The organism is Aeromicrobium changchenzhani, from assembly GCF_057586615.1.
On record NZ_CM172480.1, the window covers coordinates 2,510,954 to 2,626,296 of the forward strand.

Consider the following 115,343-nt stretch of genomic DNA (forward strand, 5'->3'; position numbering starts at 1 on the left):
GAACCAACCAAAACGAACTTGGTATGCAGCGGTGTAGCCGAGCACCGCACCGGGACATGAGCCTTGGTGAGGAATGCGAGTGTCGACTTGGTGATTGTTGCCATGCCGCCCTTGGGCGACAGCATAATCTTGACATCACAGCCACGCTTGGCCAACCGCTCGGCTGCTCTGGCGAACTGCTCCGAACGTGAATCGCTCAACCGGAACATGCCGACGCGTACCGTCGTGTCGACCTTGCAGTCGACATCGTCGAACTGCTTGGTGAAGTAATCCCGCGCAGTCTGCGGTTGCGGACTAAACGAGACCGTGGTGCCGCGCCCGGCGTCCGTCCCGTGACGATAGACCGGGTCGACCCAGACCTTGGGGTAATAGCCGCCCATTTTCTTGCCGTCCACGAGCTTCTGTCCCGAATATCTGTTTACACCGCTGAGGCTGCAATATTTGTTGTCAGCGCAGTACTGCATGCCCTTGAAGCGTTTGGTGAACAGGTTGTACATCGCCAGGTCGTTATAGATGAGCGAGCCGTCGGCCATGTAGTTACGGGTCTGGCCGCGGGAAATATTAGCCGAGCTGGAATAGATCGCCGGGTGCTGTCCACCCGTCTTGTCCCAGGTCGTGTCGCTGACCGTGATGAACTTCTCATGGTTAATCGAGTTGGGCAGCACACTGGATTTGTTGGTTTCATAGCAACCGTTGGTGCACCATTTGATCTTGGCCTTGACCTTCGAGCTGGGACCAAGCCGCGCGATAATCTGCTTGCGTCCGAGCGAGGAGGTGATGCTGCCGTTGTCGCTCACGAGATTGACTTTGACTTTGCGTTTCGAAACGACGTAGTCAAGTGCCAACCAAATCTGCTCCGGATCGCCCTCAAAACGGGTGACCGGGCCGAGCGCCCGCAGGAAGAACATGCCGATGTTGATCGTCGACCCTTGTTCGGCTCCGCACACGATCTGCGCAATGCGCTTGGAAAAATTCCATGGTGTTTCGTTGCCCGCATCGCCGAAACCTCGGGTGTCCATGTCAGACATGTTGAAAAACACGTCGTAAGGTGGCGGCGTGCTCGTGAATGTGGGACATGAGGTCGCGGTTGGCCCCGCGATACCGGTGTCGTCGGTAGCCCAATCGAGCGCAAGCGCCGGACTCAAGACTAGGCCGGAGAGCGTCAGCAACGCGACCACCATGATCAGCGTCCCTCGGCGTCGACGAGGTGTGACTCGTCGCCAGTTCAGACCTAACATGCATCCCTCCGCTCGCGTTGCTGCGTTTGCCCGAGCAACGCAACCTAGACGTCCAGATAACATGCGTCCCCGAACGGCGGCATGCGTCGCAACCGGCATGATGTTATCAGTTGAGTTGACAATGACGTAAACTCCACGTCGAGCCCGCGTCCGACTAATTTCATGTCGTTGGGAAGTTCGACTCATCCATCGGGAGGAACCGAATGTCGCGTCGTATCGGCGTCTTGGCCGTATTCGTGATGGCATTGCTGTTACCAGTTCCCGCGTTCGCGGCCAACGATGCACCCCTAGCTCAAGAGCCGGGAGTCCACGAAGTGCTCGCTCGGGCGCCATCCGCGGTTGTTCTTGCATTCGCCTGGGACCTCGACTCTGAGTCGACCCGCATCTACGTGATCGATTCGAAGGGCAAGAACGTCACCAGTAGCGCTCCCGATATCAGCGGATCGAATGCAATGGTGCAATTGGATTTCGGTCTCGACCGCGGAACTTACTCCGTCTACTACCGGACCACCGATCGCGATGGTGGGCTGATCGGCGGCGCCTACCAGTTCGCGATCGAACAGGGCAACTGGACGAAACTCAAAACACCCAATGCCTGGGTGGGGTCGGCAGAACAACCGACCATCTTCAAAGGCGAAGACCCCAATCAACCGGCGACCAAGAAAGACCTGAAGCCGAAGACCACTCAGTCTCCTGGGCTCGAGATCGTTAAGAAGGATGGAACCGTCGAACATCCAGCCGACATCAAAAAGACGAAAGACACGGCCGCGTCATCGAACGGCTCGAATCTCCCGTGGTTCATCGGCGGAGGCGGCGCACTGGTGGCAGTTGTGCTCGCGACGATGGCAGTCGTCAAACGTCGCAGGGTGTCCCCCGTTTACGCCGGCAAGCAGATCACCGACACACCTTCCGACGACTGAACTTCGAGTCACTACGGTCTCACCCGTCACACTAGAGTAACTTCAGTGCTGCCTTGTCACATGAGTCACATTGTCGGTAGGCTCCCGCTACCATGCCAAAGTGACTTTCCTAGGGACCGACATGCCGCGATTTGTTCGAGTATTTGTGCCGATGCTGGGCGCCATAGTCCTCACAGCCGGTTTGACCGTCGCGCCCGCTCAGGCCGCGAGCAAGCCGGTGTTCACCTCGATGTCGGCGACAGCTGGGCCGATCGCGGGCGGTCGAACGATCACGATCAGCGGCAAGCACTTCACCAAATCGTCCAAGGTGAGGTTCGGGTCGGCATACGCCGGCAAAGTGACCAAGAATTCGAGCAAAAAGCTCATGGTCGTCACCCCTAAGCACTCTGCCGGACCGGTCCATGTGCACATCAAGACTTCAGGCGGCACCTCCAAGTCAACCGCGAAGAATGTCTTCACCTACCGCAAACCGCCGGTGATCTCCAAGATCTCGCCGGCGACCGGCCCCGGTAGCGGTGGTACCAAGGTCACGATCGACGGCAGCTATTACACCAGCACGACCAAAGTGCGGTTTGGCTCGGTCTATGCCACCAAGGTCAAGAAAGTGTCGAGCAAACGACTCACCGCCGTTGCACCGGCTGGCACCTCCGGGGCCGTCGATGTCAGAGCAAAATCTTCCGGTGGCTGGTCGGCGACACGGTCGGCGTCGTTCACCTATCAAACTCCCCCTCGTCTCTCATCGTTGTCCACCACGGCTGGGCCGCTCACGGGTGGTAAATCTGTCACGATCACTGGCGCCGACTTCACCAAAACGTCCAAGGTGAGGTTCGGAACGGTTTATGCCAGCCACGTGACCTACTCATCGGCCAAGAAGCTCATTGCCGTAAGTCCCCTGCACTCCGACGGTCCGGTCGATGTGCGGGTCGAGACCTCGGCAGGCACCTCCGCAATGTCTAGCAACGACGTCTTCACCTACCGCAAAGTTCCGACGGTAAGCGCGGTGTCGGCCTCGAACGGTCCAACTGTTGGCGGCAACACGGTCACGATCGACGGCCAGTACTACACCCGCACCACCAAAGTGCGCTTCGGTTCGACCTACTCAACGAACGTCAAGAAAGTGTCGAGTAAGCGGCTCACGGCCGTCGTGCCCGCCGGCTCCGCTGGGATCGTAGATCTCACTGTGACGTCCTCGGGTGGCACATCAGTCCCATCGTCGGCCGCGACCTACACCTACATCGCGCCGCCGACCATCCAATCGCTCTCCACTACACAGGGCAGCGCAAACGGCGGCACAAAGGTCACGATCCGTGGCTCGGCATTCACTCCCGATTCCGTCGTCTTGTTCGACGACACCAAGGCGACCGCGGTAACCGTTTCGTCGCCAACTCAGTTGACCGCAGTGTCGCCGAAACACGCGATCAAGCGCGTCCAAGTCAAGGTCGCGACACCGACCGGCACCTCCAAGACCAACAGCGCCACGGTTTATCAGTACGGCACGGATGCACAACTCCAACTGAACATCGGCAGTTTCAACGTACGCGTTGGCAGCGGCTATGACTCGTCGCGCGGTCCCTATGAAAAACCGTGGACCACCCGAGTGCCAGTCGTCGTCAACCAGATCCAGCGTGAAGGTCTGGACGTCGTCGGCGTGCAGGAAGCTTCGGCCAGCAAGAAGCACACCGCAACCGGCGTTGCACAGTTCCAAGATTTGGCCAACCGGTTGGGTTCGCCGTACAAGCTCACCAACTCCGACCGTTATTGCTATGACTCCGACAAATCCGGCAACTGTGTGACCGGCGCCAGCTCATCGGATCGCATCATCTATAACTCGGACCGCCTAACAATGCTCAATGAGGGTGCCCGCAAACTCGACACCCGCAAGCCCACGGACGGTTCGGGGCGTTACGTCGTATGGGCGATCTTCCAGGACAAGCGCACCGACAAGAAATTCTTCTTCGTCAACACGCATCTTGAGCCCAACAAGGACGGCAAACTGAACGGCCTGATGCGCGAATCACAGACTAGGATCATCCTCACTGAGATCGCCGAGGAAAACCCCGCGGACCTGCCAATCATCTTCAGCGGCGATCTCGCGACGAGCAAATTCGACAAAGGCGTGCCCGCCAACGTCGCACACGACATGCTGACAGGTGCTGGTTTCGTCGACCCGCTCATCAACACCTATAAGTACAAAGGCGCCGAGACGCTGGTGTCCAACCTGGTCAATACCCGCTACAACAGCCTCAACTATTTCGAGAAGGCCCCCGCAACTGTGGCCGCCAGTTATGCCATCGGATCGTACGTTGACTACATCATGGTCGGAGGCGGCAATTTTACGATGACCGACTGGCATACGGTGATGGACTTGGACGCGAACGGAAATTTTAAGGGCGTCATCCCCTCGGACCATAATCTGATCACTCTGTCCGTCGGGCTACCCTGATTCTTGTACTGAGCGCATGCCAGCACGGCAAACGTTCGGGCACGGTTGTTGAACCAACTCAGGAGTTCCGAAAATGGCGCGGTTATTACGGCCCTCCTCGCCAGGGAGCAGGCGGGCGCGTCGCACATCGTCCCATCGCGATCTGCGTCGGCGGAGATCCCGACGAGTCTGGATTGCAGCCCTCGCCGGAATCCCGGTGTTCGTGATTTGGGCCCTGATCACGATCCGGCCGGGCTCAGCACCGTCGCCGTCCGATCCCGGGCCGACTATCACTCGACTTTCTTCGCTTACCGGACCGATTGAGGGTGGAATTCAGCTTGTCATCACCGGGTCTGGTTTCACCGAGCGCCCAACTGTGACCTTCGGTGGTATTCGAGCCAAAATTGAATCAGGTTCAGACCGCAGAATCGTGGTTGGTGTGCCGGCCAGCGACGCTGGCAGTACGTCAGTTCGTGTCCTAACACCTGACGGCTCCTCGCATTTGGGACGCTCATCACAATTCACCTACGTCGCCCCACCGACCATCGCCAAACTTTCCCCCGATGAGGGCAAGGCACGGGGTGGCCACGAAGTGACGATCACCGGCACAGATTTCGTCACTGGAACGACCGTGCGTTTCGGCAAGACTCCGGCCACGAATGTCACCGTAACCTCCCCCACAGTTTTAACTGCGACGGTGCCTGAGCGCGACTTCGGCCCGGTCAACGTGCACGTCACGACGCCCTACGGGTCATCGGAGACATCCGATAAATCCACCTATCGGGCTGGCAGCGATGCCGAACTACAGCTGCGAGTCGGCAGCTTCAACGTCCGCGTCGCCAGCGGTTACCGGAAATTCCGCACGTCACGGCTCGAACAGCCCTGGATCAAACGTCTGCCGGCTGTGGCCGATCAGATCAAGCGCGAGGATCTGGATGTCGTCGGTATCCAGGAGGCTTCGGCCAGCGGCAAATACACCGCGACCGGTCGCTCGCAATATGAGGACATCGTCGCCAGGCTCGGATCGCCATACAAGCTGACCAATTCGTTGCGGTACTGCATGGGCTCTGGCGCCGGAGCCGCTTGCCGTGGCGGCGGAAGTTCATCAGACCGCATTATCTACAACAGCGACCGACTGAAACTCATCGCGCAGGGCGCCCGGAAACTGGATAGTCGTGGGGGCCGCGCTGGCTCAACTCGTAACGTTGCGTGGGCGAAGTTCAAGGACCGCCGCTCGAACAAGAAGTTCATGCTCGTGAACACCCATCTTGAGCCCGGCAAGGTCAATGCGCTCCGGGTACGTCAGGCACGCATCATCCTCAACACAATCGCCCAGGAGAACCCCCAGAACATTTCGACCGTTCTCGTCGGCGATCTCGGCGCAAGTAAATTTGATCCGCAAGGCAACGGGGCACACGCCGCGCTCACGGGTGCTGGATTCGTCGATCCACTGATCAATACTCGCCGCTACCGAGGCGCCGAGACGCGCGTCAAAAAACTGATCAATATACGAAACGGCAGCCTCAATGACTTCCGGAGCGCACCGCAAGGCGTCGGCGGCTTCCCGATCGGCTCCTACCTCGATTATATTCTGGTGCGGGGCGGAGACTTCGATCTCGTCGAATGGAAAACCGTCGTCGATACCGGATCCAACGGTCGCTTCGCGGGTGTCATACCCTCCGATCACAATCTCGTCACGCTGCGGCTCGGTTTACCCTGATCGGTCTTTCGTTTGCTCGTTCTTGAGACTCAGATCTTGAATTGAGATACGGTCTCAGGACTGTCAACCATCAACGAAAGACAGCACGCATGCCCACTCGAGTCCTGTTCAGACTCGCAGCGCTCGGCGCTACGGCCGCACTCGGACTGGCCGTAATGTCCGCGCCCGCCGAGGCTGCGAGCAAAAAACCATCAATCAGTAAGGTCTCGCCGGCAACGGGGCAGCTCAGCGGCAAAACGAAGATCACGATCACCGGCAAACGCTTCACCAAGAGCGCCAAGGTCTACTTCGGCTCCACGAAAGCCAAGATCAATTATTCGTCGACCAAAAAGCTGTACGCCTACGCTCCCGCGAAGAAGTCGGCTGGCTCGGTCAAAATCAAAGTCAAGACGTCCAAAGGCACCTCAAAGACCAAGACCTTCTCCTACAAGGCCCCGCCAAAGCCCACCAGCGGCCTCAAAGTCGGCAGCTTCAATGTGCGCGTGGCAAGTGCATACTACGACCCCATGAAGAAGGAAAAGAACGAAAAGCCTTGGACTACACGCGTTCCGGTCGTTGCCGACCAGCTGCGTCGTTCAAACCTTGACGTCGTCGGCATCCAGGAAGCGTCTGCGGGCAGCGGCTACACGCAAGGCGGAGTCGCACAGTTCCAGGACATCGCCGACGCTCTCGGCACGCCATATGCCCTGACCAGCGTCGAGCGTTACTGTTACGAGCCCGACGCGAGCAGCCGCTGTCCGGATGCGGCCAGCTCCTCGGACCGCATCATTTACAACAGCGGCCGGCTTGACCTGCTCCGCACCGGCGCACGCAAACTCGACAATAGAGGCTGGAGCAATGGTTCGGGACGATACGTCGCCTGGGCAACCTTTAAGACCAAGAAGACCGGTAAACAGTTCTTTTTCGTCAGCACACACCTTGAGCCTGGTTCGACCAAGGATAAGTTGCGCGGTCAGCAGGCAGGCATCATCCTCGATGAGATCAACACACAGAACACCAGTAACCTGCCTGTCATCGCCGTCGGCGACCTGAGTGCTACCAAGTTCGCCGCTAACAGCGCCGCACACACGAAATTCACTGGAGCCGGCTTCACCGATCCGTTACTCAACACCTACAGATACAAAGGCACGTCGAAAGTGCGCACCGCAGTCAACCTGAAGTATTCCGGCAACAACTACTTCGGCAACCCACAGAACGCGGATAAGCCCACACCGAACGAAATCAAGGGTCACTTCCGTCCACAAATCGTGAACGGCAACTATCCCATCGGGGCCTATCTGGACTACATCATGACGCGCGGCGGCAAGTTCACCTACGACCGGTGGGAAACCGTGCTCGACTTGAAGTCAGATGGCAAGTCAAAAGGCGATTTCAACGGGGTCATCCCGTCGGACCATAATCTGATCACGCTGAGCATGACGTTCTCCTGACTCAGGATTAGCCTACGCCAGGATCAGTTGATGATGTCCGCGTCAGCGCGGGCGGTCTCGATGACACGAGCCATCCACTGAGACTCCGAGCGACGCAGCTTGAAGTTCGATGACTTGCCCTGCCGGATCATCGAGCTGAACTCGGCGATCTCATAGCGCAGACCGTCGCCGTCGAACTTGTAGTAGAACTTCTTGTTGTCGTTAGGATTCTCGAACCGGCACTCGAAATACTCGGTCTTCCACCAGGGTGCAGGGACATAGAGATAACCTTGGGTGCCGCCAATTACGAGATCGCCCTCGGCTTTGACGCCGAGACCGACTCGCGCCGACGCCACGGCGTGCGGATAGCGCAAATCGATACGCGAGAATGTATCGACACCGCCTTGGGCTGACTTCAATGACACGGTGCGCTGCTCGACGTGATCTTCACCGAGTAGCTTGACGATCGCAACGAGCGGATAACTAGCCAACTCCGACAGGCTGCCGCCGCCCTGTTCGGGATCCAACTCGCGCACGTCACCGGACGTCAGTTTGGTGAACGTCGCGTCAACCGAACAGATCTCACCGATCGAACCGCTTCGCGCCACCGCCACCATACGAGCGAACCCTGGCGCGAAGGCTGTCTTGACGGCCTCGAGGAGCACCAGATTGCGTTCCTCGGCCAGTTCGAACAGCTCGGCGGTCTCTGCCGCGGTGAGCGTCAGTGGCTTTTCGCACAGGACGTGTTTGCCCTGCTCGAGCGCGTGACGCACCTGTTCGGCATGCGACAGATGTGGCGAAGCGATGTAAACGGCATCAACGTTAGCGAGTAACTCGTCGAAATCCTTGGCGCCGAGGTCGAGTTCGTGTCGCTCGACGAAAGCGGAAACATTGTCGTGATTGCGTGACCAGACTCCGTGGATGTCGACACCGCTGACGTAGTGCGCCTCGTCGACGAAACGGTGCGCGATTCTGCCGGTGCCCACGACGCCGACCCGCAAAATTCCGGCCGCCTCATTGCGCAGCATCGTGCTTGACACGCCCTTGGTGCGCTCAAGGTAGACAACTTTGCAATAGTCATTGAGATAGTCGAACTTGCCGAGCCAATCCGAGCCGATCGCAAAGATGTCGACACCGTGCTTTTGGATGTCGTTGATCTTCTGGCCCTCATACTCCTCAATGATGACCTCATCGGCCAGGCCACTCGCCTGCACATTGTGTACGCGCTCCATGAGGCTCTGCTGCACGTTGAGCTTGCCACGTGCGTCATCGAAGTTTTCGGTCGTCACGGCAACGATGAGATGATCGCCGAGCTCTTTGGCTCGTTCCAACAATCGGCGGTGACCGTCGTGGAAGAGGTCATAGGTGCCGTAGGTGATGACGCGCATCGGACTCCTTCAGTGCTGCTAGGTATTCGGCTACTTTAGCGTTCCATCGTCCAGTCGTTGCTTCGCCCTCGCGAAGTCGGCAGCGGTCGTGAGCTTGAAATTGTCCTCATCGCCAGCGACCAGAGCGATTTGCACGTCCGGGCGGTGAAGCAGCACCACCGAGCAGTCATCGGTAGAATCGCTGCCGGCCTCGACCGCTCGGCGGTGCGCATCACGGATTACGCCGCAACGAAAGCCTTGCGGCGTTTGGGCGCGACGCATCGTCGTCCGTTCGGGAACCTCAACCAACTCATTGACTGCGCCGTCCTGCTTGATCTGGTAGACCGTGTCAACGGAGTCAATAACGGTGCCGACTGCGTCGTAGGTACGCAAAGCGTCGAGGCAACGGTCAATGACTTCGGCTGGCAGGAACGGTCGCGCCACATCGTGGATCAGGACGAACGCGTTGTCATCGTCGATCAGCGCGAGTCCTCGCGCAGCGCTCGATTGGCGGCTGCTGCCGCCGGCAACCACTGTCGCTCCCGGGACCAGAAACGCCGCGCGTTCGACGAGATCGGCGGGCATGACGACCACGACGCGGCCGATCCGAGGGTGTCGTTCAAAGACGGCTACGGCACGTTCGAGGACTGTCACCCCGCCTAGGTCGGCAAGTTGTTTGGGGACGCTTTGTCCGGCCCGTTCCCCAACACCGCCGGCGAGCAGAAGCGCGGCCACGACCGGTGCGTTCACGAGATTCTCCACGAACCGATCACCCGCCTGATTTCAGGATCGCATCGCGCTGCTGGGACTTCCAGGCCCGGAATCCTTCCTCAGTAGTCCCCCGGCGCCAATAACCAGAGACCGAAACGTCAGATCGTGGGACACCCCGATCGCTGAGGACAAAAGGACGAACTGACTTCAGCAGCGCGGACTCGCCGTGCACAAAAACCTGTGCCCGGCCGGGCAGCCAGTCGAAGGTCCGTACGGCCTGATCGAGCAGTTCGGTCGAACCCGCTTCAGCATCGCCACGATGGAGCCAGTGCAGGTCGACGCCAGCCTCAGTTTGAAACTGGTGCTCGGCTTCTGGACCGTCAACCTCGATGAAGGCAACCGCCTTCGCGCCCACATCGAGCCGCTCCAGCCCGGCACCAATCGCCGGAATCGCAGCCTCATCACCTACGAACAGGTGCCAGTCGGCGGCCGGATCCGGAGCATAAGCGCCGCTCGGGCCACGCAGGTGCATCACGTCGCCGGGCCTCGCATCGCGCGCCCATGGGCCCGCAAAGCCAGTGTCACCATGGACCACGAAGTCGATCGCGAGTTCCTCAGCTGATCGATCGATCCAGCGAATCGTGTAGGTGCGTAGGACCGGCCACGATTCCGGTGGCACAACATCGCGCACCGCCAGCAGATCAAGTGGCTCGGGATAGTCGACCGAAGGGTCGAGGAACACGAGTTTGACATAACAATCGGTCGGCATTCCACCGGGAAGCTCCGGCAATGCCGCATACCGTTGGAGGAACAGTTCGAACCCGTCGCCACCGAGAACGACCCGCTGCATATCTGGCGTCAGTCGTTCGGTTCGCACGACGACGAGTTTGACTGGCTGATGCTTGCTCACGCTGTGTAGCCTATCGGCGTGAGCCAAGGCATCGATATTCAGCAATTTGACCCCAGTATTCGCCCCGCGGACGACCTGTTTCGCCACGTCAACGGCCCATGGCTGAAGACCGCCAAGATCAATGCGGATCGAGCAACCGCGGGCGCCTTCGTGGTCCTCGTCGACGAGGCCGAGGCCAAAATTCGGGCAATCGTCGAGCGTTCGGGAACCGAGGCGCAGGACGATGAGCAGCGCAAGATCGGTGACCTCTATGCGAGTTTCATGGATGCCAACCGGGCCGAAGAGCTCGGCGCGACCCCACTCGAACCCGAACTGGCCAAGGTCGATGCGATCGGCTCGATCGCCGACTTCGTGGCAACCCTGGGTGAACTCGAACGCTCCGGAGTCAGCGGTCTGCTGGGCATGTACATCGCCCCAGACGAGGGCAATCCGGACCGCTACATCACCTACTTGAATCAGAGCGGCATCGGGCTGCCCGATGAGTCCTACTACCGCAACGATGATTTTGCGCCGATCCGTACCGCGTATGTCGATCACATCACAACCGTGCTCGATCTTGCCGGCCTCGACGAGCCCGCTGCGCGTGCTGGCCGGGTGCTCGACGTCGAGACGCGCCTCGCCGCCCATCACTGGGATCGGGTCGCCTGCCGTGATGCGCAGAAGACCTACAACCCTAAGTCGAACGCCGAGTTGCGCACGCTCATGCCGTCGTTCGACTGGTCCGACTGGTCGGACAAAGCCGGAGTCGCCGACAACGTTCTCGCCGAGGTCATCGTCGGCCAACCCTCTTACTTTGAAGGTCTCGACAATCTGCTCGTCGAGGCTGAGCTCGATAATTGGAAGGACTGGCTGCGCTGGAATGTCGTACACAGCGGTGCTGCCTATCTGTCCAGCGCTTTCGTCGACGCCAACTTCGCGTTCTACGGCAAGACACTGAGCGGCACCGATGAACTCCGCCCGCGCTGGAAACGTGGCGTCGGCTTCGTCGAGGGCAATATGGGCGAAGCGCTCGGCAAGATCTATGTACGCACCGAGTTCCCGGCCGCTTCCAAGGAACGGATGCAGGGGCTGATTGCGAACCTGATCGAGGCCTATCGCCAGTCAATCAAGACGATCGCGTGGATGAGCGACGAAACCAAAGAGCGCGCCTTAGAGAAGTTGGACTCGTTCACTCCCAAGATCGGGCATCCCGACACCTGGCGCGACTACTCACAGCTCGTCACCGCGCCTGATGACCTACTTGGCAATGCCCGGCGTTCCTTGGCGGTCGCGATGGATCGCGAGTTGGCCAAGATCGGCAGCCCGATCGACCGCGACGAGTGGTACATGACACCGCAGACCGTTAACGCCTACTACAACCCGACCATGAACGAGATCGTCTTCCCGGCCGCGATCCTGCAGCCACCATTCTTCCACGCCGATGCTGACGATGCGGTCAACTACGGCGCGATCGGCGCGGTCATCGGCCACGAGATCGGCCACGGCTTCGACGATCAGGGCTCGCACTACGACGGCACGGGCGCACTGCGCAATTGGTGGACCGATGCTGACCGCCAATCGTTCGAAAAGCTCACCGGCGCGCTGATCGAGCAGTATGCAGCGCTGTCTCCCGCCGGCGCTGACGGCGCCACGGTCAACGGCGAACTTACGATCGGGGAAAACATCGGTGACCTCGGTGGCCTCGGCATTGCCTACAAGGCATACCGGCTCGCTCAAGGCGATCAACCGGGCGCCGACATCGACGGTCTCACCGCCGACCAGCGTTTCTTCATCTCGTGGGCGCAGGCTTGGCAGGGCAAGGTCCGCGAACAGGAAGTCGTACGCCGGCTTACCATCGATCCGCACTCGCCGCCCGAATTTCGCTGCAATCAGGTCGTCCGCAACATCGACGCGTTCTATGCTGCGTTCGATGTGCGCGCGGAAGACGAATTGTGGCTGGACCCGGCCGACCGCGTCACGATCTGGTAATCACACGCCGTGCGACGCAAGTAGAGTAGCCAGGTGGCAATGTGCTCACGTATTTTCCGACGACAGTGAGCACCGATGATTGAGCACGACGGTAGCGACGAACGGGTTGCGATCCAGCGACGGACAGTTCAGATTCTGTCGGCGTCCCAGGTCATCGGTGGGATCGGCAACGGTGCCGGTTTTGCCGTCGGCGCGCTGATCATCAAGGACGTGAGTGGTTCCTCCGCGTGGGCCGGTATGGCCACCGTGATGCTCACGCTCGGCGCCGCTCTCTTCACCCTTCCACTTGCCTCGCTCGCCAATCGCGCCGGTCGCCGTCCGCCGTTGACGCTCGGCTGGCTGATCGGGGCGAGTGGCGCCGTAGTCACGATCGTCGGAGCGAATTTCAACTCGTTGACCGTATCGCTATTTGGCCTCATCCTGTTTGGCGCAAGCACTGCAGCCAATCTTCAATCCCGCTTTGCCGCCGTCGACCTCGCCAAACCACGCCAGATCGGTCAGGCGCTGTCGCTGGTGATCTGGTCGACCACGATCGGCGCAGTAATCGGTCCCAATCTGATCGGCCCGGGCGCCTCGCTCGCGCGAGTACTGGGCATACCGGCTCTCGCCGGACCGTTGGTGTTCTCCGGCACTGGCTTCCTGCTCGCTGGCATCCTGATCTTCACGACACTGCGACCCGATCCCTTGATCGAAGCCGGCGGAGGGGACGGATCGTCACGCTCAGGCCTCGCACATGCACTCCCCTACGTTCACGGAAGCACCCTCGCCGGCATTCTCACTGTCGCGTCTGCACATGCCGTCATGGTGTCGGTCATGGCGATGACACCGGTGCACATGCAGGATCACGGCTCAAGTCTGGACATCATCGGGCTCACCATCAGCCTGCACATTGCCGGAATGTATTCCCTGTCCCCCGTCATGGGCTGGCTCAGCGACCATTGGGGCGCTCGACCCACAATCCTGATGGGTCAGTCACTGCTGATCGCAGCGGTCGGGGTAGCTGGCACTGCGGGACCCTCCGACTTCCAAATCACCGTCGGCCTCGTGCTGCTGGGGCTCGGCTGGTCGGCTTCAGTGATCGCCGGATCAACCCTGCTGACCCAAGACCTCGATCCGGCGGTCCGGCCGTCCGTGCAGGGCCTGAGCGACCTAACCATGAACCTTGCAGGCGCCACAGGCGGGCTGATTGCCGGCCTCATCATGGCCGGCTGGAACTTCGGCACCCTCAACGCTTCTGCGGCCGTCCTGACACTGCCTGTCATCTTCGTCGTGTTCGCTGGCCGGCGAACGATTAAGACTGCCTGAACGCAACGCCTAGAACGCGCGGCGTTTGCCCGGACTCAACCATTGCCGAACGTCGTCACGACGATCCCGTATGTCGTCGAAGCGATCTTCAAACCAATACCGCGCGGGTGTCGTGACGTCGCCCAGCCACCCCGCCATGCCTTCAAAGGTCGATGTCGACACGAAGATCGCCGTTGGCGCGAGAATCGCCAGCGATGCCACCGGAAGCGACATGATCAGCGCAAAGAAAACGTTGACAACTATCGCCAGCGCGATCACGATCCATCGGGTGATCCGGTTGATCAGGAAAACGCCAAAGAAGAGTTGCGTGAACAACACCGCATACGTGATGAGTGCGAGCAGGATCGCGCTATGGCTAAATAGGTCCGACAGCCACGGGAAGGGCCGGTAGTCCGGCAGTTGCATCGTCGAATACAAGGCGGTGCCATTCCGCCATGCCACCGAAGTGATCTTGGTCAGGCCACCATTCATATAGATCAGGACGGTTTGCGCGGCTAGACCCGCGATGCCAATATTGTGCACGCTGGTCGAAAGCCACGCCGGGACCGTCTCATGGCTGTTCCAGGCATTCTTGAGCGCGGTGACGCCGCCCGCGTCCATAAGCGGTTTAGATTGCCGCCGACGATCGTCCAATGACCAATGTGATGAGGAGTCGATCAGCAGCATCCACAGCAGGGCGAGCCGAATCAGGTTGTCCGTCGATGTACCAACCACCGGGTTTTGGCCGACAATTGCGATAAAGCCGAATGTGGTGAGAATCGTCGCAATCCGTGTGTGCCAACCGAGCAGGAACGCCAGCGCACTCACCAGCACAAGGCTGTAGACGACCGTGACAATAAAACCACTCGCGCCAGCCAGAATCGTCAGTTCAGGGAAGCTGCTGGCCGAGCGGGATGGGTCCGCCCACACTGAGGCCGGACCGATCCACAGTTGACGGGTCGAGAAGTTGCCAACCAGTAGTAGGAGCACTGCGGCGCCCAGCAAGATGCGACAGGCCGCCGCGCCGTACGCGGCCTTCTTATCATCGAGCAGCCACCCCTCGAGTCCGTCCCGAGCGTCATAGAACCTATCGGAAACGGCCCACATCAATTCACGCAACGGTGATCACTTCTTCACGTAGGAGTCGAATTCGGACTGGGCATCTTCTTGGGCCGGAAGTGCTTTGCGCCAGCCGAAGGAAAAGTAGGTGTACGTTGCCGCCGCGGCTTTGTCACGGTCCTTGAAGCGTGGCATGGTCTTGCGGCCGACCTTGTATTGAATCTTCGTTATCTCAGCACCCGATGCGGCCGTCGCATACAGAGACGTGGCGTACATCGTGGCGAACTGCGTCGTCATCGTGTCGTACGCCAAATAGTTCGAGACGACGACTGGGACGCCGCCCGCGCCATAGAGCGATTCCGTCAGCTTGCCGCGCGAGTCCTTCACGTAACTCTTCTGCACCAATAGCTTCTGGTCGAAGTTGAGCCCGAATGTCGCGGCATTCAGGTTGGTGGCGAGCCGCCGATTGATGAGGTGGACCCGCGCCGGCTGAAGGCTGTGCCGCAGGGCCGGACGCTCGATCTTCGTGACATCGACCCAGCCAGTCGTGCGCTTCTTGCCAGCGGCGACATCGAGGACCTCGGCCCGAATTAGCAGCCGTTCGTCGACGAACTGCGCACTCGGATCGGCATTGCCCCACGATTGCTGAAAATAGGGATCCACGTAGCTGGCAAGTCGGGTCGAACCGACCGCGTCGCGGATGGGGCTAGATGGCGCTAGCCAGATGGCAATCAGGATCGTATGGACGACCGCTAGCAGGGCGACCGTCAGGATCGCTGTGCGCTGCCAACCGTGAGGTGAGTCGCCGCTGGGGGCGGTTTGCTCATTGGCGGGCATGTCGTTCATCCTACGGGTCGGCCAGCACATGAAGGTGACGCGGGAAGGGCCGGCGACCATCTCTTTCGAGGTAGTCGCCGGCCCTTCACCGGTTCAGCGGTTAGACCTTACTGCTTGGCCAAACGGCGCTTCTCATTTGCTAGGACTGCTGAGCCGAAGCCAACCAATCCGAGCGCGAGGAGCAGCAGCGGCAGCACATTCGGTGCACCCGTGTTCGGCAGCGCCGAGGTCACGCCTGCATCGGCGTTGGCGTCCGCATTGGCGTCAGCCACCGCGTCAGCGTTAGCGTCAGCATCGGCGTCCGCAATCGTGTCCTGATCCGCCGGAGCATCGGCATCGGCGTTGGTGTCCTGATCCGCCGGAGCGTCAGCATCAGCGTCCGTTGCGCCCGCGGCACGGTTCGGACCGCAGGTGACCTTGGCCAACTTGAGGTCATTCGCACCGTCGAGCAGGTTCAAGTGCAGGGCGGTCACGCTGATCGCGCCCGCAGTCTTCGTCTGCTCGTTGACCGTGCCCGAGACAAGTTTCTCGATCGCATTCCCGAGCGGTGTCAACACTGGATCTTCCAATGCATCGAACAACGTGTTGAGGACCTGGTCCTTGAGACCGGCCAACACCAGGTTGAGCGGATCAAGTGCACCGCCGAGGCTGCTGCTCAAGGAGTCTTGAATGCCGGTGATGACGTCGTCCACAATCTGCTGTGCCGCTTCGTCCGAGCCGACGACCAGGTTGGAGTTGGGTGTAGTCGCGATAGTGATCGGCACGTTAATGACCTGGTCACCAAGCTTGATGGTCAACTTGATGGATGCAACCGTCGCGGTGCCACTGGCCGATTTCGGCTTGGCCTCGCACGTTGCCTCAACCGCACCAATTTGCAGTGAGACGGGCAGCGCCTTGTCAACCGCGCCCAGCGCGGTCTGCAACGCGTCGTCGATCGGCGTAACGAGTGGGTCCAGCGCGCCACGAACCAAGGCCTTAAGAACTGGGTCATCGATTGCATCAACGATCGGATCGAGGATGGTACCGGTATCGATGTTGCCGATATCGTCGACCAGATCGGTGATGTCGAGCGATGGGCCCAACGGAACGATGTTGATCGGGGCGACGCTCGCGTCAGCCTTCGATTTTCCGTTCTCGGACGCAGTCGCATGCTGCGAATATGCGTCAACGCCGGTCGTATCGAGTCCTTCGCCACACTGCCCAGTGGCAGTGCCGTCAGGAAAAGCGACCTTGCAAGGCGTTCCGCTGATGATCTGAGTCAGACCATTGCTCGTAACTGCCGCGGACGTAGCCTGCGCAACTGGATCTGGTGCACCACTCGCTGAGAAGGACAGTGCCAGCGAAACAAGCGCCATCACCAGTCCAAGCGCGATGGAATTCTTTCCAACCCTTTTCATCCGGGTGTTCTCCTCTAAATCAAACGCCATGTCATTGGGTCCCCGAGCACGCCAAGGTCCACACGCAAAGCAGCACAGGGGCCACCAGCGGGATTAGTCTAGCCATAATTGCGACAACTCGCATACCACCCCCGGAAAAATTCCACCAAATACACTAATTAGCGGCGTCTGGCTCCGAATCGGCCAATTTTCGATCGCGCCGCTCCCTGAACATCCGACGACGGAGCACCGACTCCAATCGGAACCAGGATCGATCGCTGATCAGCAGCACGTCAACGGCGATCATGACGAGCGAAAAGTACAGAATCCCCATGAAAATCCCGATGCCCAAATGCATACCGGTCAACGTGATCAGCGCAAGAAAGCGTGTCGGTCGATACATCAGCAATACCGGCACGAGCAGCTGCACCCCGATGGCGGTGTACGAAGCAACAGCAACGATCCAGCCATGATCGGTCAACAGATGGATGTGGTCGTTCCACGGCGAATATGTCTTCACCTGAAGCGGGTAGTAGACCGCGGTGCCACCCATCCACTTATCGCTCTGCACCTTCCACAACGCCGAGGCGACATAGACCATGACGATCTGGTGAATGATCAGGATGATCGCAATATTGTGAAGCGTCGTCGTGAACCAGTCGGGCAATATCGCTGGTATTCGGCCGCGACGCTCCCGCAACCAACTGTCGACCGACCAGTGCCGTCCCGAATCGACAAAGCACATATAGAGCAGGACCATGCGCAGCACCGCATCGCCGCCCGAACCGACCAGCGGATTGGCGACATAGAGCGACATCCAGAACAGCAACGCAAGAATCGTCGAAGCGCGAGTCGCAAATCCCAGCATCATGGCGATGCCGACAAGAATCGTCACAATGTATGCGAGGTTGAAAATCCAGCCTTGTGAGTCGACGAAGAGATAGTTCAGAAAGTCTGGCCATCCGCGCCCGCCTTGGATCGGATCGGTCCAGGCCGCCCCGTCGCCCCACGTGTATTGGCGATCAGGCCAGTTGGCGAGCAGCTGGCTCCAGATGATGAAGCCCAACAACATCCGCGTGACCGCGAGTCCGTACGTCGAATGTTTCTCTCCGATGAGCCATTCCCACGAGCGCGCAATCATCGATGCCGCCGATAGAACGAGGTAATAGTGTCTTGCTCAGCTTTGCTGGCCTGAATCGGCGCACGCCATCCGCTACGTCGGACCGTTGGCGCCGGCCGAACGTAGTCCTTTTTGCTGCGTTCAGAGTATGGGGCGACACTTCGATCGACTATCCGATATCGAACTGCCGTGAAGTCGACACCCGGGTGCGCGGCCTTGAGCGCCGAGGTTGCCAGCCCAATGATCGTGGTTTCGTAGCGCAAATAAAGATTGACGGTACCGGCATTGTCCGACTCTTCAGTCAGTTTTTTACGCAGTGCTGCATAGCCGTCAAGCGCCGTCTTCTTGTCGTTGAGTGCTGTTTCGCGCTGTTGCTGAGTCATCGCGAGGAAGCGACTGTTGAGCGGGCCAACCATCTTGTTGGTGATGTAGCCGGCCCGACCGCCAACAAGTTTGTGATGTACGAGGTCCAGTTCGACGTCGGTCCAATTGAGCCACTTCGTCGTCCTGCTGGAGCCGTCCGCCAACGAGTACTGTCCACGGAACTCGATTGAACGGTCCGATGAGATCGGATTGGGTGCGAACAGTCGCCAATTCTGCGTGAAGAACGGATTCAGATAGGCGGTCACCGGTTTGAGGCTTGTCGAGGTCTTATTGGTAGGTATTGCCGCGGTTGTGACCGAGAGGAGATGGAAGCCGGCGATCGCCACAATGAGGCCGACCACCACCATCTGCATTCGACCGGGCTTCTGCACGGGGACAAACCTAGCAACCACAATTCGCCCCCACTTCGTTGCGGCTGAGAACGCAAAAATATGTCTCCTTATTTGGTGAAAATCTCTTGTATTCATGGGTTTTTATGACTATACTCGAACATGTGTTCGATAGAATGTTTTAGTGGCGGATTCGGGGTGAATCAGTGATGGCGGATGCAGTGTTGATCGACCGGTTGGTCGCGCGCCAGAGCACAGCGTTCGTCGCTGAGTGTGCCCAGGTTATGGACATGCTGGTCTTCGTTGCTGACGCCCGCAGCCACGGCGAGGCGATCGGTGGCCATGGCCGCACGGTTGGCCAGAAAGTTGGCCAGTTGGAGGCCGAGGCCGCGGTGCACGAGTTGTCGCTCGCGCTACTGATCCCGGTCGGCGTCCTGCAGCGGCTGCTCGCGGCCGCCCGCTACGCCCGCGCCCGGCTGCCGCACGTCTGGGACGGGTGGGCCCGTGGCCATCTTGGTGCCGGCCATGTCGGGCTGATCGTGGCCACCGCTGGCCGGCTCGAACGCCCCGACTCAATCACTCGTTTGGACGTCATGGTTGTGGACATCGCCAGCAGCCGGACGTTGGAGCAGTTACGTCGCTGGCTGGCCCGCTTCGTCGACCGGATCGAACCCGATCTCGCCGAACAACGACACCGCCAAGCCCGCCGCGAACGCCGTGTCCACCTGGAAGTCGGCGACGACGGCATGAGCTGGCTAATGGCCCTGCTGCCCTCAACCGAAGCCGCAGCGATCGACCACCGCATCGAACAAACCGCCCGCACACAACCAACTACCGGACGGACACACTCCCAACAGCGCGCGGACGCGCTCAGCAGCCTGCTCCTCGGCGACACAACCGCCACGGGCACCACCAGCCCAACCAATCGGGCACGAATCGATATCGGTGTCGTTGTCCCGATCCAATCAGTCATGGGCTTATCCGATGCGCCCGGTGAACTGATCGACCGGTCCGCATCCGTCCCCGCCAGCTACATCCGCGATCTTGCCATCCAGCCCGGCACCCTGTTCTGGCGACTCCTCACCGACAAGACCGGCAAACTACTCGACGTAACCCGTGTTGGCAGGTTCGCCACCGGCGACCTGGGCATGGCGATCCGGTTCCGCGACGGCACCAGCGTCTTCCCCACCTCAACCGTTCCGGCCAGCGACTGCGACACCGACCACACCACCGCATATCCCGCCCCGACCACCGCTGCGAACCTCGGTGCCCTACATCGACGAGCCCACCGCCTCAAAACCGCCGGAACATTATCGGTCACCCAAACCGAACCCGGCACCTTCGACTGGACCACCAGCACCGGCCACCACTACCAACAATCCCCCGACCCACTCCCCGTCCAACCCTGGCACCCCGACCCCTGGTTCACCCCAGAATTCATCACCCACACCGAACACGACATCACCCACGGCATCACCGCCTAAACCCGTCGAGCTTGGGCGGAGTGGCGCCCGTGTGGGAAAGAAAAAAGCCCCACACAATGTGTGGGACCTTCTTTGAATCGTGTGGAGCATAGGAGATTCGAACTCCTGACCTCTTCCATGCCATGGAAGCGCGCTACCAACTGCGCCAATGCCCCGAACACTCAACATATTCGAGCAGGTCAATCCTAACGGTATCCGCAGCCCGACCCAAATCCGGGTCAGTCGTCGTCGGAGAGGGTCGGCTCTGGCAGCGTTCCAGCATTCCATTCGGTGATCCGCCACATGTTCTCCGCGCCGAAACGCGACTCCTGCAACACCGACCAGGCACAGTTGCTGAAACCGCCGAGTGAACGCCAATGCGCTTGCCCGATCCCCACGAAGGTGCAGGCTCCCACGCGCAGCACTGCGCCATGCGCGACCACAACTAGCGGCCGATCATCGCCGAGGTCTTCGCACGCTTCCTCAAGCACATCGGCGAAGCGGCGGCCCGCTTCCCGATAGGTTTCACCGCCGGGCATTCGGTAGTCATCGCCGGTGATCCAAGCACGCATTTCATCGGGATAGGACTCCCAGGCTTCCTTCGAGGTAAGTCCCTCCCGGACGCCAAAGTGCAGTTCACGGAGCCGTTCATCGACTTCGACCGGGACCCCGCAGAGTTCACCGAGAACGCCGGCCGTTGCGGCCGCACGCGAAAGGTCCGAGCTGAGGATTCGTGCCGGGTTGAGTGTGGCCAAGCGCGCGGCCGCGGCCTCGGCCTGCGCATAGCCGGTGTCGTCAAGTGGCACATCGCTTTGGCCCTGAACCCGCCCGGCCGCGTTCCATGCCGTACGCCCATGCCGCCAAAGAATAATCTGCCGACTCAATGCAACCCGACCACCGGACAGTCGTTCCACAGCCGTTCAAGCGCATAGAACTCACGTTCTTCGTGATGCTGGATGTGGACAACAATCTCGAAGTAGTCGAGCAGAACCCAGCGGGCTTCGCGGGCACCTTCACGGCGTACGGGCTTGGCGCCCAATTCATGGAGTTTGTCCTCAACCGCGTCTTGGATCGCACGCACTTGTGGCTCATTATCGGCCGAGCAAAGCAGAAAGATGTCAGTGATATAAAGCTGTTCAGAAACGTCGAAGGCAATGATCTTCTTGGCGAGTTTGTCGCTGGCCGCGGCCGCAGCCGCCCGGGCGAGCTCGATCGCGTGTTCGCTGGCGCTCATGTGGTCGTCTCATAAAGACGATGTTTGCCGATATATTGGACGACTCCGTCGGGCACGAGGTACCAGACCGGCTCGCCCCGAGCCACGCGCAAGCGGCAATCGGTTGACGAGATCGCCAAGGCCGGAATCTCGACGATCGTGATTCGATCGGTCGGCAGGCCTTTGATCGTTTCCTCAGTCATTTCGTGACCTGGCCGCGTACAGCCAACGAACTCGGCAAAGTCAAAAATTTCGTCATGCTCGCGCCACGTCAACAATTGGGCGAGCGCATCGGCGCCGGTGATGAAGTAGAGGTCGGCATCGGGCATCGAAGCTTTAAGATCGCGGAGCGTATCGATCGTGTAGGTCGGACCGTCCCGATCGATATCGACGCGGCTGACCTCAAAGCGCGGATTTGCAGCGGTCGCAATGACCGTCATCAGATAACGATCCTCGGCCGTGGAGACGACGCGATCGGCCTTCTGCCACGGCTCGCCGGTCGGCACAAACACCACCTGGTCCAAATCGAACCAAGACTGGACTTCACTCGCAGCGACAAGGTGTCCGTGGTGGATCGGATCAAAGGTGCCACCCATGACACCGACCCGCCGGCGGGCATTGCCGGACATCAGGAGTGTTCGCGTCCCTTGCCGAACGCCAGCAGGGCGAGCATGAGAACAGTGAGGGCCGCCAAAGCAATGGCGCCGATCACGTACGGGTTGATACCGCTGGCGCTCAGCTGTTCAGCGTTTTCTGCGGCTACAAGAGTCATCGACATACCGACAATCTACCGTGTGCCCTGCCGGTAGGCGGCTGGGACCGGCAGGAACAGTTCAGCGGGTCTGACCCGACCCGGTCACGATGTAGGTCGTCGTGGTCATCTCGGTCAGTCCCATGGGTCCGCGAGCATGCAATTTTTGCGTCGAGATGCCGATCTCAGCACCGAAACCGAACTCACCGCCGTCGGTGAATCGAGTCGAAGCATTGACCATAACCGCCGCCGCATCCACGCCCATTGAGAAGCGTTGGGAGGCCGCCAACGAGCCGGTCACGATTGCCTCAGTGTGACCCGAGGAGTGCGTACGAATGTGCTCGATCGCTGCGTCCAGCGAATCGACGACACGTGCCGACAGATCGAGATCGAGATACTCCAGATCATCGTCTTCGGCGACCACCGGTACGACCGCTGAGTTGATTGCCTGGAACGCCGCGTCGCCGTGGATCGTGACGCCCGCCGCGGTGAGCGCTGCGACGACCCGCGGCAAAAATTCGTCCGCGACGGCTTTGTGCACAAGCAGCGATTCGGCAGCATTGCATACGCTGGGTCGATGGGTTTTGGAGTTGAGCGTGATGGCAAGAGCCATGTCGAGATCGGCGTCAGCGTCGACGTACACGTGACAGTTGCCGGTGCCGGTCTCAATGACGGGAACTGTCGACTGTTCGACGACCGCGCGGATGAGGCCCGCTCCCCCACGTGGAATGACGAGATCGACCAGCCCGCGTGCCTGCATCAACTCGGTCGCAGACGTACGGTCATCGGCGGGCAGGCCCTGAATCAGATCGATGGGAAGACCCACCTGCTCCAGCGCTCCGCGCAGCGCCTCGACAATCGCCGCATTGGATCGGGCCGCCGAGGACGACCCGCGCAACAGCACAGCGCTGCCCGCTTTGAGGCAAATCGCAGCCGCATCAGCGGTGACATTGGGACGAGCCTCATAGATCATGCCGATGACGCCCATCGGAACACGGATCTGTCGCAGCTGAAGACCATTGGGCAGAGTCGAACCGCGTACGACCTCGCCGACCGGATCGGGCAGCCCGGCGACGTCACGGGTTCCCTCAGCAATGCCAACGATGCGCGCGGCATCGAGGCTAAGCCGGTCAATGATGCCCTCGTCAATCCCGGCCGCACGGGCGGTCGCAACATCGACAGCATTGGCTTCAAGGATCTGGTCGGTGTGCGCGATGAGCGCATCGGCCATCGCTTCCAGCGCAGCGTCCTTGCCGGCACGAGGGGTCAGCGCCAGCGTCGCGGCGGCGGTACGAGCGCGGCGCGCAGCAGCATGGACGAGTTGTTTCATGTGTCGATTCTACCGACCGTGAATCAGATCAACATCAGGTCGTCGCGGTGGACGAGCTCACGCTCATACGCGGCGCCGTACTCGGCGGCCAACTCGTGCGTGTTGTGACCGATCAGCTTGGGGATCTCAACACTGTCGTAGTTGACGATCCCACGTGCGACTACGGCGCCGCCCTGATCGATCAATTCGATCGGATCGCCAGCGGAGAACGGCCCGCTGACACCCGTGACACCAGCGGGCAGCAGCGATGCGTGCTTGTTCGTGATCGCGCGGACGGCGCCGGCATCGAGGGTGACCGAGCCTTTCGTATCGCTCGCATGTGCCAGCCACAGCAGCCGCGACGAACGCCGCTTGCCGGTCGCCAAGAATCTGGTACCGACGGGCTCGCCACCGATCGCCTCAGCGGCGTATTTAGCATCGGTGAGCACAACTGGTATTCCCGCGCACGTTGCGATCCTGGCTGCGTCGACCTTGGTGATCATGCCGCCGGTGCCGACCTTGGACGCGCTCGGGCTGCCCAAGTCGATCGATGCGAGATCAGCTTCACCCGATATCACCGGAATAATTTTCGAGCCGGGGCGATTCGGATTATCGGTATACAGGCCATCGACGTCGGTAAGCATCACCAAAAGATCTGCTTTGACCAGATGTGCAACGAGTGCCGCGAGCCGGTCGTTGTCGCCAAAGCGGATCTCGCTGGTCGCGACGGTGTCGTTTTCGTTGACGATCGGGATAACACCGAATTCGCTCAGCTTGGCGAAGGTTTGGTAGGCGTTGCGATAGTGCCCACGGCGTGTGACGTCATCGACGGTCAGCAACACCTGACCCACCTGCAGTCCGTGTTTGGCGAACCGTTCGGAATAGTGCGCAACGAGCGCGCCCTGCCCAACGCTTGCTGCCGCCTGCTGCGTCGCGAGATCGCTAGGCCGTGAACGAAGCCCCAGCGGGCCGAGCCCGGCCGCAATCGCACCGGAACTAACCAGAACGACTTCATCGTGACGTTGGTACGCGCCAGCGATCGCATCGACGATCAGGTCGACCCGCTCGGGATCAAGATGTCCGCTGAGCGACGTCAGCGACGAGGAACCGACCTTGACGACGATGTGCGCCATGCGTCAGTCCTCGTCCGTGTTCTGGCGTTCGTCGTCCCCCGCCACTGTCTCCTCATTGTTAACTGTCTCCTCGCCCACAGTGAAGTCGGGATTGACCCAGTCCGGGTCTTTCTCCCGCTCGGCGCGCGCCGCAGCCTCGTAGGCGCGGCTCTCAGCAAGCTCTTCACGCCGCTCCTTCGAAGTCCGTCGCTCGTTGTCGTCGAAACGTGCATCTTCGCCACGCCGACCCAACATCTCGGCCCCGGCCGTATTCTGCGGATCGAAATCGAACATCACAGCATTCGCGTCGTCGCCAATGACGATGTCGTCACCGGCACGGGCACCGAGTTCGACGAGTCTGTCCTCGACCCCCAGCCGGTTGAGTCGGTCGGCCAGGAAACCGGTTGCTTCATCATTGCTGAAGTCGGTTTGGCGAACCCAACGGATCGGCTTGTCGCCGGTGACAATCCACTGATCATCCCGATTTTCAATCATGAACTCGTCACCGACACCGGCTTCGGCCTTGGGCCGAAGCACGATCTTGGTGATCTCTGCCTGCGGCGTGGCAGCGCGCTTGGAGCGCACGACTTCAGCCATCGCGAAGGAGAGCTCGCGAAGCCCTGCGTGGCTTGCTGCCGAGACATCGAATACGTCCAGTCCACGGCCTTCAAGATCAGCGCGAACGAAGCTGGCAATTTCTTTGGCGTCGGGGACATCGGTCTTGTTGAGCGCGATGAGCCGCGGCCGATCCTCGAGCCCGCCATAGGTGGCCAACTCGTTCTCGATGACGTCCAGATCGCTGAGCGGATCACGGCCCGGCTCGACGGTCGCACAGTCGATCACATGCACGAGGGCTGCGCAGCGTTCGATGTGGCGCAGGAAGTCATGGCCGAGGCCCTTGCCTTCGCTTGCACCCTCGATCAGACCGGGAACATCGGCGACAGTGAACGTCAGCTCGCCTGCCTTGACCACGCCAAGGTTGGGGATGAGTGTGGTGAACGGATAGTCGGCAATCTTGGGCCGAGCCCGCGACAGCGCCGCAATCAGGCTCGACTTGCCCGCGCTAGGAAATCCCACAAGTCCGATGTCGGCGACAACCTTGAGTTCGAGCGTGATCGTGAGCGCTTCGCCCGGCTCACCCTTGAGCGCAAAACCAGGCGCCTTACGTTTGCTGGAAGCGAGTGCGGCATTGCCGAGGCCACCACGACCGCCGGCCGCGATGACAAGTTCAGTGCCGGGACCGACCAGATCGGCAAGTACCTCGCCACCCTCATCGCGGATGACCGTGCCGTCGGGAACGCGGAGCGTGATCGACTCGCCATTGGAACCACTGCGGTTGTTGCCCGCGCCATGGCCACCGTTGCCGCCCGTCCGATGCGGCTCATGGTGGAAGTCGATCAGGGTTGTGACATCGGCACCAACGTGAAGAATCACATCGCCGCCATGACCACCGTTGCCACCATCGGGTCCGCCGAGTGGCTTGAACTTCTCGCGGTGAACCGAGGCGATTCCGTTGCCTCCGGAGCCGCCCGTCACATGCAGCGTCACTTTGTCGACGAAGCTAGGAATTGCCACGGCGCGCTCCTTTCGGTTGGGTCAAGCTGGGTGGTTCAAATAGACACTCGGTCTAATCAAATAGACACTGGGTCTAATCAAATAGACACTGGGTCTAAATAGACAAGGGGCAGCCCGCTACTGCGGACTACCCCTTGTCGGAATGTCTGCTGTGTCAGTCGACCGGAGCCGGAAGAATGTTGACGACCTTGCGGCCACGACGACGACCGAACTCCACCGCGCCCGCAGCAAGTGCGAACAGGGTGTCGTCACCGCCACGACCGACGTTGACGCCGGGGTGGAAGTGTGTGCCACGCTGGCGAACGATGATCTCGCCGGCATTGACCTGCTGGCCACCGAAACGCTTCACACCGAGTCGCTGTGAATTAGAATCGCGGCCGTTCCTGGTAGAGGCTGCGCCCTTTTTATGTGCCATTTGTCAGTCCCCTACTTGTCGATGCCGGTGATCTTCACCTGGGTGTACTTCTGACGGTGCCCCTGGCGCTTCTTGTAGCCGGTCTTGTTCTTGTATTTCTGAATGACGATCTTGGGGCCCTTGATCTCACCGAGAACCTCGGCACTGACCTTGACCTTGGCGAGCGAGTCGGCGTCGGCCGTCACGGTGTCGCCGTCCACAAACAACACGGCCGGAAGGGAAAAGGTCTCACCTTCGACAGTCGAAACACGGTCGATCTCAATGACATCGCCGACTGCAACCTTCTGCTGCTGGCCGCCACTGCGCACGATTGCGTACACCACGGACTTACTTCCTCACTTGATGAAAAAAACTCTTGGGGCGCCACTGGCGCACAAAAACCGGCACATGAAACGCACCGAGGGACTAGTTTACGGAGCCAAACCCTCGCTGGTCAAAACGGGTCCCGTTTTGGGTGGAATTTCGGTCTGTTCGGGACCCGCGGATGGGACCTTTTCGGTCGTCACGGCTTCGGTTCGCGGCGCAGCAGGCGCCGCCACCGTGACTCCTTCGGGCGCTTCGGCTCCGCCTGCCGTGTCGTTGCCTGCGGTGTCGTTGCCTGCGGTGGTGACGTCACTTTTGGACGCATCGATCGCCGCAGGCGCCTCCTGCCGTACTGGCTCAGCGCCGTCGGCAGGCTTGTCGGCGGACTTCTCCACGGGCTTAGCCACCGGCCGTTTCTCGGCACGTGCGCGACCCGTCGATCCGGCTGGCTTCTTGGGTGCGGCCTGCTCCTTGGTGGCACTGTCCTTATCGGCACTGTCCTTATCGGCACTGTCCTTGGCAGGGCTGTCCGCTTCGGACTTGCCCTGATTCTTGGCGGCCTGGTCCTTGTTCTTGTTGCCAGAACTGTTGCCCGCGCTGTTGTTCCCGGCGTTGTTATTGCCGTGACTATCGGAATTGCCGTTGTTGCGCCCACCGCGACGATTACGGCGGTGGCTGTCGTCGTGCGCCTTAGGTTCGATCGGCTCAGCTTCGACCACGACGCCACGACCATGACAATGGTCACAGTCGACGCCGAAGGTCTCGAGCAGTCCGGTGCCGATTCGCTTACGGGTCATTTGGATCAGGCCCAATGAGGTGACCTCGGCGACTTGGTGACGCGTACGGTCGCGGCCCAAGCACTCGACTAGACGACGCAGCACGAGGTCCCGGTTGTTCTCGAGCACCATGTCGATGAAGTCGATGACGATGATGCCGCCGATGTCACGCAGCCGCAGTTGGCGCACGACTTCCTCGGCTGCTTCAAGATTATTCTTGGTAACCGTTTCCTCGAGGTTGCCGCCAGAGCCGGTGAACTTACCGGTGTTGACGTCGACGACGGTCATGGCTTCGGTGCGGTCAATCACGAGCGAACCACCCGAGGGCAGGAACACCTTGCGATCAAGCGCCTTGGCGATCTGCTCGTCGACACGCAACGAGGCGAACACATCCTTGTCGGTGTTGTCCCACCGCTCCAGCCGATCGATCAGATCCGGCGCGACGTGGTTGATGTAGCCCGAAACCATGTCCCACGCGTCGGCACCCTCGATAACAAGGCGGTTGAAGTCTTCGTTGAACAGATCGCGGACGACCTTGATCATGAGGTCCGGCTCGGAGTACAACAGCTCGGGTGAATTGCCGGCCTCAACCTTGCGCTGGATGTCTTCCCAGCGGGCGGTCAAAGCACTCACATCGCGCGTCAACTGGTCTTCGGTGGCACCCTCGGCAGCGGTACGAACGATGACGCCAGCATCCTCTGGGAGGACTTCCTTCAGCAGCGCCTTGAGCCGGGTGCGCTCGGTGTCGGGCAACTTGCGCGAGATACCGCTGGTCTGCCCGCCCGGCACATAGACGAGGAAACGTCCGGCGAGGCTGATCTGGCTCGTAAGCCGGGCGCCCTTCTGGCCGATCGGATCCTTGGTGACCTGCACGAGGACGGTCTGGCCCGAGGACAGCACCTCTTCAATCTTGCGTTGTTTGCCATTGCCGAGCGTCGACCAGTCAACCTCGCCGGCATACAGGACCGCGTTGCGGCCCTTGCCGATATCGACGAAGGCGGCTTCCATACTCGGCAGGACGTTCTGGACGCGGCCGAGATAGACATTTCCGATCAATGAAATCTGTGATTCGCGAGCCACATAATGCTCGACAAGGACGTTGTCCTCAAGCACGGCGATCTGGCTGTAGTCGGCGTGCTGGCGAATCGCCATTTCACGCTTTACCGATTCACGTCGGGCCAGGAACTCTGCCTCGGAAACAATTGGTGCGCGACGACGTCCGGCCTCGCGGCCTTCGCGACGACGCTGCTTCTTGGCCTCGAGACGGGTCGAGCCGCTGACTCCGGTGATCTCGTCCTCAGCCGAACGCGGTTCGCGTACGCGCACAGTCGTGTTCTGCGGATCATCGGGCGAGCTACCCGAGTCCTCACCGGCACGGCGCCGACGGCGCCGACGGAGGCTCTGGTTGCTGCCGTCTTCGTCCTGGTCATGATCATCGGATTCGCTGGCATCAGAATCCTGGTTCGAATCCTGGCTGTCGTCGCCCTCATCAGACCTGCGACGGCGGCGGCCGCCACGGCTACGGCGGCGGCGGCGCGGCGCATCATCGTCATCTAAGTCATCGTCATGGTCGCGGTTGCCGTTGCCGTTGGCGGATTTATTGGCGTCCGACTTGTTCGTCTCGGAATTATTCGACTTGGCAGTGCCCTGATCATCGCCTGCGGTCGGTTTCGGCGCACGTTTGCGGGGCGGTGCAGCACTCAGATCGGGCGCGGCGAAGATGTCGACCAACGCGGCCTTTGGCGCCGACTTACGAGCCGGTGCCTTCTTGGCCGCTGGCTTGGTCTCGGCGACCTCGACGTCGGGAGTGTCGGCGACTGGTTTCTCGGCGACTGGCTTCTGCTTGGGTGCGGCCTTGGCGGGTTTGTCAGCCTTTGGTGCGGCCTCAACTTTGGCCTTTGGTGCGGCCTCAACTTTGGCCTTTGGCGCGGACTCAGCTTGGTCAGCCTTGGTTTGGTCAGCCTTGGCCTTTGGCGCCGCCTTCTTCTTGGCTGGCGGGGACGCAGCTGGCGCCGAGAAGATGTCGTTCGACAACGCGGCGGGTGGCCCGGCAGGACGGCCGGCGGCGCGTCGGCGAGTTGACGAGGTCGTTGTCGTAGTCGTAGTGGTTTTTTCGGGAGTTTTGGCGGTGCTGTTTTCGTTTTCTTCGAGCATTTGCTCTCCTTCGCCCCGGGCGCTGGCGAAGCAACGCCGCGCGGGACTGTGTCATGTTGCGACTCGCGCGGAGCGAATCCAAAGCCTGCGGTGGGTGCCCACAAGTGAGCATCGGCAACGCTCTCCATTGCTGTCGGCCTGTCACTGAATTCCCACACGTCGCCGCGGTCGTCTCCGGATTACTCCGAAGTGTCGCGGTCGAGGGCGAATGGGTCTCCGACCGTGCCGGTCCCTGAGTCGAGTGGACCTTGTGCCAAGCGGTTCACCAAAGGTGCTTCACTGAGTACGAGGCCACCGCTTACACGGAGCCCGGCGAGAACATCGTCGGGTCGCACGGACGGGGTTCCGTGTCGCACGACCATTGCCAGTATCGCACAGTTGTTCTGAGCCGGCCCGCCGAAGCGAGAACTCAGGGCTAATACTGCAGCCCGGCAGTCAAACGCCCGCACCCCTTTCTTGGTCATTCGTTCGACTTCAACCGCTTCGGCAGCCAAGAACGTCTCGACTGCGCGAGCGACCTCTTCGGGATTCACGCCGCTCAGCATGACCTCCCATTCGCTGGCCTCCAGTCGATCGGCAAGCGAGCCCTGACCTGCGACGACGACGTCAACAATGTCGATACCCGGTGGCAGCGATGTATCCAAAGCAGCGCGGACCTCGAGCGGATCACACACTCTGGTCAGACCGATCTCAAGGTATTCAGCTTCCGTGGCCGCGCCGGTTGGCGAGGCATTCGCATACGAAATTTTGGGGTGTGGCGAGAAGCCCGAGGAGAAGCCGATCGGTGTTCCGGCGCGTCGCACCGCGCGTTCGAAAGCCCGGCTGAAATCTCGGTGACTGGTGAAACGAAGTCGACCACGCTTGGCGTACCTGATCCGCAGTTTCTGCACAACGGGCAATTGCGGATTCGGTGCTTCCGGATTGGGAGTACCGGGCAATGTCGTCACGCCTTGAGGTTACCGGGTGCCGCAGCGCAGACCGGCATGAACGAGGATGGTGGGTGTGAATTTTGCCGACGCCGATAGGCCATCCCGGCGCGGTCGAATGCTGATCTTTGCGTGCATCGTCCTGCTCGCGCTCAATCTGCGGATTGCCGTCGGCAGTCTCGGCGTGTTGGTTCCCGATGTGCGCGAACATTTCGGTTTGTCCGTCACCGTTGTCGGGCTGCTGACCACCCTCCCGGTTTTGTGTTTCAGCCTGTTCGGCTCGATCACGAACAGCGTCGTGCGCTCAATCGGAATCCACCGAACCGCACTTTTGTCGCTGGCAGTCATCACCACCGGACTGATCATTCGTGCGACCGCCACAACCGAACTTGTGCTGGTCACTTTCACCGCAGTTGCCCTCGCGGGCGCTGCGATCGGCAATGTCATTTTGCCCCCGCTCACGAAGCTGCATTTCCCCGATCATGTCGCGGCCGTAAGTGCCGCGTACGGCGCTGCTCTGATGGCTGGCGCGACACTTGGCTCCGGCCTCACCGTGCCGTTCGCCAACCTTCTCAACGGCTGGCGCGGCGGTCTTGGCATCTGGGCGGTGGTCTCGATCGTCGCGCTGATGTTGTGGCTGAACTTCGCTCGCCACGATGTCAAAATCGACACGGCAGTCAAGTCCTACGGCCACACCACAACCGCACGATCACCCCTCGCGTGGGTCATGGCCGGGTTCTTCGGACTTCAATCGGCTCAGGCCTATGTGCAGTTCGGCTGGCTGCCGGCGATTCTGACTGATTCGGGTATGAGCGCCGCCCGCGCAGGACTGATGCTGGCGGTCCTCAGCAGTATCGGCATTCCGATGACACTGCTCCTGCCACGCATGATCGCTTTAGCTGGCAATCGGCCAATTCTTCCAATCTGTTTCGGCGCCGTATCATTTGTCGGCTGGCTCGGGATCCTCCTGTGGCCAACGTCATTCACGCTGGCTTGGGTCGTGCTACTCGGCTTCGGCGGCACGGCTTTCACCTGGGTGCTGACAATGATGGGCCGGAAGACTCGCACGCATGACGGCACCGGCGCACTCTCTGGATTCGTTCAGAGCACCGGCTACCTGATCGCGGCAGCCGGACCATTCGGGATCGGGCTGCTGCATGACGCGAGCGGCTCCTGGCATGCCGGGCTGATCACGATGGCAGCGCTTGCGGTCATCATGACCGTGCTCGGGGTACTGATGTGGCGCTGGGACTCATTCGAGGAAACGATCGGCCGCTGAAACCCAACTAGACGACGGTGAGCGGCAGCAGCGTCTTGCCGGTCGGCCCGATTTGGATCTCCAAGTCCATCTGGGGACAGACACCACAATCGAAGCACGGCGTCCACCGGCAGTCTTCGACCTCGAGCGCACCATCGGGGTTGAGTGCGTCCTGCCAGTCCTCCCACAGCCAGTCACGGTCGAGCCCCGAGTCGAGATGGTCCCACGGGAGCACTTCGGCATAACCGCGTTCACGCGTCGTGTACCAGTCAAGATCGACCGGGGTGTCGGCCAGAATTTCAGCGGTCTTGGCAGCCCAACGCTCATACGAGAAGTGCTCACTCCAGCCGTCGAAGCGCCCACCATCGCGCCACACAGCCTCAATAATCGCGCCGACCCGTCGGTCGCCGCGTGAGAGCAATCCTTCGATTATGCCCGGCTTGCCGTCGTGATAGCGGAAGCCGATCGCACGGCCGAATTTCTTGTCCGACTGCACCGAAGCGCGGAGTTTGCGCAGCCGCTCGTCGGTAGTGACGTCATCGAGCTGTGCGGCCCACTGGAACGGCGTATGCGGCTTGGGGATGAACCCGCCGATCGACACGGTGCAACGGATGTCTTTGCGGCCGGAGACTTCACGACCGGTCTCAATGACCCGACGTGCGAGTTCGCCGATCTGCATGACGTCGTCGTCGGTCTCGGTCGGCAACCCGCACATGAAATACAACTTGACCTGACGCCAGCCGTGCGAATAGGCCGCCGCGACCGTACGGATCAGATCTTCCTCGGTGACCATCTTGTTGATGACCTTGCGAAGCCGCTCACTGCCGCCTTCGGGCGCAAACGTCAGACCCGAGCGGCGTCCATTGCGGCTGAACTCATTGGCGAGGGTGATGTTGAAAGCATCGACGCGCGTCGAGGGCAATGACAGCGACGTGTTGGATCCTTCATAGCGATCGCCGAGCTGCTTGGCGATCTCGCCGATCTCAGTGTGATCGGCGCTGGACAGGCTGAGCAATCCGACCTCATCAAGGCCGGTCTTCGCCAGGCCGTTGTCGACCATCGAACCGATCGTCTCCAGAGAACGCTCACGAACTGGTCGGGTAATCATGCCCGCCTGACAGAAACGGCAGCCGCGTGTGCAACCGCGGAAGATCTCGACCGAAAACCGTTCATGCACCGTCTCGGCGAGTGGCACGAGCGGATTGCGCGGGTACGGCCAAGCGTCCAAATCCATCAGCGTGTGCTTCGCAATGCGCCAAGGGACGCCTGCACGGTTGGGGACGATGCGCTGGATACGACCGTCGTCGAGATAGGTGACGGAATAGAACTTGGGGACGTAGACCCCACCGGACGAGGCGAGTCGGAACAACAATTCGTCCCGCCCGCCGGGGCGTCCCTCGGACTTCCACTCGCGGATGACTTCGCTGATCTTGACGACAACTTCTTCACCGTCGCCGAGCACAGCAGCATCGATGAAATCGGCGATGGGTTCTGGGTTGAACGCCGAGTGGCCGCCAGCGATCACAATCGGATCGGCCTCGGTCCGGTCGACCGCATGCAGCGGCATTCCAGCAAGGTCAATCGCGGTCAGCAGATTCGTATAGCCAAGCTCAGTCGAGAACGACAGGCCAAGCACGTCGAATGCCCCGACCGGACGGTGCCCATCAACGGTGAACTGTGGGATTTCGTGATCGCGCATGACCTGTTCCATGTCGGCAAACACCGAATAGGTTCGCTCGGCGAGGATCCAGTCACGCTCGTTGAGGATCTCGTACAAGATCAGCGAACCCTGGTTGGTGAAGCCGACCTCATATGCGTCCGGATACATGAGCGCCCACCGCACCTCGACCGAGTCCCAGTCCTTGACCGTCGAGTTGAGTTCACCGCCGACATACTGGATCGGCTTGGCAACAGATGGCAGCAGCGGTTCCAAGCGAGGGAAAAGCGACTCAACAGACATGGGTCAAGGATAGGCGCCCGCCGAGGCACAAAAGATACATCGAAAGCGGGCCCTAGGCTGGTCCCGTGAAACGTCGTTCGAAGCCCAACCAGCCATTCACGGTTACGTATGTCGCGCGCTCAACCGACCACTCCCCCGACCAACTGTTGACGCTGCAGAACAACACCGAGGTGTCGGTCCAGCCAACCCTCAGCATCACCGCCCGGGATTTCTGGGGGCGCGAGTTGCCGCATGTCGTGACGCAAACTGTCAACGGCTCCAATCGCGGCGGCCCGCTGCTGCCAGCTGGCGGAACGCTCATCGACATTCTGCGTTTCGATGGACCCGGCAGCCGCGACGTGGCGACCGTCAACCTCGAACTCGTCGCGGTCGAAGAGGTCAGTCATCCAGCGTTGGAAGGGGATGTCACCTCAGTCATGATCGACCTTGATCAGAAGGCCACCGCGGATCCGGACGAATTCTGGGGCATCGGACTGGTCAATCCCAATCCATTCGGCGTAACCGTGCGCGTGTCATTGATTGAGTTCGAGGACCGTGATCACGACCGCCCGCGCCAAGCCGTCGACGTCGTGACGCTGCAGGATGACGTCGACATGGCATCGATGTCCAATCACGTCATCTGGCTCCCCGAAGACGTCCGCGGACAATTCCACGCCGTAGTCCACCACCTACGGCCGACGATCCTGAGCTAGCTCAAACCGCTACGTTTGACCGGGCGGTGCCTAGGCAACCTATCGCGATCGGCAGCGGTGTCTGAGCAACCTCACACCCGAGGTTGCTCAACCACCGCCCACACCTCAGAGGGCGGGGAACCAGAGCGCGATCTCGCGCGCCGCAGATTCCTCCGAGTCAGAAGCGTGAACCAAATTTTCCCGATTGGACAGTGCGAGGTCACCACGGATCGTGCCCGGTGCTGCCGCGCGTCCATCGGTTGCGCCGTTGAGGCCGCGGACGACCGCAATTGCTTCATCACCAGCAAGCACGAGCGCAACCAGCGGGCCAGAGATTGCGAACGCACGTAGCGGCGGATACCACGGCTGGTCGACGTGCTCGGCATAATGCGCATCGGCCTGAGCGGCATCGATCGTGCGCTGTTCCATGGCCACGATGGCCAGTCCTTTGGCCTCGAACCGGCTCAGGATCGGGCCGACGAGACCACGCTTGACGGCATCGGGTTTGAGCAGGACGAGAGTTCGTTGCGACATGCGGACGAGCCTATCGGAGGTGAGCGAGCCTTGTGCGTTCACTCGGCGTTCGTATGATCGCCCGTACGACCGCAGACCCTTCGTCAAGTACCTTTCCGAAAGCTCTCATATGCCGATTGATTCCGCCACGACTCAAGCCTCCGACCGGTGGTGGCACGATGCCGTGATCTATCAGATCTACCCACGTTCTTGGGCCGACGGCGACGGCGACGGTATCGGCGACCTGCCCGGAATTACCGACCGGCTGGAGCACCTGTCCGAGCTCGGCGTCGACGCTGTCTGGATCTCGCCGTTCTATGTGTCGCCGCAGCACGATGCCGGCTACGACATTGCCGATCACCGCGATGTGGATCCTGTCTTCGGCACCCTCGCCGACGCGGACGCCCTCATCAAACGAGCGCATGCCCTAGATCTGCGGATTATTGTTGATCTCGTACCGAATCATTCGTCAAGCGATCATCCTTGGTTCCGTGCCGCACTGGCGGCGATGCCAGGAAGCCCTGAACGCTGGCGCTACCTGTTCCGTGACGGCACGGGTATAGCCGGTGAGTTGCCGCCGAACAATTGGCAGAGCAATTTCGGCGGGCCGGCCTGGACCCGCATCACTGAATCGGACGGCCTCCCTGGCCAGTGGTACCTCCACCTCTTCGATGCGTCCCAACCCGACTTCGACTGGACTAATCCCGACGTGCATTCACATCTGGAGTCGGTCATTCGTTTCTGGCTTGATCGGGGCGTCGATGGCTTTCGTATCGACGTCGCGCATGGCCTGGTCAAGGCCGATGGGCTGCCCGACGCTCCGAACGGGGTCAACTCAGCCACCGACCGAACGCGCGATCAACCGATGTGGGACCAGCCGGGCGTCCATGACATTTACCGGCACTGGCGCACGATCGTTGACGAATACGCCACCGAGCCCGATGGCGACCGCATTTTGTGCGCCGAGGCGTGGGTACAGCCGGCGACTGCCCTCGCCGAGTATGTGCGACCCGACGAGTTACACCAGTCCTTCAATTTCCCGTTCCTGATGACGCCGTGGCTCGCGGCTGATCTGCGTGCGTCGATCAGATCCTCACTCGCCGCAGTTGAGCCATACGGCGCGCCACAGACCTGGGTTCTGTCCAATCACGACGTCGTACGTCACGCAACCCGGCTCGGCTATCTGCAGGCCGCTGGCCAGCCGCAGGGTCACGGGATCGGCGCCGACGACCCTCAGCCCGACGCCGAGCTGGGACTGCGCCGCGCCCGTGCGGCGAGCACCCTGATGCTGGCGCTGCCCGGTTCGGCCTATCTATTTCAGGGCGAGGAGCTCGGGCTCCCCGAGGCGACCCGATTGCCCGATAATTCGCGCCAGGATCCCACGTGGGCGCGCTCTGGTCACACGATCAGTGGTCGTGACGGCTGCCGAGTTCCGATCCCGTGGTCGGGCGATCAAGCGTCGTACGGATTCGGCCCACGGGAACGGTCATGGCTGCCGCAACCAGATGAGTGGTCACGGTTTTCGGTGCAGCGACAACGAGGTGTCACCGGTTCAACGCTCGAGCTCTACCGGCAGTTGCTTAGGATCCGGCGCGAACATCGCTTGGGCCGTGGCACGCTTGCCTGGCTCGACGGGTATGCCGATGAGGTGATCGCATTCTCATCAACTGCTGCAGGCGACACCGTGATTGTTCTAGCAAATCTGGGCGACAAATCGCTGCCGCTCCCGCGCGGCGCCACCGTCCTTGCATCGAGCCAGCCGCGAGAATCGGCGGCATCCTTAGGGACGGATGAGGCAGTCTGGTTGCTCCTCTGAGCGGCAGGTTCTTGCATTTCTTCTGCCGAACACGTTAGGTTCGATTCGTTCCTGTGACCCGCATCACTTTCGCGGGGCCGCTCCGAGGGACACGGTTGGGGGAGCAATGACGGTACGCCCGATTCGACGGCTCGCCACTGGCATATTTGCCGCGGCGCTGTCCATGAGCATGCTCGCCGCGTGCGGTTCGGACAACGGCAAGGCGACGCTCAATTGGTACATCAATCCGGACGGCCAAGCCACTCTCACTGAACTGGCGAAAACCTGCAGCACCGACAAGTACGAAATCAAGATCCAACTTCTTCCGTCCAGCGCAACCGACCAGCGCACGCAACTCGCCCGCCGGTTGGCCGCAGGCGACAGCTCAACTGACTTGATGAGCCTCGACCCGGTCTTCGTGCCCGAGTTCGCCAACGCTAAATGGCTCGCACCATTCACTGGTGACCTGGCCGGCAAAGTTGTTGACGGCGATGTCCTCAAGGGTGCCGCCGACACGGTGAAATGGGACGACAAGATCGTCGCTGCACCGCAGTGGGCCAACACCCAGGTGGTCTGGTATCGCAAGTCACTAGCCAAGGCCGCCGGTCTTGACATGGCCAAGCCGGTCACGTGGGACCAGATCATCGATGCAGCTGCCAAGAACAACGGAACCGTCGGCGTACAGGCCAACAAATACGAGGCCTACGTTGTCTGGATCAACGCACTGATTCAGGGTGCGGGTGGCAACATTCTCGACCCGTCGACGGTCGAAAAGGGCCTGGACGCGAAGGTGACGATCAATTCGGCTGCTGGCAAGGATGCCGCGGCCGTCATCAAGAAACTCGCGGACTCGAAAGCCACCCAGCCCGACTTCTCCACCTCGAATGAGGGCACCAGCCTCGGCGCAATGTTCCCCAAGAGTGGCGCGGGCGAATTCATGACCAACTGGACGTTTGTCTACAAGAACTACGAGGGATTGATCGGCAAGCCGGGCGGGCCAAAAGACAAAGCTGGGTTCGGCGACCTCGGCTGGGCACGTTATCCCCAAACGGTTGAAGGTGAGGTGTCCAAGCCCCCGATCGGCGGCATCGATATCGGCGTTGGCGCATTCTCCAAGCATCCCGAATATGCCCAAGCCGCGGCCATCTGCGTGACCAACAAAAAGGCACAGACCGCCCTCGCAGTCAACGACGGCCTCATGCCATCGCGGCAATCGGTCTACGACTCCGCCGAACTCAAGAAGGCGTACCCGGCCGACCTGTTGACGCTCTTCAGCGAAAGCGTGGACACCGGCGGGCCGCGACCCAAGAGCGCGTTCTACAGCCAGATCTCAAGTGCGATCCAGTCGATCTGGCACTCGCCCACCTCGGTCGGTCCGAGCACTCCCCGTAAGTCGGCTGACTTCCTTAAAGCCATCCTGAGCGGAAAGGCGTTGCTGTGAACGAGCGTCAGCGAGCGAACCATCGAGGCATCACCGCGACGCCTCCGTATCCTTTTGTCTCCTCGACGGAGGCGTTGCTGTGAGCTCGACTGCTACTAGATCCAGGAAGGCACCGAAGCCGGTCGAGTCGGACCGGTCGAAGGCCGAAAATTCACTGGCCCGAAAGCTGGTGGCACCGGCCATCGTGATGATGCTGCTCGTGACCGCGTTCCCGATGCTGCGCGCGCTTTATCTGTCACTGTTCAGTTACACCCTCACTGCGCCCGATGACCGCAAATTCGTCGGGCTGTCCAATTACGCCACGGCCCTAACCGATTCGTTGTTCTGGCGTGACACCGGCAACACCGTCATGATCATGATCGTCACGGTCGCGGTCGAGTTGGTGATCGGCTTTGGCTTCGCGATGGTCATGCACAAGGTGATCTTTGCGCGCGGAACGATCCGCACATCGATCCTGATCCCGTATGGCGTCATCACCGTTGTCTCGGGCTTCGCGTGGCAGTTCGCGTTCTCCAACACCAATGGTTTCGTCAACAGTTGGTTGCCATTTGTCGGTGACGACTTCAACTGGTTCGCGCAGTACCCCTCATCGATGATGGCAATCATGGCGTCGGAGATCTGGAAAACAACGCCGTTCATGTCATTGCTGCTATTGGCCGGGCTCGCCCAGGTTTCTGAGGACATGCTTGAAGCCGCGAAGGTCGACGGTGCTTCGTGGTGGCAGCGTCTCTACAAGGTGATTCTCCCCAATATGCGGGCGGCCATCATGGTGGCGGTGCTGTTCCGGGCCCTTGATGCATACCGAATCTTCGACAATATCTTCGTCATGACCGCTGGTGCCAACGGTACGGAGTCGATCTCGTTCCTGACCTACCGACAAGTCATCGAGCAATTCCAACTCGGCATCGGCTCAGCACTCTCGGTGTTGCTGTTCATTTCGGTCCTGGTTGTGGCGTTCGTGATTGTCAAGGTGTTCAGGGTCAACCTCGCCGACGCACGGCAGGAGGTGTGAGATGACCAAAAATCACATGAGCCGGATCGGGATCGCGATCGGCTGTGCGCTGATTCTCATCTGGTGTCTGTTGCCGGTGGCGTGGATTATCTCGCTGTCGTTCAAGTCCCAGGCCGCGGTCACCAACGGCAGTCCCGGTTTCTTCCCGTCGAAGGGCGGCGGCGCCGGGTGGCAGAACTACAGCGATGTGTTGGCCGATGAGCAGTTTCGCCGGTCGATCTTCAACTCGATTGGCATCTCACTGATCGCGACAATTTTGTCGGTCATCTTCGCGACGCTCGCGGCATATGCGATCGCCCGACTTGAGTTCAGGGGCAAGAAGTTCGTCCTCACGACTGCCCTCGTGATCGCCATGTTCCCCGTCGTCTCGCTCGTGGGTCCGCTTTTCGACATGTGGCGCACGTTCGGCATCTACGACACCTGGCCAGGACTCATCATCCCGTATATGTCTTTCACCCTGCCGCTGGCGATCTGGGTACTGTCAGCTTTCTTCCGCGAGATCCCTTGGGAGATGGAACAGGCCGCGCAGGTCGACGGCGCCACCTCGTGGCAGGCGTTCCGGAAGGTCATCGTCCCGTTGGCGGCCCCCGGTGTGTTTACCGCCGCAATCTTGACATTCTTCTTTGCGTGGAACGATTTCGTCTTCGGCATCTCCTTGACGTCGACCGAGAATGCCCGGCCCATTCCGGCCGCCCTGTCATTCTTCGTCGGTGCCGATCCGTTCAACCGGCCAGCATCGCTGCTGGCCGCGGGTGCCGTGGTCGCCACAGTCCCGATCGTCGTCCTAGTCCTCTTTTTCCAGCGCAAGATCGTTGCCGGCCTAACTGCCGGCGCAGTGAAGGGTTGATCCGATGGCAGCCATCGAAATGAAGAACATCGTCAAAAAATATGGCGACGGTTTCCTAGCGGTCAACGACGTCAGCATTGATGTTGCCGACGGCGAGTTCATTATTCTTGTCGGACCCTCAGGCTGCGGCAAATCAACCTTGTTGCGGATGATCGTAGGGTTGGAAGACATCACCTCCGGCGACATGATCATCGGCGGCGATCGGGTCAACGACTTGGCACCTCGCGATCGTCACCTCGCGATGGTGTTCCAGAACTATGCGTTGTATCCCCACCTGACGGTCTACGAGAACATCGCCTTCCCACTCCGACTCGCCAAATGGAACGAGAAGGACATTGATGAGAAGGTCCGTGAGGCCAGCAAGACTCTCGACCTCGACGAGCATCTCCAACGAAAGCCGGCCAACCTGTCCGGTGGGCAACGCCAGCGCGTGGCCATGGGCCGAGCAATTGTGCGTGACGCCAGAGCCTTCCTGTTCGATGAGCCGCTGTCCAACCTCGATGCCAAGCTCCGCGGCCAAATGCGTACCGAGATCGCGCGCCTCCAGAAACGCCTTGGCATCACCACCGTGTATGTGACGCACGACCAAACCGAAGCGATGACTCTTGGCGACCGCGTTGCAGTGCTCAAACGTGGCGTCTTACAACAGCTCGCCACTCCGCGTGAGCTCTACGAACAGCCGGTCAACCTCTTCGTTGCAGGGTTCATCGGCTCGCCGCCGATGAACTTCCTACCGGCCACGGTCGAAGATGGTCAGGTCACGCTGCCATTCGGCACTTTCCCGCTCCCCGCCGACAAAGCCGAAAGGGCCGCTGGCAAGGGACTACTCATGGCTGGCATCCGGCCCGAACACTTCGAGGACGTTTCGGTTCTCGAGGCCGACAAGGTCGACAGTTCGCGGACCTTCCAGGCCCATATCGACGTGCGCGAATGGCTCGGCGATCAGCAGTATGCCTACGTCCCCTATGAGGCTGAGGCAACGGTCCAAGATCAGCTGAAGGAGCTCGCCCGCGAGTCTGACAGCGACTCGTTACGCACCCAACTCGTGGTGTCGCTCGACGCGGCCAGTACGGTCGAAGAAGATGATGACGCCACGTTGTTCATCGACACCGACAAGATGCACCTGTTTGATCCATCGACCGGCGAAAATCTCACCGTCGGGCTCTGATCTCGCTGTTGAACTCTAGTCTTACTGTTGAACTCTGGATGCTTTACCGCTTCTTCTTACCCTTGCGTTTGACCGCGTCCATGATCTCGGCGTTCCATTCGTGCTCGCGAATCAGCCGGTAGCGTTCACCTGCCACGCGTAGGTATGCCGCTGCTGGTCGCTCATCCTTGCCACGTACGCCAGCGTCCTCGATCATCGTGACGACCGGAGCGAACTCCTCGGAATACCAGCGTGCCGCCATCGTCGCTTTGTCCAGGTAGACGCCTTCGGCGTGCATCGTCCGCGCGGCCCAAGCCTCGACGGTCTCGGCGATGACGCCGTAGTCGAACGGATCATCGACGGCCACCGCGGCGCGTGCCGCCCCGGTGAAGGGGACGCGTTGGAGCATGAGCCGGCGCCAGTGCTTAAGTTCCAGATCGGCTCGTGCGCCGATACCGACCGGCGCAAGAAATGTGTCGATCGCCGTGACGCGGGCCTCGATGAGGTCGACGCGCAGGCTCCTCGCAACCGAAACCCGGTGGTGGCCGTCGCGGACAAAGTAATAGTCGCCAACCTGATAGACATCGATCGGTGGGATCTCCTCGCCGGTTCGGCTGGCACGCGCAAGTCGCTCCCAGCGTTGCCGGCTGCGCGTGGAAGTTGGCCGGAAACGGCGATCAAAGTCGCGCATTTTGTCGACCGATCCGACAATCGCATCGAGCGGGATGACCTTGGTGCCGAGATAGTTCTCAGCACGCCGTCCCAATGCATCGACCACTTCGTCGAACGACATCGACTGCACGACATCATCGGTGGCGCCCTGCAGGCGAGCGGCAAGGCCGGAGAGCACCTGATGCCTTCGCGCGCGCAGGAAGTCGCTCTCAGCATCAACCCGTGGTGAGCCCGAAGCACTAACCATGCGCAGACCTCCGTGTATTGCCAGCGGTTGCAGGGACACCCGATCGTGGCTCGATGTCGATCACGTTCCATGGGATGACATTGCGGATTGTCGTCGGGCCGAGTTGCCGGTCCGGCTTGTGCATGCCGTACGGGTGGATGTGACCGTGCAAGTGCCACGTCGGCCGCAGCCCCTCAATGACTCGGTGTAGCGCCGAGATTCCGACGTGGGCAGGATCGGGCTCATCGCCGAGTTCGAACGGCGGCGCGTGGGTCAGCAACACATCAACGGGAGCATTCGTGCCGACGGTTTTGAGGAGCCGACCGGCACGGCGGCCATATTCCTTCTGCGTGTATTGATGGGCACCGTCGTTGTAGCGCACGCAGCCACCGAGCCCGGCGATGCGCACGCCACCGAGCACGAGCGTCTGCCCGTCAAGGTTGAGCACACCGGGTGGGCCGGTGACGGTACCTCGCTCGATCCGTGGGTCATGGTTGCCCGGCACGAATACAGCTGGCACATCAAGCAGCGACACAAGCGATTCGAGATAATCCCACGGTAGATCACCGGCGGCGAGCACAAGGTCAACGCGCAGGTCGCGGAGCCGCGACGGCATCGCGGGGATCTCCTCATCGGCAACGGCCAATACCCTGACCATGATCAAGACCCTACCGCCGTGCGCGATAACCGTCACGTCACATTGCGAACACAACGCGAGCCGCTGCGGCTACGCCCCGGTGACTTCGAGCCCTAGATAGGCCAGCGCCATTGTGGAGAGTTCGTCGACAAACTGCTCGCGGCTGATCGGCGGGGCCTCCAGGACGTACTGGATCGACAGGTGCTCCACCATCCGCACCAGCAACCAGGCTGCCGTCGCCGGCTCCTTCACCCGTGTTGCCGGCTTGCGGATCAAGAGATAGGCGCCGACTAGATCAGCGAGCCGACGCTCCAGTGCGGCCGTCTTCGCCATGGTCTGTGAACGGGGCAATTGCTCGACCAAGAGCCGCAAGTATTCAGCGTTCTCCGTCAGCACATCGACCAGATCCCCCAAGGATGCGCGCACGAGCTCGGGGCCCGGCTCGTCAAGACGATCGACAAGCACCGCGGTCAAACGGAGTGACAATTCATCGGAATAGCGGTCTATGACCGCGGCGAGAATCGCTTCCTTGTCGGCGAAGTATTGGTACAGCGATCCCGGGCTGATACCGGCCATCTGAGCGACGCGATTGGTCGAACACTTCTCATAACCTTCACTGAGCAACACTTTCCGCCCGGCCTCGATGATGCGCGCAACCATCGCCCGGGAGCGCTCCTGTCTTGGCATCTTGCGCAGCTCGGCAGCGCCTGCACCCACATCCGCACTCGTACCCATACGCGAATTGTATGCGAGTAATTGCTCGTGTCATGCTCAGGGCATGACGAGCACAAAGGCCATGACGGACACAGCGGTCCCGCCAAGTCGCTTCCGGTCGGGCGAGGAGCGCGGGGCGCGGATCGGTCGGCCACTGAAATTGTTCGGCCGCGTCCGCATGGTCGACGAAGACCTGATGGCACTGATTGGGCAGCGCTTCACCGAGCGCGACGAACTCGGCGCTGACCTTGCGAAGGCATTTCGCGCGAGCGGATCCGAGCGCGTGACGATGCCACAGTTCGCTCAGGCATTGGCCTCGGGCATCGCCTCGGTCAAGGACGCTCCCCCGGCCCTACGCACGTTCTTCGACGCCGTTGAGTCCGTGCCCGACTGGGTCGATTTCGACCTCGTGAATAAGGGCGCCCGTGTCTATCGTCGTTTCGGTCGCAATGCCGCCGACGTCTTGACCCAACTGTCCTTGATCGGCGGCTACCGCTTTGGCGGCCCGACCGATCTACTCGTCGCCACTGGCGGGCTGACCGGTCCCTCAGCAAAACGGCGACTCGGCGAAACTCAGAAATGGGGCATTGCGGTCTCCGAGCACAATGCCATGCGTCGCGACGGCGAAGGCTTCCAGCTGACCGTGCACGTACGACTGATGCACGCTTTGGTGAATCAACGCTTTGAAGCCAGTGGCGAGTGGGACACCGCCACGTGGGGTCTCCCGATCAACCAGAGCGACCAAGCCGCAACCCTTGGTTTGTTCAACGGCGCCCTATTACTGGGCGTTCGCGCGCTCGGCGTACGTGTCACCGCTGCCGATTCGCGCGCAGTCATGCATTTGTGGAAGTACATCGGCTGGCTGATTGGCGTCAATCCCGACTGGTTGTTCGACACCGAACGCGAACAGCACGCTTTGAACTATCACATTCTGCTGGCGCAGGCCGATGTCTCGCCGGCCGGGCCAAAACTGGCCAACGGCATCGTCATGGCGCAATCTCATTTGCACATCGAACAGTTACCCACACTGCGACGGCGGTATGCCCGCGCGCGCATGTTGAGCATGCTGCGCCCGTTCATTGGCGCGCAGGGACTGCGTGACCTGGGGCTACCGGTTCATCTCCCTTGGGCCACCGCAGGCCTGCTCCCGCTCAATGTGGTCCGCTATCACCTGCTCGGACGCACCGGGTGGGGCGAGGACCGGCTCCAAGCGAGGGCACAGCGGGAGCGGGATAAACTGATGGATCGCTATTTCGGCAAGGACACCCCCGAAGTGGCGCCACTGCACGCCTGACCGGATGCTCATCGAGACGCGTCCTGATGAGCATCCGGCGGCTACTCTTTTGCCATGCTGCGCATTCTGTTGGTCGAGGACGATGACGATATCCGTATTGCGCTTGCCCGTGCCCTAACTCAGCACGACTACCATGTCGCGGCAGTTGCGGGCGGAGCCGAAGCAGTCGCCAGGCTCGTCACGTTCGTTCCCGATGTTGTGATCCTCGATCTCGGGTTGCCCGATCTCGATGGTGCCGATGTCCTCGCGATGATTCGGTCGATAAGCTCCGTACCGGTCCTGGTCGCTACCGCGCGCGACGAGGAACGTGAAATCATTCGCCTGCTCGACGCTGGCGCCGACGATTACATCATCAAGCCCTATTCCGCAGCTCAGATCCAAGCCCGCATACGCGCTGTCCTACGCCGCAGCAGCACCCCCGATGCTTCTGCCGACGGCGACCTTGAGATTGGCGCACTGCGGATCGACCCGCGCGGCCGCGAAGTACGCATTGATGGGCGTCTCCTGACCCTGACCCGCAAGGAGTTCGACTTGCTGTTCTATCTGGCTCAACGGCAGGGTGAAGTCGTCTCAAAGAAAGATCTATTGGCTGATGTCTGGCAATTGCCGTGGGGTGGCGGCGATCGTACCGTCGACGTGCATCTCTCCTGGCTGCGCCGCAAGCTCGGCGAAACCGCCGCCGAGCCGGTCTATCTGCACAGCGTTCGCGGGGTCGGTGTCAAACTCGTGAACCCGGCATGACGCTCCGCCTACGCATCCTGCTGCTGACCACCGGACTAACCGTCATGGTGCTGGTGCTGTTCGCCGTACCGTTGGCGATCTCGGTCAAGCAATCGGCCACTGATCGCGCCGTGCGCGAAAGCGAGTATGTCGCACAAGGCGTCGCCGACTACCTCAGCACGAGCCGCTTCACCGAGATCCAATCCGCGAACTACGTCAAGCGCGTAAACGCACGAAGCGATACGCAAATCAGGGTGCTCTTGCCCGATGGAATTGCCGTCGGAGCCAAACTCCCGGCCGGAGTGCCGCCCGTACGATCACCTGGCAATGATGATCGTCGAGGCGATGGCGACCGCGAGCGTGACCGTGACGATCTCGGCAGTGTTTCTGCGCCGCGGTCGTCGAGCGTGGCGGGCGGCCACTTGATCGAAATCCAGGCTATGAGTACGAGCGGACAGGCAATCGTACGAGGCTTCATCAGCGATACAGCGATCAATCGCGAGATTCACGGCCGCTGGGCCTGGATTGCCGGCGGCGGGTTGGCCCTCATCATCTTGTCCGCGTTCTGTTCCGAGCTCGTCACCAAACGGCTCACCCGTCCACTCGTCACGACTGCCGACACCGCCGAGCGACTCAGCGCTGGTGATCTGGATGCGAGAGCGCCGGTTCATGGCGCGCAGGAGATTTCTTCGGTGGCATCGGCGCTCAATGGCCTGGCGGACCAGATCGATGGCCTGCTCGCATCGGAGCGAGAGACAATCGCCGACCTTTCGCATCGGCTGCGCACGCCGATGACGGCAATTCGTCTCGATGCCGAAGCGCTCCCTGACTCCGAGCGTGCCCACGATCTGTCCCGCCACATCGCCCAGCTCGAGCGCACTCTGACTGCGGTCATCCGCAATGCCCGGCTTCCCCACACTGATCTCGACGCCCCCCAGTGCGATGCGGCCATGGTGGTCCGGGCCCGCGTCGAGTTCTGGACGCCGCTGGCCGAGGATCAAGGCCGCCAGGTTGACCTTTCGATTCCCGAGCAGACATGCGAAGTCGCCTGCACCGATGACGATCTAGCCGCCGCCGTTGATGCTCTGCTCGAAAACGTCATCGCTCACACCCCGGAAGGCACTCCCTTGGCGGTCACTCTGGCCGCGCACGAATCCGGTTTTCAACTCGATGTGATCGATCATGGTCCCGGGATACCCGCTGGCTCACGCCTACGCGGCCGCAGCGACCGCGGCTCCACCGGGCTGGGGCTCGACATCGCGCGCAGTTGCGCTGAATCCACCGGCGGCTCGCTGCAACTGGAGACCGCTGCCAGCGGCAGCAATATCGTACGACTCAATCTTCAGGCTCCTCACAGGAGAATTTAACCTACATTTGAGGTCACGATGAGGTGCTGCTGAGCGCCTCGGCAACACGCTTGAGTCATGACCAATTCAGCATTTACCTCACGCGCAGCACTTCTGGCCAAGTCGAAGAAGAACCTCGCCATCATCACCGCATCCGGACTTGCGCTCACCGGCGCTCTCACGGTCGGGCTGACGGCGGGTAGTACCCAAGCGGCCACGCCCGTGCAATCGCAGACCACATCAACCAGCTCGAATCAGCACTCCGCAACGAGCAGCAATCAGCCTGGCACGACAAACAAGCCTTCCCCTGCCGCGCACAAGCAGTCCGGTGTCACTGCGCCCTCCAAGAAGCACCACTCGTCCCACGGCTCGAGCAATGCATCATGACCGCAACCGCTATCTGGAGCGACTGGTCCTGCCGTGTGCGGATCACGGTCACCGAACCAACGACGCTCACGCGCGCCAAGAGCATGCTCATGGCTCTCATGGCTGATGTGTCACGTGCGGGAAACCGTTTCGATCCCACGTCAGACCTCTCGAAGATCAACGTCGGTGCCGGCCGCATGGTCGCTGTGTCCGGCCGGACCATCGCGCTCGTCGACGCGGCCCTCGATGCCGCCGCTGAAACCGATGGTCTGGTCGATCCGACGATCGGCCACCACCTCACCCGCTACGGGTATGCGAGCGATATCGACCAGATCCGCGGCCGATTGCTGGCACTCGGGCCGGCCCAGCCTGCACCGGCCGACTGGCGTCAGGTTCGACTCAATCACGATCTCGGACTCGTCGGGGTGCCCGCTGGCATGAGTTTGGATCTGGGTGCCACGGCCAAGTCCTGGACTGCCGACCTCGCGGCGCATTCGATCGCGAATCGTTTCGACATCGGTGTGCTCGTCGAGCTCGGTGGTGATGTCGCGGTGGCAGGGATCAAACGCGAGCCGTGGCAGGTCACGGTGAGCGAGTTGGCCGGTGAGCCGAGTCAGCGAGTCGGACTCAACCACGGCGGTCTGGCCACCTCGTCGACGCTGGCGCGCAGCTGGCGTACGACCGACGAGCCCGCCCATCACATTATCGACCCGCGCACCGGAAAGCCGGCAGCCAGCAGCCTGCGCACCGCCACGGTCTGGGGACCGAGCGCGATCAAGGCCAATACGGCCAGCACTGCGGCCATTATTCTCGGCGAACAAGCGGTCGACTTCCTCGTCGGACTTGGCCTCGCTGCACGATTGGTCCGCTCAGACGGAACGATCCTCTCAGTCGGCGACTGGCCTGCGGAGCAGGTGGCGGCGTAATGACGCTTTGGTTCCTGTCCCGCGCCGCCGGCATGGTGGCCCTGCTGGCGTTCACTGTCTCGACGGCTCTCGGCGTCCTCGCGGCCCGACCTCGGATGCACAGCAGCGTACGTCAACTCGACCGACGATTCCTGACCCAGATGGCTCATCGCTCAGCGGCAATCATCGGGCTGGTGTTGCTCGCAACCCATGCGACCCTCATGGTGCTCGACTCATTCGTCCCGGTCTCAGTTAGTGGTGCGCTGGTCCCGTTCATTGCCGGCTACCGCCCACTCGCGCTGGGCCTCGGGACACTCGCGGTGTATGCATTCGTCGCGGCGGCGATCTCGGGCGCGCTGCGTGGTCGGGTGGCCGGATCGGACGCCGTCGCTCGGCGCTGGCGTTACGTCCATCTCAGCGCGTATGCAGGTTGGGCGCTCGCAATGGGACATGGCCTACTCGCTGGGACCGACACCCACAACTGGTGGGCGATCTCGATCTATGTCACCTGCGCAATTGCCGTCGTCGCTGCGACAGTCGTGCGAATTGGGGCCGAAACCCGACATCGCAACAACCCAATCGTGGCTGCGCGAACGCTAACCCCTAGGCGCTTGCTATGACCCCCCAACTCGATGCCACAACGACAAACGTCCGCGCTTTGGGCGCACCCCGTCTACTGGCCGGAGCCATCACCGGAGGCCGCGTCGATTTCAGCACCCACGTGTCCCACCATGGCTCGCTCCGGCGTCGGAGCCGTGATTGGCTCACCAACGCGTGCGCTGACGTCAATCTGCTGGGGCGAGGCGGCGCTGCCTTCCCGGTTGCGACGAAGCTCGCGGCGCTGCCACATCGCCGTCGTGTACGAGTATTGGTGAACGGCAGCGAGGGTGAGCCAGCCAGCCAGAAGGATCGCGTCCTGATGCAGTTGGTGCCTCACCTGGTGCTTGACGGCGCTCTGATTGTCGCCCACGCACTTGCCACCGCGCGCATCGACATCGCCGTCCATGATCGATCCGCGTTCGAGTCGCTTCAGCGAGCTTGCCAGGAGCGGGGCGATGCGGCCAACATAATCATCAAACGGACCAACACCGGTTTCGTCGGCGGGGAGATCCGCGCGGCGATCAACGGACTTAATGGCGGGCCGGCAGTGCCGAGCGGCCGCCGAATCCTTCCCGTCGACCGTGGGATCGATGGGCGTCCAACATTTGCGTCGAATGTCGAGACATTCGCCCACATCGCGCTGCTCGCCGGACTCGGCGTCGCTGATTTTTCCCGCACCGGATCGACCGATGAACCGGGAACAACGTTGCTCACTCTCGTCGGCAGCGTGCCGTATGCCGGTGTGATCGAGGTGCCTACCGGCGTCCGCATCAGCACACTCGTGGGATCGACCGATCCGGGGCCGACACTGATCGGCGGCTATCACGGAACGTGGACAAATGACCTCGGCAATCTCACTGTCGATCGGGCCCGCCTCAAAGGTGCGGGACTCCCGCTCAACGCGGGTGTCATCGCGTGCATACCGCCGGCGACGTGCGTTCTCGACGAAATCGTCGGCGTCAGCGCTTGGCTGGCCGGCGAATCCACCGGTCAGTGCGGACCCTGCTTCTTCGGTCTCCCAACAATCGCAGGAAACCTAGCCGCCATCGCAGCCGGCGGCGGTACCGGACAACTCGAATCGCTGCGCCGACATCTGGATGTCGTGGCCGGGCGCGGCGCGTGCGCGCATCCCGATGGCTCGGTCCAATTCATACGGTCAGCACTAGGGGCATTCGGCGCGGAGTTTCAGCGGCATGCTGAAACCGGCGGCTGTGGTCGCCCGGCAGGCCGCATCCTTCCACTCAACAACAGGAGCGACTGACCATGACTCGGCTCGACATCGATTGGACCCGCTGCGACGGGCACGGACTGTGCGCGCGGCTGCTGCCGGAGAACATCACCCTCGACGAATGGGGATTCCCCATCATCGACCCCACGCTCGAGGACAGCACCGTCACAGCCGCCCGCCGGGCAGCGCTGGTCTGTCCAGCGCTGGCGTTGCGGGTGACGCGAGCCTAATGCTCAGCGGCCCAGGCCGCCTTGTCCGATTCGATCTTGCGCCCCAAGAAGTAGGCACCAAGCCAGAGCACGGCGAACATGACGCCAATGAAGAACATGGCCGAGACGAGAAATCCCATCGCGATCGAGGCGACCTGGATGAGATGGCCAAGGACGTACGCACCGGGGTGACGCAACATTCCGGCGGTGAGAATGCAGAGCACTGCCAGCCCGCCGCCAACCGCAACCGCCTTGGTCGTGCCGACATTCTCGACCGTGATCATGACCGGAATCGCGAGCGCGAGAATGATCGCCTGCAACGTCAGCATCGCCGAGCACATTGCCCGCATCAGCGACCAGCACCCAACAGAACCCGAGCCTCACCGGCTGTGACGACCGAACCGATGACGAGGACTCCCCCGCTGCCAAGTGCTTCTTCATAGCCTTCGGCGGACTCCGCCATACCGATCGCCCGCTCGAGCGCGTCATCGAGCCGGCTGGTGACATGCACCCGATCCTCGCCGAAAATATCGGCGGCAAGTTCGCCCAGTTCGGCCGCTGGCATCGCGCGCGATGAACTGTTCTGCGTGCATACGATCTGCGCCAGAACTGGTTCAAGGAGCCGCAACATTCCCTCGACGTCCTTATCGTCCATGGCACCGACGACACCGATCAATGGACTGAAATCGAAGGCTTCCTGAACGGCGTCGATAGAGGCAGCCACGCCATGTGGATTGTGCCCAGCGTCGACCAGAACCGTTGGGCTGGTTCGGACGATTTCAAGCCGCCCCGGCGAGGTGACATTCGCGAACGCTTCGCGCACGACTTCAACATCGAGCTCGACGCCGCCAATAAAGGACTCGACCGCTGCCAATGCGTAGGCCGCATTGTGGGCCTGGTGCGCGCCGAACAGCGGAAGGAAGATCTCGTCATAGCGGCCGGAGAGCCCTTGCAACTCAATCATCTGGCCGCCAAGCGCCTCAACTCTCGACAGCACCTGGAAGTCACGGCCTTCGTACGACATGACGGCACCGACCTCATGGGCCCGCTGCTCGATCACATCGAGCACACCCTGGCTCTGCGCGGCAACAATCGCTCGAGCGCCGGGCTTGATGATGCCGGACTTTTCAACCGCGATCGCCTCAGGGGTGTTGCCCAGATAACGCTCATGATCAATCGCGATCGGGGTAATGACCGCGACTTGACCATCGGCAACGTTCGTCGCGTCCCAAGAGCCACCCATACCAACCTCGACGACGGCGACATCGATCGGCGCATCGGCAAACGCCGCATACGCCATCGTGACAATCAGCTCGAAGAACGACAGCGGATGCTCAGAACTGTCATCGACGATCTGCGCGAATGCCGCAACATCGGCAAAAGCGTCGACGAAGAGGTCCTCAGTCAGCGCCGCACCGTCGAGGCAGATGCGCTCGGTCATCGACTGTAGGTGCGGGCTGGTGAACCGCCCGGTACGCAATCCGAGGGCGCGCAGCAATTCATCGATCATGCGGCTCGTCGAAGTCTTGCCGTTGGTGCCGGTCAGGTGGATAACCGGATAGGCCTGCTCAGGATCGCCCAGCAGACGCAGGATTGCCCGTATACGGTCCAAGGACGGCTCGAGTTTAGTTTCGGGCCAACGACCGAGCAGAGCAAGCTCGACGTCGCGGTAGGTAGGTCTCATCGCGTCTATTATCGCAGGGCGTCAACCAGGCAGTGTCAACCAGGCAGTGTCAACCAAAACCTGGGGCAAACACCGGAGTGGCGGGTCAACCCTTGCTGCGCAAGAATATTCTTTGTCCGTTGCACATTTGGCGACGCTCGACGCAGGAGAACCTATGACACGGTCCGTTGCCGGCTGGATCACTCATCGCAAAACCAAATATGTCGTGATTCTGCTGTGGATCGCGGCGCTTGTCCTGCTCGGGCCGCTCTCCGCCAAACTCGGCAGTGTTCAGAAAAACGATCAAAAATCTTTCTTGCCAAGCACGGCCGAATCGACCAAAGTGCTCGACATTCAGGCCAAGTTCGGCTCTGCCAACACGATTCCTGCAATCGTTCTATACGAGAGTGACACGAAGCTCACCAAAACCCAGCTGACAAAGATCCAATCCGATGCTGAGGCCTTCTCCCAGCGCAAAGACCTAGATTCGAGTCAACTCAAGGCGTCCGACGGCCAGATTCCGGTCATCCCCTCGAAGGACGGCAAGGCCGCCCAGTTGTATGTTCCGCTCGACCTAGGTGCCAGCGGCTTCGACAAGGTGGGGCCCGCGGTCAAAAGTCTGACGAATACCGCCAGCAAGGATGCCGCCAGCATGCAGGTGTATGTCACAGGCCCTGCCGGTCAGGCTGATGACTTTTCCAAGGCCTTCGAGGGTATCGACACGACCTTGCTGTTCGCTGCCGGCGGCGTCGTGATCTTCATTCTTCTGCTGACCTATCGCAGCCCGATATTGTGGCTGCTGCCAGTCATCTCGGCGGGAGTGGCGCTTGGATTGGCACAAGGCGCCATCTACCTATTGGCCAAATATGCAGACCTCACGGTGAATGGACAAAGCGCCGGCATCTTGACCGTCCTGGTGTTCGGCGCAGGCACCGATTATGCGCTACTCATCGTGGCTCGCTATCGAGAAGAGCTGCACCGACACGAGGACCGCCACGAGGCCATGGCCAAGGCACTTCATCGCGCCGGCCCCGCAGTGCTCGCCAGTGGGGCGACCGTCGTCGTCGGGCTTCTCTGTCTTCTGTTGGCGCAGATCAACTCGACCCGCGGCCTCGGACCGGTCGCCGCCGTCGGCATCCTGGTCGGAGTGGGAGTCATGCTGACGTTGCTACCCGCACTTTTGGTTCTCGTCGGCCGTTGGATCTTCTGGCCCCGCATCCCCCGATTCGACCAGACCGAGCCCAACGACAACGGAATTTGGTCTCGAGTCGGCAAAGCGATCGCCAAGGGGCCTCGCGTCACGTGGATCGTCACGACACTGATCCTGGTCGCGCTTTCCTTTGGCGTCGTGTCCCTTAACGCCACTGGCTTGAGCAACAAAGAACAATTTACGACGGCACAACCGTCGGTCAAAGGCGAGGAAGCACTTGCCCGCCATTTCTCCGCCGATGAAAGCACCCCGCTGGTCGTCGTGGCCAAATCGGCCAAAGCCGACGAAGTGTTGCGCGCAGTCACGGCGGTCAAGGGCATCGATGCATCGGCCGTTGCGCAGGCTCCGCAAACTCGCGACGGCTTCGCCCTCATCAACGCTCCGCTGACCAGCGCGGCGGACTCAGCTGAGGCGACCAAGACGGTCGAACGGACCCGCGCTGCGGTTGCCAACATCACCGGCGCCGATGCACTCGTCGGCGGTACGACGGCAATCAATTACGACGTCCAGAAACTCTCTGGTGATGACAACCGGTTGATCATCCCGGTCATCCTGCTCGCCGTGTTCTTAATCCTGGCCATCCTGCTGCGAGCGCTCGTCGCACCAATCATCCTCATCGTGACCGTCGTGTTGTCATTCGGTGCGGCATTAGGCGTAAGTGGGCTGGTGTTCGAGCACATTTTGGGCTTCGGGGGCGCCGACACCTCGTTCCCGCTCTTCGCCTTCGTCTTCCTCGTCGCACTCGGGATCGATTACAACATTTTCCTAATGACTCGCGTGCGGGAAGAAGCGCTGCACTCAGGCACGCACAAGGGCGCCCTGATCGGGCTGTCCGCGACCGGCGGCGTCATCACGTCGGCCGGACTGGTCCTTGCAGGGACCTTCGCCGTGTTGGCGACACTCCCGCTCGTGTTCCTGGCCGAACTTGGATTTGCGGTCGCTTTCGGGGTACTGCTCGATACGATCATCGTCCGTTCGGTGCTCGTGACCGCGTTGAATCTGGACGTTGGCCGATGGATGTGGTGGCCGAGCAAGCTGTCGCACGAACACAAGCCCTAGGCCTCGGCGGGCGTCGACAGGAGGCGCCTCTAGACTTTGGTTCCATGAACACCGTCCCCGAAAAGCCTGTCCTCGAAGGACTCGAAGCCATTTGGTCCGCCCGCTGGGAAGAGCAGGGCACCTATCGCTTTGATCGCACCAAGACGCGCGCGGAGATTTTCTCGATCGACACGCCCCCGCCGACCGTCTCGGGCAGTCTTCACGTAGGACATGTGTTCTCCTATACGCATACCGACCTGATCGCCCGCTATCAACGCATGCACGGCAAGGAAGTCTTCTACCCGATGGGTTGGGACGACAACGGTCTGCCGACCGAACGTCGCGTCCAGAATTATTTCGGCGTCCGCTGCGATCCGTCATTACCATATGACGGCACGTTCACCCCGCCGGAAAAGGTCGACCCCAGGGCCCGGCAAATTCCGGTGAGCCGGCGTAATTTCATCGAGTTGTGCGAGCAACTCGTCGCCGAGGATGAAAAAGTCTTTGAAGCACTGTGGCGGACGCTCGGCCTTTCGGTCGATTGGAGCCAGACCTATACAACGATCGGTGAATCTTCGCGCGCCACATCACAGCGCGCTTTCCTGCGCAATCTCGCGCGCGGCGAGGCATACCAACAGGACGCCCCGACGCTGTGGGACGTGACCTTCCAGACCGCGGTCGCACAGGCCGAACTGGAGGCGCGCGACTACCCCGGCGCCTACCACCGCGTGGCGTTCCATAGCGTCAACGGACCCATCTTTGTCGAGACGACACGCCCCGAACTCATCGGCGCCTGCGTCGCGCTGATCGCCCATCCCGACGACGAGCGTTACAACTCGCTGTTCGGCAGCACCGTCACGTCCCCGCTGTTCGGGGTTGAAGTGCCCGTCATTGCGCATGGCGCCGCCGAGATGGAGAAAGGTTCGGGACTCGTCATGTGTTGTACGTTCGGTGACCTCACCGACGTCATCTGGTGGCGCGAACTGCAACTGCCCAACCGGACCATCATTGGCCGCGATGGCCGCATTCTGAGCGATCTGCCCGACTGGATCCCGGCCGGCAGCGGCCAATCGCTGTATGCAGAACTGGCCGGCAAGACGACATTCACCGCGCGTGAATTGGTCGTGGCCGCATTGCGTGCGGCTGGCGATCTTGATGGCGAGCCAAAACCCACCCAACGTATGGCGAACTTCTTTGAGAAGGGCGACAAACCGCTTGAGATCGTCTCGACTCGGCAGTGGTACCTCACCAACGGCGGCCGCAATGCCGAACTCGGCAAGGCACTGATCGCGCGCGGCGATGAGATCAACTGGCATCCCGAATACATGCAGCACCGTTTAACCAATTGGATCACCGGCCTGAACGGTGACTGGCTCGTCTCACGCCAACGTTTCTTCGGCGTAGCGTTCCCGATCTGGTACCGGCTCGACGATCAGGGCGAGCCGGTCTATGACACTCCGTTGGTCCCCGACGAGGCCGATCTGCCAATCGATCCGGCTTCGCAAGCACCGGCTGGCTTCGACGAATCGCAGCGCGGTGCGCCCGGCGGTTTCATGGCCGATCCCGACGTTCTCGACACCTGGGCCACCTCATCTCTGACCCCGCAGATCGTTACCGGTTGGGAGCGCGATCCCGATTTGTTCGCGCGGACGTTCCCGATGGATCTTCGCCCGCAGGGTCACGACATCATCCGTACCTGGTTGTTCTCGACCGTTGTTCGGGCCCATCTTGAGCACGGCGTCGCGCCATGGCGCCATGTATCGTTGTCAGGTTTCGTCGTCGACCCCGACCGTAAGAAGATGAGCAAGTCAAAGGGTAATGTCGTCGTGCCGGACGAAATCATTACCAAGTACGGCGCGGACGCCGTGCGTTGGCGGGCCGCTGGCGCCCGACCCGGAGCTGACTCGCCATTTGATGAGCAGCAGATGAAGGTGGGCCGGCGGCTCGCGATGAAGGTGCTCAACGCCTCTAAGTTCGTGCTCGCAGCCCCCGAGGCCTACGGCATTGGCGCCGACGCGTCCTTCCTCGACGCCGACCTAGTGACCGAGCCAATTGACCGTGCGCTGCTGACCAGACTCCGCGGCGTTGTTGACACGGCCACCGCCGCCTTCGAAGCTTACGATTACTCCAGCGCACTTGAGGCCGCCGAGAAGTTCTTCTGGGACTTCTGCGACGACTACCTCGAACTCGTCAAGGAACGTGCGCACCGTGATGATGCAACTGGGCAGTCGGCGCGTGCCGCCTTTGCGCTCGCGTTGTCGGTCCAACTCCGGCTACTCGCGCCGTTCCTGCCCTACGTGACCGAGGAAGTCTGGTCCTGGTGGCAGGAGGGTTCGATTCATCGTTCGGCATGGCCAAGCAATGCAGCCGATCTGACCAGCGTCGACGCCGATCCCGACGTCTTGTCGAGTGCCGCCGATGCATTGGCCGGCATCCGCGGCGCAAAGTCGGTGGCCAAGGTCGGGATGAAGACCGAGGTGTCGGCGGTCGTCGTACGCGGGCCACAGGCACAGCTCGACCAGCTGTCGGCTGCGATGGACGATGTCAAGGCCGCCGGAAAAGTGACCGGAACAGTCGATCTGACCGCGGACGAGTCACTCGACACGATCGCCACCGAAGCAACGCTGGCGATGTGAAGCCTTCTCACCACAATTCGAAGCCTTAGTCGGCCATAGCCGGCGGGGAAGCCACGCAAGGCTTCGAATCGCGGGGCAGAGCCGGCGGGGCAGGGCCGCCGAGGCGGCTGCTCTAGTCGACGACCTCGAAGGTGATGCCGGCGGCTTGGAGTCGCTTAATCAATGCATCGCCCATCGCGACGGCAGTCGTCGTCTGGCCCGAAACGTCGGGCAGTTCGTCGAAGGCGAGGCACATCGCGGACTCGCTGAGCATCTTTGAGGTTTCGGTATAGCCGGGATCGCCGCCGCTAACCTGGGTCGTCACGTGTTGGTCCCCGCCGGTGCCGATCAGCAGCAACTTGAACCACGACTTCGCGCGCTGTTCTTCGCTCGGCCCATCGCCCTGCGATTTGAGTTTGAGCAGAAGGTTGCGAGTCGGGGCAAGCTGCGAGCCAGCCAGTAAGACCCCTGCGCCCGCGATTGTTCCGGCGAGCATGTGCAGTGTTTTGAAATGAGCGAAATGCGCGTAGGAGAACTCCGGACCGTAACGCTTAAGCGAACGAGCCGATCGCAACACAATCTGCGGATCGATAGTCGGCATTGGCAGCGCCCAACCCTTGCCACGAGCACCTCGACCGAGTTTGCCACCACCACGAATACGGCGATCGGCTGGACGCCCTTCGGCCCGTTTGCGTTGGGCGGCGACTCGGCCCGCAGATCGAAGCCGTGAAAAGGCGCCGATCGCTGAATGATAGGTACCGCCGGACGGTCCACCACCGGCGCGCACATAGCCCTCGATCGCGATCGGCACGTCTTCGGGAAGCTGCTCGACGGTGAACAGCACACCGAGGTCATAGGGAATCGAGTCGAACCCGCAGGCGTGCACAATGCGGGCGCCTGTTGATTTGGCGGTCTCGTGATATTTGAGCCACACGGTGTCAACGAACTCTGGTTCGCCGGTCAGATCGACATAATCGGTGCCGGCCTCCGCGCAGGCTTTGACCGCCGGCTCGCCGAACTGCAAGTAGGGGCCGACGGTCGAGATCAATACGCGTGTCTGCTCGGCCAGCACTTGCATCGAGTCAGCATCGGCGATATCGGCCGCAATAATTTTCGGCGGCACTCCACCGAGGGCTGCGATCCGATCAGCCACCGCTTGGAGCTTAATCCGGTTGCGGCCCGCGATAGCCCACGTCTTGTCAGCCGGCAGATGCGCAGCGAGATAGTCGGCGGTCAGCCCGCCGGTAAAGCCGGTGGCACCGAACAGCGCGATGTCGACGGATGCACCGACAGCAGCCATTAGGACGCCTTCTTGGCGACTTCAGCCTGGGTGAGAATCGTCGGGCCTTCGGACTTGTCGACTGTCGCAGCAGTCACGATCACCTTCGCAACATCGTCGCGGCTCGGGATGTCGTACATGACCTGCTCGAGGACGTCCTCGATGATCGACCGCAAGCCGCGCGCACCGGTGCCGCGCGCGAGCGCCAGATCGGCCATCGATTCACAAGCGTCCTGGGTGAATTCGAGCTCGACGTCATCGATATCGAATAACCGTATGTATTGCTTGGTCAGCGCATTGCGGGGCTCACTCAAAATCGTGACCAAAGCATCGCGGTCGAGATTGTCGACCGCGGCGATCACCGGCAGACGACCAATGAACTCGGGGATCAGGCCGAACTTCAGCAAATCCTCGGGCAACACTTTGGAGAACACCTTCGACGGCTCGTTGACCTCGCCGTTGGCTGCCTTGTCGACGTTGAAGCCCAGACTCATCTTGCCGCTGCGCTGCTCGATGATCTCGCCAAGGCCCGCGAACGCGCCGCCGACAATGAACAGCACATTGGTCGTGTCGATCTGGATGAATTCCTGATGCGGATGCTTGCGACCACCCTGCGGCGGGACCGAGGCAGTCGTGCCCTCAAGAATCTTGAGTAACGCCTGCTGCACACCTTCACCGGACACATCGCGGGTGATCGACGGGTTCTCACTCTTTCGCGAGATCTTGTCGATCTCGTCAATGTAGATGATGCCAGTCTCGGCCTTCTTGACGTCGTAGTCGGCGGCCTGGATCAACTTGAGCAGAATGTTCTCGACGTCTTCGCCGACATAGCCCGCTTCGGTCAGTGCGGTCGCATCGGCAATCGCGAACGGCACGTTGAGCATCCGAGCAAGAGTTTGCGCCAAATAGGTTTTGCCGCAGCCAGTCGGGCCGACCATCAGGATGTTGGATTTGGCGAGTTCGACTTCATCACCCTTGGCGCGACCGGTCGCGACGCCAGCCTGAACGCGCTTGTAGTGGTTGTAGACCGCCACTGCGAGCGATCGCTTCGCATTGTCCTGACCGATTACATAGCCGTTGAGAAACTCGTAAATCTCGCGCGGCTTGGGCAACTCACCAAGGCTGAGCTCGGCGCCTTCGGCGAGTTCCTCCTCGATGATCTCGTTGCACAGGTCGATGCATTCATCGCAGATGTAGACGCCGGGCCCGGCAATCAGCTTCTTAACCTGCTTCTGGCTCTTTCCGCAGAAAGAACACTTCAGGAGGTCGGCAGTCTCACCTATGCGTGCCACGGACGAGTTCCTTTCAGCGGCAGAAACGAGCGGCCGGTAGGTTGACCGACCCCGCTCTGCCCAGTATTGATGATTGCGGACCGTTTGGCGATCACGTGCCGATCGTGTCCCGGTCCGAATGTCAGACGGCGGGGGTCTTGAGCGTGTCGAGGATCTGATCGATGAGGCCGTACTCAAGCGCTTGCTCGGCGGTCAGGATCTTGTCGCGGTCGACGTCGCGGCTGACCTCGGCCTGATCCTTGCCGCTCGCATCAGCGATCATCTTCTCCATCATCTCGCGCATCCGAAGGATCTCGTTGGCCTGAATCTCGAGATCAGAGATTTGGCCGCCGGTTCCTTCGGTGTAGGGCTGGTGGATCAGTATGCGGCTGTTGGGCAACGCTAGGCGCTTGCCCGGGGTGCCAGCCGCAAGCAGAATCGCGGCGGCGGAGGCGGCCTGACCCAGGCATACGGTCTGCACGTCCGGCTTGATGTAGCGCATCGTGTCGTAGATCGCTGTCATCGCGGTGAACGAACCACCCGGCGAGTTGATGTAGATCTGAATGTCCCTATCCGGATCCATCTGCTGCAGGCATAAGAGCTGCGCCATGATCGCGTTAGCCACATCGTCGCTGATCGGGGTGCCCATGAAGATGATGCGATCCTCAAACAATTTCGCGTAAGGATCGATGCGACGGACACCATATGAGGTGCGCTCTTCCCATTGTGGGATGTAATAGCTCATTTTTTGATTGCTCCTGCATTGGCGACGACGGCATCGATCAGGCCATATTCCTTGGCCTCTTCCGGGGTGAACCAGCGGTCACGATCAGAGTCGAGCTCGATCTGCTCGAGGGTCTGACCGGAATGCTGCGACTGCAGCTTGTTGAGCTGCTTCTTGAGCAGGATGCTCTGTTGTGCCTGGATCTTAATGTCCGAGGCAGAACCACCGATGCCACCGGAAGGCTGGTGCATCATGATGCGCGCGTGCGGGAGAGCGAAACGCTTACCCGCGGTGCCGGCGGCGAGCAGGAACTGTCCCATCGATGCGGCCAGACCCATGCCCACGGTGGCGACATCATTGGAGATGTATTGCATCGTGTCGTAGATCGCCATGCCCGAGTCGACCGAGCCGCCTGGCGAGTTGATGTAGAGGTAAATGTCCGCATCGGGATCTTCGGCGTTAAGCAGCAACATCTGTGCGCAGATCGCGTTGGAGTTGGCATCCTTCACTTCCGAACCGAGGAAGATGATGCGTTCCTTGAGCAGGCGCTGATAAATGTGGCCATCGAGATCCGACGGGCCACTGTCGGCTGCCATCTGGGGAGTCATATCTGTGTTCACATGGACAAACCTAGACGGCAGAGCCGCACAAGACACGCCAAAACACGCTGTGTTCGCTCATAGCGTGACGGTGGCACGGTAGTTAGCTCTCGACTTCGGCCTTGATCTGCGCGAGCGTCGCGATCATTCCCTCCATGAGTTCGGCATCATGGGACTCAATACCGCCGAGCGCCACCGCCGCTGTGACCTTCGAGGCGACCGATCTTTTGCTGCGCCGCAAATCACGGCGTTCGACCAGTCGGGTGCCGGTCGCGGTCGGCTCGAGTTCATATGTCCATTGCGCCGCCGGACCCATGACATAGAACGAGATCTTCTTATTGGGCTCAAAATCAGTGATGTGGCTCAATGTCGGCCAGATGAAGGCCTTCCGCTTATTGAGGTTCAGGCTGCGGGTGCCCTTGCGGAGCTGCTTTGAGGTGAAGCCTTGGAAGACCACCTCAGGGCTCCACTTCGACATGCGTCGCAGATCGGAAACCAACGCCCATACGGCCTCGGGAGTCGCGTCAATGTCGATGCTCGCCTCGAGCGCAAGGATTGTCCGTGCTGCCATGGTTCAGCCTTCCACTTCAGTCTTGATCCGCGCCAGCGTTGTTCTGATACCACGCTCGAGCGATGCCTCGAAGTCCGAAACGCCACCCATCGCTTTGTCGACCGCAAAGTTGGAGGCCGGCGAGACACCGTTCGGCGCCCTCCGGCTCTCGGTCAGGCGCGTGCCCGCAGCGGTCTCATCTAGTTCATACGACCACACCGTGCGGTTCTCAGTGATCCGAAACGCCAGCTTCTTGGCCGGCTCAAACTCGATGACCTTCGCCGTAGTCGGCCAGTACATCTTGCCCGAATGGTTGAGATTGAGGGTACGGGTCCCCTTCCTAATGCCACGGCCAAAAATGATCATTTTCTTGCACTGCGGGCTCCACTCACCCATTCGTTTGAGGTCGCTGACCAACGCCCAAACAGCTGCCGGCGGCGCATCGATGTCGATGCTGGAAGAGATGAGATCGCGAGCCATGAGCGTCCTTCTAGGGGTGTTGTGATGCGGTGGGCGGAAGCGCCGCGAGATTGCGGTTCTTTTCGTTCAGCCAGTCGACAAGCCAGTCGCCGATCTGCGGATGGTTGAGCAGCGTGTAGTGATCGACGCTTGGAAGGTATTCGAAGCGGGCGCCGTCAACGACGGGTCCGTGTTTGCCCATTCCGGTTGCCGAGGAAAAATGCACCAAAAGATCGCCAAGCACCGCGCTGAGCGGATGATTGCGGGCAGCGCCAAAGGTCGCTGCAACAAAGTGGTATTCGGCGTGCGGGAGCGGCGCAGCCGCGATCCGGTCGAGTCCCCACTGCGAGGTGAGGTCCTGCCCCTCCCACTCATCGTGACTTATGTAACCATGGCGCAGATCGACGACACCGCCCGATTGGGTTTCAAAGATTGTGCTGAACGGCGCTGATTCGGGCCAAAATCGCAGCAGCTGTGAGCCCAAGTGGGCGACTTTCTCCAGCCGAGCACCGGTATGCGGTGTGCCCAGGCACACGATGTCCTTGACCAGTTGTGGCCAGAGTTCGCCACCGGCCGTCGCGTAGTTCGTGGCCGCACGAACGACCAGTCCGCCCATCGAGTGGCCGACAAGGGTCATCCGGGTCACGTCGACCGGCCAAGCGTCGATCAGTTGGCGCAACAGAACGTCAAGGTGGCGACCGTTTTCGGAAACGTTCAGGCCGGTATTGAACCGCAGCAGGACCGGGGTGGCGTCAGTGTCCTCCGCAATCCGCTCAACATATGTGTTGCCGACGCTCTTCTGTCGTCGAGACCAAGATTCGTCGTCCTCACATAATCCGTGGACGAACACCACGAGGTGGCTACTTGCTGTCGGGTACACCTGACGCAGCGGGAACGGCGTCGCAACGACGTCGTCGCCATCCTTTCGGATCGACATCTTGATCGCCTGTGGATCGTCAAGCATCCGAAGCTCGTCGCCAATGAGCCCGTTGACCGCCGCCACGATCTGACGGCCGAATCGCGAGTCCTCAATTGGACGGCCGACGCCGCGCGCCGAGAGTGCACGCACCGAACCGCTCGAGATGCGCAACACCCCCGAAAGAGTTCCATAGACTGAAGTCACGACCGCATCATGAAGCGATTCAGGTAAACGACTGCCAACCATCCGGGTCGCCCCGAAGGCTCGTGTGGCAATCGCACCATGGATATCTCGCACAGTGCCGAGGATAAGCCGGTCGCCATATTCCAACGCCAAAGCCGCAACGTCGGTAATGCGTGCTGGAGCGGCGGTCATGATTACATACTTCCGGTAGCTGAACCTGAATGGAACCTCAAGCCAGCGAGTTGTTGGTCACGCCGTGGGTTAGGCGTCCTCAGCCGGAGCATCATCGATTTCCACGTCGACGGTCTCGGTCGCACCAGGCTCGCCAACTGTGCCGTCTTGTTCGCCTTCGGCAAAACTGCCATCAGCCTGCAGGTTGGTAAGGTCGAGGACATTGCCGGACTTGTCGGTGACCTTCGCCGATTCGACCAACGACGCCAGCGCCTTGCCGCGCACGACTTCACCCATGAGTTCGGGCACGTGATTGTGCTCCATCGCGTGCTGGATGTAGGCCTGCGGATCCTGGCCGGACTGCTGCGCACGGCGCATAATGTGCTGGGTCAGCTCAGTATCGTCGACGCCGATCTCATTGCTGCTGGCAATCTCATCGAGCACGAACTGGGCGATCAGTGAATCGCGGACGCGCTTCTCAAGCTCGGCCTCGAATTCGTCGATCGTCTGCTCTTCGGAGTCGAGGTAGCCCTCGAAGGTCAGGCCGGCATGCGCGAGCTGCTGTTCGATCTGCTCACGACGAGCGGTGATCTCACTGTCGACGGTGGCGTCGGGAAGTGGTGCGTCGATCTGCTCGACGATCTGCTCGAGCACGGCATCGCGGGCCTCGCCAGCCTGCTCGATGCGCTTGCCGCGGGTGACCCGCTCGGTGACATCGGCGCGGAGTTCCGCGACCGTGTCAAATTCCGAGGCCGTCTGCGCGAATTCGTCGTCCAACTCCGGCAGTTCCTGCTGCTTGATCTCGGTCACCTTGACAGTGACGTCGACGTCCTGGCCGGCCAAGTCGCCACCGGCGAGTTTGGTCTGGAAGGTCTTGTCTTCGCCTGCCTTGAGGCCGATGACGGCTTCATCGAGACCGTCAAGCATCGTGGCCTTGCCGATTTGGTAGGGCATTGCTTCGGCCTGAGCGGCCTCGATCTTCTCGCCGTCCTTCGAGGCTGACAGGTCAACGGTCAGGAAGTCGCCGTCGACCGCTGCACGGTCGACCTCGATGAAAGTCGCGAAGCGCTCGCGCAAAGCCTCGACCTGCTCATCGACGTCGTCATCGGTGACGGTTGCATCTTCGACGGTGACTTCGATCTTGGTGATGTCGGGCAGCGTGATGTCGGGGCGTACGTCAACCTCGGCGGTGACTTCGATGTCTTCGCCATCGGCGAACTTCGACAAATCGATCTCGGGCTGGCTGAGCGGAACCGTATTGGTTTCTTCGAGCGCTTGGTTGTACCAAGCGGGCAGGGCGCTGTTGATCGCCTCATCGAGGACCGCGCCGCGGCCAACTCGCTGGTCGACGATTGCCGCAGGAACTTTGCCCTTGCGGAAGCCCGGAATCGTGATCTGCGAGCCGATCGTCTTGTAAGCCGCATCGAGATTAGTCTTGAACTCGTCGAACGGCACCTGGATGGTGAGCTTGACGCGTGTCGGGCTCAGTGTCTCGGTGGTGCTTTTCACGTGGCTGTCTCCTGCGTAGATCTGAGTACTGGGATAGGTACTGGGTATGGGAGCTGCCGGCGCGAATTCACAGACGCAGCAGCGGCAAATAAGTGTCTCATGGAATCCAAATCGCCCGTAGGGGCAGTCCAGAAGGCCCGGCAACCGCGGATTAGCGCTAACCCGCAGTTAGGACCTAACTGGTGAGGAAGGTGCCATCAGCAGTGAAATCATTGACCACGATGTCGGCGACGTACGCGATCGACCCAAATCGCGATCACAACGGCTGAACTAGGACTATAAGAAAAACTCCTGAACCTGCATAATGCAGGTTCAGGAGTCTCTGATTTTCTGAGAAATCACTTTGTCGGGATGACAGGATTTGAACCTGCGACCCTCCGCCCCCAAAACGGATGCGCTACCAAGCTGCGCTACATCCCGATGCAACCCCAGCAGTCTAGTGGACAGAGCTCACGTGAACCCAATCCGGTATGACGAATTGGCCGCCCGCATCGATCGACGGGCGCCCGCGTGCGGTGAAACCAAGGTTATTGGCATCGATGGGCGCAGCGGAGCGGGCAAAACTGCGTTCGCTGCCCGCTTGGGTGCTCAGCTTCACGCACCCGTTTTTCATGTCGAAGACGTCTATCCCGGCTGGAGCGGGCTCTTGGCGACTCCCCCACTGTTGGTTGACGGTCTGCTTGCCCGGATTGCAGTGGGGGATATCGGCGCGGTCGCGCGTTGGGACTGGGCCCGCGGGCGACCGTCAACTCCGATCCGGGTCGTTCCCGGGCCGCTTCTGATCCTCGAAGGCGTAGGTAGTGGCGCGCGGGTCTGCCGGCCATTCCTCAGCACACTCATTTGGGTCGATGCTCCGACTTCGGTTCGCAAACAGCGCGCGCTCGATCGGGACGGCTCGACTTTTGCACCGTTCTGGGACATGTGGACGGCCCAGGAAGATGAGTTATTTGCGCGCGACGGCATCCGTGCGGCGGCCGATATTGCTGTTCACTACACCGAACACGGCATACTGGACCCCAACCGAAGCAATCGAGGAGAAGGCAATGGCTGAATCAGGCAAGGCGGACGACCTCAAGAAGAAATTTGCCGAGGCGCTTGGCAACAAGAAAGACAATGACAACGAACCAGCCACCGGCGCCAGCAAGGGCCCCGAGCACGCGCATGGTGTGCACGGCATGGTCGACAACAAGCGGATGTTCCGACGCAAGAGCGGGTGACTCGCGAGTCGGATTCGAGCCGGGGGACAACTTGTGAGAAACTATCTCTCGCTGCCTCACGGTCGCATGCGGACGTAACTCAATTGGTTAGAGTCTCTGCCTTCCAAGCAGAATGTTGCGAGTTCGAGTCTCGTCGTCCGCTCCACAACACACGATGAGGGTTTCACGCTGCTAAGGCGGCGTGAAACCCTCATCGTTTTGCGCGACCCTGACGTGCACTTCCGCAAATGCGTCACTATGCTCTGATCCATGACGCAAATACGGATATCTGATGCCGCGCGGCTGCTCGGAGTAAGTGACGACACCGTGCGCAGGTGGATCGCCTCGGGATCGCTCGACGCAGCCAAGGACGGCTCGGGTCGCAAGGTGATTGACGGCAGGGCATTGGCCGCATTCGCCCGTGATCAGAACCGGCACAACCCCGAGACTCCCGGCGCAAGCTCGGCGCGCAATCGCTTCGTTGGGCTCGTCACCGAAGTCAAGGCCGATTCGGTCATGGCCCAGGTCGACATGCAATGCGGCCCGTTCCGGGTCGTTTCGCTCATGAGCGCCGAATCCGTACGCGATCTGCAACTCGAACCCGGCTCAATCGCAGTCGCCGTCATCAAATCAACAACCGTCATTGTCGAAGCGCTGGGAGAAACTCCATGAAACGGTTCACCACAACGATCGCCGCAGCGCTCCTGCTCACCACGATGGCCGCGTGCGGCTCGAGCGACACGAGCGACACGAGCGCCGACACCGGCACGGATTCTTCGGCTCCCGTCACGCTGACGGTTTATGCGGCTGCTTCGCTGACCAGCACGTTCACCGAGATCGGCAAACAATTCGAAACCGAACACAAGGGTGTGACGGTCAAATTCAGCTTCGCCGGTTCGTCTGATCTTGTCGCACAGATTCAGCAAGGCGCGCCCGCCGACGTGTTCGCTTCCGCAGACACCAAAAATATGGATAAGGCGACCAAAGACAATCTCATCGCCGGGACACCGACCAACTTCGCCTCCAACACACTGCAGATCGCGACTCCCCCGGGCAATCCAGCGCACATCACCGCATTGAAGGATCTGGCGAAGTCCGGCGTCAAGGTCGTTGTCTGCGCCCCGGAAGTCCCGTGCGGATCGGCGACTAAAAAGGTCGAAGATTCCTCCGGAGTTGACATCAAGCCGGTCAGTGAAGAGCAGTCGGTCACCGATGTGCTCAACAAGGTTGCCACTGGTGAAGCCGATGCCGGCCTTGTGTACGTGACCGACGTCAAGACTGCCGGCGCCAAGGTTGACGGCGTGACGTTCAGCGAATCGTCCGCAGCGGTCAACACCTACCCACTGGCCGCGATCAAGGGCAGCAAGAACGCTGATCTGGCCGCCGAGTTCGTGAAGTTCGTGGCCGGCGCCAAGGGCCAGGCCGTCCTTGCCGCAGCAGGATTTGCTAAGCCATAGCGATGACCGCTCCAACGACCTATTCGAGCCTACCCAAATGGGTGTACATCCCCGCCGCGGTGGGAGCGCTGTTTATTCTGCTTCCGCTCGTCGCGATGGGCTCGAAGGTCGATTGGAGCAATTTCATCGGGCTGGTCACCTCGGAGTCATCGCTTGCGGCACTCAAACTGAGCCTGCGTACGTCACTGACAAGCACCGGGTTGTGCGTGCTGTTCGGTGTGCCAATGGCAATGGTGCTGGCGCGTACCTCTTTTCGCGGACAATCGCTGGCTCGATCGTTGGTGCTGCTCCCGCTCGTGCTGCCGCCGGTCGTCGGCGGCATCGCGCTGCTTTACACATTCGGCCGCAAAGGGCTGCTCGGGCACTCGCTGGAAGTCATGGGCATCAACATCGCGTTCTCCACGACCGCAGTGGTGCTTGCGCAGACGTTTGTCGCATTGCCGTACCTCGTCGTCAGCCTCGAAGGAACGATTCGCACAGCCGGCCAACGGTACGAGGTTGTGGCCGCGACTCTCGGTGCGCGCCCAACCACCGTCTTACGCCGGATAACGCTGCCGCTCGTACTGCCTGGCCTGGCCTCGGGCGCGGTGCTGTCATTCGCACGAGCGCTCGGCGAATTTGGTGCAACGCTGACGTTCGCCGGAAGTCTTGAGGGAGTCACCCGAACCCTGCCGCTGGAGATCTACCTCCAACGCGAAACCGATCCGGACGCTGCTGTCGCGCTCTCGCTCGTCCTTGTGGTCGTGGCGATTCTTGCGGTCACGCTGGTGCGTGGCAAGCGGGCCAGACTATGACGCTGCACGCCCATATCGTGATCGACGCTCGCAATGTCGATGTAGAAATCGATGTTGCCGACGGCGAGAAGGTTGCGATCCTCGGACCAAACGGTGCCGGCAAGTCAAGTGCGCTCGAAGCGATCGCAGGCCTACTCCGACCAGACCGTGGGTTCGCGACCCTCGATGGGGAAACGCTGTATGACGTTGGCCGCAGCAGCGGAACCATCTGGCGTCCGGCACACTCCCGTGGGACTGCTTTGCTCTCGCAAGATCCATTGCTCTTCCCGCACCTGACCGTCATCGACAATGTCGCCTTCGGTCCGCGCAGCCTCGGCAGCAGTCGAAGCGAATCGCGTGCCGTCGCCCATACCTGGCTGGAACAGGTCGATGCGGTCGAGTTCGGCGAGCGGAAACCAGCGCAATTGTCAGGCGGACAGGCGCAACGTATCGCTGTGGCGAGGGCGCTGGCCGCCGATCCTAAACTCTTGCTACTCGATGAGCCAATGGCCGCCCTCGATGTCGCAGTCGTACCCGCGCTCCGCCAGATGTTGCGACGAGTTCTTGCCGATCGTTCGGCCATCATCATCACCCATGACGTGCTTGATGCCCTCCTGCTAGCCGACCGGGTCATTGTGATTGAGAACGGCCGGGTTGTCGAAGAGGGGCCGACCGCAGCCGTCCTGAAACGCCCACGGAGTCAGTTTGCCGCGCGCATCGCCGGCCTCAACATGGTCGTCGGCATGGCATATGACGGCGCAATCCGATCTGACAATGGCACCACTATCGAAGGGCTCAGCGCCGACCGCCCGGCCGAAGGCAGCCGCGCCGTTGCCGTGTTCAGTCCCGGCGCAGTCTCCGTTCACCGCACTGCGCCGGGTGGAAGTCCACGCAATGTTATTGCAGCTCGGGTCACCGAGATCGAACCGCTGGGTGATCGCATGCGGGTGCGCACCGACGAGTTCAACGCCGACATCACGCCAGCCTCGGTTGCATCGCTCGATCTCGTCCCCGGCAGTGAAGTGCTGCTCGTGGTCAAGGCCAACGAAGTGTCGATCTACGCTGCTTGAACCGCAGTCAAAGAATCGCGCTGCCGCGTCTGAGAATCAGCACCGCACGGTCGTCGTCGGTCGTTTTAACCCGGCCGAGGATCCGCTTGGCCGCGAGGTCGAATCCGGTAACGACGACTGACTGTGCCGTTTCACGAAGCCATTCGATCCCCGCAGTGAAGTCTTGTGAATGGGACTCAACCACCCCGTCGGTATAAAACAGCAGAGCGTCGCCCGGTTCGAGACAACCTCGGGTCAACGTGAACTCCGGCCGGACCTGGATTCCCAGCGCCATACCGCGGGCGCCGTCGATGTCCCATGCGGTGTGATCGGACTGCCAGCGCAAGGCTGGCGGGTGGCCGGCATTGATGATCGAGAACTCGCCGGAGGCCAGATTGACCAAGACGTGCACAGCCGTCGCGAAGCCATCATCCCAATGTTGCCGCAACAGGAAGTCGTTGGCGGCTAGGAAAAGTCCCTCCGGCGGCAACGCCCCAATCAGCCCACCCAACGCTCCGGCGAAATGCAAAGACTGCGTTCCCGCGGCGACGCCCTTGCCACAGACGTCGACGAGCACCATCTCAAGATACTGCTCGTCACGAGTCAGATCCGCGACGAGAAAATCGCCCGCATACTGAGAGCCGCCCGAGCTGAGCATTGCTGATTGCGCCGTCCAGCCGTCCGGAAGTGTTGGAATTTTGCTCTGTGCCTGAAGCCGATCGCGCAAATCGACCAACATCGCTTCGCTGACCGGGCTCGGCAGCCCGCTGCGATTACGACTCGCGGAGAACACGAGGACCAGAGCCACGATCGCCACAACCGCAAAGGTCGTGAATCGCACCGCCGAAAACTCGGTAGCAAGCGTCACTTTGATGCCTGTGGAGGCCGCCGCGAGCACCGTCGCCAAACTCAACACGGCGAGCGGCCGCCAACGCAGGATGATGTAACCCAAAACGATCGGGATCACGAACGTCGCGGTTGGTATGTAGTTGTAGTCGTGCAGCGAAATCAGGGTCATCACCGCAATGACAGCGAGCATTGCCACTAGGACTGCGATTTGGCCCTCGTTGGAGCCGTTTCGCCACCGCACAAAGCGGCCACCGACGTAGTCCTCAACGGGACTCATCGCACGACGGAAACCAATCATCACGGGGGAATCCTACCGGTGCCGCTGGCAGCGCGGACACCAAAACAGGTTCCGACTGGAAAGTATTTGTGTGCGCACAGTTGTGCCACAGACCAGGCACGCCTGACCGTTGCGTCGATAGACATAGACCTCTCCCCCATGATCGTCTTCACGGGGCGGGCGGCCCATCATTTTCGGTTCGTGCTCGGGGCGGACTGTGTCGATCCTCCCTCGGATAACGCCCTGTCGCATCAGGGCAACTAGATCCGTCCAGATTAGGTTCCAGTCGGCCGCACTCAAAGCCTGACCGGGCGTCATCGGGTCGATTCCGAGCCGGAACAAAACTTCAGCCCGATACACATTGCCGACTCCGGCGAGCACGGCTTGGTTCATGAGCAATGTCGCGATCGGCGTGCGCGAGGAACTGATTCGCGACCAGGCCGCCTGCGGATCGGCATCACTTCGCAGCGGATCGGGCCCCAACCGCGCCAACAACAATTCGCGGTCGTCGGGGTCGAGCAGATCGCAAGCGGTCGGGCCGCGCAAATCAGCGGTATGACGACCGTTATCGATACGCAACCGAACCTGGCCCACGACAGGTAATCCTGATCCCCGTGAAATGGTCAACCGACCATAAAGCCCCAGATGGATATGCAAATATTGCTCATGCTCTTTGAAGCTGACAAGGAGATGTTTGCCGAATGCTTCCGCACCAGCAATCGTGCACCCATCAATCAACCGCGCACCCGCTGCGAAACGGCCCTGCGGGCTGCTGGCCGAAATGACCCGGCCACCAAATGTGATCGTGAGTTCGTCCGCAAGGCGATGAAGGGTGTGCCCCTCGGGCATCAGATCGTGCCTGTCTCCTCGTATGCGGTCAGCATGTCGATACGTCGCTGGTGCCGCTCCGCATTGCTCCAAGCGGTCGTCAGGAATGTCTCGGCGATGCTGGTTGCCTCGTCATCGGTATGCATACGGGCGCCGATCGCGACAACGTTGGCGTTGTTGTGCTGGCGTGCGAGGCTCGCGGTTTCGGTCGACCATGCGAGCGCCGCACGAGCACCCTTGACCTTATTCGCGGCGATCTGTTCGCCGTTGCCCGAGCCACCGATCACGATTGCCAACGAGCCTGGCTCGGCAACTGCGGCGGTTGCAGCCGCGATACAGAACGGCGGGTAATCGTCGAGTTCGTCGAAGCTGTCAGCACCGTGGTCCACCGGTTCATACCCGTTTGCGGCGAGCCAGTCGATCAGGTGGGTCTTGAGTTCATAGCCGGCATGGTCGGAGCCGATGTGTACGCGCATGGGCTTAGTCTCCCAGCCACCATTCGGCATCGTTCACGAGGATCGATGCTGTTCTCGTGCCGCCACGAGCGCGGCGCGAACATTGCGGACTGCAGCACGTGAGGCGTCGAAGACCTCAGGCTGACGCCAGAAGGAATGCACCATTCCCAGCGCCCGGTAAGCGTCGACGGCGGCACCCGCCCGGTCTCCGCAGTGAGTTGCCGGCAAAAGTCGTCATGGGTCTCAAGGTGGTGCAAAACCCAACCGCCACCATGGACGTACAGCGCAGCGCGCTGCTCCATGAGGCGCCCTAGGTAATTGACTGCCTGCGGGTGGAGCGTCACTCGAAGCTCAGATCTCCTGTGCGGCTGCGCTTGAGCTCGAAGAAGTCCGGGAACGACGCGAGGGCGCGGGCACCATCGAATACTGTTCCGGCAATCTCGCCACGCGGGATGCTCTGGAGCACGGGGCCGAAAAACGCTGTCCCACCGAGCGCGATGACCGGGGTACCAACCTCTTCGCCGACCCGTTCTATACCGCCTTGGTGCGATGCGCGTACCGCGTCGTCGAGCGACGTGTCGTCGGCTGCCTTGGCGAGTTCGACCGGCAAATCAGCGTTCTTCAGCGCCTCCTCATACATCGCGGGCTCGAACTCGCGACCCTCGTTGTGCCGTAACGTGCCGATCGCGGTGTAGAACCGGCGTAGGGCGTCGGCGCCGTGCTGCTGCTCGACCGCGATGGCGATGCGAACCGGGCCCCAGCCACGCTCAAGCATGTCCTTGTAGTCCTGCGAAACGTCTTGGCCCGAATTGAGCACCGAGAGGCTCATGACGTGGAACGTTGTCTTCACATCGCGCACCTTCTCAACCTCAAGCATCCACCGGGACGTGATCCAGGCGAACGGGCAGAGTGGGTCGAACCAAAAGTCGACAGTCTCTTTGTGGGCAGAGTTGTGTGCAGAGTGTGTGGATTCGGTCATGGCTTCGTCAACAACGGATGACCCGTCCGCATTTCCTGCACGAGCGATCGAACGACAATATCCAGCCCACCAGGGTTGCTCGCAGCCACGGCACGCTGGCGTTGGTAGGACGCACCAGCGGCAACGATGTCGTTCAAACCATTGGGTTCGGCGACACAACCAAGTCGTTCGGCGACCGGTTCGAGCATCCTGATGGTCCGGGCGAGATCGTTAACGATGAGGTCTTCGTGGCCGGATTCGTCGAGGATCAAGATCACTTCCATGCCATACCGCGCGGCACGCCATTTGTTTTCTTGCGCGAACCACGCGGGAATCGTTGGCAGCTCGCGGCCGGCATCGAGCTCGCTCGAGAAATATTCGACCAACCAATGCATGAGTGCCGCGCGGCTCAGCATCCCGGAAAGACTCGGCAGGCCGTCACAGATACGCATCTCAAGCGTGCCGAACTTCGGCGACGGTCGCAGATCCCATCGAATCTCGTCGAAGGTATCGATCCCGACGTGTACATGAACGCCGTAGATCAGCATTTGCCTGCCCCACCATTGAGTGCGGTCAATCAGCGTCGCGTAACGCTCCTCGTCAGTGACCTTCTGGTGCGTCCAGCGGGCAAAGGGATGCGTGCCCGCGCACATCAACTCGACCCGAAGTGGATCGGTGATCTGACCGCTTCAAGAACCGTCTCGGCTACTTGGCGCAAATCACCGCTGTCGCTATCGACAAGCGCGAGCTCCCATTCGATGCCCACCGAGGAGCGTTCAGACTTGGCGAACGGAATCTGCATGGATACATCTTGCCCGACTGATCGATTGTTGCCGCTATTCCGCCCCAAGCGTGGACATGAAACCATGCAAACATGCCTGGAACTAATCTCACCCGTGAAGAAGCCAGCGAGCGCGCGACGATCGTCTCTACCGAGACGTATGTCGTCGAGCTCGACCTCACCCTCGACTCCGAAGAACGCTTCGGTTCGATTACCACGATCGCCTTCTCGGCGACCCCGGGAGCCTCGACCTTCGTCGATCTCGTGGACGGCGACATCGCCGCCATCACGCTTAACGGCTCGCCCGTCGACCCCGCCGCATATGCCGACAGCCGTATTGCCCTGACTGGTCTAGCGGCCGCCAATGAGTTGCGGGTCGAAGCGACCTGCAAATACTCGCGTTCCGGCGAGGGTCTGCACCGCTTCGTCGATCCTGCCGATGACCGTATCTACCTCTACACACAGTTCGAGGTGCCTGACGCACGTCGCGTGTTCGCCACGTTCGAGCAGCCCGATCTCAAGGCCACCTTCGAATTCCATGTCACCGCGCCGGCTGGTTGGCAGGTTGTCTCCAACTCGCCGACGCCCGAGCCCGAAGCCGTGCGCGACGGCGTGTCCGTGTGGCATTTCGCACCGACCAAAAAGATGTCGACTTACATCACCGCGCTGATCGCGGGTGAATATGACGTCGTCCTCGACTCGTACGCCGGTTCCTATGGCGAGATCCCGCTCGGTATTTTCTGCCGCAAGTCGCTGTCGGAACACTTGGATGCCGATGACATCTTCCTGATCACGAAGCAGGGCTTTGGCTTCTTCGAGGGCGCCTTCGAAATGGGCTACCCCTTCGGCAAGTACGACCAACTGTTCGTACCCGAATACAACATGGGCGCAATGGAAAACGCCGGCGCGGTGACATTCCGCGATGAAATGATTTTCCGTAGCCGGCAGACTGTGGCCGCCTATGAACAGCGCGCCAACACGATCCTGCACGAGATGTCGCACATGTGGTTCGGCGATCTCGTCACGATGAAGTGGTGGGACGATCTCTGGCTTAATGAATCATTCGCCGAATTCGCCGCCTCGCACGCGTCGACAAATGCGACCCGGTTCACCGAGTCGTGGACGAGCTTCACGAATGCGCGCAAAAACTGGGCCTACCGCCAAGATCAGCTGCCCTCGACGCACCCAATCGCGGCTGACAATTACGACCTACACGCGGTCGAAGCGAACTTCGACGGGATCACGTATGCGAAGGGCGCCTCGACGCTCAAGCAGCTCGTTGCTTGGGTCGGCGAGAAGGATTTCTTCGCCGGTCTGCGCAGTTATTTCACCAAGCATGCCTATGGCAACACTGAACTCAAAGATCTGTTGGTCGAACTAGAGGCCGCCTCCGGCCGCGAACTCGGCGACTGGACGAAGGAATGGCTGCAAACTTCGGGCGTCAACACGCTGCGTGCGAAGTTTGAGACCGACGCGGCGGGTGTCTTCACGGCATTCTCCGTCGAGCAAAGCGCTATCGCGGCCTACCCGACACTGCGCCGGCACCGAATCGCGATCGGCCTCTACAACCTCGTCGACGGCACGCTGACCCGCACCGAACGGATCGAAACTGACATCGCTGGTGCCTCCACAACAATCACCGAACTTGTCGGCACGTCCCAGCCCGATCTGATCCTGCTCAATGACGATGATCTGACCTACGCCAAGATCCGCCTCGATGAGCGGTCGTTCACGACCCTCGTGGGCAATATCAACGCATTCGACCAGTCACTCCCCCGCGCACTCTGCTGGGGCTCAGCTTGGGACATGACCCGCGATGCCGAATTGAGTTCGAAGGATTTCCTTGACCTCGTCCTCGCCGGTGTCGGCGCGGAAAATGATCTGACCGCTGTCGGTTCGCTGCTGCGGCAGGGCAACTCAGCGGTCAACCTCTTCACCGCCCCGGCGGCCCGTGGTGCGTTGCAGACCGTGTGGGAATCGGGCGTCAGGTCGCTGGTCGAGTCCGCTGAGGCCGGCAGCGATCACCAACTCGCATTCGTACGCGCCTATGCGACGGCGGCTTCAACGCCGGACTATCTGAACACACTCCTCGATGGCGGTCTTGCCGGACTCGCGGTCGACTCGGATCTGCGCTGGTCGTTGCTAATCGCGTTGTCCCGCCTTGGGGCAGCGGGCGAGGCAGAGGTCGCCGCCGAACTCGCCACGGACAACACGATCTCCGGTCAGGAACATGCTGCTGCGGCACGGGCCATCCGGTCCGAACCGGGCGCCAAGGAAGCCGCTTGGGACGCTGTGGTCAACCGCACCGATGTCCCCAACGAGACGCGTCGCTCGGTGGCATTGGCCTTCGATGTTGCTGGCCAAGAAGAAGTGCTGGCACCCTACGTCGACCGGTACCTGGAAATGGCCGCGACCATACTCGAGGATAAAGGCGTCTGGATGGCGCGAGTTGCTCTCGAATATCTGTTCCCGAGCGCCAACCCGTCGGCAGCAACACTCGCCAAGGTGGATGCCTGGTTGGCAAAGACCAGCGCCGGCGCGGCGACCATACGGTATGTGTCCGAGGGCCGCGACGACCTGGCCCGAGCACTGCGAGCCCAGCAAGCGCATTAACGCGGTCCCGCTAAGCAGCACGCTATGGTGGGCGCACCGGTTGTTGGGGGTGTTGAGATGGTGGTGCGCACGGCGGGCCCGTTCGACTATTACGCGGTCACTGGCGATTCGATTCGCGCCTCAGCCGAAGCTCCCGCCAGCAATGCTGGCGTGATCCAATCCTTGGCTGGTGAGCTCGAAACCGATGAGAAAAAGATTGTTGCGGCGGTCGAGGGCGACATCACCACCGGTCTGGTCGCGAATCCACGAGCCGCCAGCGCCACCGCGCAAACGCTTGCCGCAAACGGCCTGTATGCAGTCGCCCTGATCAAACGATTCGCCGACCATGTCGACCACTTCGATGACACGGTCAATCAGATCAACATCGACTACCACAGCATGGTCAAAACGGCTGTGTTCACCGAACAGCACGATCCCGATGTCAAGGCTGGCACCTACAAAATCGACCGACCCGCTATCGGGACCTCGATCAAGGCACAACTCGTGCCGCGTTATCGGGCGGCCGAAGGCACTCTCGACGACCGTGCCGCCGCCATCGCCACAGATTTCGCTCAAGGGCCGACCGACGCCAATGTGCGGGACCTCATTCGCGCGGGCCTCATCCCGCTGACTGCCGCCTCGTTGTGGCCGACGCTTGTCCTGACCAGCGACGACAAACGCAAAGCCCTCGACGCTGAGGTCGCGGCCATGGTGGTTCGGATGATCGCGGCCGGAACCTTGCCGGCCGAAGTGGACGGCCTGAGCGCTCCCAAATTCCGACAATATTTGATCGATCATCCCGATCTGGCGACCACGCTGGTGGATCACAAACCGTTCATGGGTGGAGAGTGGCCCGAGTCGGCGCTCGCTGGCCTGATTGGCACGTTCATGACGGCGCCCGGTGGTGCGGGTGAGGTGATGGAGCAACGTCGACAAGATGCTAGGGCGCTATTTGAGTCACTGAGCCCAGACAGCGCTTCGATGCTGGCGATGCTGTTTCCCGGCACGGTCGGCAATTTGTCGGGAGTGCCGTTCGTAAATCGGGCCGACGCCAACACCGTGGCGGTGATCGCGTCGCTCGACTCTGAGCACAGCAATCTCACCGATCTGAAAGCACGTCACGAACACAATCAACACGACTGGGACTTTCTGGGACGCAACAACAACGATCTTGAGGGCCCGATTGGCGACTCGGAAGATCGCATCAAGCTGTATGAATCGATCCTGGCCAATGACCGCCAAATTATTGTGTTCGACCCGACCGACGACGGAGCAATCGCCGAACTCCACGGCCCCCTCAGCGCGACGACCAAGAACGTTGGCGTATTCGTTCCCGGCACCGGCAGCGATATGTCCAACTTCCAAGGATCGGCAGACCGGTCGACTTCCTTCGTCGAAGGTAGCCGTCCCGGGGAGTTGTCGATGATTTCATGGCTGGGCGGGGACATGCCCGACAGCGTCATCAAGGATGCGCCGTTCGCAAACTATTCCCGTGACCTCGGCCCGTTGCTGGCCAACTTCTCGCACGACGTACGCCAAGAAATCGACCACTCTCCCGGTGCCGGTCACAACATCCAGACGACCTACGCCGGACATTCTTACGGTGGCGCGGTCGTCGGACGCTCAGAACTAGCCGGCTTGGACGCCGATCGGGTCCTGCACCTTGAATCAGCTGGCATGGGCCACGACATCAAGTCCCCCGGCGATCTGCCAAAGTCGCAAACCGGCGTGGACCGCTATTCCATGACTGCGCCGGGCGACATCATCGGCGACACCCAAGGAGTCCAGTTCGGCGACAATATGGGCCACGGCGCCGACCCGGACACATTCAAGGACACCATGCGGCTGGACACCGGCAATAAAGCTGGCTCCGACGAGCCCAATATCGGAGCCGATTCCCACGGTGCTGTCCTCGAGCGAAACTCCGACGCATGGAAAAATATCCGACAGGTACTCACCGGTGGCGTTGTCACCACCTACCGCGAACCCGAATATTACATTCCGCCAACCCGGTACCCCGTGCCGATACAAACTGGATGGGCGACCCCGGGCGAGAAGGTCGACATCCCATGAAGACCGCGCTCATAATCACGATTGCCGCCTTCATCGTCGTGCTGGGCGGCTGCGGACACAACCAGGAGGACTCTGTGAACAAGATTGACAAAGTGGCCGCGCAAGCACGAACCAACATCGACGCGCTCGCCGCGATGGTCGGCACCGACCCCGAAATCAGACAAAACGACATCACCGACTGTGTTCCAGGTCGTGAGGACTCCGGCAAAGATCTCATCTACTCGGTGCATGTGAAGGTCACGCCCGGCACGCTCGCCCGGCTCAAGGGCGAGATCGCCGACGAGCTTGCCGCTCAGGGCTGGGCCGTCCACCCAGGACCGGCTGCTGAAGAAGTCAGCTTCACCAAGGGCAGAACAACCATGGGAGCAACGGTCTGGGAAGACCTCAAACTCGCCGATGTCGGTGGCTCCGGTGGCTGCGTGAAATGAACGCCGAGTCACCGACTAGACGATACTCAGTTCGACGATGCTCAGTGGCCGGGGTGAACCTTGATCTCGTTGCCCGGCTCGGGCGGCGTGTAGTTGTGTCGCGCGGTCAGAAGAGCAAATAGCGTCAATCCAACAATCAGCGCAAGCGCGCTACCACCGAAAAATAACAGCGCGGAAAGATCGGACTGCGGCGGCGGATTTTCCCAGGTCATCGGAGTATCGGCCAGTGCCGAACCTGCACCGACGAAGACGACACCGGCAACGGCGACAAGGACAATCGCGATACGTGAGGGAGTGCGCATACCTCTATATTAGCCGCCCGTAACCTAGTGGCATGCCATACCTCGACCTCAACATGCCCAAAGGCTCGGCGTACGAGTGGCTGATCGCCCGACCGAGCGCAATCCTCGGGATTCTTGTCATCGGATTCCTGCTGCGTTGGCTGATCCATCACTTCATTGGGCGGATCACCACAAAAGCCGAAAAAGGCAGCGTTCCGGGAATTCTTGCCAGTTCGAAAGCCGGCGCATTCCTAGCCGATCTGCGGCCCGGCTCAAACGAGCGCCGACGCAAGCGCGCCGAAACGATGGGTTTGCTGCTCAAGAGCATCGCGACCAGCGTGATCATCACGATCGTGTTCCTGATGATTCTCGATCAGCTCGGCTACAACATCGCTCCTCTTCTGGCTAGCGCGGGAATTGTCGGCGTGGCACTCGGCTTCGGCTCCCAGTCCCTTGTCAAAGACTTCCTCGCCGGGCTGTTCATGATTCTCGAGGATCAGTACGGAGTTGGTGACTCGGTAGATCTCGGCGAGGCCAATGGTGTGGTCGAGGCCGTTGGACTGCGCGTTACGCGCCTGCGCGACGTCAACGGCACAGTTTGGTATGTCCGCAACGGCGAGATTCTGCGCGTCGGCAACCAAAGCCAAAACTGGGCCCGAACGGTCCTTGACATCACCGTCGCGTACGAATCGAAGATCGACGACGTCCAGCGCGTGCTCAATGAGGTGGCGACCGGGTTGGCGGCCGATGAGGCATACCAGAACACCATCATTGAGCCGCCCGAGGTGTGGGGGGTTCAGAGCTTCGACAAGGATGGCATCGTCGTACGTGTGGTGCTCAAGACCGTTCCAGGCCAGCAATGGGCAGTCGGACGCGAATTGCGCCACCGCATCAAGATCAAGTTCGATTCAGAGGGCATCAAGATGCCCACTTCGTTTATCGTCGGCGGAGGCCAATAATGAGTGAGATGACGTTCTACGAGGCCATCGGAGGCCACGCGACGATCAAGTTAATCGTCGATACGTTTTATGAAGGCGTGGCGGTCGATGAAGAGCTTCGGCTGATGTATCCCGAAGAAGATCTCGCGCCCGCAGCACACCGGTTCACGATGTTCTTGGAGCAGTACTGGGGCGGGCCGACTACCTATAGCGAGCAGCGTGGTCACCCACGGTTGCGCATGCGGCATGCCCCCTACGAGGTAACCCCACACGCCCGCGATCTGTGGCTTGGCCACTTCCGCGCAGGCCTGGACAAGGCAGCCCTGGCGCCCGAACACGACGCCGAGTTTTGGACCTACATCCAGCACGCGGCGACGTTCATGGTCAACACGCCGGTCTGAGCGAAGCGAAGGCGGGTTGGGCCATGAACCAACAGCACAGCATGGTCAACACGCCGAGGGCTAATTTTCTAGCACGGATTGCAGATGAGCCCGTTCCTCGTCCGAGAAACGACGCGACGACTGGGTCGCCATGTTGAAGCCGACAAGCACTGCGTCACAGGTCGCGTACGCCCCGCTGGCATCGACGATTTGTGAACCGACCCCCAGCGACGAATTGCCGACTTTGGTGACTCGCGAGGCAATGCTCAGTGGCTCGGGCCGCCACGTGATGGGCCGGATGAAGTCGACCGCAAGATGTGCGACGACAAAGCGTCCCGCATTTTCGTGACCCATCAATCCGGAGAAATGTAAGATTCGGGACTCTTGAAACAGTTCGAAGATCTTGGCTGGCGTGGCTGCACCATCCGAGCCGAGGTCGCCGCGCCGCAGTTGTGCTTCATGGATCTGAGCACTCGCTGGGCCCGGATCAGGCGCCGTCGAGGGGCCGAACGTCGTCGTGACGCGGGCGAAGACGTCATCGCCCGCGCAGATCTCCTGCACCAATGTGTCCGACGCTGTGCTGGTGATACGTGCCGGTGTGCCGCTCAGCATTAGTGGCCGAAGAAAGTCGACTTCCATCCGGGCGATCGAGTGGTCGTCAGAAAGCACACCGTCGTCACGCAGTTGCGCACTCGCCTCAAGCGCATAGTCGATGTAACGCACATTGTTGACGTGATTGAGCGTATCGAGATCCGCCCAACGCATTTGCAGGTTGAAATCACTCACGCGCCGATCTTGTCAGACCGGGTCCTCCACCACTGCGATGACGTCGCCCTCTTGGACGATCGTGCCTTCGCTCGCGGTGATCGAACTGATCATTCCTGGCGCTTGCGCGAAGACCGGAATCTCCATCTTCATCGTCTCGAGGATCGCGATCGTGTCGCCCTTCTCGACCGCATCGCCCTCATGAGCAAGGACTTTCCAGACGTTCGCGACGATCTCAGCCTTAGCCTCATACATGAGTGGGCAGCCCCGGGAAGTCCGCTTCGTGATGCAGCATCGCGAGCGCATCGGCCATGCGGCTGCGCGTCTCCTCGGGCAAGATGACGTCGTCGATGATGCCGGCTTCGGCAGCAACGTATGGCCGTGCGACCTGTTCGCGGTAGTCGGCAGCGAGCTCATCGCGCAGCGCAATCGGATCGTCGGCGGCCTTGAGCGCGCGGCGATGCAATAGTGCCACCGCGCCGCCCGGGCCCATTACAGCAATTTCTGAGCCCGACCAAGCCCAGGTGAAGTCTGCGCCGAGCGAGCGCGCACCCATCGCGATGTAGGCGCCGCCGTATGCTTTGCGCACGACGACGGTGAGGCGTGGTGTGGGCGCTTCGACGTAGGCCTTGAGCACCTTGGCACCATGGGTGATGACGCCGCGCTTCTCTTCGACGGTGCCAGGGAGAAAGCCGGGCACGTCGACGAAGGTTAGAATCGGTAAGCCGAAACGGCCACAAAACTCAACGAACCGCGCGATCTTGACCGATGCGCGCGAGTCCATGATCCCGCCACGGGATGCCGGTTGGGTTGCGACGACAGCGACCGGACGTCCTTCGAGACGGCCGAATAGTGTCAGCGCGCTCGTGCCGTAGGTCGGTGAGAGTTCGAATCGCGGTCCAGCATCAAGCACACCGTCGAGCAGTTTGTTCATGTCAAAAACGACGCTGGCGCGCTCGGGGACGAGATGCGGCAGCTCGTGTACGGCATCGAGATCAGCGGCGACCGCAGTGGTCTGCTTGGCAGGCCCGTCGGCGCGCGGCGGCAGAAAAGACAGCAGCAACCGAGCGGCAGCGAATGCCTCGGTCTCAGATTCAACTTCGAGATGGGCAACGCCACTGTCACGTGTATGCAGGGTCGAGCCACCGATGTCATCGGGGTGGGCATCCTCGCCCGTTGCAGCCTTGACGATCTCTGGGCCGGTTAGGAACATTTGGCCCTGCCCCTTGACCATGATGGTCCAGTCGGTCAGTGCCGGTGAATAAGCAGCCGCGCCGGCACAGGGGCCAAGGATCAGTGAAATTTGCGGGATCCGCTTCTGCGCCTCGACGTTGTTACGGAAGATTCCACCACAGCCGTGCAGCGCATGAATGCCATCGTTGATGTTGGCGCCACCAGAATCGTTGATGTAGACGATCGGGAAGCCCTTCTCGATCGCGAGCCGCTGCGCGCGCATGACTTGCTCGGCGAAGATCGCGCCGATCGCGCCACTCGCGACTGCGGCGTCATGACTGGCCACAACGACGGGATGGCCGCTGGTCAATCCCCAGCCGATGATGACGCCGCTGCCGGCGCTGTTGCCCGCCTTGCGTAAAGGCGAGATTTCGACGAACGAGCCAGCATCCACGAACATTTCTGCACGTTCGCGAGCAGTGAATTCCCGTGTTCCCCTGGGTTCGATGCGACTCATACGTTCGCGCCTGCGGTGCGCGAGCACTGCGCGGGGACCGGTGGACACATTGCCGGTGTCGAGTTGCGTCAAAAGAGACTCCTATAAACATGAGGTTTTCCTCAACTATACACGAACATGAGGGAAACCTCGTATTTTCACATACGGTTTCTCGCATCAGCCTGTACGTCGAAGGATGCGTAAGGTAGATTGCTAAGCAAGCGCTTAGCATGGCGCTCTTATTCGACTTTGTTTCGACCTTGTAAGGAGAAATCGTGACCGAACAGCGCATTGCGATCGTCACCGGAGCGGCCCGCGGAATCGGCGCCGGAGTTGCCAAACGGCTATCCAGCGACGGCTTTGCCGTTGCCGTGCTCGACCTGGACGAGGCCTCATGCGCGCCGACTGTCGACGCCATCACCGCCGCTGGCGGCAAGGCACTCGCTGTGGGCGCCGACGTCAGTAGCGCTGACAGCGTCACCGCCGCATTTGAAAAGATCGTGGCCGAACTCGGCGCGCCCACCGTGCTCGTCAACAACGCCGGCATCATCCGCGACAATCTGCTGTTCAAGATGCCCGTCGAAGACTGGGACGCTGTTATGAACGTCCACCTCCGCGGTGCCTTCCTGATGTCGAAGGCCGCTCAGAAGCACATGACCGAGGCCAAGTTCGGCCGCATCGTCAACCTTTCGAGCACCTCGGCGCTCGGCAACCGCGGGCAAGCCAATTACTCTGCGGCCAAGGCCGGCATGCAGGGCTTCACCAAGACGCTCGCAATTGAACTCGGCCGCTATGGCGTCACCGCCAATGCGATCGCACCCGGATTCATCGCCACCGAAATGACCGAGGCCACTGCCGCGCGTATCGGCGTCGGCTTCGACGAGTTCAAGACCGAAGTTGCCAAGACAATCCCCGTCGCACGCGTCGGCCAGCCCGAAGACATCGCGCACACCGTGTCGTTCCTTGTGAGCGAGGGCGCTGGCTTCGTGTCCGGCCAGGTCATTTACGTCGCCGGCGGACCGAAGGACTAACGTGCCCGAAACTAGGGGTCTCGACCTTGCTGCCCTGCGCGTCTGGTTGGACGCGCAGGCGCCAGGGACCGTCGATGGGACACTGAGCGCTTCACTCATCACCGGTGGCAAGTCAAATCTCACCTATTCGGTCAGCGACGGCAGCAGCGAATACGTTGTTCGTCGCCCTCCGCTTGGCCATGTGCTGGCCACCGCTCACGACATGGGTCGCGAATATCGGGTGATGGCGGCACTTGATGGCTCCGCCGTTCCGGTGCCCAAGATGATCGCGCTGTGCACCGATGTGGAGATCATCGGCGCCCCGTTCTACGTCATGGAGAAAGTGGCTGGCACGCCATACAACCGAGCTTCCGAGCTCGAAGTGCTCGGCGCGGAGCGGACCCACGCAATCGGCGAACGGCTCATCGACACGCTCGTCGATCTGCACGCGGTGGACTATCAGGCGGTCGGCCTCGGCGATTTCGGCCGGCCCGAAGGCTACCTTGGCCGGCAGATTGCGCGCTGGAAAAAACAGTTGGCCGCCTCCGAGAGCCGCGAACTGCCCGGCATGGACAAGTTGATCGATCGGCTCGAAGCTACCTTGCCCTTGGAATCGGGAGCCACGATCGTCCACGGCGACTTCCGCCTCGATAATTTGCTGGTCGACCATAATGACCGCGTCACAGCCGTACTCGACTGGGAGATGTCCACCCTCGGCGATCCTTTGAGCGATGTCGCAGTGCTGCTGGCCTACCAGCAACTGGCTGAGGCAGCCCCGGCACAAAGCGCTGCGGCTTCGATGGTCACCGATGCGCCGAAGGCTGCCGGCTATCCGAGCCGTGAAGAGATGTTGGCGCGGTATGCCGAGAAATCTGGGCGCGACGACTCACATATTGCGTTTCACCTTGGCCTCGCATTCTTCAAGCTCGCGGTGATCCTCGAAGGCATCCACTATCGGCACGTACACGGACAGACCCTCGGATCGGGTTTCGAAGGCATCGGGTCCATGGTCGAGCCGCTTATCGACGCGGGGCTCGCCGCAAGTCGCTAGGGTTGCCCGTGTGACGGTGGAAATCCTCGAACCGCGTCGGCGGCCGACTCAGGAGCGAAGCCAGGTTAAATTCGATCGGCTGCTGCAGGTTTCACGCCAGCTCCTGATCGACGTGGGCTTCGAGTCCTTCACGTGCGAAGAAGTCGCGAACCGGGCCGAACTCCCGATCGGCACGCTGTATCAGTTCTTCCAGAACAAGTATGTGATCGTGTGCGAACTCGACCGGCAGGATGTCATCGGCGTCAGGGCCGAGTTGTCCGCATTCGGCAAAGAACTGCCCAGCCTTGATTGGTTGCGCTTCCTGTCCAAATTCGTCGACCACATGGCCATCCTCTGGTCCACCGATCGCTCGCGTCGAGCGGTCTGGCTGGCGGTCCAGTCAACGCCCGCGACCCGCGCCACCGCCGCCGTCAACGAGCGTGAGCTTGCCGCCGAGGTCGCCTACATCCTCGGACCGCTGACGCCCAACACTCCGCGTGAGCGCCGCACGATCATGGCCGAGGTCATCGTGCACGTCGTCTATTCGATGCTCAACTTCTCGATCCGTGACGGCCAATCACATAGCGAAACGATCACCGAACTCAAACGGTTGTTGGGCGCTTATCTAATCGGCGCGGAAGGCACCTGGGAGCCGAAAAAATAGCCCACCCGGGTTTACCACGGTCCCCCGGTATAGCCGGCCAGAGCACTGCGAACTTGCCGCGGGGGGATGAGGTTTGCCGGGGCCGCATCGTGCATCCACAACCCCTCTCGTGCGCAAAGTTATCCACCGGCCACACATTCGTCGCAGCCAACCGGTGATAACTCGACAATCGTCGGACCCATGAATGACTACTTCGATCAATTAGCCGGCCCCAAGGGATATATCACTCGGCACGAGTTATTGGACGCGGGATTCACCGATGATCACATCGCCCAAGCTCGTCGTGCGAACTCAATTGTTCGAATCAGGCACGGCGCATACGCCACTGCCAACGCCTGGACCGGGCTTCGTCCAGAAGGTCGCCATCGACTGCTTACGCACGTGGTCGCCGATCGACTCGGGGACTCGGTAGCTATCACCCACAGTTCGGCGGCGACAGAACACGGCTTCGACCTCTATGACACCGATTTATCGACGGTGCACGTCACCCGCTTGGACGGACACACCGGTCGTACGGAGGCGGGCGTCACCCACCACTCGGGGTTGGTGCTTCCTGCCGATGACCTCGAGGAGATCAATGGCCGGCTGTACGTCAAGCCGGCACGCGCCGTCGCTGAAACGTGCCTGATCAACTCCGTCGAATCAGGTATGGTCTTGGCCAGTTCAGCGCTGCACGGAAACGTTGTCACAGCGCCGGAACTAGCCGAGATCACGGGCCGTTTCACCAATTGGCGCGGAGCGAGGCGCGCTCGGCTCGCGTGCCAATTGGCCAACGGCAAGTGTGAAAGTGTTGGCGAAACCCGATCTTTATACATGGCATGGCGCTGGGGACTTCCCGCGCCGACACTTCAGTATGAGGTGCGAGACCGGGACGGACGGCTCCTCGGACGCGCCGATTTCGGTTGGCTCGACTATTGTCATCTCGGCGAATTCGACGGGATGATCAAGTATGGCCGACTCAACCCATACTCAGATGATCCCGGTCGAGTTGTCACCGACGAGAAAGTCCGAGAAGACCTCATGCGTGGTGAACGATTCGGCATGAGCCGTTGGACCTGGTTCGACCTGTCAGCGGCACAACAGCGGCATACCACCGAGCGGATCAAGGCTGCGCTCGAACAGTCGAGGCGCCTGTATCAGCGCAACGCTGTGACGATCCCGCTGCGCTGACTCACCACGGTGAACTCCATCTACACCAGGCAAGTTTGCCGCGTTCAGATCAGGTTTGCCGTGCGACCGTGGTAAACCCCGGAAGGGGGCTTACTGGTCGGACATCACGACATAGGCCGTGGCGTAGTCACCGTCGTGGCTGAGTGAGACGTTGAGGGACACATCGGGCAGCCGCTTGGCGACCTCACCGTGCAGGACAATCCGCGGCCGGCCCCAAGCGTCAGTCACCAGTTCGATCAACTGATAAATGTCTTCATCCAGCACCGGCGGTTCACCAAAGATCGACTCCGACCAGGCCTTGATGACCGCTTCTTTTGCAGCCCAGCGAGCGGCGAAGTGACGTGCAGGGTGGGAGCCCCTTGAGTGCACGTCACTTCGCTCGCCGGATGTGAACACCTGCTCAAATTTTGTGCCGGGTTGACTCAACTGATCCTGGAACGAGGGAATATGGACCAAGTCAATGCCGATCCCCCGCAAGCGGGAGGAACTGCCACCGGCAACGCTCACGAGCAGGCCGCGCCTTGATAAACGCCGTTCACATCAAGTCGCGCGTTCGGATCGAGAAGCATCGCTGCCTCTCGCGCCCGAACCCCGTCCGAACCGAGCCGCCGGTCGGCCGGACGTTCATACATTGTCTTGCCGCCGCACATCGCCTGTGCGAGCCGCATCCGGCCAGCAATCCGCCGCTGATGTGCGCGCGCCAGATAAGACTCCCGCTCGGCAACTGGCAACGACTCGACGAAGGCCTGCGGATGTACAACCGCAATCAGCCCGGACACGTGACCGAAGCCGAGGCTAGTCAGGATGCCAGCTTTGAGCGCCGGCTGTGCAAGCGGACTGCGCAGCCATACGAGGTGTTCATTGTCGGCAAGAACCTCATCGACGCAATCGAGTGCACGGTTGGGCGGTATGACGCCGCCATCGAGCACCTGACACAGGCCGATCAGCTGGAATGCGGCGGCGCCGCCCTTCGCGTGACCAGTCAGCGACTTCTGCGAAACCACGAACAACGGATTGCCATCGCTGCGGCCTAACGCCCCGGCGAGCCGCTCATGCAGCTCCGACTCGTTCGGATCGTTGACATTTGTCGAGGTGTCGTGCTTGGACACCACCGCGATGTCATCGGCGCTGACGCCGAGCTTGCCGAGCGATTTGGCCAGTCGCGACTCCGGCCCCCCACGCGCGGCGCTCAACGCACCGATGCCAGGGGCTGGGATCGACGTATGAATGCCGTCGGCGAATGAACCCGCCCAACCGATCACACCGAGAACTGGCAGACCCATGCGGGCGGCAACATCGCCGCGAGCCAACAGGATCGTGCCACCGCCCTGCGACTCGACGAACCCACCACGCCGGCGATCGTTGGCCCGCGAGAAGTAGCGGTCCTCGATCCCCTTGGCGCGCATCGCCGCGCTGTCGGCGGTCGCGGACATGTCGGCGAAGCCAACGATGCCCTCGACGCCGAGGTCGTCGAAGCCGCCGGCAACAACCACATCGGCCTTGCCAAGTTTGATCTTGTCGACGCCTTCTTCGACCGAAACTGCGGTCGTGGCACACGCTGCGACCGGGTGGACCATCGCGCCGTAACCGCCGACATACGACTGCATGACGTGCGCGGCAATGACGTTGGGCAACGCCTCCTGCAGCAGATCGTTCGGCTTGGACTCGCCCAGCAGCGTGTCGATGTAGAGCGAATGCATCGACTCCATCCCGCCCAGGCCGGTGCCCTGCGTGCTGGCCACCTGCGCGGGGTGAACCCAGCGCATCAGTTCGGCCGGGCTGAACCCACTGCTGAGGAAGGCATCGACGGTCGCGATGAGATTCCACAGCGCAACCCGGTCGAGTGAATTGGCCATGTCAGCCGGGATGCCCCACACGGTCGGGTCGAAGCCGGTAGGGATCTGGCCGCCGACCGTACGGGTCAGCTTCATCCGGCGCGGTACGCGAATCTCGGTGCCCGCCTTCCGGGTGACTGCCCAGTCGCCGTCGGCGCCGGGCTCGATGAGCGTGTGCTCAGGATCGGCCTCGCGCAGCGCTTGCGCCTCGGGTTCGCTCGTGACGGTAAACGTCAGGTCCTTGTCCAGATAGACCGAGGTCAGCAATGGGAATGAGTTGTCGACCATCGAACCGGAGTCGACGTATGTACGCACGCCGCACGCCTCAACAACCGTGTCGTGATAGCGGTCGGCAATGTCGGACTCGGGGACAAAGTCGCCCGATTCCGTGTCGTACCAACCGGCCTTTGGCTCATTCTCCCAGGTAACAAGCCCTGTGGTCCAGGCGAGTTCGAGGACACCGGCCGCCGACAGTTCGTCGCTAACCTCCATCTCGAAGCGCGTGCGCGCCGAGCCATACGGGCCAACTTCGCCCGTGCCGACGATAACCACGAGGTCCTCGGGGGCGACGTCGATGTCGTCCCACGCCAACGGTTCAGACGCGTCGAGCTGCGCCGGCGAGGCTGGCAGGGCAGCGATCAATCCCGCCAGCTCTTCATCCAGACCAACAGCATCCAGATCAATAGCCGGCAACTCGACATCAGCCGCGAGTGCTTGCAGGTCGAGTGTGGTGCCGCCGAGTCCGCCGGTGAAATCGACGGTGAGCGGTGCGTGTTGGGCCGAGATGCGGGCCTCGACGCTGCACGCTGACAACAGGTTGGCTGCCATCTCTGTGGTGGTCCAGGTGCGGACGCCGGCGGCTTCCACTGCATCGACCAGTGGATCGTTCTGACCCATCAGCCCGGTGCCCTTGACCCAGCCAATGATGGCGTGCGCCAGACTGACCCGGTCCTGCCAGCTCGACTCGGCACTCCACTTGGCGACGATTGCGTCGAGCGCGGCCTTGGCCTCACCGTAGGCGCCGTCGCCACCGAACATGCCACGGTTGGGCGAGCCGGGAAGTACGACGTGCAGGACCGCATCGATGTCGATGTCCTGACCGTGTTCGGCGAGCGCCCCGATGAGGCGTTCGACCGACCAGAGCAGGATGCGCATGTCGACCTCGGAGCGGGCTCCGGCATCGGTCATGTCGCCAGCAACCCGGCCCGCCGCAAACGGGAACAACAGAGTCGGGGTCATTGCGTCCTTAATAACGATCTTCTGACCGCCGAGCGATTCGCTTTGCTCATTGCCAACCCAGTCGGCGAGCGCGTCGACATCGGCGAACGAGGCCATGTTGGCCGGAACGACCCACAGAGCAGCACCGGCACGAGCATTATCGCGATAGAGCGAGCGATAGAACGAAAGGCGATCACGGTCGAGTCGTGATGTCGTGGCAACGACTGTCGCTCCGCCACCGAGGAGTTCAGCGACGATTCCGGCCGCGATCGAACCCTTGCTGGCACCCGTGACAACCGCGAGGTCATCGGTCCAGTCGCCCGCCTCATCTTCGACCGCAGCTACTGCAATCGCTTCGAAGCGTTCAACGAGGCCGGCACGATTTTCGGTGCGTGCCCGGTCGGCCCACCACTGTGCTTGCGTCGCTACAGCCTTGCCGGCTGCGGTGAAAGACGCCGTGATGTCATCCCCGGCCCAAATGCGGGCGAGGTCTTCACGTGCGGTGGCCCAGCGGTCGTCGAGGAGCACGGCACGCTTGGCGTCGAATGCCGGCGCGGTGAGCCGTGCCCAGTCGCTGCCGAGTTCGGCTGCGACTCGTTCAAGAACGATTGCATCGGCGGCATCAGCTTCGACCATCGGCGCGGGGGTATTGAGCCCCAACTCCGCCAGCAGATGGCGCGCAGTCGAGGCGAGGACGCCGTCGGTTCCGGTGATCTGGCCGGTGATCTCAGCTAGGGCAGCCGCGTCCACGGTTGCGTCGCCGCCAGCAGCGGCCGGGATCGCAACCTGAACGCCTTGGCGCGCTCCAACCGTTGCCACCGCTGCGTCGATCGCAGCGTCGACATCCGCGCCGCTCGCGACCGAAAGGTCACCGAAGGCTCCGCCACGGACGCTGGCGCCTTCGCGGGTCGCCATGGCTAGTTCGGCCGTGACGTGATCGGTCCAGCCGGGGCCGAGTTGCCATACGTCACTGACCCGCTCAGCAATCGAAGCCTGTCGGCGGCCGGTCGGGCCAAGGACTTTGCGCAGAACGTCGGCGATCGCCTCGGCAAGAACATGCCCGAATGGCTTGTAGCCGCGACCAAGCCGATTGACCGTTGTCGCGAGCGTCGGCATATCAGCTTCAGCGGCGCCATCAATCGCGCCGAGCGATAGTTCGCCACCGAGATCAACGAGCAACTGATTGCGGCGCGAAGACACACCATCGCACAACGACTCGATCGAATCGGCGCTACCGATCTGGTCGATCCGCAGTTTGGTCCACATGGCGATCAGGATCTGGGTCGCATCAGCGGCATCGAAGCTGAGATCTGCTGGTCGGGGCGCACCCGACGCCGCGACCGGAGCAGCCGCTGCAGGAGCCGCCGCCAGTGCCGAAGCTACGGGCGCTTCATCGACCGGAGCAACGTCTTCATCGTGTGCCACGGGATCCTCGTCGGTCGAGAACACGATCGTGCTCTCGCGCTCGATGTTGAGGACTTGAACGCTGTCAGCGTCAAAGCCGGGCAGTTTGAGCGTCGAGCTGGCGAGGTTCGCCACGGTCGGCGCCTGGCCGACGCCGATCTCAATGAAGCGTTCGACGCCGAGCTCCGATCCGAACATCAGATCTTGGGTCTCGATCCAGCGCACCGGGCTGGCGAACTGCCAGGCCAGCAACTCAATCAGCAGCGTGCGGCAGAGCTCGGCGGGCCGCTGTGACCAGTCCGCAAAATCAGCGAGGACCGCATTGAGCGGCTCAGAGGGAACAAGGTCGGCGATCTCCTGCACGAAAGCCCGCTCCAGCGAGAACGGCTTCGGTACCAGGTTGGGGATGTAGCGACCGGTCAGAATGACCGGATCGATCTCAGCCGGCAGCAGGTCTTCGAGACGTTGCCGGAATTCGGGCACGCCGCCACGCAGCACGGTCGAGTGGAACGGCACGTCGATGCCGGGGACGAGCACGAACGCAGCGCGTCCGCCAAAGGCGTCACGGGCCTCGTTGACCGCAACTTCGAGCGCTTCCAAGCCGGCGATCGTGCCGGCGATCGCATACTGCGAACCGCGCAGGTTGAAGTTGACGATTTCGAGGAATTCGCCGGACTGTTCAGCGACGTCGGCAACGAATGGCATGACGGCGTCATCGGCGAGTCCGAGCTGCGACGGGCGGATCGCGGCCAGCCGATAGTTGCTGCGGCCTTTGGCGTCGCGTGCGACGAGCGTATGCATCACCGAGCCGCGTTGGAACACGACCTCGACCACTGCTTCGAGCGGGATTACGCCCGAAACGGCGGCAAGTGCGTTGTACTCGCCGACCGAGTGACCGGCCAAGATCGAGCCCTCCGCAAAGTTGCCTGATTCGCGCAGTTCGGCCATCTGGGCGGCGCCAAGCGTCGCCATCGCGGCCTGCGTGAATTGCGTCAGGAACAGCACACCATCGGGGTGACGATGGGTCACGCCGTTGGCTTTGAGCACCGTCGGGTTGTCGCGCACGACGGTCAGGATCGAGAAGCCAAGAACCGCCCGAGTATGCGCGTCAGCGCGGTCCCAGATGTCGCGGGCGGCCTTCGACCGGGCGTAGCCGGCCATACCCATGCCCTTGTGCTGGATGCCTTGGCCGGGGAAAGCGTAAACCGTACGAGGTGCTTCGAGTCGGGCCGAAGCGGCCATGACCAGCTCGCCATCGGCGCGCGCGGTGACCTCGATGATTTCATCGCCGTCAACAACCGCGACACGCTCAGCGCGCAGATCGACGGTGCTGCCCGGTGCGAGCGGCGCGAGGAAACGCGTCGTCCAGCCGATGATGCGGCGGTCAGCGACGACCTGCTGCGCAGCGGCCGAGAGCCACATACCGTGAGCGATGGGATCACCGAGGCCAGCAAGACGCGCTGCCGCGAGGCTCGTATGGATTGGGTTGTGATCGCCCGACACCTGCGCGAATGCGCTCATGTCGGTGGGCGCGACGACCGAGGCGGACGCCCGGTGGCGACGCGGTGTGTCGGTGAGATCCGTGTCAGCGGCTCCCCCGGCACGTTTCGGGTCGTCGAGCTTGCCGGCGCCGTTGCGGCCACGGATCGCGAACCGCTCGGTCAACGTGGCGACCGGGGTCGATCCGTCGGCGACCGCAACGTCGATCGTGATGATGCGGCCCATCGTGGTTTCGGCCACCGAATCGACGTGCGCATCAATTGTGAGCGTCGCCGTCGTGGTTGGAAGCGGCGCGCTGAGCGCGATCGCGTGATCAAGGTGGACCAGATCGAGCATGCCTTCGACTACCGGCGTGCCATCGACGACGGTGTCACCGAGCGCCGCGAAGACCGCAGGCCAAGACAATCCGACGAGGACGTCAGGTACTGCGTTGCGCGGGCGATCCGCGCCACGGCTGACCGTGACGCCAACGTGGTCGGCGATGAGATCTGGGTTCCAAGCGACTGACAGCGAGGCAACGCCGGACTCAACACTCGGCAGGGTGCCGCCGGCAGCGCCCGTGAGCAGCGCAGTCATGGCCTCGGCCGCAGCCTCGGTCGTGATGACCGGTGCTGAGCCGAGCGCGACCGAAGCATCGATCTCGATCGTGAGGGTGAGTACGTCTTTAGCTGATGCTGCGGCTGACGGTGCTGCCGCCAACGGAACAGTGAGGACCGCGACATTGGCATCGGTAACCGCCAACGAGGCCCCCGTTTCGGGATTTTCGGCCGTGACATCATCGACGATGACCCAATCGTCGCCGAGGCGGTGGATCGGATTGCGGACCGTACGGCCAGCCCAGATGACGTCGGTCGAGGCCAGCACGAGTGCGAGCTCACGTCCGGCCGAAGCAACGCGGCGGCGGCCAGGAACGCTTAGCGGCGCATCGCCGGCAGCGAGCAATCCGTCGATTGTTTCGTCTTCAAAGCGCTGCAGAAGTTCGGCAACTGGTTCGTTGATGCGGGTGATTCCGGCAACCGAGACCGGGCCGGGGATGATGCAGACCTGGTCCGCTGAGTAGCGCGGATCGTGAGCCTGCCACAGCGAGTCCGAGCGCCACCAGCGGCGTACATCGCCATCGATGACGGGGACGAAGTTGACTGGTTTGCCCGGCAGCCGGCACTGGTCTAGGAAGAACGGAACGTCGGCCGGATGCAACACAATCGTCTCGGCATGCGGGTAGGCAGCAAGCAGTTCACCGACCGCCGTCGGACCGTTGTCGACCGAATCCAGCTCGACGAACAGCGTCGAAATTTGGCCCTTGTCGGCAGTGTTCAGACGTGCTTCAGCCTGCTGAATCATGTTGTGGAAACGGGTGCGCTGCGTGACATCGAGCCAAGCCCGACCATTGGCTGAGACAGGTGCTGCGAGCTCGACGAAGCGGCGGAGCCAAGTGGCATACGTCATCTCGGAAACATTGCCAAAATAAGGCTTCGCGGTGCCATTGACGGCGGTGATGATTTCGTCGCGGCGCGCTTGGACAGCTTCGGCGTCACCGGCCACCACATCAAGTAGGCGTCCGACCTGCGATGCAGTGTTGTCGATCTCGTGGATGTCAGCGCCGAGCTGGCTGCGATTGGAGGCCATACCGCCCTTTGCGGCGCCTGCACCGATCCACGTGTTGGTGCCACGGGTGTCGACGAGCAGTTGTTTGACCTCGGGAGCGGTCGTCGCCTCGAGCGTGGCCATCGCGGCGGTGCCAACGAGGATGCCGTCAAGCGGCATAACCGGGTAACCATGCTTGAGTGCCCAGGTTCCGGTCAGGTAGCTGCTGGCAGCTTCGGGTGTGCCGATGCCACCGCCAACGCAAACCACGACGTTATCGCAGTCACGCAGATCGGAGTATGCGGCGATAAGTAGCTCGTCGAGGTCTTCCCACGAGTGGTGCCCACCGGCTTTGCCGCCCTCGATCTGAACGATAATCGGCGACGGTGCCACTTCTTTGGCGATCTGGACGACTGCCTTGATTTGCTTCGCGGTGCCTGGCTTGAACACGACGTGGCTGATGCCGACCGTACGCAATTCGGCGACGAGCGCCACGGCGTCCTCAAGTTCGGGTATGCCGGCGGTCACGATCACACCATCGATCGCAGCGCCATTGGCGCGAGCATTCTGAACGAGTCGCTTCTGCCCCAGCTGCAGCTTCCACAGGTAAGGATCCAAGAAGAGCGAGTTGAACTGGTAACTGCGTCCTGGCTCTAGCAGATCGTCGAGTTCGGCGACGCGGTCAGTGAAGATCTCTTCGGTGACTTGCCCGCCACCGGCGAGCTCGGCCCAGAAGCCAGCATTGGCGGCCGCGGCCACGATCTTCGCGTCAACCGTCGTTGGTGTCATGCCAGCGAGCAAGATCGGCGAGCGGCCGGTCAGGCGGGTGAAGCGGGTCTCGACGTGCAGCCCACCGTCGGGCAGGGCGATCAGTTTTGGCGCATAGCTGCTCCACGCCTGCTTGCGCTTGGGCGCCGCGCCCGCACTGGTGAGTTCACGGTGACCACGACGCGTCGCCGTCGCAATGGCGACAGCGCCACGTGCGCGAATCGTACGGGCCGACATACGGCTGATCAGGTCGGCGGGGCCGAGGTCGAGGAGCCACGACGCACCTGCGTCAACGGCACCGTCGAGGGCGTCGACCCAGTCGACAGGGTCGACGATCGATTCGAGGGTAAGGCTGCGGGCCAGCTCGGTGTCGAGTCCACATACGGCAGCCCACTCAGCGACCAGATCCGCAGCTTCGGCCATCAGCGGATGGTGGAACGCGACCTCGGAATCGAGGAATTCGAAGACCGGCGCAAATGCGGATCCACCGCGTACCTTGCGAGCGAGCTCAGCTTTGTCCGCGGCGGCGACATCCTCACAGCGGGCCTGCAAAGCGGCCAGGCTTGCCGGCGAACCGGAGACGACGACGGTACGGCGGGCATTGCGTACACCGACGAATGCCACGGCTGACTCAGGCATCGCGGCGACGATGTCACGGATGGATTCGGGGGTGACGTTGGCGATGCTAAGCATCGCGTCGCCGAGCAGGTTGCGACGACGAGCAACGATTGTGGCGGCGGTGCCGATGAGGCGTGCCAATGCAAGGACTTGCACGTCGTCAACGCCCTCGACCGAGGCGCGGGCCAGACGACCTTGCGAATGCGAGATGACGGCTGCCGGCGCGGTGACGGCGGGATCGATGCCCTGACGGACCAGTGCACGGAGCGCGGCGAGTTGGGCCAGCAGGATGCCTGGCACCGACACCGCGGCCGAGCCGAGTACATCAGCACCGGGAACGTCGGGCGCATCGATGTCATCGGCGGACACCGCGATGGCGAGCTGATTGGCCCAGGTCAACGGAGTGAACGGCGCATCGACGCGCGCCAATTGGTCGGCGACGGGGGCGATGAGCGCATCGGCACCGGTCAACAGCGTGGACATTTCGTTCTCGAGCGCGAAATCGCGGATGAGATCGGCGAACGGTTCTAGCCATGCCATCCCCTGACCACCGAATGCGAGGGCATAACGCTCGCCTGTGTTGATTCGGTCGGCAAGTGTCGTCCGACGTTCGGTCGAGGGGGCAATGGGCATAAACGGTTCAAGTGTCGTCATCGATGCAAATCCTTGGTGTCAGCCGCCGACCAGATTCGATCGGTTGGGTAGACAACCAGTATGACACGAACCTGAGGGAAACCTCATCTTTTATCTGAGGTTTTACTCACGTTTTTTCGTACTCGTCAGTAGATTTGCCGATGCATGAAATGCGCGGGTTGGGACGTTCGATGAGGGTTTGTGGTTGCTCGTGCTGCCGGTTTCCCTCATCCTCGGTCACGATGGTCGGCGAGCATGAGGGGATGTGGTCATCTGGACAACCGAAGCCCCTCGCTGTTGGCCGTCAGTGGACAACCAGCGGCCGGGTGCGACGATCAGACGCCGCCGGTGAGTGTAAGTCCGCCGTCGATAACGATGTTCTGACCCGTAAGCCAGCTGGCATCATCAGACAACAGGAATGCAACAACTGAGCCGATATCCTCGGGCACGCCAAGTCGCTTCAACGGGTATGCCGCCGAAACCTCATCCTCGCGGCCGTCATACAGCGCCTTGGCGAACTTCGTCTTGACCACAGCCGGGGCAACCGAGTTGACCCGGATATTCGGACCAAGTTCGACCGCAAGTTCCTCGGTCACGTGGATGAGCATCGCCTTCGACGCACCATAGAAGCCGATCCCCGGAGCCGGTTTGATGCCAGCGACCGAGGCAATGTTGACGATTGCTCCGCCGTTATCGGCCATCCACGCCGCGTAGGCCTTCTGCGCCCAGGAGAGCGCTGACAAGACGTTGACTTGGAAGATCTTCTCGGCGGCGCTCAGATCGATGTCGATCATCCGACCGTAGACCGGATTGATCCCGGTGTTGTTGACCAAGAAATCAACCCGCCCGAAAGCCTCGATCGCCTTGGCGATCGCGTCCGCCTGATGCTCAACGTCATCGCCGGAGCCCGCAACACCGATCGCATTGCCCGCGCCCAGTGAGGCGACTGCTTCGTCGAGTGCCTCCTGCTTACGGGCGGTAAGGCAGACCTTCGCACCATCGGCGACCAGTCGCTCAGCGACACCGAGCCCGATGCCTCGGCTGGCACCGGTAACAATCGCGACCTTACCGGCAAAACGTTTGCTCATGAAAGCCGCTCGATGACCATGGCCATACCCATGCCGCCACCGACGCACATCGTCTCGACACCGAACTGCTTGTCGTGGTGCTGCAACGAATTGATCAGCGTCGAGGTGATGCGGGCACCGGTCATACCGAACGGGTGGCCGATCGCGATCGCGCCGCCATTGACATTGAGCTTATCGATCGGGATACCGAGCGCCTGGGCCGAGCCGAGCGCCTGAACTGCGAACGCCTCATTGATCTCAAACAGGTCAATGTCGTTGACCGACATACCCGCATAACCGAGTGCCTGCTGGATCGCGCCGATCGGCCCAAGGCCCATGATCTCGGGCGAGAGGCCCGTGACGCCGGTCGACACGATGCGGGCCAGCGGAGTGAGTCCGAGCGCTTTGGCCTTCGCATCACTCATGACGACCACGGCAGCAGCACCGTCGTTGAGCGCGCAACAGTTGCCGGCCGTGATTGTGCCGTCGGGCCGGAACACCGGCTTGAGACCTGAAACTGATTCGAGCGTGACACCCGCACGAGGTCCGTCGTCTTTATTGACGACGCTTCCGTCGGGCAGCGTCACAGGCGTGATGTCCTTGGCCCAAAAACCATTGGCGATCGCCGCTTCGGCGAGGTTCTGACTGCGTACACCGAACTGGTCCTGCTCCTCGCGGCTCATCCCAATCTTCTGCTGAACATTCTCGGCAGTCTGCCCCATCGCGATGTAGATATCGGGGATATCGCCGTTCTCGCGCGGATCGGTCCAAGCGGCCGCTCCGCCCTCGGCACGCTTTTCAGTACGCGCCATGGCAGCAGCGAAATAGGGGTTCTGCGTGTCGGGCATGCCGTCGGCATTGCCCTTGACGTATCGACTCACAGTTTCGACACCGGTAGAGAGGAAGACGTCACCTTCACCAGCTTTGATCGCATGGAATGCCATCCGGGTCGTCATGAGGCTCGACGAGCAGTAGCGGTTGACCGTCGTACCGGGCAAGTAATCCATACCAGCCTGCACCGCCACGACGCGGCCGAGGTTGAAGCCCGACTCACCGGCGGGCTGACCACAGCCGAGCAGCAGATCAACGATGTCTTTCGGATCCAACTCGGGCACCTTGTCCAACGCGGCCCGGACCATCTGGACGGCGAGGTCATCAGGGCGCATCTCCTTGAGCGAACCCTTGAAAGCACGGCCGATGGGCGAACGGGCGGTGGAGACGATTACTGCTTCAGGCATGATTACTCACTTTTCTGGTTGGTTGGCGGCGCTGGTAGGGGGTCGGACTAGAAGCCTAGGTCCCGGCCGATGAGTTCTTTCATGATTTCGTTGGACCCGGCCCAGATCTTGGTGACTCTGGCATCACGCCACGCACGTGCGACACGGTATTCGTTCATGAATCCGTAGCCACCGTGCAGCTGTACGCAGTGATCAAGGACATCGTTTTGGACCTCGGCGGACCACCACTTGGCTTTGGCCGCATCGATCGCGGTCAGTTCGCCACGTGCATGGGCACCCGCGGCGGCATCGACATAGGCTTCGGCAACCTCAATCCGCGTGACGAGTTCGGCCATGAGGAACTTGTTGTGCTGAAACTTGCCAATCGATTGGCCGAAGGCCTTGCGGTCCTTAGCGTATTCAATGGTCTCCTCGAGGATCTGCTTGGCATGCGCAATGTTGGACACTGCGGCGCCGAGGCGTTCCTGCGGGAGCCGCTCCATCATGTGGATAAAGCCATTGTCGATCTCGCCAATAATCCGGTCATCGCCGAGGCGGATGTTGTCGAAGAATAGCTCGGCTGTGTCCGACTCTTCCTGACCCACCTTGTCGAGTTTGCGGCCGCGCGAGAAACCTTCATCGGTCGCCTCAATGCCGAACAATGTGATGCCGCGCGCGCCCTTCTCGGGGTTGGTGCGGACCGCGGTCACGATGAGATCGGCGGAGAAGCCATTCGTGATGAACGTCTTGGAACCGTTGATGACCCACTCGTCACCATCACGCACGGCTGTGGTCTTGAGCGCGGCGAGATCGGAACCACCACCGGGCTCAGTCATGCCGATCGCAGTCAGGATTTCGCCTGAACAGAAGCCGGGTAGCCAGCGCTGCTTCTGTTCCTCGGTACACAGGTCAACCAGATATGGCGCAACGATGTCGGTGTGGATTCCGACGCAGGAAGCGAGGGCGGCATTGATCTTGCTGAGCTCTTCGGCCCAGACTGCGTTGAAGCGATAGTCGCCCGCACCGGTGCCACCGAACTCCTCGGGGATTTCTAGGCCGAGGAATCCTTGCTTGCCGGCTGTCAACCAAAATTCACGAGTCAGGCCATGATTTTCGAGATACGTCTCGAGGTTGGGGACAACGCTCTTCTCGAGGAACGCCCGGCATGATGCTCGGAAATCCTCATGGTCCTCGTGGTAGATCGTCCGCTTCATACACTCCGCTTTCTTGAAAGATACCGACGCAAACGCATCCTAAGCGCTTGCTTAGCATATATTCATCGGGAATGCTGTCAACCACAAGACCGAAGGGGGAGCTATGACTGCCGTCACAGCACGTCAACGATTGCTCGATGCCGCAGTCGAGTCCTTCGCCGAAAAGGGGTTCGCCGGAACAACCACGCGCGATATCGCCTCGCGTGCTGGGATGAGCCCGGCAGCGGTCTACGTCCACCATGATTCCAAGGAAAGTCTGCTGTATGCGGTGAGCTTTTCGGGGCATCGGGCAGCGCTGGCCGTCATCGAGGGATCCTTCGCCGACCACAGCGATCCGCTCCAACGCATTCATGCCATGGTCCGTGACTTCACCCGCTGGCATGCGGACAACAGCCGAGTTGGCCGTATCGTGCAATACGAATTTCGCGCGATGACGCTCGAGCATCGCAAGGAGATCGGTGGGCTGCGGCGCGATATCGAGGCCTGTATGCAGCGGGCGCTCGACGCGGGAATCACCGCTGGCGTGGTTCAGTCCGACGACATTCCCGGAACCTCACTGGCACTGTTGTCCTTGGCGATCGACGTCGTGAGATGGTTCGAGCCCGGCGGATCTCGCAATGCGGAGGATCTCGCCGGGCTCTATGCCGGGCTGGCGATCAAGATGGTCGCCGCACCCTAATATTCAGGCTTGAAGCACGGCCTCGCCCACGATATTGATCGAGACCTTGTCACCGATCATGACCTTCTCACCCGCAACCGGGACGTTGAAGTCAATGCCGAAATCCTTGCGGCTGATCTGTGTGCTGGCCTCAAAGCCGAAGCGCGTGCCACCCCACGGATCGCTGCCTTCACCGAGAAATTCGACCGCGAGGACGACCGGCTTGGTGACGCTCTTGATGGTGAGATTGCCGGACACTTCGAGGTCTTCGCCGTCAACTTTCACGCCGGCCGATTCGAACGTCATATCGATGTTCTCTTCGACGCCGAAGAAGTCGGTGGAGCGCAGGTGCGCGTCACGATCAGCGGTGCCGGTGTTAATCGAGGCGAGCTTGATCGTGGCGGTTGCCGTCGAGTCCGCAAGATTGTCGGCAGTCTCGATGCTGCCTTCGAACTGATCGAACTTGCCGCGGACCTTGCTTACCAGGTGCCGGACGGTGAAACCGATTTCAGTGTGGGCGGCATCGAGGACCCAAGTGCCGGTCTTAATAGCGAGTGCGGTGGCCATGTTCATTCCTTAGATCAAGTAGTTGATGCTTCAACTTTATTTCTCCACCCTAACACTAGTACAACATTCAATCAACCCATCGGTGCCGTAGGGTGGATCATATGGACACGAAGACTGAAACGCCGTGGCTGAGCGCGTCGCAACAGAGTGTCTGGCGCTCTTTCCTTGGCGGCACGACAGTCCTTCTAGACCAGCTCGACCGGGATTTGCGCACCGGGCACGGATTGTCGATGCCCGAGTATGAAATCCTTGTCCGGCTGTCGGAGGCGCCTGATCGCTCGGTCCGCATGGCCGAGCTCGCCTCGGCGGTTGCGCATTCACGCAGCCGCATCACCCATACGATTTCGCGGCTGGAGAAAGCCGGAATCGTCAGCCGCGGCCAATGCTCCGACGATGGGCGTGGCGTGTCGGCGGTGTTGACCGACCACGGTTTCGCAGTGCTGGAAGCCGCCGCGCACACCCATGTGACGGGCGTCAACGCCTACCTCGTTCACAATGCCGACCCTGCGGACCTCGAAGCTCTCGGCCGCGTCATGCAGAAAGTGGTCGAAGCGCTTGACGGCGCTAGATTCTAAAAATATAGCACTGGCGCTATAGACAGATATAGCATCTGTGCAATATGTTCGCCATGTGAACGACATACGAGACGACACGTTTTATGCGCATATTGCCGCCCAGGTGATTAACCGGCGCATAGAACTTCGCCTGTCGCAACGAGAGTTAGCAGAACTCTGCGGCACAACGCAATCAGCAATTGCGCGCTTTGAATCGGGGACCCGTCCGCCCAAGCTCAACACCCTCATCCATATCGCTTCGGCGCTCGACTGCGAACTCGACGTGACGTTTAGATCCCGCACCCACCCACGCACGACCGATCCAACCGGAGGCCGCCATGACGACGCGCGTTGATACCGAGGACATCTCTTCAACTAGGTCCGAAAAATTTCTTGCCGTCATACTCACGGTATTTATCCTGATCGGGGCAGGCTGGGGTTACGTCAAGACTGACACTGTCAGCGGCGTCAACCGGGCCTCGGATTACACCACGGCCGAGCACCAAGCAGTCGACCGCCAGAGCGAAGCCTCCGACCGGTTCGCACAGGCGGACGAAACGCGCGAGAACGCCAAGACTGAATTGGATCTGGCGCGTGAGGATCTCAGTCTGGCGGTGGACCGGAAGAAACCGACCGGCGCGCTGGAAGCCAATTATCGCTCCGCCCAGGTCAACTACGCCGATGCTCTCGAAAAGGCCAATAAAGCCAGCGCGGCCAGCGACAAAGCCAACTCCGCCGCGGAAGCGGCCGAGAAGTCCCGCTCAACCCGCATCGATGACGCCAGCTGGCGTGAGTGGCTGTCCGCCGCCCTGCGACTCGTGCTCATCGCAGCACTGACCATTGGCGGATTCAACCTGCTTCGACGCTTCCGCCAGCGCGACTCGCGCTATCTGCCGCTGAGCTTTGCCGTTGCTGGCGCTGGCGTGATCATGGCATTCGTCTTTGCGGTCGATTACATTACCGACTACATCGACATCCTTGATCTTGGTCCCATTGTGCTGTCGATTCTGGGCAGCGCGGTCACCATCGGAGCATTCGTCGCGCTACAAAAATATCTCGCGCGCCGAGTCCCGAGATCGCGGGTCCGCAAGGGCGAATGCCCATTCTGTGGCTTCCCGGTCCATGCCGACGCAGGTCCACATTGTGAAGGCTGTGGACGCGACGTCATCGCTCATTGCGCGTCGTGCGAAAGCCCGCGTCGAGTCGGCTCACCGCACTGCCCGCAGTGCGGCACCGCCTGAACCGCCTGATCGACTGAGGCCAGCCGACGCTGGCTTCAGTCGCGCGTGAGCTTGCGGTACGTGACGCTGTGCGGACGTGCGGCGTCCTCGCCCAGACGCTCGACCTTGTTGATCTCGTAGTCGGCGAAGTTGCCCTCGAACCAGAACCAGTTGGCCGGATGATCGGCGGTGCCCTCCCACGCCAAAATGTGGGTCGCCACCCGATCCAGGAACCAGCGATCGTGCGAGACCACCACGGCGCACCCGGGGAACTCGAGCAGCGCATCTTCGAGCGACTGCAATGTCTCAACATCCAGGTCATTGGTGGGCTCATCGAGCAGCAGCAGATTGCCACCCATCTTGAGCGTCAGCGCAAGATTAAGCCGGTTACGTTCGCCACCGGACAACACCTTGACTGGTTTCTGCTGATCGGGGCCTTTGAAGCCGAAGGACGCAACGTAGGCACGGCTGGGCACCTCATAATTGGCGACCTTGATGTAGTCGAGCCCGCCGGAGACGAGTTGCCACACGTTGAGCGAGTCGTCGACGCCACCGCGGCCCTGATCGACATACGAAATCTTGACGGTCTTGCCGACTTCAATCGAGCCTTCGTCGGGAGTCTCCTCCCCCACAATCATGCGGAACAGCGTTGACTTGCCAACGCCGTTGGGGCCGACGACGCCGATGATGCCGGCGCGTGGCAGGTCGAAGGTCAGTCCATCGAAAAGTTCACGCTCACCGAAGCTCTTGCGCAGCGCATCTGTCTTGAGCACAACATCGCCCAGTCGGGGTCCGGCGGGAATATTGATCTCTTCGAAGTCGAGTTTGCGGTTGCGATCGGCCTCGGCAACCAGCTCTTCATAGCGACCCAATCGAGCCTGATTCTTGACCTGACGCGCCTTGGCATTGGACCGAACCCAGTCGAGTTCTTTCGCCAAAATCTTGGCGCGCTTGGCGTCCTTCTTGCCCTCGACAACAAGCCGTTCTTGCTTGGTCTCGAGGTAAGTCGAGTAGTTGCCCTCATATGGGTGGGTCTTGCCGCGGTCGAGTTCGAGAATCCATTCGGCAACATTGTCGAGGAAGTATCGATCGTGCGTGATCGCCAACACTGCACCGGGGTATTTGGCGAGGTGCTGTTCGAGCCATTGCACGCTCTCGGCGTCCAGATGGTTGGTGGGCTCATCAAGCAGCAGCAGGTCTGGCTGTTCGAGCAACAGTTTGCACAACGCGACGCGACGGCGTTCACCACCACTGAGGTGATCGACGATCTCTTCCTTGGGCGGGCAACGCAGCGCATCCATGGCTTGTTCAAGTCGAGAATCGATGTCCCAGGCATTGGAGTGATCGAGATCGGTCTGTAAATCGCCCATCTCGGCAAGCAGCGTGTCGTAGTCGGCATCGGGATCGGCCAATTCTTCGGTGATCTCGTTGTAACGATTGAGTTTGCCCTTGATTTCGGCAACTGCCTCCTCGACATTCTCAAAAACCGTCTTGCCCTCGGTCAACGGCGGCTCCTGCAGCAGGATCCCGACCGTGGCTTCGGGGTCACGAATCGCGTCACCATTGCTGGGCTGATCGAGCCCGGCCATGATCTTGAACAGCGTCGACTTGCCGGTGCCGTTGGGGCCGACAACACCGATCTTCGCCCCATGCAGGAACGAGAGCGTGACGTTGTCAAGGACAACCTTGTCGCCATGGGCTTTGCGGACATTGCGGAGGGTAAATACATACTCGGACATGATGGGGCCAGCCTATCGAACCAACCACAATTCAACCTAAGCAGCCGTGCTCCCCGACGTCTCCTGGACGAGTGACTCCATCACCTCAAAGTCAGCTCCTTGATCGTTCTGGGCCGCTGGCTTACGATCAATCCGCGCAAACCGGCTGGTCCCTCGGTTGAGATCATGCGCAATCACCGCGGCCATGATCGTCTGTGCCTCACGCTTCTCGCCCTCTTTGGACTCCCAAACATCAGTGCGAAGCCGTCCGATCACAACAATCGGGTCACCGACAGCGAGCGATTCGGCGGCATTTTGTGCCAGCGCCCGGAAGGATTTGACCGTGACCCAGGTTGTCGGGTCCTCGATCCACGTCCGAGTGGCAGCATCCCAATGACTCGGCGTCGACGCGGCACGGAACATAGACCACGGGACGCTCGCGCCTTCACGCAATTCAACCCGGGTGCCGACATGCCCATAAAACGTGACGATGTTGTCGTTGCTCATCTGAACTCCTTAGTAGGGAGTTCCAGCATCGAACGGGCCACACGCAGGCCACAATGGGCGAAATCAAATCTGTGGACAACGCCACGTCGACGGCTACCTGTGGATTACTTGAGTGCTGCGAGCAAACCGACACGATGGCGCGCATACGCGTCAAGCTCAACTTCGATCGGCTCCACGACCTGCTTCTGCGCCACATTGCCAATCGCCGAACGCAGCAGCCGGTCGGCGCGCTTCGCTTTGTTGGCGCCCGAAATCCGGGCGGCGAACCGCGACAGACCAGCCAGAGCGATCCCCAACAGCACACCGGCGATCAACAATAACGTCGGTGCCGGGATACCTCCGTATGATTTCGGCTTTGCCAGGTCGAACGCCGCGACGTCGGCGACCAGAAGCAACAACAGCCAGCCCAGTCCGACCAGCGCCGCAGCGAACAGCAGCCACTGCAAGAAGTTGACTAGACGCCACCACAACGATGGCCGGGCGACACCCAGATCGGTGGACATGACTGCCTGATCCAACGCATCAGCAATGTCAGTGCTCTTGGCAATCGAGGCCGAACGAATCGCCTGCGCCCACGGTTTGCCGACACCCACCGATGCCTTCTCGGCCAAATCACGCACCGCAATCTCAGCGGCCGCGCGTTGTACATGAGTGGGTTCGGGGATCGACGAGCGCGTCAATGAGCGCAGCGACAGATCTGCCTCCACCATGAAATTCTGGAGTGGATCCTTGCGCAGCCGGCCGAGCCAACGGGTCACGGGCCAGCCCGTGGCAAGCGACGCACGCCGTCGGGTCGATTTGGAGATCGCGTCGACGACCAGCGGAACACCTGCACAATCAACCAGTGCCGCGTCGAGATGATCCCGGTCGGCTGGACTGATCCCTGGCACCGCCGACGTGCCACTGACATCGGCAATCGTCTGGGCGACGGTCGTGATATCGGCCGCGAGCCGGCTCTTGGCTGCTCCCTTGGCCCGTATGCGTTTGGCAAGTTCCCGTTTGAGGTCGTCGACACCATCACCTCGGGTGGCCGATGTGCCCACCACCAACACTTCGCCGAGACCTTCGGAGGTGAGAATCCGCTCGACATCGTCCAGTGCTCGTTTGCGCTGCTCGTGCGGGATTCGATCGATCTGATTGAGCACGACGATCGTCACATCAACATGGGTTGCCATCGGTTTGATGTAGCGATCGTGGAGCGCCGCATCGGCATATTTCTGCGGATCGAGGACCCAGATGAGGATGTCGGCATACTTCACCAGCCGGTCCATCTCAATGTGATGGGACACTTCGGTCGAATCGTGATCGGGCAGGTCGAGCAAAACAAGCCCATCGAGCTTGGTGTCGTCGCTGGAACGATCGAGCATGCTCATACGCGAGACCTGGTGACGAGCTGGGATGCCCATCCATTCGAGCAGTCCGGCAGCCCCGTCGGGACCCCAGGCACAAGCCAATGCCCACGAAGTTGTCGGTCGGCGTACGCCAACGCCGGCAAGATCAAGGTCGGTCAGCGAATTGAACAGGGACGATTTGCCCGAGCCGGTTGCCCCCGCGAGCGCCACGATTGTGTGCTCGCCCGACAGCCTAAGCCGTTCGGTCGCGCGCTCGGCGATAGCTTCGGCCGGTCCGAGCAGTTCATCGTCGACACGGCCACGGCCCGAATCAACCGCCGCGACCAACCCGTCGAGGCGCACCGCGGTATCGCTTTCCTTGCCTGGGAAAGTCTGCTTGACGGCATCGGTGAGCGCGCTCATGACTGATCGTTCCCCTCGAGAAAATCGGTATGCCGTGCGTAATCGGCGCTGCGTGCAGCTTCACGCAACTGGGTCTGAAGAGCAAGAATTGTCGCGGGTGAGTCGAGCAGTTGCTGGTAGCGCTTCTTCTCATCATTGAGCAATGTATCGACGCGGTCAGCGAGATCGGTGTGGGCTTGTTCGGCGAGTCGGCGAACTGCCTGATCGCCGAAGATGGCCTCCAACAACTTCTGCCCGATGAGCGCGGTACCGCCAGCGATCCCGGCCTCACCGCCGGTCAGTCCAGCAGTCTGGGAGAACATCACGATCATCAACGCAACGCCGATGCCGTTGATGCCGAAGGCCAGGAACTTCGCGGTCATACGCTTGTCGGCGCCTTCGCGGCGTACGAGTTCGAGCACACCCTGCTGCCAGTCGCGCACGGCACGCTCGGCCTTCGTGCGGAAGTCGCGTGACGCGCGATCTAGACCGCGGGTCGAATCGAGAAGCGCGCGGCCCGCCTCAACCGAGCCCCAACTACGGGCAACGGCTTCGGCAGCGCTTTCAGCATGTTCAAGAAGTAGAAGATGGATGCCCTTCTCGACCGCTTCGGTGACTTCGATCGAGCGGGTCCGTTTTCCCGAAACACCATCCACCAGCCGGTCGCGGATCCGGCCGACCTTCTCCTCGACGGAGCGCAGTAGCTCGCCGGTGCCGACAAAGTCTTGCCAACGGGCAAGCACTTCACCGCGGAGCATCGAACCGTCGCTGGTCGCCGCAGCAATCGCCTCGGCCGCTTGGCGGTAGCACCCGTCAAGATCGCGCTCGAGCTGTTCGGCCGTCGAGACCTGCTCGTTCATCGCGTCGGCAACGTCATGGGAGTGGAAAACGTTCTGCCGGATGGCACCGTCAAGGGTCTTGGTGATGACCAGCCGGCGGGCCTCCGCATCGGCAGCAAGTTCATGCAGCCAGCCGCGAATATCGGCGACGTTGTCGCTGGGCAGCAGGCCTTCTTCGTCGACCGGCGACTCGACCACGGTGAACAGCGGCGAATCGCTCAACCCGCGCGAGGTCATCATGCGAGCAAGGTGGCCGCGTACCTCGTAGATCGCCTCGGGGCTCGTCCGATCGAGAACCACCGCAACCGATGTGCTGCGTTCGGCGGCGATGCGCAGGTAGTCCCACGGAACCTGATCGGCATACCGTGCCGCCGACGTCACAAATAGCCACAAATCGGCCGCGGCAAGTAACTGCGCTGCGAGTTCACGGTTGCCCTTGTCGATCGAGTCCACATCGGGCGCGTCTAAGATCGCTAGACCCTGCGGAACACGTGTTGTCGGCGCGAGGCGCAGGGCGTACGTGTCATTTGACGATATGAGGGTGCGCGGCATCTCCGGCAAAATACGGTCCGGTTGGAACCAGTGTGCATCGGCCGGATGATGCACGAGCACGGGTGAACGCGTCGTCGGACGCAACACGCCAGCCTCCGTCATGCGTTCGCCAACGATCGAGTTGACGAGCGTGGACTTGCCCGCTCCAGTCGACCCTCCGACGACCGCCAACAGCGGCGCATCAAGCTGCACCAGACGGGGAAGAACGTAGTCCGAGAGCTGGTCGAGGACTTCAGCGCGAGTGATCCGTGCCTTGGCCGCAACTGGCGTGTCGAGGAGCAATGACGATTGCTCCAATTTGCCGTGCAATTTGCTCAAGGCACCAAGAAGTTCGGCCGATGCATGATCGCTAGGCACGGCCGCCCCTCTCATCTACTAGAAACCGCAGGTTGTCTGTGGACAGACTAATGGAAACCGGGCCACCGCGTGGCGTCGGCCATGATCAACTCGTCCTATGCGATCGGCTCAGAACTGACTATTGCTGTGTAACCCCTGAGTCGCATGTGATCTCGCGGGGCGCAGCGGAGGAGGGAAACGCAAGTATGGGCGCAGCGCAAACATCACATCAAGGAGCGCATAGGTGCGCTCGATGGCTTGCGGCTTGCTGCGTCCGGTCATCACCGCATCGTGCAGGAACGCCATCTCAGAGGAGAGTTTTTGGTAACGCCGGACCGTCTTGGCAGCCCGTTTGCCAAAGTGAAGTTTGGCGTAGTGGCGGGCAATCTTGCGATAGGCGAACCGCGATAGATACGGAATCTCGTCCGGATGAATCCAGCCCCGGTCCGATACGTAATGGAGGGACCGCTCGAGCACACGGACCTGGCGGGCGCGCGCAATCAGCATGAGGGTGCCCAGGCTGATTAGTACGACGGCCAGAAACAGATAGCTCAGCAGGAACCCGACACCCCCGCCATAACTGAGTGACCCATTCCAGACGGCGTGCAGGCCGATCGAGACGGCCAAACCGATCACGCCCAACAGCCACCGTGTTGGCACAGATTTGCGGGTCACAGCGATACCGACCGCAATGCCGAACGCTGCGGTGAACAGCGGATGTGCGAACGGGCTGAAGATGCCACGGACGATGAACGTCGTGCTTACGCCTTCCGCGCCCGCGATCTTGATGTCGGGCGAGCCCAAGTAGGCGGCGGCGTAATAGCCAATGTTCTCGACAAACGCGAAGCCGATCCCGACGATGCCGGCATACACGACTCCGTCCAGGACGCCGTCAATCACGCGGCGGGCGCGCAGGAAGGTCAGGACGATGAACAGGCCTTTGGCCGGCTCTTCACATAGTGGGGCGACAACCGAGGCCATCGTGGCGTCGCTGAGACCGAACACCTCGCTAATCAGAGTTTCGAGCGCAAGCGCAATCCCGACTGCGATAACCGCACCCCAGACGAATGCCGCGAATTTATAGCGTCGCGGCTCAGGCTCATAGCGATCCAACCACCAATAAGCCCACCAGAGTAAGGGCAGCGGAAGCATCGCGAAGGTGATCGACAAGCCAGCGCCTTCGGGTTCACCGGCTGAGAGCGAGATCAAGACCCCCGCGGCTATGCCGATCAAAGCAATCACCGCGAACAAGATCGTCAACAGCGTCCGACCGCGTTGCTGGAAAGGATCGGGATGTTTCGGGAACGCCACAGGAACCGCTTGCAGGCTTGGGCTCGACTGGGTCACGACAAAAAGCCTAGGCCATGGTGTGCAGCCACGGTGCCGGCCTCGATAGGCTGTGGACAAGCGCCCGTAGCTCAGGTGGATAGAGCAAGAGCCTTCTAATCTCTAGGTCGCAGGTTCGAGTCCTGCCGGGCGCACTGCAATATTTCAACGCAAGGTCTGAGACATCAAAGACGGCCAAACCCTCAACCGGGTTTGGCCGTCCTTCACAGTCATTAAACGATGCTGTTCACTTAATCTTGTTGAATTTCGCGAACACCACAGTATTTCCTGCATAGTGGCGAGTTTGTTGGTTGAAATTGGCACGAGTAATGATCAGAACCTGTGGATGGCCCTCGGCCGGGTGACGTGAGCGAGCGCACCTTCCCGAGGATGATCTGCAAGACATCAGGTTCGGATCAGGACCGGCGTTGGTGCGCTGGTTCGGGAAGGTACGCCCATGCTCAAGGTAGTCCAGGAGAAGCAGGAGTCCAACGAGGTCGGTGTCGGCGGTGCGTCGGTGCTCGACGAGCTGGTCCGTGACGCGGCGCGGCAGATGCTCGCGGTCGCGTTGGCGGCCGAGGTCGCTGCCTACATCGAGGTCCACGTCGGCGAGGTCGACGAGTCTGGGCTGCGGTTGGTGGTCCGCAACGGGTTCCGCGACGAACGGGACGTGGTGACCGCGGCGGGCCCGGTCACGGTCAGGGCGCCGCGGGTCAACGACAAGCGCATCGACGAAGCCACCGGGCAGCGTCACCGGTTCGCTTCGGCGATCCTGCCGGCGTGGGCCAGGAAGTCCCCACGAGTGGCGGAGGTGTTGCCGCTGCTGTATCTACACGGCATGTCGACCAACGACTTCGCGCCGGCGTTGACGCAGTTCCTCGGCACCAGCCATGGCCTCTCACCGGCCACGATCACGAGGTTGACCAAGGACTGGCAGAACGAGGCTGCGGCGTTCAACCAGCGGTCCCTGGCCGAGACGGACTTCGTCTATGTGTGGGTTGACGGGATCCACCTCAAGGTCCGCCTCGAGCAGGACAAAGTGTGTCTGCTGGTGATGATCGGGGTCCGCGCTGATGGCACCAAGGAGCTCATTGCCCTCGATGACGGGCACCGCGAGTCCACCGAGTCGTGGGCCGACCTGCTCCGCTCGTGCAAGCGCCGCGGGATGGCTGCTCCGGTCCTCGCGGCTGGCGACGGGGCGCTCGGGTTCTGGGGCGCACTGCGCCAGGTGTTCCCCGCGACCCGCGAGCAGCGGTGCTGGTTCCACAAGATCGCCAACGTCCTCAACGCGCTCCCGAAATCGGCCCAACCCGACGCGAAAGCCGCGCTCGCCGAGATCTGGAACGCCGAAGACAAAGAGCACGCCGAGAAGGCCGCCGAGGCGTTCGCATCCACCTACGGCACCAAGTGGCCCAAGGCCGCAGCGAAGATCACCGGCGACCTCGACGTGCTCCTCGCGTTCTACGACTACCCCGCCGAACACTGGGTCCACCTCCGAACCACCAACCCGATCGAGTCGACCTTCGCGACCGTCCGACTACGTCAGCGAGTGACCAAAGGACCCGGCTCCCGAGCAGCGGGAATCGCGATGGCGTTCAAGCTCATCGAGTCCGCACAAACCCGGTGGCGGGCGGTGAACGCACCCCACCTCGTCGCCCTCGTCAGAGCCGGTGCGGTCTTCAAGAACGGGGTCCTGGTCGAACGACCTGACGACCAGGAAGGCGGTGGAAAGCAAGTGGCCTGAGAAACATCATCCACAGGTATTGACTATTACTCAATTGGCACAGGTGATAACCCGCAGCGTTGGAGCGCTCAAATCGCCACCGTAAACTAATTCAGTGGGGAATTTTGCTTTGTCGGGATAGGAACGAACCGCAGAGAGTCGGTAAAACACCGAAGCGCCATTAACCGTGTTGATATGACCATCAAGGACTGAGCTCCAAGTCTCCCGGACGTCGCCGTGGTTTGTGCCGCCACTGTTCCGCGCGCGCTAGGCAAAACGTACGGTGGATGGTTCAGGCTCAGGATGGATCTGCCGCGCGCAACCTTGAGGTTGTTGCCGTAATCGGAACCATGCCTGCCTTTCAGACGCCAGATGGCAACGTCGTCTTCCTCAAGGACGGCAAGACGCTTCGCGTCCATGCGACGAAGCTGTCGGTAACCTTCGCACCCAATAAAACCCATCGTTTCGGTCTCGCATACGCACTAGCCACCACTGTTATCGCGTGCTGGCAGCACGGCTAGTCTTGACTTGGCGATGGATCCCGCCTGGACGCGACACGAGACGTCCGAACCGCAATTGCTGATGGTTCCTGTCGAGAGATAGGAGCATTGTGCCCATGCGCGATGATGAGCGATCCGAACCTGAGCGCCAACTGCCGCTCGATCCCGACATCGAGACCGATGAAGACACCGGTGGTTCGCCGCTGCCAATCCATACGAATCCCCGATTCCTGCTGCTGGTAGCGCTCGGCGGCGCGCTCGGCACTGCGGCACGCCACCTCCTGGACGAGACCATCGGCACCGCGGGGCACTTCCCGCTCGGGACGTTCCTGATCAATATCAGCGGCGCATTCCTGCTCGGCGCCTTACTGGAGCTCCTCGCCCGGCGCGGTTCGGATCTAGGCCATCGACGCCGGCTCCGGCTGCTACTCGGCACCGGATTTTTCGGCGGTTTCACGACCTACAGCAGTCTCGCCGTCGACACCGACTCATTGCTGCGAGGATCACATCCGGGCCTCGCTGCCGCGTATGCATTGGGCACCGTCGCAATCGGCTTGATCGCCTCAATCGGTGGAATCGCGGCCGCACGCAAGGGAGTGCGCGCATGACCCTGTGGATCGCACTAGCTGGCGGGCTCGGCGCAGCTTCCCGGTTAGTCATCGACGGAGCCATCCGCGGCAGGCGGCCCAGCACATACCCGTGGGCGACAACGATCATCAATGTGAGCGGGGCTTTCCTGCTCGGACTGATCTACGCGCTTGACCTAGGCGCCAGCTGGCACGCGATCGCCGGGATCGGTTTCCTCGGTGGCTACACGACCTTCAGCACCGCCAGCTTCGAGACCGCCCGCCTCGCACTCGACAGTCGCTACAAGGCGGCGATGGTCAATGGAATAGGAATGCTCGTCGTCGCCGTGGCGGCCGCTTCGCTCGGCTACTGGATCGGAACCCGCTGAAGCACGCTGGTCGCCGGCTACTTCTTGGCTTGCGCTGCCTTGATCGCCTTTTGGATGTCAGCTAGGCGGGCCAAGGAGGGCTTGCCTTTAGCGTCCTTGACGCCTTCAACCTGTTTGCCGTCGACCAAGATCGTTGGCGTTCCGCCATAGCCCGCATCGGCCCACGCCGTCGTGGCCTTGTCGATCCATGGCGTGAAGCGCTGCGAATTGACACATTCGCCGAGCTTCGACGCGCCAGCTTGTTCGGCCAATCCCTCGAGTACCGGGGTGGTGAGACCTGGGCCTTGTTCGGGCGATTGCGCGGCGAACAAGCTCTCATGCAACTTGGTGAAGGTCTTCACGTCGGTCGAATTGAGCGCGCACAACGCGACATTCGTGGCCCGGTGCGAGTAGTTGTCGGTGAAGCGACCCGAGTTTTTGTCGAGGAAGGACACCGGGCGGTATTCCAGAGTCACATCACCGGTGCCAACAGCCTGGCGCAAGAACGGGCCGCTCTCCTGCTCGACCGCCTGGCATGCGGGACACTGGAAGTCCTCGAACAGAGTCACTTTGACCGTTTTACTGGTGGTCTTGCCGCCAGCTACCTCAGGTGTGTAGTCGATCGAAAAGTCCTTCGAGGTGTGCTTCGGGGCGACATACTTACTGCTCACAGTGTTATTGCTGGAAGCGTTATTGATCGCCCAGCCACCAAAGCCAATGAGCGCCAGCACAATGACGACAATGCCGATCGTGATGTAGTTGCGCTGGCGGCGATCAGACCGATCACGGGCCTTGCGCATCTTTTCGGCGCGAGCAGCGCGATCTTCGCGTTCGTTGGTCAAGGTTTTCTCCTACAAATCACGACTACCGTCACGTGAGTCACGGAACGTCAAATGGCTTCAACGAACCTTATCGGGCGGACCAAACGCGCCTGTCCGAGGCAGGCGATAGTGTGGATTCTTGTGAATGACAAGTTGGTATGGATTGACTGTGAGATGACCGGCCTCTCGATCGAGACGGATGCGTTGATCGAAGTTGCGGCCCTGGTGACCGACTTCGAGTTGAACGTGCTCGGCGAAGGCGTCGACTTGATCATCAAGCCGCCGCAGGCCGCGCTCGATCAGATGAACGACTTCGTCACCACGATGCACAAAACCTCGGGGTTGATCGAAGAGCTCGACAGCGGCATGACGCTGCGCGAGGCCGAGGACGCTGTGCTGACTTACGTACGCGCGTTCGTCGCTGAACCCCGCAAGGCTCCGCTCGCCGGCAACAGCATCGGCACCGATAAGGCGTTCATCGCCCGCGATATGGCTGAACTCGAAGGCTACCTACATTATCGCGTCGTGGATGTCTCCTCGATCAAGGAACTCGCCCGCCAGTGGTATCCGCGCGCCTACTTTGCCTCACCTGAGAAAGCGGGCAACCATCGAGCACTGGCCGACATTCAGGAAAGCATTGAGGAGTTGCGCTACTACCGTCGCGCAGTTTTCGTGCCACAACCTGGCCCAGATAGCGAGACCGCTCGGTCGATTGCGACCGAAGAAGCCGGGTCGATCACCGGCGCCTGAGCCCACCAGTTAGACTTTCCCTCGCCGTGTGAGGTGCATGCCTTGCACGCGTGGTGGGTGTAGCTCAGTTGGTAGAGCCCCGGCTTGTGGTGCCGGTGGTCGCGGGTTCGAGTCCCGTCATCCACCCCACGAATTGCCTCGGAAACCTCAGCGTTTCCGGGGCAATTGTTTTATCCGCGGACAGTTCACCCAATCGTCATCGAATAGCCACCGAACACCCTCTTGTGAATCGGCTCACACTTACCTAGAGTCGGGACCGTCGTACGCAATGGGTACGCAATGGGTACGCAAATGATCAGATCCGGGGGGATCCATGCAATTTCTGCATTCGCGCCGCACAGCCTTACGCACTGCGGTAGTCGGGCTCGCCACTATCGCTTCGGCCGGGGCATTAGTTCTCACCGGCGTCGGCACAGCTCACGCCGCCAATACGGCCCGCGCTGCAAATGACGTGACCATCAACCTGCTCGACATCAACGACTTCCATGGTCGGATCGACAGCAACACGGTGAAGTTCGCCGGAACAGTCGAACAATTACGCGACCAGAACGGCGACGCCAACACCTTGTTCCTGTCCGCAGGTGACAACATCGGCGCTTCGCTATTCGCCTCGGCGTCGCAGCAAGACCAGCCGACGATTGATGTGCTCAATGCGCTCGACTTGAAAGCTTCAGCGGTCGGCAACCATGAGCTCGACAAAGGCATCGATGATCTCACCGGCCGAGTGCAGGACGCCGCCGATTACGACATCCTCGCCGCCAACATCTATACCAAGGGCACGCAGACTCCGGTCCTTGACACCTACAAGGTTTATGAGGTTGCTGGAGTTTCGGTGGCGGTGATCGGCGCCGTCACACAGGAGGCGCCCTCACTCGTGACACCGGCCGGGATCGCGAGCGTCGATTTCGGTGATCCGGTCGATGCGGTCAACCGCGTCACTAAGCAGCTCGAAACGTCCGCAACACCACCCGATCTGATCGTTGCTTCCTTCCACGAGGGCGCAAGCGCTGGCACATCCGATGGCGCATCGCTCGATGAGGAGATTGCCGCTGGCGGCGCATTCGCCAAGATCGTGCAGAAGACCGATCCCGAAGTCGATGCCATCTTCACCGGCCACACCCA

The 115,343-nt window shown here is 61.2% G+C and carries 107 protein-coding genes, 5 tRNA genes and 1 riboswitch (2 of these 113 running past the window's edge); of the genes, 52 read left to right on the forward strand and 60 right to left on the reverse strand.

The window, feature by feature from the left end:
* Positions 1-1,238, reverse strand: partial view of a phospholipase D-like domain-containing protein gene (locus tag AC2YB9_RS12700; protein WP_487265709.1) — the 5' portion only. It extends 208 nt beyond the left edge of the window; only the first 1,238 of its 1,446 coding nucleotides appear in the window; its start codon is at positions 1,236-1,238; the stop codon falls past the left edge of the window.
* 203 nt (positions 1,239-1,441) lie between these two features.
* Between AC2YB9_RS12700 and AC2YB9_RS12705 the strand changes: the two genes are divergently transcribed.
* The 4 genes from AC2YB9_RS12705 (at position 1,442) to AC2YB9_RS12720 (ending at position 7,730) form a co-directional block, all read left to right on the forward strand.
* Complete coding sequence (locus AC2YB9_RS12705; RefSeq protein ID WP_487265710.1) at positions 1,442-2,158, forward strand: copper resistance CopC family protein; 717 nt, start codon at positions 1,442-1,444, stop codon at positions 2,156-2,158.
* A 100-nt stretch (positions 2,159-2,258) separates the two neighbouring features.
* Positions 2,259-4,601: an IPT/TIG domain-containing protein gene (locus tag AC2YB9_RS12710; protein ID WP_487265711.1), complete on the forward strand. Its 2,343-nt coding sequence runs from the start codon at positions 2,259-2,261 to the stop codon at positions 4,599-4,601.
* A 196-nt stretch (positions 4,602-4,797) separates the two neighbouring features.
* Complete coding sequence (locus AC2YB9_RS12715; protein WP_487265712.1) at positions 4,798-6,300, forward strand: IPT/TIG domain-containing protein; 1,503 nt, start codon at positions 4,798-4,800, stop codon at positions 6,298-6,300.
* An 89-nt stretch (positions 6,301-6,389) separates the two neighbouring features.
* Positions 6,390-7,730, forward strand: coding sequence for an IPT/TIG domain-containing protein (locus tag AC2YB9_RS12720; protein WP_487265713.1), 1,341 nt, complete (start codon positions 6,390-6,392; stop codon positions 7,728-7,730).
* 23 nt (positions 7,731-7,753) lie between these two features.
* Here AC2YB9_RS12720 and AC2YB9_RS12725 read toward each other — a convergent pair whose 3' ends face one another.
* From AC2YB9_RS12725 to AC2YB9_RS12735, 3 genes are read right to left on the reverse strand one after another with little or no spacing between them, the layout of a single operon-like run.
* Positions 7,754-9,097 (reverse strand): Gfo/Idh/MocA family oxidoreductase, encoded by a 1,344-nt coding sequence (locus tag AC2YB9_RS12725; RefSeq protein WP_487265714.1) that lies wholly within the window; start codon positions 9,095-9,097, stop codon positions 7,754-7,756.
* A gap of 30 nt (positions 9,098-9,127) precedes the next feature.
* On the reverse strand, positions 9,128-9,826 hold the full coding sequence (gene ispD, locus AC2YB9_RS12730; RefSeq protein WP_487265715.1) for a 2-C-methyl-D-erythritol 4-phosphate cytidylyltransferase: 699 nt from the start codon (positions 9,824-9,826) through the stop codon (positions 9,128-9,130).
* 19 nt (positions 9,827-9,845) lie between these two features.
* Positions 9,846-10,697: a siderophore-interacting protein gene (locus AC2YB9_RS12735; protein WP_487265716.1), complete on the reverse strand. Its 852-nt coding sequence runs from the start codon at positions 10,695-10,697 to the stop codon at positions 9,846-9,848.
* 18 nt (positions 10,698-10,715) lie between these two features.
* On the opposite strand from AC2YB9_RS12735, the gene AC2YB9_RS12740 reads away from it, so the two are divergent.
* Both AC2YB9_RS12740 and AC2YB9_RS12745 read left to right on the forward strand, forming a co-directional pair.
* Positions 10,716-12,665 carry a M13 family metallopeptidase gene (locus AC2YB9_RS12740; RefSeq protein WP_487265717.1) on the forward strand — a complete coding sequence of 650 codons (1,950 nt, stop codon included), beginning with the start codon at positions 10,716-10,718 and terminating at the stop codon, positions 12,663-12,665.
* A 75-nt stretch (positions 12,666-12,740) separates the two neighbouring features.
* A complete protein-coding gene (locus AC2YB9_RS12745; protein ID WP_487265718.1) occupies positions 12,741-13,970 on the forward strand; it encodes an MFS transporter in 1,230 nt (409 codons plus the stop codon).
* 9 nt (positions 13,971-13,979) lie between these two features.
* On the opposite strand, the gene AC2YB9_RS12750 is transcribed toward AC2YB9_RS12745, so the two are convergent.
* The 5 genes from AC2YB9_RS12750 to AC2YB9_RS12770 form a co-directional block, all read right to left on the reverse strand.
* Positions 13,980-15,068, reverse strand: a complete 1,089-nt coding sequence (locus AC2YB9_RS12750; protein ID WP_487265719.1) for an HTTM domain-containing protein — start codon at positions 15,066-15,068, stop codon at positions 13,980-13,982.
* A gap of 6 nt (positions 15,069-15,074) precedes the next feature.
* A complete protein-coding gene (locus tag AC2YB9_RS12755; protein ID WP_487265720.1) occupies positions 15,075-15,845 on the reverse strand; it encodes a DUF5819 family protein in 771 nt (256 codons plus the stop codon).
* Between the two features lie 107 nt (positions 15,846-15,952).
* Positions 15,953-17,242, reverse strand: a complete 1,290-nt coding sequence (locus tag AC2YB9_RS12760) for a hypothetical protein (RefSeq protein WP_487265721.1) — start codon at positions 17,240-17,242, stop codon at positions 15,953-15,955.
* A 154-nt stretch (positions 17,243-17,396) separates the two neighbouring features.
* Positions 17,397-18,362: an HTTM domain-containing protein gene (locus AC2YB9_RS12765; protein WP_487265722.1), complete on the reverse strand. Its 966-nt coding sequence runs from the start codon at positions 18,360-18,362 to the stop codon at positions 17,397-17,399.
* Complete coding sequence (locus AC2YB9_RS12770; RefSeq protein WP_487265723.1) at positions 18,359-19,096, reverse strand: DUF5819 family protein; 738 nt, start codon at positions 19,094-19,096, stop codon at positions 18,359-18,361. Before AC2YB9_RS12770 ends, AC2YB9_RS12765 begins: the two co-directional genes overlap by 4 nt.
* A gap of 167 nt (positions 19,097-19,263) precedes the next feature.
* On the opposite strand from AC2YB9_RS12770, the gene AC2YB9_RS12775 reads away from it, so the two are divergent.
* Positions 19,264-20,538 carry a DUF222 domain-containing protein gene (locus AC2YB9_RS12775; protein ID WP_487265724.1) on the forward strand — a complete coding sequence of 425 codons (1,275 nt, stop codon included), beginning with the start codon at positions 19,264-19,266 and terminating at the stop codon, positions 20,536-20,538.
* A gap of 82 nt (positions 20,539-20,620) precedes the next feature.
* Here the strand turns inward: AC2YB9_RS12775 and AC2YB9_RS12780 are convergent.
* From AC2YB9_RS12780 to AC2YB9_RS12835, 12 genes are all read right to left on the reverse strand, one after another.
* A tRNA-Ala gene (locus AC2YB9_RS12780) sits at positions 20,621-20,693 on the reverse strand.
* Between the two features lie 63 nt (positions 20,694-20,756).
* Complete coding sequence (locus AC2YB9_RS12785; RefSeq protein ID WP_487265725.1) at positions 20,757-21,401, reverse strand: histidine phosphatase family protein; 645 nt, start codon at positions 21,399-21,401, stop codon at positions 20,757-20,759.
* Positions 21,398-21,751, reverse strand: a complete 354-nt coding sequence (gene rsfS / locus AC2YB9_RS12790; RefSeq protein WP_487265726.1) for a ribosome silencing factor — start codon at positions 21,749-21,751, stop codon at positions 21,398-21,400. Before rsfS ends, AC2YB9_RS12785 begins: the two co-directional genes overlap by 4 nt.
* The gene (gene nadD / locus AC2YB9_RS12795) at positions 21,748-22,359 is read right to left on the reverse strand and encodes a nicotinate-nucleotide adenylyltransferase (protein WP_487265727.1); all 612 of its coding nucleotides are present in this window, start codon (positions 22,357-22,359) and stop codon (positions 21,748-21,750) included. Before nadD ends, rsfS begins: the two co-directional genes overlap by 4 nt.
* Complete coding sequence (locus AC2YB9_RS12800) at positions 22,359-22,508, reverse strand: hypothetical protein (RefSeq protein ID WP_487265728.1); 150 nt, start codon at positions 22,506-22,508, stop codon at positions 22,359-22,361. The genes nadD and AC2YB9_RS12800 overlap by 1 nt, the downstream gene beginning before the upstream one ends.
* Positions 22,509-22,563: 55 nt before the next feature.
* Positions 22,564-23,811 carry a glutamate-5-semialdehyde dehydrogenase gene (locus AC2YB9_RS12805; RefSeq protein WP_487265729.1) on the reverse strand — a complete coding sequence of 416 codons (1,248 nt, stop codon included), beginning with the start codon at positions 23,809-23,811 and terminating at the stop codon, positions 22,564-22,566.
* Between the two features lie 23 nt (positions 23,812-23,834).
* Positions 23,835-24,923, reverse strand: a complete 1,089-nt coding sequence (gene proB / locus AC2YB9_RS12810) for a glutamate 5-kinase (RefSeq protein WP_487265730.1) — start codon at positions 24,921-24,923, stop codon at positions 23,835-23,837.
* A 3-nt stretch (positions 24,924-24,926) separates the two neighbouring features.
* Entirely contained in the window at positions 24,927-26,477 is a 1,551-nt protein-coding gene (obgE, locus tag AC2YB9_RS12815; protein WP_487265731.1) for a GTPase ObgE, read from the reverse strand.
* Positions 26,478-26,631: 154 nt separating this feature from the next.
* Positions 26,632-26,892, reverse strand: a complete 261-nt coding sequence (gene rpmA / locus AC2YB9_RS12820; RefSeq protein ID WP_487265732.1) for a 50S ribosomal protein L27 — start codon at positions 26,890-26,892, stop codon at positions 26,632-26,634.
* Between the two features lie 11 nt (positions 26,893-26,903).
* A complete protein-coding gene (gene rplU / locus AC2YB9_RS12825) occupies positions 26,904-27,212 on the reverse strand; it encodes a 50S ribosomal protein L21 (protein WP_487268614.1) in 309 nt (102 codons plus the stop codon).
* Positions 27,213-27,302: 90 nt separating this feature from the next.
* Positions 27,303-30,125, reverse strand: coding sequence for an Rne/Rng family ribonuclease (locus AC2YB9_RS12830; protein WP_487265733.1), 2,823 nt, complete (start codon positions 30,123-30,125; stop codon positions 27,303-27,305).
* A 179-nt stretch (positions 30,126-30,304) separates the two neighbouring features.
* Entirely contained in the window at positions 30,305-31,072 is a 768-nt protein-coding gene (locus AC2YB9_RS12835) for a TIGR03936 family radical SAM-associated protein (RefSeq protein WP_487265734.1), read from the reverse strand.
* A 55-nt stretch (positions 31,073-31,127) separates the two neighbouring features.
* On the opposite strand from AC2YB9_RS12835, the gene AC2YB9_RS12840 reads away from it, so the two are divergent.
* Positions 31,128-32,330: an MFS transporter gene (locus tag AC2YB9_RS12840; RefSeq protein WP_487265735.1), complete on the forward strand. Its 1,203-nt coding sequence runs from the start codon at positions 31,128-31,130 to the stop codon at positions 32,328-32,330.
* A gap of 7 nt (positions 32,331-32,337) precedes the next feature.
* On the opposite strand, the gene AC2YB9_RS12845 is transcribed toward AC2YB9_RS12840, so the two are convergent.
* Complete coding sequence (locus tag AC2YB9_RS12845; RefSeq protein ID WP_487265736.1) at positions 32,338-34,269, reverse strand: TIGR03960 family B12-binding radical SAM protein; 1,932 nt, start codon at positions 34,267-34,269, stop codon at positions 32,338-32,340.
* Positions 34,270-34,334: 65 nt separating this feature from the next.
* Here AC2YB9_RS12845 and AC2YB9_RS12850 point away from each other — a divergent pair, with 65 nt between their 5' ends.
* The gene (locus tag AC2YB9_RS12850) at positions 34,335-34,961 is read left to right on the forward strand and encodes a hypothetical protein (RefSeq protein WP_487265737.1); all 627 of its coding nucleotides are present in this window, start codon (positions 34,335-34,337) and stop codon (positions 34,959-34,961) included.
* Positions 34,962-35,066: 105 nt separating this feature from the next.
* Here AC2YB9_RS12850 and ndk read toward each other — a convergent pair whose 3' ends face one another.
* Positions 35,067-35,474 carry a nucleoside-diphosphate kinase gene (ndk, locus tag AC2YB9_RS12855; RefSeq protein ID WP_487265738.1) on the reverse strand — a complete coding sequence of 136 codons (408 nt, stop codon included), beginning with the start codon at positions 35,472-35,474 and terminating at the stop codon, positions 35,067-35,069.
* Between the two features lie 109 nt (positions 35,475-35,583).
* Here ndk and AC2YB9_RS12860 point away from each other — a divergent pair, with 109 nt between their 5' ends.
* From AC2YB9_RS12860 to AC2YB9_RS12880, 5 genes are all read left to right on the forward strand, one after another.
* Entirely contained in the window at positions 35,584-37,269 is a 1,686-nt protein-coding gene (locus AC2YB9_RS12860; RefSeq protein WP_487265739.1) for a glycoside hydrolase family 13 protein, read from the forward strand.
* Positions 37,270-37,375: 106 nt separating this feature from the next.
* Positions 37,376-38,689 (forward strand): extracellular solute-binding protein, encoded by a 1,314-nt coding sequence (locus AC2YB9_RS12865; protein WP_487265740.1) that lies wholly within the window; start codon positions 37,376-37,378, stop codon positions 38,687-38,689.
* 79 nt (positions 38,690-38,768) lie between these two features.
* Entirely contained in the window at positions 38,769-39,701 is a 933-nt protein-coding gene (locus AC2YB9_RS12870; RefSeq protein WP_487265741.1) for a carbohydrate ABC transporter permease, read from the forward strand.
* Between the two features lies 1 nt (position 39,702).
* On the forward strand, positions 39,703-40,548 hold the full coding sequence (locus AC2YB9_RS12875) for a carbohydrate ABC transporter permease (protein WP_487265742.1): 846 nt from the start codon (positions 39,703-39,705) through the stop codon (positions 40,546-40,548).
* Positions 40,549-40,552: 4 nt separating this feature from the next.
* Complete coding sequence (locus AC2YB9_RS12880; RefSeq protein ID WP_487265743.1) at positions 40,553-41,716, forward strand: ABC transporter ATP-binding protein; 1,164 nt, start codon at positions 40,553-40,555, stop codon at positions 41,714-41,716.
* A 43-nt stretch (positions 41,717-41,759) separates the two neighbouring features.
* Here AC2YB9_RS12880 and AC2YB9_RS12885 read toward each other — a convergent pair whose 3' ends face one another.
* From AC2YB9_RS12885 to AC2YB9_RS12895, 3 genes are all read right to left on the reverse strand, one after another.
* Positions 41,760-42,614 (reverse strand): ParB N-terminal domain-containing protein, encoded by an 855-nt coding sequence (locus AC2YB9_RS12885; RefSeq protein ID WP_487265744.1) that lies wholly within the window; start codon positions 42,612-42,614, stop codon positions 41,760-41,762.
* On the reverse strand, positions 42,607-43,251 hold the full coding sequence (locus tag AC2YB9_RS12890; protein WP_487265745.1) for a metallophosphoesterase family protein: 645 nt from the start codon (positions 43,249-43,251) through the stop codon (positions 42,607-42,609). Before AC2YB9_RS12890 ends, AC2YB9_RS12885 begins: the two co-directional genes overlap by 8 nt.
* Positions 43,252-43,320: 69 nt before the next feature.
* Positions 43,321-43,965, reverse strand: a complete 645-nt coding sequence (locus AC2YB9_RS12895; protein WP_487265746.1) for a TetR/AcrR family transcriptional regulator — start codon at positions 43,963-43,965, stop codon at positions 43,321-43,323.
* A 43-nt stretch (positions 43,966-44,008) separates the two neighbouring features.
* Between AC2YB9_RS12895 and AC2YB9_RS12900 the strand changes: the two genes are divergently transcribed.
* From AC2YB9_RS12900 to AC2YB9_RS12935, 8 genes are read left to right on the forward strand one after another with little or no spacing between them, the layout of a single operon-like run.
* Positions 44,009-45,238 carry an oxygenase MpaB family protein gene (locus AC2YB9_RS12900; protein ID WP_487265747.1) on the forward strand — a complete coding sequence of 410 codons (1,230 nt, stop codon included), beginning with the start codon at positions 44,009-44,011 and terminating at the stop codon, positions 45,236-45,238.
* Between the two features lie 54 nt (positions 45,239-45,292).
* Positions 45,293-45,979, forward strand: coding sequence for a response regulator transcription factor (locus AC2YB9_RS12905; RefSeq protein ID WP_487265748.1), 687 nt, complete (start codon positions 45,293-45,295; stop codon positions 45,977-45,979).
* Entirely contained in the window at positions 45,976-47,325 is a 1,350-nt protein-coding gene (locus AC2YB9_RS12910) for a HAMP domain-containing sensor histidine kinase (RefSeq protein WP_487265749.1), read from the forward strand. Before AC2YB9_RS12905 ends, AC2YB9_RS12910 begins: the two co-directional genes overlap by 4 nt.
* Before the next feature lie 57 nt (positions 47,326-47,382).
* Entirely contained in the window at positions 47,383-47,691 is a 309-nt protein-coding gene (locus AC2YB9_RS12915; RefSeq protein WP_487265750.1) for a hypothetical protein, read from the forward strand.
* On the forward strand, positions 47,688-48,596 hold the full coding sequence (locus tag AC2YB9_RS12920; protein WP_487265751.1) for an FAD:protein FMN transferase: 909 nt from the start codon (positions 47,688-47,690) through the stop codon (positions 48,594-48,596). Before AC2YB9_RS12915 ends, AC2YB9_RS12920 begins: the two co-directional genes overlap by 4 nt.
* Entirely contained in the window at positions 48,596-49,195 is a 600-nt protein-coding gene (locus tag AC2YB9_RS12925; RefSeq protein ID WP_487265752.1) for a ferric reductase, read from the forward strand. The genes AC2YB9_RS12920 and AC2YB9_RS12925 overlap by 1 nt, the downstream gene beginning before the upstream one ends.
* Positions 49,192-50,436, forward strand: a complete 1,245-nt coding sequence (locus tag AC2YB9_RS12930; protein ID WP_487265753.1) for an NADH-ubiquinone oxidoreductase-F iron-sulfur binding region domain-containing protein — start codon at positions 49,192-49,194, stop codon at positions 50,434-50,436. Before AC2YB9_RS12925 ends, AC2YB9_RS12930 begins: the two co-directional genes overlap by 4 nt.
* 2 nt (positions 50,437-50,438) lie before the next feature.
* Positions 50,439-50,633: a ferredoxin gene (locus tag AC2YB9_RS12935; protein ID WP_487265754.1), complete on the forward strand. Its 195-nt coding sequence runs from the start codon at positions 50,439-50,441 to the stop codon at positions 50,631-50,633.
* Here AC2YB9_RS12935 and AC2YB9_RS12940 read toward each other — a convergent pair.
* Positions 50,630-50,962 (reverse strand): DUF4233 domain-containing protein, encoded by a 333-nt coding sequence (locus AC2YB9_RS12940; protein ID WP_487265755.1) that lies wholly within the window; start codon positions 50,960-50,962, stop codon positions 50,630-50,632. The genes AC2YB9_RS12935 and AC2YB9_RS12940 overlap by 4 nt on opposite strands.
* Positions 50,962-52,296, reverse strand: a complete 1,335-nt coding sequence (locus AC2YB9_RS12945; protein ID WP_487265756.1) for a bifunctional folylpolyglutamate synthase/dihydrofolate synthase — start codon at positions 52,294-52,296, stop codon at positions 50,962-50,964. Before AC2YB9_RS12945 ends, AC2YB9_RS12940 begins: the two co-directional genes overlap by 1 nt.
* A gap of 154 nt (positions 52,297-52,450) precedes the next feature.
* Between AC2YB9_RS12945 and AC2YB9_RS12950 the strand changes: the two genes are divergently transcribed.
* Both AC2YB9_RS12950 and valS read left to right on the forward strand, forming a co-directional pair.
* Complete coding sequence (locus AC2YB9_RS12950; protein WP_487265757.1) at positions 52,451-54,544, forward strand: MMPL family transporter; 2,094 nt, start codon at positions 52,451-52,453, stop codon at positions 54,542-54,544.
* A gap of 44 nt (positions 54,545-54,588) precedes the next feature.
* The gene (gene valS / locus AC2YB9_RS12955; protein ID WP_487265758.1) at positions 54,589-57,159 is read left to right on the forward strand and encodes a valine--tRNA ligase; all 2,571 of its coding nucleotides are present in this window, start codon (positions 54,589-54,591) and stop codon (positions 57,157-57,159) included.
* Positions 57,160-57,271: 112 nt separating this feature from the next.
* On the opposite strand, the gene AC2YB9_RS12960 is transcribed toward valS, so the two are convergent.
* The 9 genes from AC2YB9_RS12960 to AC2YB9_RS13000 all read right to left on the reverse strand — a co-directional run bounded on the left by AC2YB9_RS12960 (position 57,272) and on the right by AC2YB9_RS13000 (position 65,222).
* Positions 57,272-58,438, reverse strand: coding sequence for a saccharopine dehydrogenase family protein (locus AC2YB9_RS12960; protein WP_487265759.1), 1,167 nt, complete (start codon positions 58,436-58,438; stop codon positions 57,272-57,274).
* Positions 58,438-59,709, reverse strand: a complete 1,272-nt coding sequence (gene clpX / locus AC2YB9_RS12965) for an ATP-dependent Clp protease ATP-binding subunit ClpX (protein WP_487265760.1) — start codon at positions 59,707-59,709, stop codon at positions 58,438-58,440. The genes AC2YB9_RS12960 and clpX overlap by 1 nt, the downstream gene beginning before the upstream one ends.
* Before the next feature lie 121 nt (positions 59,710-59,830).
* Positions 59,831-60,433, reverse strand: coding sequence for an ATP-dependent Clp protease proteolytic subunit (locus AC2YB9_RS12970; RefSeq protein WP_487265761.1), 603 nt, complete (start codon positions 60,431-60,433; stop codon positions 59,831-59,833).
* On the reverse strand, positions 60,430-61,020 hold the full coding sequence (locus AC2YB9_RS12975) for an ATP-dependent Clp protease proteolytic subunit (RefSeq protein ID WP_487268616.1): 591 nt from the start codon (positions 61,018-61,020) through the stop codon (positions 60,430-60,432). The genes AC2YB9_RS12970 and AC2YB9_RS12975 overlap by 4 nt, the downstream gene beginning before the upstream one ends.
* A gap of 94 nt (positions 61,021-61,114) precedes the next feature.
* Positions 61,115-61,582 (reverse strand): SRPBCC family protein, encoded by a 468-nt coding sequence (locus AC2YB9_RS12980; RefSeq protein ID WP_487265762.1) that lies wholly within the window; start codon positions 61,580-61,582, stop codon positions 61,115-61,117.
* Positions 61,583-61,585: 3 nt separating this feature from the next.
* Positions 61,586-62,041, reverse strand: a complete 456-nt coding sequence (locus AC2YB9_RS12985; RefSeq protein ID WP_487265763.1) for an SRPBCC family protein — start codon at positions 62,039-62,041, stop codon at positions 61,586-61,588.
* A gap of 10 nt (positions 62,042-62,051) precedes the next feature.
* Positions 62,052-63,314, reverse strand: a complete 1,263-nt coding sequence (locus AC2YB9_RS12990; RefSeq protein ID WP_487265764.1) for an esterase/lipase family protein — start codon at positions 63,312-63,314, stop codon at positions 62,052-62,054.
* 69 nt (positions 63,315-63,383) lie between these two features.
* A complete protein-coding gene (gene tig / locus AC2YB9_RS12995) occupies positions 63,384-64,802 on the reverse strand; it encodes a trigger factor (protein WP_487265765.1) in 1,419 nt (472 codons plus the stop codon).
* Between the two features lie 346 nt (positions 64,803-65,148).
* Positions 65,149-65,222, reverse strand: a tRNA-Pro gene (locus AC2YB9_RS13000).
* 34 nt (positions 65,223-65,256) lie between these two features.
* On the opposite strand from AC2YB9_RS13000, the gene AC2YB9_RS13005 reads away from it, so the two are divergent.
* The 7 genes from AC2YB9_RS13005 (at position 65,257) to AC2YB9_RS13035 (ending at position 69,298) form a co-directional block, all read left to right on the forward strand.
* Entirely contained in the window at positions 65,257-65,853 is a 597-nt protein-coding gene (locus AC2YB9_RS13005) for a nucleoside/nucleotide kinase family protein (RefSeq protein ID WP_487265766.1), read from the forward strand.
* Complete coding sequence (locus tag AC2YB9_RS13010) at positions 65,846-66,019, forward strand: DUF5302 domain-containing protein (protein ID WP_487265767.1); 174 nt, start codon at positions 65,846-65,848, stop codon at positions 66,017-66,019. Before AC2YB9_RS13005 ends, AC2YB9_RS13010 begins: the two co-directional genes overlap by 8 nt.
* A gap of 68 nt (positions 66,020-66,087) precedes the next feature.
* Positions 66,088-66,164: transfer RNA gene (locus tag AC2YB9_RS13015), tRNA-Gly, on the forward strand.
* A 104-nt stretch (positions 66,165-66,268) separates the two neighbouring features.
* Positions 66,269-66,670, forward strand: coding sequence for a TOBE domain-containing protein (locus tag AC2YB9_RS13020; protein WP_487265768.1), 402 nt, complete (start codon positions 66,269-66,271; stop codon positions 66,668-66,670).
* Positions 66,667-67,455, forward strand: a complete 789-nt coding sequence (modA, locus tag AC2YB9_RS13025; RefSeq protein WP_487265769.1) for a molybdate ABC transporter substrate-binding protein — start codon at positions 66,667-66,669, stop codon at positions 67,453-67,455. Before AC2YB9_RS13020 ends, modA begins: the two co-directional genes overlap by 4 nt.
* Before the next feature lie 2 nt (positions 67,456-67,457).
* Entirely contained in the window at positions 67,458-68,249 is a 792-nt protein-coding gene (locus AC2YB9_RS13030; RefSeq protein WP_487265770.1) for an ABC transporter permease, read from the forward strand.
* Positions 68,246-69,298: a sulfate/molybdate ABC transporter ATP-binding protein gene (locus AC2YB9_RS13035; protein ID WP_487265771.1), complete on the forward strand. Its 1,053-nt coding sequence runs from the start codon at positions 68,246-68,248 to the stop codon at positions 69,296-69,298. The genes AC2YB9_RS13030 and AC2YB9_RS13035 overlap by 4 nt, the downstream gene beginning before the upstream one ends.
* A 7-nt stretch (positions 69,299-69,305) precedes the next feature.
* On the opposite strand, the gene AC2YB9_RS13040 is transcribed toward AC2YB9_RS13035, so the two are convergent.
* Genes AC2YB9_RS13040 through AC2YB9_RS13070 form a run of 7 tightly spaced genes read right to left on the reverse strand, consistent with a single transcriptional unit; the run spans position 69,306 to position 73,446 of the window.
* Positions 69,306-70,424 (reverse strand): PP2C family protein-serine/threonine phosphatase, encoded by a 1,119-nt coding sequence (locus AC2YB9_RS13040; protein WP_487268617.1) that lies wholly within the window; start codon positions 70,422-70,424, stop codon positions 69,306-69,308.
* Between the two features lie 12 nt (positions 70,425-70,436).
* Positions 70,437-71,252: an Fpg/Nei family DNA glycosylase gene (locus AC2YB9_RS13045; RefSeq protein ID WP_487265772.1), complete on the reverse strand. Its 816-nt coding sequence runs from the start codon at positions 71,250-71,252 to the stop codon at positions 70,437-70,439.
* A complete protein-coding gene (locus AC2YB9_RS13050; RefSeq protein WP_487265773.1) occupies positions 71,252-71,707 on the reverse strand; it encodes a ribose-5-phosphate isomerase in 456 nt (151 codons plus the stop codon). Before AC2YB9_RS13050 ends, AC2YB9_RS13045 begins: the two co-directional genes overlap by 1 nt.
* The gene (locus AC2YB9_RS13055) at positions 71,653-71,988 is read right to left on the reverse strand and encodes an alpha/beta hydrolase fold domain-containing protein (protein WP_487268618.1); all 336 of its coding nucleotides are present in this window, start codon (positions 71,986-71,988) and stop codon (positions 71,653-71,655) included. Before AC2YB9_RS13055 ends, AC2YB9_RS13050 begins: the two co-directional genes overlap by 55 nt.
* A 38-nt stretch (positions 71,989-72,026) precedes the next feature.
* Positions 72,027-72,665 (reverse strand): mycothiol-dependent nitroreductase Rv2466c family protein, encoded by a 639-nt coding sequence (locus tag AC2YB9_RS13060; RefSeq protein ID WP_487265774.1) that lies wholly within the window; start codon positions 72,663-72,665, stop codon positions 72,027-72,029.
* A complete protein-coding gene (locus tag AC2YB9_RS13065) occupies positions 72,662-73,297 on the reverse strand; it encodes a glutamate-cysteine ligase family protein (RefSeq protein WP_487265775.1) in 636 nt (211 codons plus the stop codon). Before AC2YB9_RS13065 ends, AC2YB9_RS13060 begins: the two co-directional genes overlap by 4 nt.
* Positions 73,297-73,446 carry a hypothetical protein gene (locus AC2YB9_RS13070; RefSeq protein WP_487265776.1) on the reverse strand — a complete coding sequence of 50 codons (150 nt, stop codon included), beginning with the start codon at positions 73,444-73,446 and terminating at the stop codon, positions 73,297-73,299. Before AC2YB9_RS13070 ends, AC2YB9_RS13065 begins: the two co-directional genes overlap by 1 nt.
* Before the next feature lie 72 nt (positions 73,447-73,518).
* Between AC2YB9_RS13070 and pepN the strand changes: the two genes are divergently transcribed.
* From pepN to AC2YB9_RS13085, 3 genes are read left to right on the forward strand one after another with little or no spacing between them, the layout of a single operon-like run.
* Positions 73,519-76,038, forward strand: coding sequence for an aminopeptidase N (gene pepN, locus AC2YB9_RS13075; RefSeq protein WP_487265777.1), 2,520 nt, complete (start codon positions 73,519-73,521; stop codon positions 76,036-76,038).
* A gap of 24 nt (positions 76,039-76,062) precedes the next feature.
* A complete protein-coding gene (locus tag AC2YB9_RS13080) occupies positions 76,063-78,090 on the forward strand; it encodes an alpha/beta hydrolase (RefSeq protein ID WP_487265778.1) in 2,028 nt (675 codons plus the stop codon).
* Positions 78,087-78,518, forward strand: coding sequence for a hypothetical protein (locus tag AC2YB9_RS13085; RefSeq protein ID WP_487265779.1), 432 nt, complete (start codon positions 78,087-78,089; stop codon positions 78,516-78,518). The genes AC2YB9_RS13080 and AC2YB9_RS13085 overlap by 4 nt, the downstream gene beginning before the upstream one ends.
* A gap of 41 nt (positions 78,519-78,559) precedes the next feature.
* On the opposite strand, the gene AC2YB9_RS13090 is transcribed toward AC2YB9_RS13085, so the two are convergent.
* Entirely contained in the window at positions 78,560-78,820 is a 261-nt protein-coding gene (locus AC2YB9_RS13090) for a hypothetical protein (RefSeq protein ID WP_487265780.1), read from the reverse strand.
* 32 nt (positions 78,821-78,852) lie between these two features.
* Here AC2YB9_RS13090 and AC2YB9_RS13095 point away from each other — a divergent pair, with 32 nt between their 5' ends.
* Both AC2YB9_RS13095 and AC2YB9_RS13100 read left to right on the forward strand, forming a co-directional pair.
* Positions 78,853-79,758, forward strand: a complete 906-nt coding sequence (locus tag AC2YB9_RS13095; protein ID WP_487265781.1) for a mechanosensitive ion channel family protein — start codon at positions 78,853-78,855, stop codon at positions 79,756-79,758.
* On the forward strand, positions 79,758-80,138 hold the full coding sequence (locus AC2YB9_RS13100; RefSeq protein ID WP_487265782.1) for a globin: 381 nt from the start codon (positions 79,758-79,760) through the stop codon (positions 80,136-80,138). Before AC2YB9_RS13095 ends, AC2YB9_RS13100 begins: the two co-directional genes overlap by 1 nt.
* Before the next feature lie 60 nt (positions 80,139-80,198).
* Here AC2YB9_RS13100 and AC2YB9_RS13105 read toward each other — a convergent pair whose 3' ends face one another.
* Genes AC2YB9_RS13105 through AC2YB9_RS13115 form a run of 3 tightly spaced genes read right to left on the reverse strand, consistent with a single transcriptional unit; the run spans position 80,199 to position 82,644 of the window.
* Entirely contained in the window at positions 80,199-80,903 is a 705-nt protein-coding gene (locus AC2YB9_RS13105; protein WP_487265783.1) for an acyl-CoA thioesterase, read from the reverse strand.
* A gap of 12 nt (positions 80,904-80,915) precedes the next feature.
* Positions 80,916-81,137: a biotin/lipoyl-binding carrier protein gene (locus AC2YB9_RS13110; protein ID WP_487265784.1), complete on the reverse strand. Its 222-nt coding sequence runs from the start codon at positions 81,135-81,137 to the stop codon at positions 80,916-80,918.
* Positions 81,130-82,644: an acyl-CoA carboxylase subunit beta gene (locus AC2YB9_RS13115; protein ID WP_487265785.1), complete on the reverse strand. Its 1,515-nt coding sequence runs from the start codon at positions 82,642-82,644 to the stop codon at positions 81,130-81,132. The genes AC2YB9_RS13110 and AC2YB9_RS13115 overlap by 8 nt, the downstream gene beginning before the upstream one ends.
* A 182-nt stretch (positions 82,645-82,826) precedes the next feature.
* Here AC2YB9_RS13115 and fabG point away from each other — a divergent pair, with 182 nt between their 5' ends.
* The 4 genes from fabG to AC2YB9_RS13135 all read left to right on the forward strand — a co-directional run bounded on the left by fabG (position 82,827) and on the right by AC2YB9_RS13135 (position 86,425).
* Entirely contained in the window at positions 82,827-83,582 is a 756-nt protein-coding gene (fabG, locus tag AC2YB9_RS13120) for a 3-oxoacyl-ACP reductase FabG (protein WP_487265786.1), read from the forward strand.
* A gap of 1 nt (position 83,583) precedes the next feature.
* Complete coding sequence (locus AC2YB9_RS13125; RefSeq protein WP_487265787.1) at positions 83,584-84,612, forward strand: phosphotransferase family protein; 1,029 nt, start codon at positions 83,584-83,586, stop codon at positions 84,610-84,612.
* Between the two features lie 10 nt (positions 84,613-84,622).
* Positions 84,623-85,255 (forward strand): TetR/AcrR family transcriptional regulator, encoded by a 633-nt coding sequence (locus AC2YB9_RS13130; RefSeq protein WP_487265788.1) that lies wholly within the window; start codon positions 84,623-84,625, stop codon positions 85,253-85,255.
* Positions 85,256-85,435: 180 nt separating this feature from the next.
* Complete coding sequence (locus AC2YB9_RS13135; RefSeq protein ID WP_487265789.1) at positions 85,436-86,425, forward strand: hypothetical protein; 990 nt, start codon at positions 85,436-85,438, stop codon at positions 86,423-86,425.
* 90 nt (positions 86,426-86,515) lie between these two features.
* Here AC2YB9_RS13135 and acpS read toward each other — a convergent pair whose 3' ends face one another.
* The 5 genes from acpS to AC2YB9_RS13160 form a co-directional block, all read right to left on the reverse strand.
* On the reverse strand, positions 86,516-86,932 hold the full coding sequence (gene acpS, locus AC2YB9_RS13140; protein WP_487265790.1) for a holo-ACP synthase AcpS: 417 nt from the start codon (positions 86,930-86,932) through the stop codon (positions 86,516-86,518).
* On the reverse strand, positions 86,929-96,006 hold the full coding sequence (locus AC2YB9_RS13145; protein WP_487265791.1) for a fatty acid synthase subunit beta domain-containing protein: 9,078 nt from the start codon (positions 96,004-96,006) through the stop codon (positions 86,929-86,931). The genes acpS and AC2YB9_RS13145 overlap by 4 nt, the downstream gene beginning before the upstream one ends.
* Positions 96,007-96,320: 314 nt before the next feature.
* On the reverse strand, positions 96,321-97,073 hold the full coding sequence (locus AC2YB9_RS13150; protein ID WP_487265792.1) for an SDR family oxidoreductase: 753 nt from the start codon (positions 97,071-97,073) through the stop codon (positions 96,321-96,323).
* Positions 97,070-98,290 (reverse strand): acetyl-CoA C-acetyltransferase, encoded by a 1,221-nt coding sequence (locus tag AC2YB9_RS13155; protein WP_487265793.1) that lies wholly within the window; start codon positions 98,288-98,290, stop codon positions 97,070-97,072. The genes AC2YB9_RS13150 and AC2YB9_RS13155 overlap by 4 nt, the downstream gene beginning before the upstream one ends.
* A 47-nt stretch (positions 98,291-98,337) precedes the next feature.
* Positions 98,338-99,483: an acyl-CoA dehydrogenase family protein gene (locus tag AC2YB9_RS13160; RefSeq protein ID WP_487265794.1), complete on the reverse strand. Its 1,146-nt coding sequence runs from the start codon at positions 99,481-99,483 to the stop codon at positions 98,338-98,340.
* Positions 99,484-99,586: 103 nt separating this feature from the next.
* On the opposite strand from AC2YB9_RS13160, the gene AC2YB9_RS13165 reads away from it, so the two are divergent.
* Positions 99,587-100,162, forward strand: coding sequence for a TetR-type transcription factor C-terminal domain-containing protein (locus tag AC2YB9_RS13165; protein ID WP_487265795.1), 576 nt, complete (start codon positions 99,587-99,589; stop codon positions 100,160-100,162).
* A 3-nt stretch (positions 100,163-100,165) separates the two neighbouring features.
* Here the strand turns inward: AC2YB9_RS13165 and AC2YB9_RS13170 are convergent, their stop codons facing one another.
* Positions 100,166-100,708, reverse strand: a complete 543-nt coding sequence (locus AC2YB9_RS13170; protein WP_487265796.1) for a YceI family protein — start codon at positions 100,706-100,708, stop codon at positions 100,166-100,168.
* Between the two features lie 101 nt (positions 100,709-100,809).
* Between AC2YB9_RS13170 and AC2YB9_RS13175 the strand changes: the two genes are divergently transcribed.
* Genes AC2YB9_RS13175 through AC2YB9_RS13185 form a run of 3 tightly spaced genes read left to right on the forward strand, consistent with a single transcriptional unit; the run spans position 100,810 to position 102,503 of the window.
* A complete protein-coding gene (locus AC2YB9_RS13175; protein WP_487265797.1) occupies positions 100,810-101,283 on the forward strand; it encodes a MarR family winged helix-turn-helix transcriptional regulator in 474 nt (157 codons plus the stop codon).
* Between the two features lie 55 nt (positions 101,284-101,338).
* Positions 101,339-101,617 (forward strand): helix-turn-helix domain-containing protein, encoded by a 279-nt coding sequence (locus tag AC2YB9_RS13180; protein ID WP_487265798.1) that lies wholly within the window; start codon positions 101,339-101,341, stop codon positions 101,615-101,617.
* Positions 101,601-102,503, forward strand: a complete 903-nt coding sequence (locus AC2YB9_RS13185; protein ID WP_487265799.1) for a zinc ribbon domain-containing protein — start codon at positions 101,601-101,603, stop codon at positions 102,501-102,503. Before AC2YB9_RS13180 ends, AC2YB9_RS13185 begins: the two co-directional genes overlap by 17 nt.
* Positions 102,504-102,538: 35 nt before the next feature.
* Here AC2YB9_RS13185 and ettA read toward each other — a convergent pair whose 3' ends face one another.
* From ettA to AC2YB9_RS13210, 5 genes are all read right to left on the reverse strand, one after another.
* Positions 102,539-104,221 carry an energy-dependent translational throttle protein EttA gene (gene ettA, locus AC2YB9_RS13190; protein WP_487265800.1) on the reverse strand — a complete coding sequence of 561 codons (1,683 nt, stop codon included), beginning with the start codon at positions 104,219-104,221 and terminating at the stop codon, positions 102,539-102,541.
* Between the two features lie 36 nt (positions 104,222-104,257).
* Complete coding sequence (locus tag AC2YB9_RS13195; protein ID WP_487265801.1) at positions 104,258-104,707, reverse strand: single-stranded DNA-binding protein; 450 nt, start codon at positions 104,705-104,707, stop codon at positions 104,258-104,260.
* 104 nt (positions 104,708-104,811) lie between these two features.
* Entirely contained in the window at positions 104,812-106,461 is a 1,650-nt protein-coding gene (locus AC2YB9_RS13200) for a GTPase (protein ID WP_487265802.1), read from the reverse strand.
* The gene (locus AC2YB9_RS13205) at positions 106,458-108,188 is read right to left on the reverse strand and encodes a dynamin family protein (RefSeq protein ID WP_487265803.1); all 1,731 of its coding nucleotides are present in this window, start codon (positions 108,186-108,188) and stop codon (positions 106,458-106,460) included. Before AC2YB9_RS13205 ends, AC2YB9_RS13200 begins: the two co-directional genes overlap by 4 nt.
* 108 nt (positions 108,189-108,296) lie before the next feature.
* Positions 108,297-109,514: a PrsW family intramembrane metalloprotease gene (locus AC2YB9_RS13210; protein ID WP_487265804.1), complete on the reverse strand. Its 1,218-nt coding sequence runs from the start codon at positions 109,512-109,514 to the stop codon at positions 108,297-108,299.
* A gap of 60 nt (positions 109,515-109,574) precedes the next feature.
* Here AC2YB9_RS13210 and AC2YB9_RS13215 point away from each other — a divergent pair.
* The 5 genes from AC2YB9_RS13215 to AC2YB9_RS13235 all read left to right on the forward strand — a co-directional run bounded on the left by AC2YB9_RS13215 (position 109,575) and on the right by AC2YB9_RS13235 (position 112,671).
* Positions 109,575-109,648: transfer RNA gene (locus tag AC2YB9_RS13215), tRNA-Arg, on the forward strand.
* A gap of 302 nt (positions 109,649-109,950) precedes the next feature.
* Entirely contained in the window at positions 109,951-111,237 is a 1,287-nt protein-coding gene (locus tag AC2YB9_RS13220; RefSeq protein WP_487265371.1) for an IS256 family transposase, read from the forward strand.
* Positions 111,238-111,503: 266 nt separating this feature from the next.
* The gene (locus AC2YB9_RS13225) at positions 111,504-111,737 is read left to right on the forward strand and encodes a hypothetical protein (protein ID WP_487265805.1); all 234 of its coding nucleotides are present in this window, start codon (positions 111,504-111,506) and stop codon (positions 111,735-111,737) included.
* Positions 111,738-111,815: riboswitch (Fluoride riboswitch) on the forward strand.
* Positions 111,816-111,832: 17 nt separating this feature from the next.
* Positions 111,833-112,324 carry a fluoride efflux transporter FluC gene (locus tag AC2YB9_RS13230; RefSeq protein ID WP_487265806.1) on the forward strand — a complete coding sequence of 164 codons (492 nt, stop codon included), beginning with the start codon at positions 111,833-111,835 and terminating at the stop codon, positions 112,322-112,324.
* Positions 112,321-112,671 carry a fluoride efflux transporter FluC gene (locus tag AC2YB9_RS13235; protein ID WP_487265807.1) on the forward strand — a complete coding sequence of 117 codons (351 nt, stop codon included), beginning with the start codon at positions 112,321-112,323 and terminating at the stop codon, positions 112,669-112,671. Before AC2YB9_RS13230 ends, AC2YB9_RS13235 begins: the two co-directional genes overlap by 4 nt.
* Positions 112,672-112,688: 17 nt before the next feature.
* Here AC2YB9_RS13235 and AC2YB9_RS13240 read toward each other — a convergent pair whose 3' ends face one another.
* Positions 112,689-113,492 carry a DsbA family protein gene (locus tag AC2YB9_RS13240; RefSeq protein WP_487265808.1) on the reverse strand — a complete coding sequence of 268 codons (804 nt, stop codon included), beginning with the start codon at positions 113,490-113,492 and terminating at the stop codon, positions 112,689-112,691.
* Between the two features lie 120 nt (positions 113,493-113,612).
* Here AC2YB9_RS13240 and orn point away from each other — a divergent pair, with 120 nt between their 5' ends.
* From orn to AC2YB9_RS13255, 3 genes are all read left to right on the forward strand, one after another.
* Entirely contained in the window at positions 113,613-114,221 is a 609-nt protein-coding gene (gene orn, locus AC2YB9_RS13245; RefSeq protein WP_487265809.1) for an oligoribonuclease, read from the forward strand.
* Positions 114,222-114,274: 53 nt separating this feature from the next.
* Positions 114,275-114,350, forward strand: a tRNA-His gene (locus AC2YB9_RS13250).
* Positions 114,351-114,534: 184 nt separating this feature from the next.
* Positions 114,535-115,343, forward strand: partial view of a bifunctional metallophosphatase/5'-nucleotidase gene (locus AC2YB9_RS13255; protein WP_487265810.1) — the beginning only. Its footprint extends 1,474 nt past the window's final position; the window shows 809 of its 2,283 coding nt (coding positions 1-809); it begins with the start codon at positions 114,535-114,537; the stop codon falls past the right edge of the window.

What these genes read in the sequence shown, in the direction of transcription:
- AC2YB9_RS12705 (WP_487265710.1), top strand. Translation starts at nt 1,442, where the DNA reads ATGTCGCGTCGTATCGGCGTCTTGGCCGTATTCGTGATGGCATTGCTG.
- AC2YB9_RS12720 (WP_487265713.1), top strand. Translation starts at nt 6,390, where the DNA reads ATGCCCACTCGAGTCCTGTTCAGACTCGCAGCGCTCGGCGCTACGGCC.
- AC2YB9_RS12725 (WP_487265714.1), bottom strand. Translation starts at nt 9,097, where the DNA reads ATGCGCGTCATCACCTACGGCACCTATGACCTCTTCCACGACGGTCAC.
- AC2YB9_RS12745 (WP_487265718.1), top strand. Translation starts at nt 12,741, where the DNA reads ATGATTGAGCACGACGGTAGCGACGAACGGGTTGCGATCCAGCGACGG.
- AC2YB9_RS12755 (WP_487265720.1), bottom strand. Translation starts at nt 15,845, where the DNA reads ATGCCCGCCAATGAGCAAACCGCCCCCAGCGGCGACTCACCTCACGGT.
- AC2YB9_RS12760 (WP_487265721.1), bottom strand. Translation starts at nt 17,242, where the DNA reads ATGAAAAGGGTTGGAAAGAATTCCATCGCGCTTGGACTGGTGATGGCG.
- AC2YB9_RS12765 (WP_487265722.1), bottom strand. Translation starts at nt 18,362, where the DNA reads ATGATTGCGCGCTCGTGGGAATGGCTCATCGGAGAGAAACATTCGACG.
- AC2YB9_RS12775 (WP_487265724.1), top strand. Translation starts at nt 19,264, where the DNA reads ATGGCGGATGCAGTGTTGATCGACCGGTTGGTCGCGCGCCAGAGCACA.
- rsfS (WP_487265726.1), bottom strand. Translation starts at nt 21,751, where the DNA reads ATGAGCGCCAGCGAACACGCGATCGAGCTCGCCCGGGCGGCTGCGGCC.
- nadD (WP_487265727.1), bottom strand. Translation starts at nt 22,359, where the DNA reads ATGTCCGGCAATGCCCGCCGGCGGGTCGGTGTCATGGGTGGCACCTTT.
- AC2YB9_RS12800 (WP_487265728.1), bottom strand. Translation starts at nt 22,508, where the DNA reads ATGTCGATGACTCTTGTAGCCGCAGAAAACGCTGAACAGCTGAGCGCC.
- AC2YB9_RS12805 (WP_487265729.1), bottom strand. Translation starts at nt 23,811, where the DNA reads ATGAAACAACTCGTCCATGCTGCTGCGCGCCGCGCTCGTACCGCCGCC.
- proB (WP_487265730.1), bottom strand. Translation starts at nt 24,923, where the DNA reads ATGGCGCACATCGTCGTCAAGGTCGGTTCCTCGTCGCTGACGTCGCTC.
- rpmA (WP_487265732.1), bottom strand. Translation starts at nt 26,892, where the DNA reads ATGGCACATAAAAAGGGCGCAGCCTCTACCAGGAACGGCCGCGATTCT.
- AC2YB9_RS12830 (WP_487265733.1), bottom strand. Translation starts at nt 30,125, where the DNA reads ATGCTCGAAGAAAACGAAAACAGCACCGCCAAAACTCCCGAAAAAACC.
- AC2YB9_RS12845 (WP_487265736.1), bottom strand. Translation starts at nt 34,269, where the DNA reads ATGTCTGTTGAGTCGCTTTTCCCTCGCTTGGAACCGCTGCTGCCATCT.
- ndk (WP_487265738.1), bottom strand. Translation starts at nt 35,474, where the DNA reads ATGTCGCAACGAACTCTCGTCCTGCTCAAACCCGATGCCGTCAAGCGT.
- AC2YB9_RS12860 (WP_487265739.1), top strand. Translation starts at nt 35,584, where the DNA reads ATGCCGATTGATTCCGCCACGACTCAAGCCTCCGACCGGTGGTGGCAC.
- AC2YB9_RS12865 (WP_487265740.1), top strand. Translation starts at nt 37,376, where the DNA reads ATGACGGTACGCCCGATTCGACGGCTCGCCACTGGCATATTTGCCGCG.
- AC2YB9_RS12875 (WP_487265742.1), top strand. Translation starts at nt 39,703, where the DNA reads ATGACCAAAAATCACATGAGCCGGATCGGGATCGCGATCGGCTGTGCG.
- AC2YB9_RS12880 (WP_487265743.1), top strand. Translation starts at nt 40,553, where the DNA reads ATGGCAGCCATCGAAATGAAGAACATCGTCAAAAAATATGGCGACGGT.
- AC2YB9_RS12885 (WP_487265744.1), bottom strand. Translation starts at nt 42,614, where the DNA reads ATGGTTAGTGCTTCGGGCTCACCACGGGTTGATGCTGAGAGCGACTTC.
- AC2YB9_RS12890 (WP_487265745.1), bottom strand. Translation starts at nt 43,251, where the DNA reads ATGGTCAGGGTATTGGCCGTTGCCGATGAGGAGATCCCCGCGATGCCG.
- AC2YB9_RS12895 (WP_487265746.1), bottom strand. Translation starts at nt 43,965, where the DNA reads ATGGGTACGAGTGCGGATGTGGGTGCAGGCGCTGCCGAGCTGCGCAAG.
- AC2YB9_RS12900 (WP_487265747.1), top strand. Translation starts at nt 44,009, where the DNA reads ATGACGAGCACAAAGGCCATGACGGACACAGCGGTCCCGCCAAGTCGC.
- AC2YB9_RS12905 (WP_487265748.1), top strand. Translation starts at nt 45,293, where the DNA reads ATGCTGCGCATTCTGTTGGTCGAGGACGATGACGATATCCGTATTGCG.
- AC2YB9_RS12910 (WP_487265749.1), top strand. Translation starts at nt 45,976, where the DNA reads ATGACGCTCCGCCTACGCATCCTGCTGCTGACCACCGGACTAACCGTC.
- AC2YB9_RS12915 (WP_487265750.1), top strand. Translation starts at nt 47,383, where the DNA reads ATGACCAATTCAGCATTTACCTCACGCGCAGCACTTCTGGCCAAGTCG.
- AC2YB9_RS12920 (WP_487265751.1), top strand. Translation starts at nt 47,688, where the DNA reads ATGACCGCAACCGCTATCTGGAGCGACTGGTCCTGCCGTGTGCGGATC.
- AC2YB9_RS12925 (WP_487265752.1), top strand. Translation starts at nt 48,596, where the DNA reads ATGACGCTTTGGTTCCTGTCCCGCGCCGCCGGCATGGTGGCCCTGCTG.
- AC2YB9_RS12930 (WP_487265753.1), top strand. Translation starts at nt 49,192, where the DNA reads ATGACCCCCCAACTCGATGCCACAACGACAAACGTCCGCGCTTTGGGC.
- AC2YB9_RS12935 (WP_487265754.1), top strand. Translation starts at nt 50,439, where the DNA reads ATGACTCGGCTCGACATCGATTGGACCCGCTGCGACGGGCACGGACTG.
- AC2YB9_RS12940 (WP_487265755.1), bottom strand. Translation starts at nt 50,962, where the DNA reads ATGCGGGCAATGTGCTCGGCGATGCTGACGTTGCAGGCGATCATTCTC.
- AC2YB9_RS12945 (WP_487265756.1), bottom strand. Translation starts at nt 52,296, where the DNA reads ATGAGACCTACCTACCGCGACGTCGAGCTTGCTCTGCTCGGTCGTTGG.
- AC2YB9_RS12950 (WP_487265757.1), top strand. Translation starts at nt 52,451, where the DNA reads ATGACACGGTCCGTTGCCGGCTGGATCACTCATCGCAAAACCAAATAT.
- valS (WP_487265758.1), top strand. Translation starts at nt 54,589, where the DNA reads ATGAACACCGTCCCCGAAAAGCCTGTCCTCGAAGGACTCGAAGCCATT.
- AC2YB9_RS12960 (WP_487265759.1), bottom strand. Translation starts at nt 58,438, where the DNA reads ATGGCTGCTGTCGGTGCATCCGTCGACATCGCGCTGTTCGGTGCCACC.
- AC2YB9_RS12970 (WP_487265761.1), bottom strand. Translation starts at nt 60,433, where the DNA reads ATGAGCTATTACATCCCACAATGGGAAGAGCGCACCTCATATGGTGTC.
- AC2YB9_RS12975 (WP_487268616.1), bottom strand. Translation starts at nt 61,020, where the DNA reads ATGACTCCCCAGATGGCAGCCGACAGTGGCCCGTCGGATCTCGATGGC.
- AC2YB9_RS12980 (WP_487265762.1), bottom strand. Translation starts at nt 61,582, where the DNA reads ATGGCAGCACGGACAATCCTTGCGCTCGAGGCGAGCATCGACATTGAC.
- AC2YB9_RS12985 (WP_487265763.1), bottom strand. Translation starts at nt 62,041, where the DNA reads ATGGCTCGCGATCTCATCTCTTCCAGCATCGACATCGATGCGCCGCCG.
- AC2YB9_RS12990 (WP_487265764.1), bottom strand. Translation starts at nt 63,314, where the DNA reads ATGACCGCCGCTCCAGCACGCATTACCGACGTTGCGGCTTTGGCGTTG.
- AC2YB9_RS13010 (WP_487265767.1), top strand. Translation starts at nt 65,846, where the DNA reads ATGGCTGAATCAGGCAAGGCGGACGACCTCAAGAAGAAATTTGCCGAG.
- AC2YB9_RS13020 (WP_487265768.1), top strand. Translation starts at nt 66,269, where the DNA reads ATGACGCAAATACGGATATCTGATGCCGCGCGGCTGCTCGGAGTAAGT.
- modA (WP_487265769.1), top strand. Translation starts at nt 66,667, where the DNA reads ATGAAACGGTTCACCACAACGATCGCCGCAGCGCTCCTGCTCACCACG.
- AC2YB9_RS13030 (WP_487265770.1), top strand. Translation starts at nt 67,458, where the DNA reads ATGACCGCTCCAACGACCTATTCGAGCCTACCCAAATGGGTGTACATC.
- AC2YB9_RS13035 (WP_487265771.1), top strand. Translation starts at nt 68,246, where the DNA reads ATGACGCTGCACGCCCATATCGTGATCGACGCTCGCAATGTCGATGTA.
- AC2YB9_RS13040 (WP_487268617.1), bottom strand. Translation starts at nt 70,424, where the DNA reads ATGATTGGTTTCCGTCGTGCGATGAGTCCCGTTGAGGACTACGTCGGT.
- AC2YB9_RS13045 (WP_487265772.1), bottom strand. Translation starts at nt 71,252, where the DNA reads ATGCCCGAGGGGCACACCCTTCATCGCCTTGCGGACGAACTCACGATC.
- AC2YB9_RS13050 (WP_487265773.1), bottom strand. Translation starts at nt 71,707, where the DNA reads ATGCGCGTACACATCGGCTCCGACCATGCCGGCTATGAACTCAAGACC.
- AC2YB9_RS13055 (WP_487268618.1), bottom strand. Translation starts at nt 71,988, where the DNA reads ATGGAGCAGCGCGCTGCGCTGTACGTCCATGGTGGCGGTTGGGTTTTG.
- AC2YB9_RS13060 (WP_487265774.1), bottom strand. Translation starts at nt 72,665, where the DNA reads ATGACCGAATCCACACACTCTGCACACAACTCTGCCCACAAAGAGACT.
- AC2YB9_RS13065 (WP_487265775.1), bottom strand. Translation starts at nt 73,297, where the DNA reads ATGTGCGCGGGCACGCATCCCTTTGCCCGCTGGACGCACCAGAAGGTC.
- AC2YB9_RS13070 (WP_487265776.1), bottom strand. Translation starts at nt 73,446, where the DNA reads ATGCAGATTCCGTTCGCCAAGTCTGAACGCTCCTCGGTGGGCATCGAA.
- pepN (WP_487265777.1), top strand. Translation starts at nt 73,519, where the DNA reads ATGCCTGGAACTAATCTCACCCGTGAAGAAGCCAGCGAGCGCGCGACG.
- AC2YB9_RS13080 (WP_487265778.1), top strand. Translation starts at nt 76,063, where the DNA reads ATGGTGGGCGCACCGGTTGTTGGGGGTGTTGAGATGGTGGTGCGCACG.
- AC2YB9_RS13085 (WP_487265779.1), top strand. Translation starts at nt 78,087, where the DNA reads ATGAAGACCGCGCTCATAATCACGATTGCCGCCTTCATCGTCGTGCTG.
- AC2YB9_RS13090 (WP_487265780.1), bottom strand. Translation starts at nt 78,820, where the DNA reads ATGCGCACTCCCTCACGTATCGCGATTGTCCTTGTCGCCGTTGCCGGT.
- AC2YB9_RS13095 (WP_487265781.1), top strand. Translation starts at nt 78,853, where the DNA reads ATGCCATACCTCGACCTCAACATGCCCAAAGGCTCGGCGTACGAGTGG.
- AC2YB9_RS13100 (WP_487265782.1), top strand. Translation starts at nt 79,758, where the DNA reads ATGAGTGAGATGACGTTCTACGAGGCCATCGGAGGCCACGCGACGATC.
- AC2YB9_RS13110 (WP_487265784.1), bottom strand. Translation starts at nt 81,137, where the DNA reads ATGTATGAGGCTAAGGCTGAGATCGTCGCGAACGTCTGGAAAGTCCTT.
- AC2YB9_RS13135 (WP_487265789.1), top strand. Translation starts at nt 85,436, where the DNA reads ATGAATGACTACTTCGATCAATTAGCCGGCCCCAAGGGATATATCACT.
- AC2YB9_RS13145 (WP_487265791.1), bottom strand. Translation starts at nt 96,006, where the DNA reads ATGACGACACTTGAACCGTTTATGCCCATTGCCCCCTCGACCGAACGT.
- AC2YB9_RS13150 (WP_487265792.1), bottom strand. Translation starts at nt 97,073, where the DNA reads ATGAGCAAACGTTTTGCCGGTAAGGTCGCGATTGTTACCGGTGCCAGC.
- AC2YB9_RS13155 (WP_487265793.1), bottom strand. Translation starts at nt 98,290, where the DNA reads ATGCCTGAAGCAGTAATCGTCTCCACCGCCCGTTCGCCCATCGGCCGT.
- AC2YB9_RS13160 (WP_487265794.1), bottom strand. Translation starts at nt 99,483, where the DNA reads ATGAAGCGGACGATCTACCACGAGGACCATGAGGATTTCCGAGCATCA.
- AC2YB9_RS13165 (WP_487265795.1), top strand. Translation starts at nt 99,587, where the DNA reads ATGACTGCCGTCACAGCACGTCAACGATTGCTCGATGCCGCAGTCGAG.
- AC2YB9_RS13170 (WP_487265796.1), bottom strand. Translation starts at nt 100,708, where the DNA reads ATGGCCACCGCACTCGCTATTAAGACCGGCACTTGGGTCCTCGATGCC.
- AC2YB9_RS13175 (WP_487265797.1), top strand. Translation starts at nt 100,810, where the DNA reads ATGGACACGAAGACTGAAACGCCGTGGCTGAGCGCGTCGCAACAGAGT.
- AC2YB9_RS13185 (WP_487265799.1), top strand. Translation starts at nt 101,601, where the DNA reads ATGACGACGCGCGTTGATACCGAGGACATCTCTTCAACTAGGTCCGAA.
- ettA (WP_487265800.1), bottom strand. Translation starts at nt 104,221, where the DNA reads ATGTCCGAGTATGTATTTACCCTCCGCAATGTCCGCAAAGCCCATGGC.
- AC2YB9_RS13195 (WP_487265801.1), bottom strand. Translation starts at nt 104,707, where the DNA reads ATGAGCAACGACAACATCGTCACGTTTTATGGGCATGTCGGCACCCGG.
- AC2YB9_RS13200 (WP_487265802.1), bottom strand. Translation starts at nt 106,461, where the DNA reads ATGAGCGCGCTCACCGATGCCGTCAAGCAGACTTTCCCAGGCAAGGAA.
- AC2YB9_RS13220 (WP_487265371.1), top strand. Translation starts at nt 109,951, where the DNA reads ATGCTCAAGGTAGTCCAGGAGAAGCAGGAGTCCAACGAGGTCGGTGTC.
- AC2YB9_RS13225 (WP_487265805.1), top strand. Translation starts at nt 111,504, where the DNA reads ATGGTTCAGGCTCAGGATGGATCTGCCGCGCGCAACCTTGAGGTTGTT.
- AC2YB9_RS13230 (WP_487265806.1), top strand. Translation starts at nt 111,833, where the DNA reads ATGCGCGATGATGAGCGATCCGAACCTGAGCGCCAACTGCCGCTCGAT.
- AC2YB9_RS13235 (WP_487265807.1), top strand. Translation starts at nt 112,321, where the DNA reads ATGACCCTGTGGATCGCACTAGCTGGCGGGCTCGGCGCAGCTTCCCGG.